The sequence below is a fragment of the Micromonospora humidisoli genome, from assembly GCF_016900955.1.
Lineage (GTDB): Bacteria > Actinomycetota > Actinomycetes > Mycobacteriales > Micromonosporaceae > Micromonospora > Micromonospora wenchangensis.
Window position 1 is genome coordinate 286,434 of the sequence record NZ_JAFEUO010000005.1, and the last position, 115,343, is coordinate 401,776.

General features: G+C 73.6%; 82 protein-coding genes and 1 pseudogene (2 of these 83 cut by a window edge). 45 read left to right on the forward strand and 38 right to left on the reverse strand.

Translation table 11 applies throughout. From position 1 onward, the window contains the following. The 3 genes from JQN84_RS19975 to JQN84_RS19985 form a co-directional block, all read right to left on the reverse strand. Window positions 1-534, reverse strand: partial view of a pyridoxal phosphate-dependent decarboxylase family protein gene (locus tag JQN84_RS19975; RefSeq protein ID WP_204959921.1) — the start only. It extends 996 nt beyond the left edge of the window; 534 of the gene's 1,530 nt are visible here — the first part of the coding sequence; it begins with the start codon at window positions 532-534; its stop codon lies off the left edge, out of view. 145 nt (window positions 535-679) lie between these two features. After that, a complete protein-coding gene (locus JQN84_RS19980; protein WP_204959923.1) occupies window positions 680-1,924 on the reverse strand; it encodes an MFS transporter in 1,245 nt (414 codons plus the stop codon). Beyond that, window positions 1,921-2,631: a siderophore-interacting protein gene (locus tag JQN84_RS19985; protein WP_204959925.1), complete on the reverse strand. Its 711-nt coding sequence runs from the start codon at window positions 2,629-2,631 to the stop codon at window positions 1,921-1,923. The genes JQN84_RS19980 and JQN84_RS19985 overlap by 4 nt, the downstream gene beginning before the upstream one ends. Window positions 2,632-2,737: 106 nt before the next feature. Here JQN84_RS19985 and JQN84_RS19990 point away from each other — a divergent pair. Continuing rightward, window positions 2,738-4,783 (forward strand): annotated as a pseudogene (locus JQN84_RS19990) (penicillin acylase family protein); the annotation flags it as partial. Window positions 4,784-4,789: 6 nt separating this feature from the next. Continuing rightward, complete coding sequence (locus JQN84_RS31510) at window positions 4,790-5,350, forward strand: GNAT family N-acetyltransferase (RefSeq protein WP_307821384.1); 561 nt, start codon at window positions 4,790-4,792, stop codon at window positions 5,348-5,350. Window positions 5,351-5,416: 66 nt separating this feature from the next. Here JQN84_RS31510 and JQN84_RS19995 read toward each other — a convergent pair whose 3' ends face one another. After that, entirely contained in the window at window positions 5,417-5,959 is a 543-nt protein-coding gene (locus JQN84_RS19995; RefSeq protein WP_204959927.1) for a hypothetical protein, read from the reverse strand. A 396-nt stretch (window positions 5,960-6,355) separates the two neighbouring features. Here JQN84_RS19995 and JQN84_RS20000 point away from each other — a divergent pair, with 396 nt between their 5' ends. Further along, the gene (locus JQN84_RS20000; protein ID WP_204959929.1) at window positions 6,356-6,583 is read left to right on the forward strand and encodes a hypothetical protein; all 228 of its coding nucleotides are present in this window, start codon (window positions 6,356-6,358) and stop codon (window positions 6,581-6,583) included. A gap of 31 nt (window positions 6,584-6,614) precedes the next feature. Here JQN84_RS20000 and JQN84_RS20005 read toward each other — a convergent pair whose 3' ends face one another. After that, window positions 6,615-7,112 (reverse strand): DinB family protein, encoded by a 498-nt coding sequence (locus tag JQN84_RS20005; protein WP_204959931.1) that lies wholly within the window; start codon window positions 7,110-7,112, stop codon window positions 6,615-6,617. 190 nt (window positions 7,113-7,302) lie between these two features. Here JQN84_RS20005 and JQN84_RS20010 point away from each other — a divergent pair, with 190 nt between their 5' ends. From JQN84_RS20010 to JQN84_RS20035, 6 genes are all read left to right on the forward strand, one after another. Next, entirely contained in the window at window positions 7,303-7,995 is a 693-nt protein-coding gene (locus tag JQN84_RS20010) for a GyrI-like domain-containing protein (RefSeq protein ID WP_307821347.1), read from the forward strand. A gap of 370 nt (window positions 7,996-8,365) precedes the next feature. Beyond that, on the forward strand, window positions 8,366-8,833 hold the full coding sequence (locus JQN84_RS20015; protein WP_204960329.1) for a hypothetical protein: 468 nt from the start codon (window positions 8,366-8,368) through the stop codon (window positions 8,831-8,833). Further along, window positions 8,833-10,230 (forward strand): hypothetical protein, encoded by a 1,398-nt coding sequence (locus JQN84_RS20020; protein ID WP_204959937.1) that lies wholly within the window; start codon window positions 8,833-8,835, stop codon window positions 10,228-10,230. The genes JQN84_RS20015 and JQN84_RS20020 overlap by 1 nt, the downstream gene beginning before the upstream one ends. Continuing rightward, the gene (locus tag JQN84_RS20025) at window positions 10,227-11,735 is read left to right on the forward strand and encodes a VWA domain-containing protein (protein WP_204959938.1); all 1,509 of its coding nucleotides are present in this window, start codon (window positions 10,227-10,229) and stop codon (window positions 11,733-11,735) included. Before JQN84_RS20020 ends, JQN84_RS20025 begins: the two co-directional genes overlap by 4 nt. Before the next feature lie 14 nt (window positions 11,736-11,749). After that, the gene (locus JQN84_RS20030) at window positions 11,750-12,862 is read left to right on the forward strand and encodes an ATP-binding protein (RefSeq protein WP_204959939.1); all 1,113 of its coding nucleotides are present in this window, start codon (window positions 11,750-11,752) and stop codon (window positions 12,860-12,862) included. 59 nt (window positions 12,863-12,921) lie between these two features. Then, window positions 12,922-15,741, forward strand: coding sequence for a DUF5682 family protein (locus tag JQN84_RS20035; RefSeq protein WP_204960330.1), 2,820 nt, complete (start codon window positions 12,922-12,924; stop codon window positions 15,739-15,741). Window positions 15,742-15,893: 152 nt separating this feature from the next. Here the strand turns inward: JQN84_RS20035 and JQN84_RS20040 are convergent, their stop codons facing one another. Continuing rightward, window positions 15,894-17,531 carry a fibronectin type III domain-containing protein gene (locus tag JQN84_RS20040; RefSeq protein WP_204959941.1) on the reverse strand — a complete coding sequence of 546 codons (1,638 nt, stop codon included), beginning with the start codon at window positions 17,529-17,531 and terminating at the stop codon, window positions 15,894-15,896. Between the two features lie 526 nt (window positions 17,532-18,057). On the opposite strand from JQN84_RS20040, the gene JQN84_RS20045 reads away from it, so the two are divergent. The 3 genes from JQN84_RS20045 to JQN84_RS20055 all read left to right on the forward strand — a co-directional run bounded on the left by JQN84_RS20045 (window position 18,058) and on the right by JQN84_RS20055 (window position 24,313). After that, window positions 18,058-19,563, forward strand: a complete 1,506-nt coding sequence (locus tag JQN84_RS20045; protein WP_204959943.1) for a CehA/McbA family metallohydrolase domain-containing protein — start codon at window positions 18,058-18,060, stop codon at window positions 19,561-19,563. Window positions 19,564-19,838: 275 nt separating this feature from the next. Beyond that, window positions 19,839-22,658 (forward strand): M14 family zinc carboxypeptidase, encoded by a 2,820-nt coding sequence (locus JQN84_RS20050; protein WP_204959946.1) that lies wholly within the window; start codon window positions 19,839-19,841, stop codon window positions 22,656-22,658. A 98-nt stretch (window positions 22,659-22,756) separates the two neighbouring features. Beyond that, a complete protein-coding gene (locus JQN84_RS20055; RefSeq protein WP_204959948.1) occupies window positions 22,757-24,313 on the forward strand; it encodes a class I SAM-dependent methyltransferase in 1,557 nt (518 codons plus the stop codon). 74 nt (window positions 24,314-24,387) lie between these two features. On the opposite strand, the gene JQN84_RS20060 is transcribed toward JQN84_RS20055, so the two are convergent. From JQN84_RS20060 to JQN84_RS20145, 18 genes are all read right to left on the reverse strand, one after another. Beyond that, window positions 24,388-25,281 (reverse strand): hypothetical protein, encoded by an 894-nt coding sequence (locus JQN84_RS20060; RefSeq protein WP_204959949.1) that lies wholly within the window; start codon window positions 25,279-25,281, stop codon window positions 24,388-24,390. Window positions 25,282-25,562: 281 nt separating this feature from the next. Continuing rightward, window positions 25,563-26,456 (reverse strand): HpcH/HpaI aldolase/citrate lyase family protein, encoded by an 894-nt coding sequence (locus tag JQN84_RS20065; protein WP_204959952.1) that lies wholly within the window; start codon window positions 26,454-26,456, stop codon window positions 25,563-25,565. An 8-nt stretch (window positions 26,457-26,464) separates the two neighbouring features. Beyond that, on the reverse strand, window positions 26,465-27,928 hold the full coding sequence (locus tag JQN84_RS20070) for a dihydroorotase (protein ID WP_204959954.1): 1,464 nt from the start codon (window positions 27,926-27,928) through the stop codon (window positions 26,465-26,467). Then, entirely contained in the window at window positions 27,925-29,391 is a 1,467-nt protein-coding gene (locus JQN84_RS32330; protein WP_204959956.1) for an MmgE/PrpD family protein, read from the reverse strand. The genes JQN84_RS20070 and JQN84_RS32330 overlap by 4 nt, the downstream gene beginning before the upstream one ends. Next, window positions 29,384-30,223, reverse strand: a complete 840-nt coding sequence (locus JQN84_RS20080; protein ID WP_204959958.1) for a cyclase family protein — start codon at window positions 30,221-30,223, stop codon at window positions 29,384-29,386. The genes JQN84_RS32330 and JQN84_RS20080 overlap by 8 nt, the downstream gene beginning before the upstream one ends. Window positions 30,224-30,258: 35 nt before the next feature. Continuing rightward, entirely contained in the window at window positions 30,259-31,518 is a 1,260-nt protein-coding gene (locus JQN84_RS20085; RefSeq protein WP_204959960.1) for a CaiB/BaiF CoA transferase family protein, read from the reverse strand. Next, window positions 31,515-32,342 carry an IclR family transcriptional regulator gene (locus JQN84_RS20090; protein WP_204959962.1) on the reverse strand — a complete coding sequence of 276 codons (828 nt, stop codon included), beginning with the start codon at window positions 32,340-32,342 and terminating at the stop codon, window positions 31,515-31,517. The genes JQN84_RS20085 and JQN84_RS20090 overlap by 4 nt, the downstream gene beginning before the upstream one ends. 43 nt (window positions 32,343-32,385) lie before the next feature. Beyond that, on the reverse strand, window positions 32,386-33,375 hold the full coding sequence (locus JQN84_RS20095) for an EamA family transporter (protein WP_204959964.1): 990 nt from the start codon (window positions 33,373-33,375) through the stop codon (window positions 32,386-32,388). 63 nt (window positions 33,376-33,438) lie between these two features. Further along, window positions 33,439-34,257: an alpha/beta fold hydrolase gene (locus JQN84_RS20100; RefSeq protein ID WP_204959967.1), complete on the reverse strand. Its 819-nt coding sequence runs from the start codon at window positions 34,255-34,257 to the stop codon at window positions 33,439-33,441. Continuing rightward, window positions 34,254-35,618, reverse strand: coding sequence for a M20/M25/M40 family metallo-hydrolase (locus JQN84_RS20105; RefSeq protein WP_204959969.1), 1,365 nt, complete (start codon window positions 35,616-35,618; stop codon window positions 34,254-34,256). Before JQN84_RS20105 ends, JQN84_RS20100 begins: the two co-directional genes overlap by 4 nt. Window positions 35,619-35,638: 20 nt before the next feature. Continuing rightward, window positions 35,639-36,382 (reverse strand): SDR family NAD(P)-dependent oxidoreductase, encoded by a 744-nt coding sequence (locus JQN84_RS20110; protein WP_204959971.1) that lies wholly within the window; start codon window positions 36,380-36,382, stop codon window positions 35,639-35,641. Then, complete coding sequence (locus JQN84_RS20115) at window positions 36,379-37,230, reverse strand: ABC transporter permease (RefSeq protein ID WP_204959973.1); 852 nt, start codon at window positions 37,228-37,230, stop codon at window positions 36,379-36,381. Before JQN84_RS20115 ends, JQN84_RS20110 begins: the two co-directional genes overlap by 4 nt. Window positions 37,231-37,242: 12 nt before the next feature. Continuing rightward, window positions 37,243-38,067 (reverse strand): ABC transporter ATP-binding protein, encoded by an 825-nt coding sequence (locus JQN84_RS20120; protein WP_204959975.1) that lies wholly within the window; start codon window positions 38,065-38,067, stop codon window positions 37,243-37,245. A gap of 27 nt (window positions 38,068-38,094) precedes the next feature. Next, entirely contained in the window at window positions 38,095-39,207 is a 1,113-nt protein-coding gene (locus JQN84_RS20125) for an ABC transporter substrate-binding protein (protein ID WP_204959978.1), read from the reverse strand. A gap of 139 nt (window positions 39,208-39,346) precedes the next feature. Further along, on the reverse strand, window positions 39,347-39,736 hold the full coding sequence (locus tag JQN84_RS20130) for a nuclear transport factor 2 family protein (RefSeq protein ID WP_204959980.1): 390 nt from the start codon (window positions 39,734-39,736) through the stop codon (window positions 39,347-39,349). Then, window positions 39,736-40,047: a hypothetical protein gene (locus JQN84_RS20135; protein ID WP_204959982.1), complete on the reverse strand. Its 312-nt coding sequence runs from the start codon at window positions 40,045-40,047 to the stop codon at window positions 39,736-39,738. Before JQN84_RS20135 ends, JQN84_RS20130 begins: the two co-directional genes overlap by 1 nt. Beyond that, entirely contained in the window at window positions 40,047-41,123 is a 1,077-nt protein-coding gene (locus JQN84_RS20140; protein WP_204959984.1) for a class I SAM-dependent methyltransferase, read from the reverse strand. Before JQN84_RS20140 ends, JQN84_RS20135 begins: the two co-directional genes overlap by 1 nt. Before the next feature lie 97 nt (window positions 41,124-41,220). Next, window positions 41,221-43,236 (reverse strand): oxidoreductase, encoded by a 2,016-nt coding sequence (locus JQN84_RS20145; RefSeq protein WP_204959987.1) that lies wholly within the window; start codon window positions 43,234-43,236, stop codon window positions 41,221-41,223. 421 nt (window positions 43,237-43,657) lie between these two features. On the opposite strand from JQN84_RS20145, the gene JQN84_RS20150 reads away from it, so the two are divergent. Then, entirely contained in the window at window positions 43,658-45,127 is a 1,470-nt protein-coding gene (locus tag JQN84_RS20150) for an RICIN domain-containing protein (RefSeq protein ID WP_204959989.1), read from the forward strand. A gap of 163 nt (window positions 45,128-45,290) precedes the next feature. Further along, on the forward strand, window positions 45,291-46,418 hold the full coding sequence (locus tag JQN84_RS20155) for a helix-turn-helix domain-containing protein (protein ID WP_204959991.1): 1,128 nt from the start codon (window positions 45,291-45,293) through the stop codon (window positions 46,416-46,418). On the opposite strand, the gene JQN84_RS20160 is transcribed toward JQN84_RS20155, so the two are convergent. Continuing rightward, window positions 46,364-48,688, reverse strand: coding sequence for an ATP-binding protein (locus JQN84_RS20160; protein ID WP_307821349.1), 2,325 nt, complete (start codon window positions 48,686-48,688; stop codon window positions 46,364-46,366). The two genes, JQN84_RS20155 and JQN84_RS20160, sit on opposite strands and share 55 nt — an antisense overlap. Window positions 48,689-49,312: 624 nt before the next feature. On the opposite strand from JQN84_RS20160, the gene JQN84_RS20165 reads away from it, so the two are divergent. Then, complete coding sequence (locus JQN84_RS20165) at window positions 49,313-50,323, forward strand: LacI family DNA-binding transcriptional regulator (RefSeq protein ID WP_204959995.1); 1,011 nt, start codon at window positions 49,313-49,315, stop codon at window positions 50,321-50,323. Between the two features lie 18 nt (window positions 50,324-50,341). On the opposite strand, the gene JQN84_RS20170 is transcribed toward JQN84_RS20165, so the two are convergent. Continuing rightward, complete coding sequence (locus tag JQN84_RS20170) at window positions 50,342-52,060, reverse strand: amylo-alpha-1,6-glucosidase (protein WP_204959997.1); 1,719 nt, start codon at window positions 52,058-52,060, stop codon at window positions 50,342-50,344. 323 nt (window positions 52,061-52,383) lie between these two features. Here JQN84_RS20170 and JQN84_RS20175 point away from each other — a divergent pair, with 323 nt between their 5' ends. Both JQN84_RS20175 and JQN84_RS20180 read left to right on the forward strand, forming a co-directional pair. Then, entirely contained in the window at window positions 52,384-54,219 is a 1,836-nt protein-coding gene (locus tag JQN84_RS20175; RefSeq protein ID WP_204959998.1) for an RICIN domain-containing protein, read from the forward strand. A 159-nt stretch (window positions 54,220-54,378) separates the two neighbouring features. Further along, window positions 54,379-55,971, forward strand: coding sequence for an arabinofuranosidase catalytic domain-containing protein (locus JQN84_RS20180; protein WP_204959999.1), 1,593 nt, complete (start codon window positions 54,379-54,381; stop codon window positions 55,969-55,971). A 76-nt stretch (window positions 55,972-56,047) separates the two neighbouring features. Here the strand turns inward: JQN84_RS20180 and recD2 are convergent, their stop codons facing one another. Then, complete coding sequence (gene recD2, locus JQN84_RS20185; RefSeq protein WP_204960000.1) at window positions 56,048-58,264, reverse strand: SF1B family DNA helicase RecD2; 2,217 nt, start codon at window positions 58,262-58,264, stop codon at window positions 56,048-56,050. A gap of 111 nt (window positions 58,265-58,375) precedes the next feature. Continuing rightward, window positions 58,376-61,741, reverse strand: coding sequence for a M12 family metallo-peptidase (locus JQN84_RS20190; protein ID WP_204960001.1), 3,366 nt, complete (start codon window positions 61,739-61,741; stop codon window positions 58,376-58,378). Between the two features lie 342 nt (window positions 61,742-62,083). Here JQN84_RS20190 and JQN84_RS20195 point away from each other — a divergent pair, with 342 nt between their 5' ends. Genes JQN84_RS20195 through JQN84_RS20210 form a run of 4 tightly spaced genes read left to right on the forward strand, consistent with a single transcriptional unit; the run spans window position 62,084 to window position 65,485 of the window. After that, on the forward strand, window positions 62,084-62,977 hold the full coding sequence (locus JQN84_RS20195; RefSeq protein ID WP_204960003.1) for an ABC transporter ATP-binding protein: 894 nt from the start codon (window positions 62,084-62,086) through the stop codon (window positions 62,975-62,977). Window position 62,978: 1 nt separating this feature from the next. Next, window positions 62,979-63,710 (forward strand): ABC transporter permease, encoded by a 732-nt coding sequence (locus JQN84_RS20200; RefSeq protein ID WP_204960004.1) that lies wholly within the window; start codon window positions 62,979-62,981, stop codon window positions 63,708-63,710. A 21-nt stretch (window positions 63,711-63,731) separates the two neighbouring features. Next, complete coding sequence (locus JQN84_RS20205; RefSeq protein WP_204960006.1) at window positions 63,732-64,883, forward strand: sensor histidine kinase; 1,152 nt, start codon at window positions 63,732-63,734, stop codon at window positions 64,881-64,883. Continuing rightward, window positions 64,880-65,485 (forward strand): response regulator transcription factor, encoded by a 606-nt coding sequence (locus JQN84_RS20210; RefSeq protein WP_204960008.1) that lies wholly within the window; start codon window positions 64,880-64,882, stop codon window positions 65,483-65,485. The genes JQN84_RS20205 and JQN84_RS20210 overlap by 4 nt, the downstream gene beginning before the upstream one ends. Before the next feature lie 25 nt (window positions 65,486-65,510). Here the strand turns inward: JQN84_RS20210 and JQN84_RS20215 are convergent, their stop codons facing one another. From JQN84_RS20215 to JQN84_RS20240, 6 genes are all read right to left on the reverse strand, one after another. Then, window positions 65,511-66,107, reverse strand: a complete 597-nt coding sequence (locus JQN84_RS20215; protein WP_204960010.1) for a GNAT family N-acetyltransferase — start codon at window positions 66,105-66,107, stop codon at window positions 65,511-65,513. A gap of 32 nt (window positions 66,108-66,139) precedes the next feature. Then, entirely contained in the window at window positions 66,140-67,246 is a 1,107-nt protein-coding gene (locus JQN84_RS20220; RefSeq protein WP_204960012.1) for a winged helix DNA-binding domain-containing protein, read from the reverse strand. A gap of 109 nt (window positions 67,247-67,355) precedes the next feature. Further along, a complete protein-coding gene (locus JQN84_RS20225) occupies window positions 67,356-69,842 on the reverse strand; it encodes an ABC transporter permease (RefSeq protein WP_204960014.1) in 2,487 nt (828 codons plus the stop codon). Then, entirely contained in the window at window positions 69,839-70,636 is a 798-nt protein-coding gene (locus JQN84_RS20230) for an ABC transporter ATP-binding protein (protein WP_204960016.1), read from the reverse strand. Before JQN84_RS20230 ends, JQN84_RS20225 begins: the two co-directional genes overlap by 4 nt. Before the next feature lie 111 nt (window positions 70,637-70,747). Then, window positions 70,748-71,404, reverse strand: coding sequence for a response regulator transcription factor (locus tag JQN84_RS20235; RefSeq protein WP_204960018.1), 657 nt, complete (start codon window positions 71,402-71,404; stop codon window positions 70,748-70,750). Next, on the reverse strand, window positions 71,392-72,618 hold the full coding sequence (locus JQN84_RS20240; RefSeq protein WP_204960020.1) for a sensor histidine kinase: 1,227 nt from the start codon (window positions 72,616-72,618) through the stop codon (window positions 71,392-71,394). The genes JQN84_RS20235 and JQN84_RS20240 overlap by 13 nt, the downstream gene beginning before the upstream one ends. A 170-nt stretch (window positions 72,619-72,788) precedes the next feature. Here JQN84_RS20240 and JQN84_RS20245 point away from each other — a divergent pair, with 170 nt between their 5' ends. Beyond that, complete coding sequence (locus tag JQN84_RS20245; RefSeq protein WP_204960022.1) at window positions 72,789-73,007, forward strand: hypothetical protein; 219 nt, start codon at window positions 72,789-72,791, stop codon at window positions 73,005-73,007. Between the two features lie 84 nt (window positions 73,008-73,091). On the opposite strand, the gene JQN84_RS20250 is transcribed toward JQN84_RS20245, so the two are convergent. The 3 genes from JQN84_RS20250 to JQN84_RS20260 all read right to left on the reverse strand — a co-directional run bounded on the left by JQN84_RS20250 (window position 73,092) and on the right by JQN84_RS20260 (window position 75,758). Continuing rightward, window positions 73,092-74,093, reverse strand: a complete 1,002-nt coding sequence (locus JQN84_RS20250; protein ID WP_204960025.1) for a HEAT repeat domain-containing protein — start codon at window positions 74,091-74,093, stop codon at window positions 73,092-73,094. Between the two features lie 6 nt (window positions 74,094-74,099). Continuing rightward, window positions 74,100-74,759 (reverse strand): HEAT repeat domain-containing protein, encoded by a 660-nt coding sequence (locus JQN84_RS20255; RefSeq protein ID WP_204960027.1) that lies wholly within the window; start codon window positions 74,757-74,759, stop codon window positions 74,100-74,102. A 96-nt stretch (window positions 74,760-74,855) separates the two neighbouring features. Next, the gene (locus JQN84_RS20260) at window positions 74,856-75,758 is read right to left on the reverse strand and encodes a bile acid:sodium symporter family protein (RefSeq protein WP_204960029.1); all 903 of its coding nucleotides are present in this window, start codon (window positions 75,756-75,758) and stop codon (window positions 74,856-74,858) included. A gap of 257 nt (window positions 75,759-76,015) precedes the next feature. Here JQN84_RS20260 and JQN84_RS20265 point away from each other — a divergent pair, with 257 nt between their 5' ends. The 23 genes from JQN84_RS20265 (at window position 76,016) to JQN84_RS20375 (ending at window position 113,756) form a co-directional block, all read left to right on the forward strand. Beyond that, on the forward strand, window positions 76,016-78,031 hold the full coding sequence (locus tag JQN84_RS20265) for a phage tail sheath family protein (protein ID WP_204960030.1): 2,016 nt from the start codon (window positions 76,016-76,018) through the stop codon (window positions 78,029-78,031). A 12-nt stretch (window positions 78,032-78,043) separates the two neighbouring features. After that, the gene (locus tag JQN84_RS20270; protein ID WP_204960032.1) at window positions 78,044-78,562 is read left to right on the forward strand and encodes a phage tail protein; all 519 of its coding nucleotides are present in this window, start codon (window positions 78,044-78,046) and stop codon (window positions 78,560-78,562) included. Beyond that, window positions 78,559-79,272, forward strand: a complete 714-nt coding sequence (locus JQN84_RS20275; protein WP_204960034.1) for a hypothetical protein — start codon at window positions 78,559-78,561, stop codon at window positions 79,270-79,272. Before JQN84_RS20270 ends, JQN84_RS20275 begins: the two co-directional genes overlap by 4 nt. Then, the gene (locus JQN84_RS20280) at window positions 79,269-80,090 is read left to right on the forward strand and encodes a hypothetical protein (protein ID WP_204960036.1); all 822 of its coding nucleotides are present in this window, start codon (window positions 79,269-79,271) and stop codon (window positions 80,088-80,090) included. The genes JQN84_RS20275 and JQN84_RS20280 overlap by 4 nt, the downstream gene beginning before the upstream one ends. Beyond that, window positions 80,087-81,373, forward strand: a complete 1,287-nt coding sequence (locus tag JQN84_RS20285) for a Pvc16 family protein (RefSeq protein ID WP_204960039.1) — start codon at window positions 80,087-80,089, stop codon at window positions 81,371-81,373. Before JQN84_RS20280 ends, JQN84_RS20285 begins: the two co-directional genes overlap by 4 nt. Then, entirely contained in the window at window positions 81,373-83,217 is a 1,845-nt protein-coding gene (locus JQN84_RS20290) for an ATP-binding protein (RefSeq protein ID WP_204960040.1), read from the forward strand. The genes JQN84_RS20285 and JQN84_RS20290 overlap by 1 nt, the downstream gene beginning before the upstream one ends. Continuing rightward, a complete protein-coding gene (locus tag JQN84_RS20295) occupies window positions 83,214-83,456 on the forward strand; it encodes a hypothetical protein (protein ID WP_204960043.1) in 243 nt (80 codons plus the stop codon). The genes JQN84_RS20290 and JQN84_RS20295 overlap by 4 nt, the downstream gene beginning before the upstream one ends. Beyond that, entirely contained in the window at window positions 83,453-90,976 is a 7,524-nt protein-coding gene (locus JQN84_RS20300; RefSeq protein ID WP_204960045.1) for an eCIS core domain-containing protein, read from the forward strand. The genes JQN84_RS20295 and JQN84_RS20300 overlap by 4 nt, the downstream gene beginning before the upstream one ends. Further along, a complete protein-coding gene (locus JQN84_RS20305) occupies window positions 90,973-91,617 on the forward strand; it encodes a hypothetical protein (RefSeq protein ID WP_204960047.1) in 645 nt (214 codons plus the stop codon). The genes JQN84_RS20300 and JQN84_RS20305 overlap by 4 nt, the downstream gene beginning before the upstream one ends. After that, complete coding sequence (locus tag JQN84_RS20310) at window positions 91,614-92,033, forward strand: hypothetical protein (RefSeq protein WP_204960049.1); 420 nt, start codon at window positions 91,614-91,616, stop codon at window positions 92,031-92,033. Before JQN84_RS20305 ends, JQN84_RS20310 begins: the two co-directional genes overlap by 4 nt. Further along, window positions 92,026-93,177, forward strand: a complete 1,152-nt coding sequence (locus tag JQN84_RS20315; RefSeq protein WP_204960051.1) for a hypothetical protein — start codon at window positions 92,026-92,028, stop codon at window positions 93,175-93,177. Before JQN84_RS20310 ends, JQN84_RS20315 begins: the two co-directional genes overlap by 8 nt. Further along, window positions 93,174-93,680 (forward strand): phage baseplate assembly protein V, encoded by a 507-nt coding sequence (locus JQN84_RS20320; RefSeq protein ID WP_204960053.1) that lies wholly within the window; start codon window positions 93,174-93,176, stop codon window positions 93,678-93,680. Before JQN84_RS20315 ends, JQN84_RS20320 begins: the two co-directional genes overlap by 4 nt. Beyond that, window positions 93,680-94,024 carry a hypothetical protein gene (locus JQN84_RS20325; protein ID WP_204960055.1) on the forward strand — a complete coding sequence of 115 codons (345 nt, stop codon included), beginning with the start codon at window positions 93,680-93,682 and terminating at the stop codon, window positions 94,022-94,024. The genes JQN84_RS20320 and JQN84_RS20325 overlap by 1 nt, the downstream gene beginning before the upstream one ends. Then, the gene (locus JQN84_RS20330; protein ID WP_204960057.1) at window positions 94,021-94,383 is read left to right on the forward strand and encodes a GPW/gp25 family protein; all 363 of its coding nucleotides are present in this window, start codon (window positions 94,021-94,023) and stop codon (window positions 94,381-94,383) included. The genes JQN84_RS20325 and JQN84_RS20330 overlap by 4 nt, the downstream gene beginning before the upstream one ends. Next, window positions 94,380-96,758: a baseplate J/gp47 family protein gene (locus tag JQN84_RS20335; protein WP_204960059.1), complete on the forward strand. Its 2,379-nt coding sequence runs from the start codon at window positions 94,380-94,382 to the stop codon at window positions 96,756-96,758. Before JQN84_RS20330 ends, JQN84_RS20335 begins: the two co-directional genes overlap by 4 nt. Beyond that, entirely contained in the window at window positions 96,755-99,211 is a 2,457-nt protein-coding gene (locus JQN84_RS20340) for a putative baseplate assembly protein (RefSeq protein ID WP_204960061.1), read from the forward strand. Before JQN84_RS20335 ends, JQN84_RS20340 begins: the two co-directional genes overlap by 4 nt. Next, complete coding sequence (locus JQN84_RS20345; RefSeq protein ID WP_204960063.1) at window positions 99,208-101,331, forward strand: phage tail protein; 2,124 nt, start codon at window positions 99,208-99,210, stop codon at window positions 101,329-101,331. The genes JQN84_RS20340 and JQN84_RS20345 overlap by 4 nt, the downstream gene beginning before the upstream one ends. Beyond that, window positions 101,328-104,759 (forward strand): DUF6519 domain-containing protein, encoded by a 3,432-nt coding sequence (locus JQN84_RS20350; RefSeq protein WP_204960065.1) that lies wholly within the window; start codon window positions 101,328-101,330, stop codon window positions 104,757-104,759. Before JQN84_RS20345 ends, JQN84_RS20350 begins: the two co-directional genes overlap by 4 nt. 595 nt (window positions 104,760-105,354) lie before the next feature. Then, window positions 105,355-106,470 carry an ACP S-malonyltransferase gene (locus JQN84_RS20355; protein ID WP_204960067.1) on the forward strand — a complete coding sequence of 372 codons (1,116 nt, stop codon included), beginning with the start codon at window positions 105,355-105,357 and terminating at the stop codon, window positions 106,468-106,470. Between the two features lie 11 nt (window positions 106,471-106,481). Continuing rightward, window positions 106,482-107,324: an ACP S-malonyltransferase gene (locus JQN84_RS20360; RefSeq protein ID WP_204960069.1), complete on the forward strand. Its 843-nt coding sequence runs from the start codon at window positions 106,482-106,484 to the stop codon at window positions 107,322-107,324. Between the two features lie 8 nt (window positions 107,325-107,332). Then, window positions 107,333-110,923 (forward strand): type I polyketide synthase, encoded by a 3,591-nt coding sequence (locus JQN84_RS20365; RefSeq protein WP_204960071.1) that lies wholly within the window; start codon window positions 107,333-107,335, stop codon window positions 110,921-110,923. 22 nt (window positions 110,924-110,945) lie between these two features. After that, window positions 110,946-112,286, forward strand: a complete 1,341-nt coding sequence (locus tag JQN84_RS20370) for an MATE family efflux transporter (RefSeq protein ID WP_204960073.1) — start codon at window positions 110,946-110,948, stop codon at window positions 112,284-112,286. 33 nt (window positions 112,287-112,319) lie between these two features. After that, window positions 112,320-113,756, forward strand: coding sequence for a condensation domain-containing protein (locus tag JQN84_RS20375; RefSeq protein ID WP_204960075.1), 1,437 nt, complete (start codon window positions 112,320-112,322; stop codon window positions 113,754-113,756). Window positions 113,757-113,762: 6 nt separating this feature from the next. On the opposite strand, the gene JQN84_RS20380 is transcribed toward JQN84_RS20375, so the two are convergent. Beyond that, window positions 113,763-115,343, reverse strand: the 3' portion of a protein-coding gene (locus tag JQN84_RS20380; RefSeq protein WP_204960077.1) for a peptidase M16 family protein. Its footprint extends 102 nt past the window's final position; the window shows 1,581 of its 1,683 coding nt (coding positions 103-1,683); its start codon lies off the right edge, out of view; its stop codon occupies window positions 113,763-113,765.

Here is a 115,343-nt window from a genome sequence, read left to right on the forward strand (position 1 = left end):
CCGGGCCAGCAGCAGCGCCTGGAGGTTGGACTGGGTGCCGCCGCTGGTGAAGATGCCGTCGGCGGCCGGGCCGAAGCCGATCCGCCCGGCGGTCCAGTCGACCAGCCGGCGTTCGATCAGGGTGCCGCCGGCGCTCTGGTCCCAGGTGTCCAGGGAGGAGTTGACCGCGCTGAGCACCGCCTCGCCGACCAGGGCGGGGATGACGACCGGGCAGTTGAGGTGGGCCAGGTAGCGGGGGTGGTGGAAGTAGACCGCGTCGCGCAGGTAGACGTCGTGCAGTTCGTCGAGGGCGGCGGTGGTGTCGCCGAGCGGTCGGTCCAGGTCGATGCCGGCGACGCGGGGGGCCAGCTCGTCGGGGGTGATGCCGGTGCCCGGCCGGTCGACGCCGGCCACCCGGGCCGCGACCCGGTCGATGCCCTCGGTGACGGCCCGGCGGTAGTCCTCGACGGTGCCGGCGGTGAACAGGTGGGCGCGGGGTGCGGTGGGACGCGTCCCGGTCACGGGGGCCTCGATTGTGGATCCGGGCAGGCTCATGAGCAGTCCTCGACGGTCGGTGACGGGGGCGCGGGCGGGACGGGGGCGGGTCAGGTCGTCCCGGCGGCCCAGTTGATCTCGCCTAGTTAGGTTATCCTAACCTAAATGCTTGTCAATGCTGACACCCCGCCCCCCGATCACCGGTTCAGCCGACCGGGGTGACGTCCGGAACCGCCGGCTCGGCCGGCCGGATCGTGCCGGCCCGGAACCGGCGCTGGTGGCCCAACCCGACCAGGACGCCGACGGCGACCAGCACCACCGAGGCGAGCGCCACGGCGGGATACCCGACCCGACCGGCGGCGGCCAACCCGACCGAGGCCGCCAGGAACGAACAGATCAGCCCGAACGACGACAGCACGGTGAAGTCGGTGCCCCCGGTGCCCGGCCGGGAATAGTCCATGTTGACCACGTAGAGCACGACGTTGGCCACCGTGTAGGCGGCCATGAAGCAGCACAGCGCGGCCACCGTCGGCCCCAGCGGCGCCCGCCCGTTCAGCAACGGCAGCAGCATGACGGTGGAGACCGCGAGGGCCGCTCCCCCGACGACGAGCAGCCGTGCCCGGCCGAACCGGTCCACCCCGACCCCGGCGAGCAGCCCGGCGACGATCGCCGGGGCGCTGATCACCACACCGGTGACCACGCCGATGCGGGAAAGCGACCAGCCCGCGTCGACCAGCGCCGGGGTGACCAGGGCATAGGCCGCCCCGGCTCCGGTGTAGACCAGCGGCACCACGCCGAAGGTCCACCAGCGGCAGCCGGGCTGCCCGAACACCGACAGCAGCGCCCGGTACGCCTGTCCGGCGCCGGCCACCCGGGCCACCCGGTCCGGTTCCCGCAGCCGCCACACCACCAGCAGGCCGACGGCGGTCAACGCGGCCAGCAGACCGATCGCCGGCAGCCAGCCGAACCGGTCGTAGACCAGCACGCACGCGCCGCCGCCGAGCAGGTTGCCCAGGTAGCTCGCGGCGACCTGGATGCCGTTGCCGGCGCCCCGGGTCCCCTCCGACAGCACCCGGACGGCGACCGCGTCGACGGCGATGTCCTGGGTGGCGGAGAGGAAGACATAGGCGGCGCAGATCGCCACCACCGGGCCGAGCTGCCGGGTCGGGTCGGCGAACGGCAGCAGCGCCAGCAGGGTCAGCACCAGACCGGCCTGCAACGGCAGCAGCCAGGACCGGTAGTGCCCGAGCCGGCGTGAGCCGTACCTGTCGATCAGCGGGGCCCAGAGGAACTTCAGCGGCCAGACCAGGCCGACGAACTGGAGCAGGGCCAGGGTGTCCAGCGAGGTGCCGCCGTCACGCAGGATGGCGGTCAACCCGACGGTGATGAACCCGATGCCGAGGTACTGCGTGACGTAGAGCGTGGTGAGCGTGCCGAGGCGTCCGGTCACCGCGCGCTCCAGTAACCCAGCGCGGTGAGCTGCTGCTTGCCCACGCCGAGGGTGCGCCGCACGTGCCGGGTGAGCGCCCGGGTGCTGCCCGCCTCGCAGGCCAGCCAGTAGTGGGCGTCCGGGGTGGCCGGCAGTTCCGCCCGGACGGTGTCGACGAGCTGCTGCCCGTCCTGCCCACGCGGCACCCAGGTGACCCGGTGCTGGTCCCCGGCGCGCGGGGTGAGTGCCTGCTCACCGGGGTGGGCGTACTCCAGCCAGACCGTGGCGGGGATGCCGACGGCGGCGTCGAGCAGGCTGTTCACCGCCGGCAGCGAGGCGGCGTCACCGACCAGGTAGAGGTGCGCGGGGGCCGGGTCGGGCAAAGCGAAGGCGCTGCCCTGGAGGGTGGCAACGATGGTGTCACCGACCTGCGCGCCGGCCGCCCAGCGGGCCGCACAGCCGTCGTGCAGGGCGAACTCGAGGCTGAACCGGCCGGCTGCCGGGTCCGGGTCGACCAGGGTGTACGCCCGCTGGTGCGGGCGGCCGGCGTCGTCGAACCAGAGCCGGATCCACATGGTGGGGTGCACCTTGGCCGCCGCCAGCAGGCCGCCGTCGTCCATCAGCAGCCGCTGGTAGTGCTCGCCGACCGGCTCGGTGCCGCGCACGGTCAGCCGGAAGTCCCGGCCGCCCATGGCCTTGAGCACCAGGGCCTCCCAGTTCCGTTTCACACGCCCTCCAGGTAAGGTCCGCCTAAGTTAGGCGAGGGTAACTTACCTGGGGAGTCCTGTGGAGAGTGGGACCGGCACCGAACCGGACGGTCGTCCGGCCACCGGCGTGCACCGCGACCGGTGGGGCGTACCGCACCTGTGGGCCGACACCGTCGACGAGCTGGCCCGATGGCAGGGCCGGGTGACCGCCACCGACCGGGGCTGGCAGCTGGAGGTCGAACGGTGGCGGGCCGAGGGCCGGCTCGCCGCCCACGTCGGCCCCGGCGAGCTCGGCTGGGACCGGTTCGCCCGGCGGGCCCGTCTCGACGACACCGCCCGACGCTGTTTCGAGCAGCTCACCCCGGCCACCCGGCGCTGGGTCGCCGCGTACGCCGACGGGGTCAACGACGCGTTGCCGGCCGGCGCGGCGGCGGCCCCGGAGTTCGCCGCCACCGGCAGCACGCCCGGCCGGTGGCGACCCTGGTCGCCGCTGGGCGTGTTCCTGGTCCAGCACATCCTGTTCGGCACCTTCCCGCAGAAGCTGTGGCACGCCCACGTCGCCGCCACCCTCGGCCCGCACGCCCGCGACCTGTTCGCCGTCGAGGGGCCCGGCGGCTCCGGCAGCAACGCCTGGGCGTTGCCCGCCGACCCGGTGACCGGCCGCGCGCCGGTCATCGCCGGTGACCCGCACCGGCTGCTCGAACTGCCCGGCATCTACCAGCAGATCCGGCTCGCCTGCCCCGAGTTCGACGTGGTCGGGCTGGCCTTCCCCGGCGTGCCGGGGCTGCCGCACTTCGGGCACGCCGGTGACGTCGCCTGGGCGGTCACCAACGCGATGGCCGACTACCAGGACCTCTACCGCGAACAGCTGCGCCGCGACGGCGACCGGGTGCTGGTCCGCGACGCCGACGGCTGGGTGCCGGCCCACCGGCACATCGAGCGGATCGAGGTACGCGGCGGCGCGACCGAGACCGTCGAGGTGATCGAGACCCCGCGCGGGCCGGTGATCGACCACGACCGGCACACCGGCGAGGCGCTCAGCCTGCGCACCCCGACCCGGGTGACCGGGAACCTCGGCTTCGAGGCGCTGCTGCCGCTGCTGCGGGCCCGCACCGCCGACGACGTCGCCGACGCGCTGCGCGGCTGGGTCGAACCGGTCAACAGCGTGCTCGTCGCCGACCGGCACGGCACGGTGCACCAGCTCGTCGCCGGACTGGTGCCCGAGCGCGACGACAGGTGCCGGCGGGAACCGGTGCCCGGCTGGGACCCCCGCTACCGGTGGCGCGGCGACTACGCCACGCCCAAGCCCGTCGAGGTCGGCGAGCCGGTGGTCTGCGCCAACGACAGGCGCGACGACACCGCCGCGCTCGGTGTCGACTTCGCCCCGCCGCACCGGGCCCGCCGCATCCGTGCCCTGCTCGCCGACGGCGTCGCCGCCCCTGACGTCCACATGGACACCCGGCGTGGGTCGACGGTCCTGCGGGACCTGCTCGCCCGGCTCGACCCGGCACCGCTGAGCGCGCCGGCCCGACAACTACGTGACCGGCTGACCGGATGGGACGGTCGGATGGCCGCCGACAGCGTCGACGCCGGGGCGTTCGCCGCCTGGCGGGCCGCGCTGGTCCACCGGCTGGCCGCGCACCCCGCGCTGGGGCCGCTGCACTCCCCCGGCGGCTTCGACCCCCTCTTCGCGCCATGGACCGACCCGCTGGCCCGCATCGGGCACGCCGTGGAGGGGGTGGTCGCCGGGCTGCCCCGCCTCGGCGGCGCGGTCGAACCACTCGCCGCCGCCGCCCTGGAGGACGTCGCCGCCGGTCACCCGGCCGGGACCTGGGGACGGCGGCACCTGCTGCACCCGCTGCACCTCGGGGTGTCCGACGCGGTCACCGAACGGGTCGCCGCGATGCGGGCGGCCACCGTGCTCGGCGGTGACACCGACTGCGTGCTGGCCACCTCCAGCGTCCCCGGGGTCTCCGACGCGTGCTGGCGCGGGCCGGTCGCCCGCTACGTGTGGGACCTCACCGACCGGGCGGCGAGCCGCTGGATCGTCCCCTTCGGCGTCTCCGGCCGCCCCGACGACCCGCACTTCGCCGACCAGTTGCCGCTGTGGGCCACCGGTGGGCTGATCCCCGTCGGCACCGACTGGCACACCCTGACCGCACCCCGAGACGAGGACCCCGTGACCTACCAGGAGCAGATCCCCGGCTTCGGTGAGCTGACCCTCACCGTGGTCGACCCGGCCGCCCACGCCACGCTGCTGCACGGCTGGGTGACCGAGCCCCGCGCGACGTTCTGGGGCATGGGGTCGTACACCGTCGAGGAGGTACGCGAGGTCTACACGTTCATCGACGGCCTGAGCACCCACCACGCATACGTGGTCGGGTTGGACGGCACGCCGGTGGGTCTGTTCCAGACCTACCGGCCGGAGGCCGACCCGGTCGGGGAACGCTACCGGGTACGCCCCGGCGACATCGGCATGCACCTGCTGCTCGCCCCGGGCCGACGGCCCCCGCGCGGGCTCACCGACGCGGTCGGCCCGGCGCTGGCCCGGTTCCTGTTCCGCGACCCTACCCGGCTGCGGATCGTGGTCGAGCCCGACGTGCGCAACCGGTTCGCGCTGCGCCGGCTGGAACGCGAGGGGTTCACCTTCGCCGACGAGATCGACATGCCCGACAAGCGCGCGCAGTTGGCGTTCCTCACCCGGGAGCGGTTCGAGGCGGACCACCCCGTCCCGGCCTGAGCCGCCCGGCCCGCCGCCCGTCGAGCGGCTGTGCCGGACGGGCAGGCAGGCAGGCAGGCAGGCAGGTCAACACGTACGGATCCGGCCGTTGTGGCCGGCCGGCACCAGTCGTCCCGCGTAGACCCATCCCTGCAACGGGTCGGACGACTGGGACGAGCGCATGTCGTCCCCGGGATCGAGTCGTGGCCAACGGATCTTGATCCAGACGCCCGCGACCTCGTCGTCCAGGACCGGATCGAAGCTCGAGGTGGTCGAACAGCCGGCGTAGACCAGGGTCTTGTCCCATGCCGCACCGGCCCGCCTGCCCTCCGGCCCCGGCGACGTGCGGACGAACAGGTGGCCGGGAGCGACGACGAGGTACGGTGCCAGATCACCTGCCGGGGGCGGAACGTCCGCGTAACTCTCGGCCCGCTCCAGTGCCTCTTCGCGGGTGAGTTCCCTGGCGCCGTTCTGGAAGATGTTGGCATTGTTGATGACATCGGCGGCCTGGCCACCGTTCTGCGCCTGTTTGTTGCCGGTGCCACCGGTCTGGGACTGGCTGTCGCCGTGCCCTTCGCCCTGCTCGGACTGGAGGCACGCCACCACACCGAAGAGGACGGTCGCCAGCACCCCGCAGATCGCAACCGCCAGGTTCTTCCTGTTCCAACTCCACGCCATGGCACTCACTCCGCGACTCGGCGCACGACCTCGGAGGTGCGGGACAGCCGACGATCGCTGGGCGATTCGCCGGAATCTCGACCTGCGGTCAATACAAGCACCGGTTTCGATGTCCACCAAGGCCACGAACTGTCCCGAAGGCGACAAAAGCTCACCTGACCCCGCCGCACCGTGTGCCAGTGCGGCACTCCACCCGGCGCGCGGGTACCCGTGAAGTCACCGGTAGTCACCGTTCGACCGTGGTCGAGGGCGGCAACGCGGCTCGCGTACGCCCGCCACCGACGGACGTCCAAAACGGCGCGGCGTAATCGGGTCGCGTCCCGACCGGCCGGCCGGGACGATGTGGCGATGTCCGGCACACCCGAGGGGTTCACCTACCGCCTACGCAAGAACGGGGACGTGGAACTGCTGCACCACGGCCGCCTCGCCACCGTGCTGCGGGGCGTCGCCGCAGCACGGTTCCTGACCGACGTGGACAGCGACGACCCGCAGGAGCTGATGGCCCGCCTCACCGGCAACTACCGGCACGGCAACGAACGGACCGCCAAACGGCACCCCCGCAACCGGAACCGCTGACCCTGCGCACACCCGTCCCGGGCCGGGACCGTCAGCCGTCGACGATCTGCTCGCGGAGGATGTCGGCGTGCCCGCAGTGCTGGGCGAGTTCGCGGAGCACGTGCAGATACACCCACCGCAGCGGGACCGGTCCCATCCGGTGCCCGGACAGGACATCGTCCAGGCCCAGCGTCGCGGTCGCCCGGCGGGACGCCGCGCAGGCCGCCCGGTACGTGTGCCGCACGCTGGCGATCGTGTCGCCGTCGTCGAGCACGAACGACTCCTCCGACGCGACGGGGATGCCCAGCTCGGCGCGCGACCGGCCGGTGACGGCCTCGTCGAACCAGACCCGTTCCACGAAGGTCGCGTGTTTCACCAGGCCCAGCAGCGTGGTCCGGGAGGCCACCAGCGAGCGGCGGGCCTGTTCCTCGGTCAGCCCCTCCAGGCAGCCGTCGAGCGCGGCGCGATGCTCGTCGAGGAACGTCTCGAACTGCGCAGGCAGCGGCTGGGCGACGACGGCTTCGGCGAAGGTCGGCGGAAAGGCGGGCATGCGGGACAGCATCCCAGACTCGCCGGCCGTCGACTGCCCGGGAATCCTCCTGACATAGTGTCGGTCGGACCCGCCCGGGCACGTGGTGGCCGAAGGACCGTCGGAAGGAGGGCCGGGAGATGACCAGGTGTCCGGTCCGCTCCGGCGACGGGACGACGGGCCAACTCACGGGCGGCGTAGACCGATGCCGGTGACGGACCCCGCCGACGGGAAGGTCGACTTCCGGCGGACCCTGGACGCCTACCGGGCGCACAAGGGCCGGTTCCGGCTGGTCGACGTGCCCGACATGCAGTACCTGATGATCGACGGCCGGGGCGACCCCAACAGCGCACCGGCCTTCACCGGGGCGGTCGAGGCGCTCTATCCGGTGGCCTACCGGGTGAAGTTCGCCAGCAGGCGGGAGCTCGGGCGGGACTACGTGGTCCCGCCGCTGGAGGGCCTGTGGTGGGCCGAGGACATGACGTCCTTCACCAGCGCGCGGGACACGTCACGGTGGCGTTGGACGCTGATGCTCATGGTCCCCGACTGGATCGCGCCGGGCATGGTCACCGCCGCCGTCGCGCTGGCCGGGGCGAAGCGGCCACCCGGTCGGCTCGACGACGTCCGGCTGGAGCGGCTGGCCGAGGGACGGTGCGTGCAGACCCTGCACGTCGGTTCCTTCGACGACGAGGCCGCCGTGCTGGCCCGCCTGCATCACGAGTTCGTCCCCACCCACGGACTGCGACTGACCGGCACCCATCACGAGATCTACCTGAGCGACTTCCGTAGGGTCGCGCCCGACCGCAGGCGCACCATCCTGCGGCAACCGGTCGCCGCCGACACCCGGGCCGCCGGGGAGCGTCGCGGAGCGACCGCCGACGGCAGCGGCCAGCCGACGCGGTAGCGCAGACCCCTGGGGTGCGCCCACGGTCCGCGACCCGACGCGAACCACGGAAAGTGACGGGATCCGATATCACTTTCCGTGCTGGCTGCGCACACCGTTGGGGAGCGCGTGCGCGAGGCCGGCCGCCAGGGGTGGCGTCCGGACCCCGGAGAGTGACGGAGCGGCCGGTCGGTGCCGCCGGTCGGACCGGACCGCGGGACGGTACGGCGGGAGGCCGTGGAAGTGTCGTACCCGTGGGCCATGATCTTGTGGTCACGGCGACGCCGGCCCGGCCGGCGCACGCCATCAACCATGGTCGACGCCGGGTTTCCGGCGGGTGGGAGGACGAGCGGTGACGGACGCTGACGAGGCCGCGTGGCGGCGGCGGAGCGTGGTGGCGGTGGTGCCGCCGGCCCGGCCCCGCAAGCTGGCCAAGGTGCCCTTCGTCGAGCTGGCCGACGGGCGGTTACAGGGAGTGGTGTCCAGCGGTTCCGACATCGAGCGGGTCTACGTCTCGTCGGTGACCGCCGGTGACCACGCCTACCACTGCAGCACCAACAACAACCGGCCCTGCGGCGGGCTGCGCGGCGCGCCCTGCAAGCACCTGGAGGCCCTCGCCGACGAGGCCGTCCTCCAGTACGGCGTCGACCGGGTCGCCCGCTACCTGCGGGTGGACGCCGGCGACGGCACGCAGACCGGGGTCGAGCTGCTGTCCCGGCTGGACGCCCGGCACGAGCCGACCTCCGCCGCCGTGGTGTTCAGCCGGTTCCTGCGCCACCTGGCCTACCTCGAACTCCCGGCCAGCGCCACGGCACTGCCCGAGCTGCACTGGTTCCCGTCGACCGGGGCAGGTCGCTGATGCTCGGCACGCAGCTGGCGCAGCTGCACGGCGACGGCCCCACCGGGCTGGCCGACGCCGACGACGTGGTCGCCGGATTCGACGAGGCCCTGCTGCGGGGCTTCGCCCGGGTCGGTGAGGCGGACACCCTCGCGCTGACCGCACTGGCCGGCGCGGTCGCGGGCACGCCGCTTCGTGAGCGGGTGGCCGAGGCGGTGGGCAAGGTGACCGCCGGTTCCGTCGGTCAGGAGCACCTGGCCGCCCTGGCCGGGGCCCGCACGGCGCTGCTGGGTGCAACCCACGACGCCCTGACCGCCCGGTTCGACACCGCCCTCGGGCGGGAACGCACGGCGTGGACGGCACCCGCCGGTGGGCCCGCCGACGGCTCCCCCGCCCGCGCCGCCGCCCGGTCCTGGCTGCACGAGACGGCGCTGGCCGGATGGCGGGGCATCGACCACGAACTGCTCTCCGCCGTCGGCACGCCGGTCGAGGCGGCGCTGGCCGAGCCGCAGTCGCGCCGGCTGGCGGTGCTGCTCGACGGGCTCGCCGCCGAGCTGCGGGCCGGGTTGCCGGTGGCCACCATGGCGCAGCCGCCGGTACGCCGCTGGGCGGACCTGTGGTCCCGTGGCGTGCTGCTGGCCCAGGACGGGCCGGTCCCCGACCCGACAACCGGCACCACCCTGGTCAGCGGTCGCCTGCTGCCGCTCGGGGTCGACATCCACGAGCACGAGACCGCCGTCCAGGTGCAGCTGCACGCGATCCTCGAACCGGCCGACGCCGGCACGCCCCGGCTGGTCCGGGTCACGGTGGGCGCGGCCAAGGTCGCCACGATCGGTGGGCCGGCGGTGTGGCGGCTGCTGTCGGCGTACCCCGTGCTGCTCACCGCGATCGCGCAGCGGCGGGCGCTGACCGTGACCGACCTGCCCGCGTACGGCGGCGACCTGCACTGGGTCGACGAGCAGGCGCAGGCCGGCGAGCCCGCCGACCCGTTCGCCACCGCCCGGGTGCTGCTCGGCACGGCGACGGCGGCGGCCACCCCGCCGCTGGACCGGCACCCGGCGGCGATCGCCGAGCCGGTGCTGCTGGAGGGTTACACCGTGCACGACGCCGGGTCGACCGTCGACCTCGGCGGGCAGCGCCTCGCGGTCGCCCTGGACCGGCTGCCCGCCGGTGGGCCGCTCACCCCGGCGCTGGTCGCCGCCTCGTCGTCCTGCCTGGGCCTGGCCCGTTTCGACGGCGGCCGGTGGCTGGTGCAGCCACTGGCGGTGCAGGCCACCGTCAAGCGCCGACCGGTGGAGGCGCACAACGGTGACTGGGCCGACGGGGTGACCGACCCGAAGGTGGCGAAGGCCGAGGCCAGGGCGGGCGACGCCGTGGCCGTGCTGCGCGAACGCGCGGGACGGTTGCTGCGCCGATGAGCGAGCCGATCCCGCCGACCGATGCCGTGACACCGGGCGACGCCGTGACACCGGGCGACCTCGCCGCCGCCAACCGCCGGCAGGTGCTCTACTGGCGGCTGCTGGGGCGGCTCTTCGACCCCGACGAGCAGCCCACGCTGGAGTCGGCGAGCGTGGCCGTGGTCGACGACCTCGGCCTGCCCGCCGCCCTGCTGGACCCGACCGTGTCGGTGGACACGGTGGTGCAGCGCTTCCCCGCGCTCGCCGACGAACTGCGGGGCCTGCTCGCCCCCGACCCGGCCGGCGACCGACCCGCCGAACCGGCCGGCTCCATCGACGATCGGCCGGGCGACGACACCGCCACCGACGCCGTGGTCCCGCAGGTCCCGGCGACGGAGGCGACCACCGACGGCGCAGGCGCGCCGGGCGGGGGTGACCCTGCCGACGGCGGGGGCCACCGGCCCGGTGAGGCCGAGGTACGCCGGGCCGCGCTGGTGTCGAAGCTGCTGCTCAACGTCTTCGGCACCGGGTCCGGGCCGGTCAGCGCCGGCCAGTTGGCCCGGTGGCAGGCCGACGCCGGCTGGTTCGAGCAGGCGCTCGGCTGCCCTCCGGGCGAGCTGCGTCGGCAGGCCGGCGGGTTGGGCGCCACCCTCACCAGCCTGGAGGGCGACCTGGTCCGCCGGATGCACCTGCGGGAGGTGCTCGCCGATCCGAAGCTGGCCGCCCAGCTCACCCCCAGCATGTCGCTGATCGAGCAGCTGCTGCGGGACAAGTCCAACCTGTCCGGGGTGGCGCTGGCGAACGCGAAGTCACTGATCCGGCGGTACGTCGACGAGGTCGCCGAGGTGCTGCGGACCCAGGTCGAGCAGACCACCGTCGGCACGATCGACCGGTCGGTGCCGCCGAAGCGGGTCTACCGCAACCTCGACCTCGACCGCACCATCTGGCAGAACCTCACCAACTGGAGCCCGGAGGACGAGCGCCTCTACGTCGACCGGCTCTACTACCGGCAGACCGCCCGCAAGACCACCCCGTCCCGGCTGATCGTGGTGGTGGACCAGTCCGGGTCGATGGTCGACTCGATGGTCAACTGCACCATCCTCGCCTCGATCTTCGCCGGGCTGCCCAAGGTGGACGTGCACCTGATCGCGTACGACACCCGGGCGTTGGACCTGACCCCGTGGGTGCACGACCCGTTCGAGGTGCTGCTGCGCACCAAGCTCGGTGGCGGCAACGACGGGCCGGTGGCGATGGCGATGGCCCGCCCCAAGATCGTCGAGCCGCGCAACACGGTCATGGTGTGGATCTCGGACTTCTACGAGTTCGACCGATCCCAGCCGTTGTTCGACGGCATCGAGGCGGTGCACCGCTCCGGGGTGCGGTTCATCCCGGTCGGCTCGGTCAGCAGCTCCGGCCAGCAGAGCGTCAACCCCTGGTTCCGGCAGCGCCTCAAGGACCTGGGCACCCCGGTGCTCTCCGGTCACATCCGCAAACTCGTCTTCGAGCTCAAGAGCTTCCTCACCTAGGAGAATCACCCCTCATGTCCGAGATGTTGCGTGCCCCCGCCGAGGTCAAGTACGCCGACGAACTCGACTACCTGGAGTCGGTCGACACCGGCCCCAAGCCGTTCTCGTGGCGGTTGAGCCCGCGCATGGTGCGGCTGTTCGTCCTCGGCTCGGAACGGGCCGACGGGCTGGATCGGGAGATCCCGCAGAAGTGGTTCGGTGACCGCAGTTTCGTCGAACGCAGCATCGTGACCCTGGCGTCGGACCGGGGTCTGCTGCTCATCGGCGACCCCGGCACCGGCAAGAGCTGGCTGGCCGAGCTGCTGTCCGCCGCGATCTGCCGCAACTCGACGCTGGTGGTGCAGGGCACCGCCGGCACCACCGAGGACCACATCAAGTACTCGTGGAACGTCTCGATGGTCATCGCCAAGGGCCAGTCCCGCGAGTCGATGATTCCGTCGCCGATCATGACGGCGATGGAGCAGGGCGTGGTGGGCCGCTTCGAGGAGCTGACCCGTTCCACCAGCGACGTGCAGGACGCGCTGATCTCCATCCTGTCGGAGAAGTACGTCTCCATCCCCGAGCTGAACGACGACAACATCGTCTTCGCCCAGCCCGGTTTCTCGATCATCGCCACCGCGAACAGCCGCGACCGGGGCGTCAACGACCTGTCCTCGGCGTTGAAACGCCGGTTCAACTTCGTCCGCATCCCGGTGGTCACCAACAAGCGCAGCGAGGCGGAGATCGTCCGGTTCCGCACCGAGGAACTGCTGCGCCGGCACCGCATCGAACTGGACGTGCCGCCCACCCTGCTGGACATCCTGTTGCAGAGCTTCGCCGACCTGCGGGCCGCCGCCGCGTCGGCGACCAGCGACGACGAGAAGCTGGAGTCGGCACTGTCCACCGCCGAGCAGATCGGGGTGCTGGAGGACGCCATCCTGCACAGCCAGTTCTTCGGCGACCGGGCCCTGCGGGTGGAGACGCTGGCCTCCTCGCTGGTGGGGTCGCTGGCCCGACGCAGCCCGGAGGACCTGGCGATCCTCAACAAGTACCTGCACGGCGTGGTGGAGCCCCGGGCCAAGAAGAACGGCGAGGGCTGGGCCGGCTTCCTCGACGGCGGTCGCCAGGCGATCGCTTCGCTGTCGTGACCACCGCCGACACCGGCACCGCCGCGCCGCCCGGCGTCGCCGGGGCCACAGCCGGCGGGGTGACCACCGGGCCGTTCGGGGCGCTGCGCGAGCAGCTCACCGACGCGGCGGCCACGTTCGCCGGGTCCGCCGACGCGCTGGCCGGCATCCTCGCCGGCATCGTCGACGACGTCGACCGGGCGCTGGGCGAGCGGTTGGAGATCTTCCCGGTCTGTCACCACTCGCCGGCCTCGGCGCTGGCGATGGTCCGCCGGCTGCGGCACAAGCAGCCCAAGGTGATCTACCTGGAGCTGTGCGAGGATCTCCAGCCGCTCCTGGGTGAGCTGCGCAACTGCCGGCTGCCGGTGGCGGTGCAGGCGTTCGCCTCCGAGCTGGACGGTTTCCCCGCCGAGTGGGGGCCGCTGAGCGTCGTCGCCCCGGTCACCGAGGCGTCCGCCGAGTACCAGGCGATCGCGTACGCGCTGGAGACACCCGGGGTGGAGCTGGTGCTGGTGGACCGCTCCACCGACCACGTCTTCCAATGGTCACCGCGCGGCGACGCCGGGGCGGGCACCGATGCGCCGGCCGACACCGTGCCGGAGGTGGCGGGCGGCGAGGCCGGTGAGCAGACGGCCCTGCACGGCGACGCGGTCGGCGTGGAGATCGGCGACCTGCGGCCCCGGTTCGCCGAGCTGGAGGCGTACCTGCTGCACCACGGCAAGGTGCGGCACTGGTCGGAGTGGTGGGACCAGTACGTCGAACGGCCCCTCGCCGACGCCGACCACGACACCTACCGGCAGGTGATGGTGCTGATCGGCAGCCTGTTCCGCCGGCTGCGGCCGGCCGGGTCGGACCGTACCGAGCGCGACGAGGACCGGGAGCGCTACATGTGGACCCGGATGCGGGAGCACCTCGCCGCGTCCGGGGCCGACCCGGCGGACTGTCTCTACGTGTGCGGCGCGTTCCACGCCGCCAGCCGGGTCGAACAGTTCGGCCTGGACTCCCCCGCCCCGGATTTCGCGATCACCCCCCGCACCGGCACCCGCTGGCGGTACGGGCTGATCCCGTCGAGCCACTCGGCCATCGAGGCGCAGTTCGGACTGGCACCGGGGTCGGTGTCGATCGCCGCCGCCAACTGGACGCGGGCGGTCGGCCGGTCGGGTCTGACGCCGTACCGGCTCGACGGCCAACGGGGCGGCAAGGGCGGCCGGGGCAGGCGCAAGGCCGCCCCGCCGGTCGCCGCGCCGGCCGGCCCGGTCGCCGACCGGCTCACCGGCTTCCTCGCCGCGCCTCCGGCGCTGGACGGGCTGGACGAGGCGGAGCTGCGCGGGTGGTGCGTGGACATCGTCCGGTTGGCCCGCCGCAACGGGTACCTGGCCAGCACGGCCGACGCGATCGCGGTGTTCGAGACCTCGATCCTGCTGGCCGGGTTGCGCAACCGGGCCCGGCCCACCCCGTACGACTTCGCCGACGCGGCGGTGACCTGCATCGAGAAGGACGTCGTGCCGGGGCGGCGGGACGTGCGGCGGCTCTGCGAGATCCTGCTCGGCGGGGACCGGATCGGGCAGGTCGGCTACGACGCCCTGCCGCCGCTGGCCCGCGACGTGCTCGACCGGCTCCAGCCCCTCGGCCTGGACCTGGAGAAACGCACCATCCAACGGGCCCTGCTCGACCTGCACGCCACCCCGGCGCTGGCCGGCTGCTCGGATCTGCTGTGGATGCTGCGGCACCTGCTGCCCGCCGACGCGGTCCGCCCGATCATGGGTGAGCGCCGGTTGGGGCACCGGTCGATCCAGGAGAGCTGGGATCTGGCGTTGGGCCGGCACCAGCGGGCGCTGATCGAGCTGGGCTACGAGGGGGTGACCGTCGAGCAGGTGCTGGAGCAGCGGCTGCGGCGGTCGGTCCGGGGCCCCGACGCGACGGCCGCCGGCGCCCTCGCCGCGGTGGAGGACGCCATCCGGTTGCTGGACAGCCCCCGACTGGTCGACGAGTTGGGCGCGCGGGCCGTGGAACTGCTGTCCACCGAGCGCACGGTGGACGACGCCCCGGAGGTGCTGCGGCGCATCCGCCGGTTGCTGGCCCACCACCGGGCCACCGCGCCGACCCTGCCGGCCTGGTGCGAGGCGTTCGTGACGACCGGGTACGCGCACTACTGCACCCTGCTGCCGACCGCGTTCGTCGAGGAGGAGACCGGGGTCCGGCAGGTCGGGGCGATGCTCGGCTTCCTGTTCAGCATGGAGAGCCTGGCGCTGTCGCTGGGCTGCGACCGGTCCCAGCTCGAACTCGCGGTGGCCCAGTCGCATCCGGAGAGCCCGGCCAAGGTCGCCCTGCTCTGGGCGGCCCGGCACCAGCTCGGCCTGCTGCCGCTGGCCGAGTTGCGGCAGCGCTGCGCCGACCTGCTGGGTAACCCGCTGGTGGTGCCGGCGTTCCCGAGGTACCTCTCCGGTTTCGTGCACGCGCTGGAACCGGTGCCGGGGCTCGCGCCGTTCGTGGTGGAGACGATGTCCACCGCGTTCGCCCGGTTGCCCGACCCGGTGCTGCTGCCCTGGCTGCCCACGCTGATCACCACCCTGCGCGAGCACGGCCCGGAGCTGGTGCCGCTGCTGGTGCGGGAGGCGGCACGCACCTTCCCGGGGACGCTGCCCGAGTTGGACGCCTGGGTGCCGCCCTGGATGGGACCGCCGGCCGGGCCCGCCCCGGTGACCCGGCCGGGCGCACCGACGGGTCAGGTGCACGCCCTGCTCACGGCGCATCCGGTGGCGGTGGACGCGGTCGCCGGGCTGCTGGGCTGCGACGGCGGCTGGTCGGAGCCGGTCGACACCCCGGCGGGGTCGGCGGCGGCGACGCTGCTGCTCGCCCATCCGGACACGGTGGAGGCGGTGTCGGTGCTGCTCGGCTGAGGGCCGGCGGGTGTGCCGAGGTGGCTGCTGGCCCGGGCGCCCGCCGGTCACCCGTGGGGTGCCGCCACCGCAGGTGTGGTGGCGGCACCCCACGGCCGGGTCACCGGGTGGGGGTCGTCGCCGGATCGCCGGGGTGGGTGGTCAGGGCCGGGTCACGGCGTGTACGTCACACCCGGGTAGTCGGCCTGCGCCTGGACGAACTGCGCCTGCCAGTCGGCGGGCCAGCCGCCGAATGCGGTGGTGGCCAGCGGCTTGAGGCTCACGCCGGCCGCGCCGCTCCAGAAGTGCACGAACTCCCCCCAGTTCAGATCCCGGGCGTAGACGCCGTCGAACTGGTGGAAGTGCTGGGACAGCAGCTGGAAGAACTTGTTGAGCACGACTTTGCCGCCGTAGTTCTGGTAGATCGGGTAGAACCAGTCCCGGAACCAGTACGTGTTGGCGACGGGGAAGTTGTCCGAGGTGAGCAGCTTCGCGTTCTTCCAGCGGGTGGCGTCGGTGGTCCGGCCGGTGCCGACGTAGCAGTCGTACTGGAAGATCTCGGCCCACTTGCTGTCGCCCCAGATGCCGTACGCGGGTGAGCCGTTCACGCCGAACGCGGTGAACTCGACGGTGTGGTTCATCTCGTGGGAGATGACGTCCTCGTTGAGGTCGGTGTTTCCCCAGCCGCCGCCGCTCATGTCGTTGACGTCGCGGAATGCCGTGTTGGGGTCGAACTGGCTCAGCGCGAACCCGCCCGATCCCGCGTCGTCGTGCAGCACCTCGTACAGCCGCTGGCCGCTGAGGTTGCCGTAGTTGGCCTGGACGTACTCCCAGATCTGTTTGGCGTAGTCCTTCACCCAGGTCAGGTCGGTCGAGGCCAGTCCCGGATCGCGGTAGATGGCCACGTTGGCGTCGTAGTAGTAGCGGGTGAGCGTCTCGTTGGGGGCGTGCCAGGTCTCGGTCCAGGTGGTGGCCGGGGTGGCGCTGAGGGTGGTGGTGTCGGCGGTGGCGTAGCCGGAGTTGCCGGCCACCCCCTCGGCCCGCAGCCGGTAGTAGTAGTGGGTGCCCGCCGGCAGTTTCAGGTTGTGGAACTTCGTGGTACTGGCCGGCAGCACGTAGGCGGTGCTCCAGGTGGTGCCGTTGGTGGAGCGTTCCAGCCGGTAGGCCGTCTCCCAGCGGGTGTTGTCGGTCCAGGTGAGCCGGATCTGGTCGGTGGCCGCGGTGGCGATCAGGCCGGTGGGTGCGGCCGGTGCCGGGGTGGTGGCGGTGGTGGTCCCGTAGATCTGCCATTCGCCGATCTGCATGTTGACCGACCCGTTGGTGGCGGTCACCCGCAGCCGGTAGTAGCGGTAGGCGGTGGTGTTGCTGAACGAGTAGGTGTTGCGGTGGAAGCCGGTGATGAACGTCTGGTTGCTCTGGGTGTCCAGCGGCGCCCAGCTGCTACCGGTGGTGGAGGCCTCGAAGACCCAGTTGCGCGGGTTGCGGTCGGGCCAGTCGTTGGCGGAGGTGACGGCGTAGCTGGTCACCACGGCCGCCGTGGTCGCCTCGAACTGGATCCAGCCGGCACCGCTGTAGGTGAAGTACTTGCGGTAGGGCGTGTTGTCGATGACCTTCTCGATGCCCTCGTCGCCGGTGGTCGACCACTGGTCGGTGATCGTGCCGGGGGTGTCGGTGATGTCCACCGCGGCGGCGAGGTGGACCCCGGCCAGATGGCTCGGGGTCCCCGCGAGGAGCAGGACGATCGCGGCCACCGCGGCGAGCAGGGGCAGTGCCGTGCCCGGAGGGCGGCGGCGGATCGGGTCAGCGCGCATGGAGTGGGTTCCTCTCGGCGTGGTCGGTCCTGTCCGTGCGTGCCGGGAGTCGAGGCCACCTCCCGGTGACCCCCGCGCACGCGACATGACGACCCGCCCGGTGTTTCTCGGGACCGGGTCGTGGAATAAGTGGCGGGGAATGGCTCCGAAATGGATTCGCCAGAAGCTTGACGAACAGGCCGGACGACACCGGAATAGCATTCGATGCGGATGCCGCCGACCACTCCCCGTTGGCCTTCTGCGAACCGAATACTAGTTGCGGCATAGCAAGCGGTCAATGAGACCTCTTTCTCACCAATGAACCGTAATACAACCGCATAGATATCCCACGCGTGGGAGGCGACCCGGGACGGCAGCCGGGGCCACGACAGGTGGTGGCCCGGCCACCGGCCGGGCCGGGCGCGCGGCAGCGCTGGCCGGCCGTCGTTCACTCCCACCCCGTGCACCGTGCAGCGGCTGTTCACCCTCCTTGCGGAGGCTTCGTCACCGACACGGTCGACATCCGGATCACGTGGAGGGCTCCGCAGTGCAGCACAGGGATTCCGAGGACGCCACAGGCGGTCAGCTGTCCCGCCGCCAACTGGTGAAGTACGCGGGCGTCGGCGCGACGCTCGCCGCCGCCGGCCCGTTCGTGGGCGTCGAGGCGGCCCACGCCGATCCGGACCGGCAGGATCAGGCGACGGCCGGATCAGATCGGGCCGACAACCGGAGCTGGCGGGCCGGCGACCACCACATCCACTCCGAGTACAGCGGGGACTTCGACACCTCGACGAACCCGCCGACGTTCCGCAAGGGCGCCGACGCGGTCTACCCGATCGTCACCAATGCGATCATGGCGAAGAACTTCGGGCTGACCTGGGCGATGTGCACCGACCACGGGGGACCGACGCACTCCAAGGTGAACCTGGAGCAGGCGTACCCCGATCTGCTGCGGTCCCGCCGGCTGGTGCCCGAGGTGCTGCAGTTCTGGGGGATGGAGTTCGACGCCCCGGCGATGGACCACCACACCCTGATGATCCCCCGGCACGCCGACGAGGCGAAGCAGCTCTTCGAGCTGGAGAGCCGGTTCGCCAAGCGGGACCCGTTCCCGGCCGACCCGGGCCGCGACACCGAGGCCAAGATGGTGGAGTTCCTCAAGGTGGCGCGGACCATGCCGCACAAGCCGCTGGTGATCGCCCACCACACCTCCCGCTCGGCGACCGGGCTCGGGGTGTACGGGCAGGACCTCCCGCACGAGTTCCGTAACGGCAACGACGCGGCCCCGGACGTGTACGTCGGCTTCGAGGGCGCCCCGGGCCACCAGGCGGGGCCGCTCAACGGCAGCGCCCGGGGCGGCTACGGCAACCACCCCACCTACGGCGGCTACGACCAGGCGACCGCCCGGGTCGGCGGGCTGTGGGACGCGCTGCTCGGCGAGGGGCGACGCTGGTGGATCACCGCGACCTCCGACTCACACGTGCACTGGACCCGGGGCGGCACCGACTTCTGGCCGGGTGAGTACAGCAAGACCTACGTGCTGGCCCGACAGGAATACCACGACATCATGGACGGGCTGCGGCACGGGCGGATCTTCGTCACCACCGGTGACCTGATCACCCGGCTCGACGTCACCGCCGGCAGCCAGGGGCGCTCGGCCGGATCGGGAGAGACCCTCACGGTCAGCCGCCGCGACCGTACCGACGTGGACGTCGAGATCAGGTTCCGGCCGCCGGCCGGCACGAACGCCAACGGCGACCGGCCGCAGGTCCGTCGGGTCGACCTGATCGTCGGCCGGGTGACCGGTCCGAGCGTCGACCGGGACGCCGACACCAACCCGACCACCGCCGTGGTGGCCCGGTTCGGTCCGCGCGACTGGCGGCAGCAGGGCGCGCAGTACGTCATCAGGCACACCCTGCGCGACGTCGGGGTCGACAGCTACCTGCGGGTGCGTGGCACCAGCACCGACGAGGCCGAGCCGCTGGCCGACGGGCTGGAGAGCCCGTGGAGCGACCTGTGGTTCTACTCCAACCCGGTGTTCGTCCGGGTGCGCTGACCGCCCGGTCCCGGCCCGCCGTCGGCGGGCCGGGACCGCCCCCACCGGGTCGACGACGTTGAATATGATCCGGGGTGCGGCGGGAGACTCCCCGGCGGGCCTCGGTCCACGGTGGACGCCGGGACTCGCCACCAAACGCCCGTGTTCGAGCGGGTGTGGGGCAATTGGCGAATCGCGTACCGGCCCCGGGTTGTGAATCTTGACCACCCGAAAGCGCAGGTCATACGCTCCGGGCACCCTTGATTCATTTCCCGGGAAGGGAAACGAAACGCCTCATGCGAACGCCGATAATCCGCTCCGCCTCGCTTTCCCGCCAGCGGTTGGCCAGCGCCACCGCCATCGTCCTCCTGGCCGGAATCACCCCCCTGGTGGTCGGCCCGTCCGCCTCCGCCGCACCCCCGACGACGTGTAGCACCGATCCCGCCGACCGCCTGGCCTCGGTGCCCAGCCCGGAGAGCTTCCTCGGCTTCCCGCTCGGCACCGGCCAGGAACGGGTGGTCACCAACGAGGAGGTGCGGGGCTACCTCGACGCCGTCGACACCGCCTCGAAGCGGGTCGTCACCGGCGTCATGGGCACCAGCGTGCTCGGCCAGCCGCTGCCGTACGCGATCGTGTCCAACGAGCGCAACGTCCGGCCGGCCGTGCTCAAGGGCATCGCCGAGGACGTCCGCTCGCTGCGCGACCCCCGGACGGTCAACCAGCAGCAGGCCGGTGAGATCGCCGAGGCGGCCCCGGCCATCGTCTGGGTGACGGCCAACGTGCACGGCGGCGAGAAGAGTGGCACCGACGCCGCCCTCAAGACCCTGTACGAGCTGGCCGCCGGGCTCTCCTGCGAGGTCGAGCAGCGCAACGACAACCTGATCACCATCATCGTGCCGACGCAGAACCCGGACGGCCGCGACGCCAGCCGCCGGCAGAACGAGTACGGCTTCGACATGAACCGGGACTGGTTCGCCCGCACCCAGCAGGAGACCGACGGCAAGCTCGAACTGATGCGGAAGTATCCGCCGCAGGTCTTCATCGACTCGCACGAGATGGGCGGCCGGCAGTACTTCTTCCCGCCCAACGCCGACCCGATCCACCACGAGATCTCCGGCGAGGCGGTCGACTGGATCAACCGGATCGGCGAGGCCAACAAGGCCGGCTTCGGCTACAACGGCGCGTGCGACGCGACGGTGACCACCGAGTGCTACTTCAACTACTCCACCTACGACCTGTTCTTCATGGGGTACGGCGACACGGTGCCGGCCGCCGGCTTCGGTGCCGCCGGGATGACCTTCGAGAAGGGCAGTTCGTCGGCGGTGGCCGACCGGGTGCAGCAGCAGTTCCACACCCAGTGGTCGACCCTCGGTTGGGCGGCGGCGCACAAGGGTGAGGTGCTGAACGGCTGGTACAAGGTCTGGAAGGACGCGCTCGCCCAGGGCCGGGCCGGCGCGCTGGAGCCCAACGAGGTGGTCCAGCCGACCAACACCGTGCAGTTCCCGGTGCCGGCGCAGACCATCAGGTCGTACTTCCTGCTGCCCGACCGGCAGCTCGCCGACGCCCGCCAGCTCGTCGAGCGGCTGCGCCGGATGGACGTCGAGGTCTACCAGGTCAAGAAAGCCGTCAAGCTGCCCACCGCGAAGCTCTTCGGTGGCCGGTCGGCGACCAACCTGACCGTGCCGGTCGGGTCGTACTGGATCCCGATGAACCAGCCGCAGAAGCACTGGATCCAGGCGATCATGGGTGAGGACCCGTACACGCCGTTCCCGTACTTCTACGACGTGTCGTCGTGGAGCAACCCGCTGCTGATGGGTGTGAACGCCGTCTACACCGGCGCCGACGTCAAGCCCAACGCGGAGCTGATCGACAAGATCCAGAACACCGGTGGCGGCAAGATCCTGGCCGCGCCGCCGCTGAAGGGCTCCTACACCTACGAGCTGGACTCCGCCGCCGCGGCCGAGTTCACCTTCACCCTGCTGGGCAGGGACGTGCAGCTGGTGCGGGACCTCGACAACGGCCAGGTGGGGATGCCGGCCGGCGCGTTGACGCCGGAGCTGAACACCATCGCCAAGAAGCTGGGCGTCACGCTCACCCCGTACACCACGGCGGCCGTCGGCACCCCGATCAGCCGGCCGGACGTCGGCCTGTTCCAGGGCACCGGCATCTCCACCACCTCCGGCTCGCACGGCGAGGCCCGGTACGTGCTGGGCAAGCGGTGGGGCCTGGACCTCACCCCGGTCACCACCGCCGACATCAACGACAACACCCCCGCCTTCACCGGCCGGACGGTGCTGCTGGTGCCGGACGGCAGCAACGCCACCGGCGGGCTGACCGCAACCGGGCAGGCCAACCTGCGGGCCTGGATCGCCCAGGGCCACACCTACCTGGGCCTGCGCAACGAGGGCACCCGGATGGCCCGCGCCGCCGGTCTCACCTCGACCACCGAGAAGCCGAAGCCGACCGGCTACACGGTGATCGGCTCGCACCTGCGGGTGGACGTGGACCCGGACAGCCCGGTCGGGCTGGGGCGGCCGGCCGAGGACTTCGAGTTCAACAACAACGACCCGATCCTCACCCCGAGCAGCACCGGCCGCAACGTGCTGCGCTACCCGAGCGGGGACACCTTCTGGGCCAACGGCTACACGGTGCAGGGTGACGCGCTCAAGGGCACGGTCGCGGTGGTGGACGAGCCGACCGGCGCCGGTCGGGCGGTGCTGTTCGCGTTCAACCCGCTGTTCCGGGCGTACAACGAGAGTGGCCTGCACCTGGTGGCCAACGCGCTGCTGTACCCGGGCGGCGGCACGGCGGCCCGGACCGCGTCGCCGGTCCCGGTCGACCCGGCCCGCGCCGCCGCGGCGGCCGCCCCGGTCGCCGAGAACCTGGGCGGACAGTGGCGGCCGTTCACCCTCCAGGTGGCCGCCGGCGACCTGGCCCGCACCGAGGCGGTCGTGCAGCGGTACACCGACACCGCGCGCGTCACGGTGGCGGACGGCTCGGCGTACCTGGTGATCCCCAACCCGGCGGGTCTCCAGATCGACGAGCACCCGTTCCTGGGTGACCTGGTGCGGACGCTGCGCGCCGAGCAGGTCCCGCTGCGCTCGCTGGTGGGCTGATCCCGACCGGTCGGGGGCGGGCACCGTGCGGTGTCCGCCCCCGACCGTCCCGGCACCCCGCGCGACGCCGGGCAGGACGCGTCGGCTAGGAACATCGCATGCCCCGCTACCTGCTGTTTCCCGGCCGACATCACCTGCTGACCCGGTTCCAGGCCGACTATCTGCACCGGCTCGCCACCACCGGTCACCACGACACCCCGGACGGCGACCGGGCCGCCGACGACGGGGTGACCGTGGTGTGGGCGGTCACCTCGGCCAACCACGAGAACACCCGTCGCAACCCCGTCCCCTACCACCGGCGGGAGGCGGCGATCGAACGGTTCAGCGTGCTGGCCGGCCTGCGGTCGGTGGTGGTGCCGGTCTTCGACACCGCCGAGACCGACCGGTTCGCCGAGGTGACGCTCAAGAACGTCGCCGCCGCCGCCGGCCTGGAGCTGACCCCGGCGAACACCGTGGTCGCCTGTTCGACGCCGCAGGTCGCCGCCATGTACGCGAGGCTGGGGTTCCCGATCGCCGGGGTGGAGGCCGACGTCGACCCGACCCCGGCCCGCCCGTGGGACGTGCTGCTGCGGCTGGCCGCCGACGACCCGTCCTGGCGGGACCTGGCCCACCCGGCGACCCTCGACGTCTACGCCCGCTACCGGCTCGACGACCTGGTCCGTTCGGTGGTCAACGACCCGGTCGTCGGCGACGAGGGCGGGCTGACCGCCACCCGCGACTACCGGACGTACGCCGAGGCGTTCGCCGACGCGGCACAGCGCAAGTGGACGGCGGTGCGCGAGCACGTACGGCCCGGTCGGATCGTCGACGTCGGCTGCGGCGCGGGCGCGGTGCTGGAGTTGGCCGACCGGGAGCCGGCGCTGCGGGAGAGCGACCTGATCGGGGTCGAGGTGGCCCGGCACCTGTACGAGGAGTGCGTGCACAAGAAGGCCCAGGGCTTCTTCGCCAACCCGAACGTCTTCTTCTACCGCCGCAACGTGCTCGGCGGGGCGGTGTTCGCGCCCCGCTCGGTGGACACCACGATGACCTTCGCGCTGACCCACGAGATCTGGTCGTACGGCGACCGGATGGCGTCGCTGCGCCGGTTCGTGCAGGCCATCTACGACCACACCGTGCCCGGCGGGGTGTGGATCAACAGTGACGTGTGCGGGCCGGACGGCCGGGACCGGACGGTGCGGCTGCGGCTGTCGACGACCGACGGGGCGAACCCGGCCCGGCCCCGCGAGGATCTGGCGTCACTGCCGGCCGACCGGGTGGCCGCGCACCTCGCCGGGCTGTCCACCCGGGCCCGGCTGGACCAGTTCGCCGTCGACTACCGGTTCCCGTTCGGATTCCGCCCGGTCGACGACGGCACCGGCGCGGTGGTCGAGCTGCCGCTCGGCGCGGCGATGGACTTCCTCACCCGCAAGGACTACACCGACAACTGGCTGTCCGAGACGCAGGAGGAGTTCTGCGGGCTGGAGTGGGCCGACTGGAAGGCCCTGCTGGCCGACGTGGGGTTCGAGGTCGACCCGGCCAGCGGCCCGTACCGCAACGACTGGATCGTCACCCACCGGCTCGCACCGACCGCGGCGCTGTCGACGGTGGACGGGACCCCGCTGGACTGGCCGGTGACGCACGTGCTGCTGGTCGCCCGCCGGCCGGTCAACACCTGATCCGGCGGCGGAAAGACGGAAGGCCGGGGGCGGGAGGGATCCTCCCACCCCCGGCACCGCCGTCAGGGGCCGGGTCAGGACAGGAACTTGTCCAGCGCCGCCTCGATGGTGCCGCTGTCCGGCGCCGCGTACGCCTTCATCGTCGTCTTGTTGTACGAGATGAAGCTCGGGCACCGGGTCGCCGGGGCGTTGACGGTCCCGCCGTCGCCGATCTTCTCCGCGGTCTTCGCCGCGTAGAAGGTCAGCTGGTAGCGCGACGAGATGTAGGAGACGCTGACGTTCTTGCCGTCGCTGGCCTTGTAGTCGCACTTCTTGGGCGCGCCCTCGCTGCCCGGGACCATCGACATGCAGCCGACCACCGACACGGTGGTGAAGTCCGCCGACTTGGCGTAGTACCGCTTGTCGGAGCCGACGATCTTCGACGACCAGAACGTCGGCCGCTCCGGGTTGTTCGAGAAGACGTACGCCTTGGCGGTGGACGGACCGCTGTAGGTGGCCGCGTTGAGGATCGGGCTGCCGTCACAGACCGACGACAGGTCGCTGGAGTAGCGCGCGGTCACCGCGTTGTTGTTGTTGTTCGGCTGCTCCGTGGGCGGCTCGGTCGCCTGCGGGGTGGACGAGGTGTCCGTGCCGGGCCCCGGGTTGGCCGCGGTCGCGCTCGGCGTCGGGGTCGGGTCGGGCTCGTCGTCGTTGCCGACCAGGGCGAGCCCGATCCCGGCGCCGCAGAGCGCGAGGATGAGGACCACCGCGCCGACGATGAGGCCGATGACCAGGCCCCGGTTCGACTTCTGCGGCGGCACGGGGACACCGAACTGCGGGGCCTGGCCGAACTGCGGGGCCTGACCGTACTGCGGGGCCTGACCAGGCTGGCCGTACGCCGGGTAGCCGGCGGGCGGTGCCGGCGGCCCGCTCCACGGGGTGACGTTCGGATCCGGCTGTTCTCCGTACGGAGGGTGACTGTTGCTCATCTGAAGCCCTTATCGCTGTCGACGGTACCCAGGCACTGGATCATCGGTCAGGGTAGTGAGCGGCACAAACCGAGGCGCTGATTGTCGGACGGCAACCAACCTCGACCGACCACACCCGGTGATAGCCACTCACCATGAGTGATCATGGAGCCTTCCTTGCCGCTGACGACGCCGCCGACCGGAGGCCTTCGGTGGTGAAATGTGGGGTGCGGAAAGGGATTCGGCCCGGAACGCGCCTTCCGTGCCACACACCGCGAGAAAGGTTCACAATGTGATGCAAATCACTTCCCATCGTCCCGGCCAGCGGCACTCGCCGGATCCCCGGCCGACCGCTCGCCCCGGCGCACCACCTCGGCAGCGGTACGGACCACGGCCCGGTCCAACAGCCGGCCGGCCTCGTCGACGGCCACCCCCGACCCGTCTCGACCAGCCCGTTCCCACGCGGTCAACACCGCTCTGGCGGCGGCCAGCTCAGCGGCCGTCGGAGTGAACACCGCGTTGATCGTCGCGAGCTGACCAGGATGGATGGCGGTGCGGGCCCGGAACCCCTGCCGCAGCAGGATGCCGGTGGTGCGTTCCAGCAGCTGCGGATCCCGCAGCGCCGTCTCGACGGGGCCGACCGGAGCGACGATCCCCGCCGCCGCCGAGGCCACCACCACCTGCGACCGGATCGGCGCGAGCTCGACCCGGTCCGGACCCGGTTGCAGACCCAACTCCCCAGCCAGGTCGGCCTCGCCGAGGCCCAGCCGCAGCACCCGGGGCGCGGCGGCGACCTGCGCGACGGTCAGCACGCCACGGGCGGTCTCGATCAGGGCGACCACGCCGAACGTCCGCTCGGCGAGCCCGAGCCGACGTTCCGCCGCCCCGAGCGCCCGATCCACGTCGCGCAGCAGTTCCGGCTCCGCCTTCGGCACCCACACGCCGGCCGCCGCCGCCGACAACACCGCCACGTCCGCCTCGACCTGGTCGCTGTTGATCCGGACCCACCACTGCCCGGCGTCGGGCACGTCGGTGAACGCGCCGGCCACCGTGTGCCGGGCCTCTTCCTTGTGGGCCGGGGTGACCGCGTCCTCCAGGTCGAGCACGAGGGCGTCCGCACCCCGGCCGGGGGCTTTGCCGATGAGGTCCGCCCGGTCCCCCGGGACGTACAGGTAGCTGCGAGCGACAGGCCGCACCACGCCCCCTACCGCGCGGTCCGGGCCACGTAACGGCCCTGCGGTTCACCGATGACCTTCCCGTCAGCCAGGACGTGCGCACCCCGGACGAAGGTGTCGGTGACCCGGGCGGTCAGGTCGAACCCCTCAAACGGGGTGTACTCCTGGGTGGACTCGGAGTCCTGGGCGCGGACCGTCCACGCGCTGTCCGGATCGACCAGACACAGGTCGGCGTCATAGCCCTCGGCGATCGCGCCCTTGCCGGCCAGGCCGAACCGCCGGGCCGGATTCCACGATGTCAGCGCCGCCACCCGGGACAGCGGCAGGCCCCGTCGCCGGCCCTCGGTCACCAGACCCGGCAGCAGGTACTCCGCCCCGCCGAAGCCCGACTTGGCCAGGAAGACGTCGTCGCGCGGCTGACCGAACTTGACCTCGTCCTTGCAGCAGGCGTGATCGCTGACCACCCAGTCGACCCGGCCGGCGAGCAGGTGCGCCCAGAGCGCCTCCACGTCCTCGCGGGGCCGCAGCGGCGGGTTCACCTTACCGCCGAGGCCGTGCGCGGTGGTGATGTCGGCCAGCAGGTGACCGATGGTGACCTCCCGACGGAAGTCGATGTGCGGGAACGCCTCGGCCATCCGCAGCGCGGCGTCGAGCGCCTTGGCCGAGGACAGGTGTAGCAGGTTGACGTTCGGCAGCCCGGTCTCGTGGGCCAGGTACGAGGCGATCGACACCGCCAGTCCCTCGGAGTGCGGCGGCCGGGAGGCGTGGTAGGCCGCCAGCCCCGTCAGCCGGCCCTCCTGCTCCACCTGCCGGGTGTAGGCGCTCATGATCTCGGCGGTCTCGCAGTGCAGCGAGAGCGAGATCTGCGCCGCCAGCTCGGGGAAGCGTTCCCGGGCGGCCTGCACGCCCCGCATCACGAACTCGAAGTGGGCGTAGTCGTACCGCTCGTCGGCGGGGATCATCAGGAAGGAGTTCTGGTCGGCCGACCGGCCGTGCAGGCCGTGCCCGCCGTAGAACATGAAGATCTTGAAGGAGGTCACCCCGAAGCGCTCCACCAGCTCGGGAATCTCCCCGATGTGCTCACGCATCATCGGGGCGAGGTGGAAGCCGTAGTCGATGTACGACCGGCCGTCACACGCGGCCAGCACCTCGGGGAAGAAGTCGGCGTACCGGCCGCCCCTGTTGAGGTAGTACTGCCCGGTGCGCATGTACGTCAACGCCGTGGTGACGCCGCCCTGGGCCGACGCCCGGCTCTCCGAGGCGGTGTCCTCGCCGAGCGGGTTGTAGATCCCCCAGTGCTGGTGGGCGTCGACGACGCCGGGGAAGGCCAGCCGGCCCTGCCCGTCGAGCACCGTGTCGGCGTCCCGCGCCGGGATGGCCGGGGCGACCCGGCTGATCCGGCCGTCGGTGATGGCCACGTCCACGGGCTCGGCGTCGGGCCGGTCGTGCCGGACCACCCGCACGTCGCGCAGCAGCAGGTCGTAGGTGCTCATGAGCTCACTCCTCGGGGTGTGTCGTGGGTGGCCACCGCGGTGGCCGCTGCCGGTCCCGCCGCCGCGAGCAGACCGGTCAGCCGTCGGACGTCGGGGGCCCGGTCCAACCGGCCGATCTCCTGTTCCACCGCTGCGGCGACCTCCTCGGGCAGCCGACCGGCGACGTTGTGCCGGAACTTCACCGCCAGCTCCGCGCGGGACAGGGGGCGTTGCGGGCCGCCCCGGTTGGTCAACACCTCCTCGGTCCACTCCCGCCCGTCGCGGGTGACCACCCGCAGCACGGCCGGGAACTGGTACGGGAAGATCCGGTCGCAGCGCTCGTCGGGCACCACCTCCACCCGGTCCATCACCGCCCGGCGGGACTCGTCGGCCGCGAGAGCGTCGGTGAAGTCGTCCGGGCCGACGCCCAGCACGCCACCGCCGTGCAGCCCCGCCGCCACCGCGTACGGGCCGCTGAACTGCGCCTCGTAACCGGTGGTGGGGCGGCGCTTACGGTCGATGGGCTGACCGATCGTGCGGATCACCGGGGTGGGCACCCCGAGGGTCACCGTCGCCACGTCCTGCGGGGTCACGCCCCGTGCCCGCAGGGCCAGGGCGGCGTCAATGGCCGCGTGGGTGAAGTGGTTCGCCGGGTACGGCTTGAAGAAGATGTCCGGCACCGCCCAGTCGACGCCCAACCCACTGACGATCTCCGCCGGGTCGTACTCGCCGCGCAGGAACGCCTCGAAAAAGCCGAACCGGCCCTCCAGCACGGTCGGCGGGCCGCTGATGCCGTGCCGGGCCAGGCTGGCGGCGGCGACCGCCGAATGGGCCGCCCACCCGCAGTGGATCCGCTTGACCGTGCCGCCGGTGCGGTTGGCCTCGATCAGGCCGGCGGCCATCGAGGCGGCCACTCCGAGGGCGTCGAGGGTCCGGTCGGCGTCCAGCCCGAACAGCCGGGCGGCAGCCACCGCACCACCGAGGGTGCCGCAGATCGAGGTGGCGTGCTGACCGTGCTCGAAGAAGACCGAGTTGCCGGCGGTCCGGTCGAAACCGGCCATCCCCAGCCGTACGCAGACCTCGAGGCCGACCGCGATGGCGGCCACCGTCTCCCGGCCGGAGGCACCGGTGAGTTCGGCGGCGGCCAGCGCGGCGGGTACCACCGACGCGCTCGGGTGCAGCACCGACGGCAGGTGGGTGTCGTCATAGTCGAGGGAGTGCGCCAGCACCCCGTTGGCGAACGCGGCCAGCGCGGCCGGCACCGGGTCGGGCAGCCCGACCGCCGTCGCCTGACCCCGTCCGCCCTGCTCCCGGACGTAGTCGAGGACAGCCCGGCTGGTCGGCAGCCCGACCGCCGCGACGCAGAGCCCGACCACGTCGAGCACCCGGTTGCGGACGCTGTCGACCACCTCGGCGGGCAGGGTGCCGGCGGGCGTCCCGGCGGCGAAGGCGGCGAGCTGCCGCCCGAGGGTCTGCTCAGCCACGACCCACCACCGCCAGCGGCCGGACCGGGGAGCCGGTGGCGCCGTACAGGGCGAGCGGGGCCAGGACGAAGGTGAACTCGTGGACCCCGGCGCGGGCGATCTCCTCCAGCGCCATCGTCTCGATCAGGTAGATGCCGTGCTCGACCAGCAGCACCCGGTGCGCCGGCAGGGCACTGTGCCCCTGGCCGGGACGCAGGCACTCGAAGGCGATGGTGTCCGCGCCTGCGGCGTGCACCCCGGCGGCGGCCAGCCACCGCGCGCCCGCCGTGCTGACGCCCGGCACGCCGGACTCCCGACCGACGTACCGGCCCGGGTCCGCGTCGTCGAAGTGCCGACCCCAGCCGCTGCGGATCAGCACCACGTCTCCGGCCTCCACCGGGGTGCCCTGACGACGTACGGCGGCGTCCAGATCGGCCGGGGTGATCTCGTAGCCGGCCGGGCAGTCCGGCAGATCGAGCGCGGCGGGCACGTCGAGCAGGACACCGCGGCGCACCATCGGCGCGACCGTGTGCACACCCAGCTCGGTGAACCGACCGCCGGCCTGGGCGGCGGCGGCGTCCGCGCCGCCGTGCAGCCGGCCGTCGTGGGAGACGTGGGCCAGCGCGTCGACGTGGGTGCCGACATGGGTCCCCATCACCAGCAGGTCGTTGGCGGCGGACCCGCCGTCGGCGCGGACCATGTCACCGTGCCGGCGGGGCATGCTGAGCCAGAACGGCGGATGGTTCGGCGACTGCGGCATGCCGATCGAAAGCTGCCGGCCCAGGTCGTAGATCTCTACGCCGGCGCGGACGGCGTCGAGCAGCCGGTCGGCGTGTCGGGCGGTGGTCGTCACGGTTCCTCACGTTTCAGCGGGTTACGGCCACGCCGTCAGGCGACGATGTGGCGGGCTCGGAGGTCGGCGAGTTCGGCCGGGTCACAGCCGAGTTCGTCGACCAGCAGGGAGTCGGTGTCCGCGCCGAGGGCGCGGCCGGTGAAGCGGACCCGTCCCGGGGTGCCGGACATCCGCCACATCACGTTGTGCATCCGCATCGTCCCGAGGTCGGGATCGTCCACGGTGGTCACCATGTCGGTGGCCCGCACGTGCGGGTCCTCGACGATGTCCCGGGCGCTGTACACCGGGGCGACGGCCGCGCCGGCCTCGGTGAAGGCCCGGGTGACCTGCTCCCGGGTCCGCGCGGCGATCCAGCTGCCGACGTACCCGTCGAGTTCGTCGGCGTGCCCGGCCCGGCCGGCCCCGGTACGGAACCACGGTTCGTCGATCACCTCAGGATGCCCGACCAGCCGCAGCACCCGTTCGGCGATCGCCTGGGCGCTCGTCGACACCGCCACCCACGCCCCGTCGCTGGTGCGGTACGTGTTGCGGGGCGCGTTGTTGACCGACCGGTTGCCGTTGCGCTGCTCGACGATCCCGAGCTGGTCGTAGACGGTGGGGCCGGGGCCGACGGCGGTCATGATCGGCTCCAGCAGGCTCATGTCGATGACCTGCCCGGCGCCGCCGGCACGGTCCCGGTGCCACAGCGCCATCATCACCGCCGACGAGGCGGCGATCCCGCAGATGCTGTCGGCCAGCCCGAACGCCGGCAGCGAGGGTGGACCGTCGGCGGGACCGGTGAGGTGCGCGAACCCGCTCATCGCCTCGGCGAGAGTGCCGAAGCCGGCCCGCCCGGCGTACGGGCCGGTCTGCCCGAAGCCGGTGATCCGGGCGACCACCAGGCCCGGGTTGACCCGGTGCAGTTCCTGTGGGCCGACCCCCCACCGTTCCAGCGTGCCGGGGCGGAAGTTCTCCACCAGCACGTCGGCCCGGGCGGCAAGTCGCAGCAGCAGGGCCGCGCCCTCCGGGGCGGACAGGCTCAACCCGATGGTGCGCTTGTTGCGGGAGATCTCCTTCCACCACAGCGGATGGCCGTCGCGGGACTTGCCGTGCCCGCGCATACTGTCACCGGCGGTCGGATGCTCGATCTTAATCACCTCGGCGCCGAAGTCACCGAGGATCTGGCAGCACAGCGGACCGGCCAGGATCGTCGAGACGTCGAGCACCCGCAGGCCGGTGAGCGGTCCGTCGCCGGGTGACGTCGCGCCGGGCCGGTCGTCGGCCCCGGCCGGGTCGGGTCGGTCGGTCGGTGTCATGAGGTCCCCTCTCCCCCGCCCGAGGGCGGCATCGGCGGTCGGAAGCCGAGTTCGGCGGAGATCTCCCCAGCGGCGGCGGCCACGAGCGAGCCGTGTGCGGCGCAGACCTGCCGGGTGAACCGGTCCTGCGGCCCGCACAGCGAGATGGAGCCGAAGACCTGGCCGGTGCCGTACCGGACGGCGGCGGCGACGCTACCCGCCCCGTTCTGCCGCTCGCCCAGGCTCACCGCGTATCCCTGCCGGCGGATCTGGGCGAGTTCGGCCCGCAGCAGGTCCGGGTCGGTGATGGTAGACGGGGTGACCCGGTCCAGCGGCTGCCCGAGGTACTCGTCCACCTCGACGGTCGACAACGCCGCCAGGATCGCCTTCGACGACGACCCCGAGTGCAGCGGGTGGCTGGTGCCGAGGGAGACCGACATCCGCACCTCGTGCGGGGAGAGCACCTGGTCGATGTAGACCCGGATCCAGCCCTGCCGCACCGACAGGGTGGCGGTCTCCCCGGTGTCGCGAACCAGCCGGACCAGGTACCGCCGGGCGGTCTCCGGCACGTCCAGGGCGCGTAGCGCCGCCAAGCCCACCGCGAGCGCGCCGGTGCCCAGCCGGTAGCGCTTCGTCTCCTCGTTGAAGCTGAGGAAGTCGTCGGCCACCAGTTCCTTGAGGATCCGGTACGCGACCGCCTTCGGCAGCCCCAGTTCCCGGGCGATGGTGGACACGCCGAGGGTCTGCGGTGCGCGGCTGGCGATGATGTTGATGACGTCGAGCGCCCGCCCGAGACCGGAGCGGACCGGTCGGTCGTCCAGGGCGATGACGGGGGTGGTGGTCATGTCAGTCCTCACTGTCGGCGTACGCGGTGGGGGCGGGGACCACTCACGGTGGCGTCGCGGGGGTGCCCGCCGGCAATCCTCGCAACTGTCGATGTCGCTCCACCGCCACCACGAGGGCCACCGAGGCGAGCACGACGACGCCCGCGAGCACCTGCCGACCGGTCAGCCGTTCGTCGAGCACCACCATGCCGAGCAGGACCGCGATCACCGGATTCACGTAGGCGTACGTGGCGACCAGTTGCAGCGGGGCGCGGCGCAGCAGCCAGGTGTAGACGGTGAACCCGACGACGGTGCTGACCAGCATCAGGTACAGCCAGGCCAGCCCGGACCGGGTGGTCACCTCGGCGGGACGCAGCCCGTGCCACTCCCCGGCGACCAGGGCGGCGACCGCCACGGCGGCCCCACCGACCAGCATCTGCCAGCCGGTGCCGGTCAGGAGGTCCGCCGGCGCGGCCAGCCGCTGGGTCAGGGTCGAACCGAGCGCCCAGACCATCGTGGACGCGACGATCGTGGCCGCACCCCCCAGGTGCAGGCCCTGGTCGGGGACGACCAGCAGCAACGCCAGCCCGGCCAGGCCACCGAGGACGCCGGCCACGGCGGCCGGCCGGGGGCGCTGGCCGGAGCCGAACCGGATCAGCAGCACCCACAGCGGCATGGCGGCGACAAGTAGGGAGGCCAGGCCCGACGCGACGTACTGCTGCCCGACGGCGAGCAGGGCGCTGCCCGCGCCGACCATCAGGACTCCCCCGGCGACCACCCCCGGCCACTGGGCCCGGGGCAGCCGCAGCCCACCCGGGCCACGCCGTACCGCCACCACCGCGCACACCAGCGCACCGGCGGCCAGGAAGCGGCCCGCGGTGGACACCATGGGGGGCAGGCTCTCCAGGGCGATCCGGTTGCCGAGGTAGGTGGACCCCCACAGCAGGTAGACCGCCGCGAGCCCGGCGGCCGTCGCCGCGGGGTCACCGGCGTGGCCCGGGGTCGCCGACGGCCGGGCCGCCACGGCGGTCGGGGACCGGTCAGCGCCGACCATCGACCCGTACCGTCGCCGGTGTGCCGCCCCGACGGGCGTGCGGGCACGGACCCCGCCGGGCGGTCACGGGGTCACCGCCGCGACGCCGAGCTGCGCGGCGACCGCGGTGGCGAACGCCTCGGGCTGCTCGTCGGCGACGAAGTCGGTGCCCCCGGGGATGGTGACCAGCGGCGCGTGCGGCAGGGCGGCGCGCACCGCCGGGGTCATCCGGTCGACCAGGTCGTCGGCCCCGTGCAGGAGCACGGTAGGCACCGCTGCCAGGGCGGCGGTGTCCAGGGTGTGGTCGAAGACCGCCCGGTAGCCGGTGGCGTAGTCCGGCCCGGTCATCAGGTACTCGGCGACCTGCCGGTCCGCCTCGTCGGGGGTGAGTCGGGGATAGAGGCCGTACACCCGGTTCCAGATCACCAGCAGGTGTGACCCGTCCCGACCCGGCCGGTAGCCGGGGGCGTAGGTCGCCTTCTTCTCGGCCCGCTCGGCCGGGTCGTAGAGCGGCAGGCCCTGCAGGATCAGTCGACCGACCCGATGCGGTGCCCGCAGCGCCGCCTCGGCGCCGATGGTCGCGCCGGTGTGCTGCCCGAGCAGGTGCACCCGGTCCAGCCCGAGCGCGTCGGCGGTCTGCCACAGCGCGGTGGCGTACTCGGGGATCGTCCACGGGTGCGGTGGCGGGTCGGACATCCCGAAGCCGGGGGTGTCCACGGCGACGACGTGCAGGCCGCAGGCGGCCAGCGGGGCGAGCGCCGCGTCGTAGGTGGCCGACGACAACGGTGACTGGTGCACGATCAGCAGGGTCGGCCGGTCGGGCGTACCGGCCTCACGGTAGTGGACCTGGCCCCAGGGCAGGTCGACGTAGCCCCGGTGGGCCGTGCCGCGGACCCGGCTCACCGGGTCACCGCCAGGGCGGCCATGACCTCGATGACGTGCTTGATGCCGGAGCGGTAGTCGTCGAGCCGGATGTTCTCGTTCGGCCCGTCCACGCCGGAATCGGCCCGGGACACGCCGACGCCGACGATGGGCCGGTCGGCCAGGGTGCCCTGGTTGCCGATCCACTGGGTGTACGGCTCGACCACCGGCTCGGTCCGGTAGACCCGCCGGGCCGCGTCGGCGACCAGGGCCACGAACGGGTCCCGGTGGTCGGTCATGTTCGGCCGGCTGGTCGCCATCACCTCGACCTCCAGGTCGCCGAAGCCGGTGGCGACGAGGTGCTCACGCACGGCGGTCAGCACCCGTTGCGGGTCCTGGCCGGGGACGAGCCGGATCTCCACCTTCGCCGTCGCGGTCGACGGGATGCCCAGGGTGACGTCGTCGCGCATATCACCGCCAGAGATCCCGGCGACGGTGAGGGTGGGAACGGTACGGATCGCCACCGCCGCCTGCCGGTCGTCGAGACCACCGGTGAAGGTGGTGACACCGGCCCGTCGGCGCAGGAAGTCGCCGTCGAACTCCACCTCGGCGAGCAGTTCCCGCTCCCGGTCGGTCAGCGGGCGGACGTCGTCGGCGAAGCCCGGAACGGTGACCGTGCCGTCGGGGCGTTGCAACTGGGCCAGAGCGGCAGCCAGCCGGGCGGTCGCCGCCGGGAGCAGAGCGGTGTTCTGGCTGGTCAGGTCGCGGGGCAGGGTACGGGCGGTGAGCCGCAGGTAGAGCACGCCCTTCTCGGCCAGTTTGAGCAGCGGGCGGTCCCGCCCGTCCACCCACGAGTTCTCCCACAGCGCGCCGTCGCTGACCAGCCGGTCGGCGTGGGCCTCGACGAACGAGTCCAGCCCGGGGCTGTGCAGCCACTTCTTGCCCTCGAAGATGAACCGGCTGGTGACCGGGGCGGGCAGGCCGGCCAGCCGCCAGGCGGCCACCGCGTGGATCCGGGACATCAGCGCACCCTTGTCGTCGGCCACCCCCCGGGCGTACACCCGGCCGTCGTGGATCTCGGCGGCATACGGCGGGCTGATCCAGTCGGCGTCGTCACCGGCCGGCTCGACCTCGACGTCGTAGTGGGTGAAGTGCAGCAGCGCCCGGTCCCCGTCACCGGGCATCTCGGCCAGCACGTACGGGTACGAGTGCTCCCAGTCGACGAGGTCGGCGTGTCCGCCCCAGCGGCGCACCGAGTCGGCGATGAACTCCGCCGTGGCGACCATCTGGTCCGGCTCCTGCCGACGGCTACGGATCCGGCAGAGCTGCTGGAGTTCGGTCACGAACTCGTCGAAGTGGGCGTCCACCGCCGCGAGCGCGGCTGCGGTGTCGGGGTGTGCCATGGGTTCCTCCCGCGGGTGGTTCAGTGGATGGTGACGCCGCCGTCGACGAAGACCGTCTGACCGGTGACCATGGCGGCGGCGTCGCTGAGCAGGTAGGCGACCGCGTTGGCGACGTCGGCGGGTTCCGCCATCCGGCCCAGCGGGATGGTGGCCAGCTTGTCGGCGAGGTAGCCGGCGTCACCGCGCACGTCGGCGGTCATCGCGGTGGGCACGATGGTGGGGCCGACCGCGTTGACCCTGATCCGGTCGGGTGCCCACTCCAGGGCCAGCACCCGGCTCAGGTGCAGCACACCGGCCTTGCTGACGCAGTAGCCGACGGTGTCGAGCACCGCGATGTGGCCGTTGGTGGAGCCGATGTTCACCACCGAGCCGTGGCTGGCGCGCAGTGCGGGGTACGCCGCCTGGCACATCCGGAAGGTGCCGGTGAGGTTGACGTCGAGCACGGTGATGAAGTCGTGCTCGGTCATCGTCGCCGCCGGTCCCCGCCGGACCACCCCGGCGTTGTTGACCAGGAGGTCGAGCCGGCCGTACCGGTCGACGACAGCGGCCACCAGGTCGGCGCAGGACCGGCCCGACCGGACGTCCACCCGGTGCCGGCTATGCGGGTCTTCGGGGGCGGGGGTGTCGACGAGGTCGGCGTGGGCCACGGTGGCACCCCGGGCGGCCAGGGTGGCGGCGATCGTCGCACCGATGCCCCGGGCCGCCCCGGTGACGAGCGCCACCCGGCCGTCGAAACGGTTCGGGTCGTCATTCGAGATGCTCATGCCCCGATCACCTTGGTGTCCTCGGCCCAGAACGCGAGCCGTCGTTGCAGCAGCCGGATGACGAAGTGCGCCACCAGGCCCATCAGCGACAGCACCACCAGCACGGCGAACATGCCGGCGATGTCGAAGTTGTAGTTGGTCTGCAACAGCAGGTAGCCCAGGCCCTCCTTGGCGCCGATGAACTCACCGACGACGGCGCCGAGGATGGCGAAGACTATGCCGATGTCGAGGCCGGCGAAGATGAACGGCAGCGCGCTGGGCAGCCGGACCATCCGGAAGATCTGCGCCCGGCTCGCGCCGAACACGGTGAGCATCTGGATCCGGTCGGCGTCGGCGGCCCGCAACCCCTCGATGACGTTGACCAGCATCGGGAAGAACGAGATCACCGCCGCCATCACCACCTTGCTGGTCAGGCCGAAGCCGAACCAGAGCACGAACAGCGGGGCGAGGGCGACCTTCGGCACGGTCTGGAACGCCACGATGTACGGCATCAGCGTGGCCTCGACGACCTTGATCTGGGAGATGAAGGTGCCGAGCAGGACCGCCGCGCCGACGCCGATGGCGAAGCCGAGCAGCGACTCCTGGGTGGTCACCCAGAAGTGCCCCCAGAACTGGTCGTCGGTGAGCTGTCGGTGCAGCGCCTCGGCGATCTGGGAGGGGCGGGGCAGCACGTACTCGTCGACGTCGAGCAGTTGGGTGCCGTACTCCCAGGCGAGCAGGACCACGACGAAGACCGTCGGGACGAGCCACAGCTGGGGACGGTCCCGCAGGTCGAACCGCCGCCGGGCCGGCGGCGGGCCCGGCGGTGCGCCGGGGGACGGCTTGTCGCGCACATCTGTCGTTGCCATGGCGGCACCTCGTCAGTCGATCACGCCGGCGGCGTGGAAGTGGCGGCGGATCCGGTCCACGTAGACCCCGGCCCGGTCGGAGGACATCACGCCCAGGTCGCGCGGGCGGTCCAGGTCGATGGGCAGCACCTCGGCGATGCGCCCCGGGCGGGAGCTGAGCACGACGACCCGGTCGGAGAGGAAGACCGCCTCAGGGATCGAGTGCGTCACCAGCACCACCGTCTGGTTGCTCTCCCGCCAGATGCGCAGCAGCTCGACGTTCATGTATTCGCGGGTCATCGCGTCGAGCGCGCCGAACGGCTCGTCCATCAGCAGCACCGCCGGGTCGTGCACCAGCGCCCGGCAGATGCCGGCCCGCTGCTGCATGCCGCCGCTGAGTTCGTGCGGGTGCTTCCGCTCGAATCCGGTCAGGCCCACCATCTCCAGCAGCTGCTGGGCGCGTTGCCGGTGCCGGACGGGATCCAGCTTCTGGATCTCCGCCGGCACCATGACGTTGTCGAAGATGGTGCGCCAGGGCAGCAGGGTGGGCGCCTGGAACACCATCCCGACCTCGCGGAGGGGTCTGACCACCTCGGTGCCGGCGATCCGTACCGTGCCGCCGGTCTTCGGGCTCAACCCGGCCAGGATCTTGAGTAGGGTGGTCTTGCCGCAACCCGACGGGCCGACGACCGAGATGAACTCGCCGCGGCGGACGGTCAGGTTGATGTCGCGCAGTGCCTGGGTGGGTGCCGACCGGCGGGGCTGGTACTGCTTGTCCAGGCCGGCAACCTCGATCCAGGAGTCCTCCGACACCGTCGCCGGCTGCTGCTCCCGGCGTCCCATCGCCTTGATGGCCATCGCGTTCCCTTCCGCGTCCGCCGCGCGCTACTGCGCGGGGTAGTTGGCGGCCTTGTCGAGCACCGCGGCCTTGTCGAACTGGTTCGCGCCGGAGAGAAGGCCCGGCTCCCACACGTCGCCGAGCGGGACGTCACCGGTGATCTGGCCGGCCTCCTTGGTGTACGCCTGGGTCTTGGTCCACTCCTGGTCGCTGATCACGCCCCAGTCGCCGAACTGGTCCGGGCTGCCGGAGGCCGGGGTGGCGGTCTTCAGCCAGGCGGTGAGGCTCCTGGTGTCGGCGGGCAGCTGCGCCGCCGCGTCCTTGCCCGCGAGGATCTGCGGGAACACCTTGTAGCCGATCCGCATGGCGGCCTCCGGGTTCTTCGCGGAGAAGAGCATCGCCTTGTACGCCGCACGCAGGAACCGGGTGTAGACGTCCCGGTTGTCGTCGAGCTTGCGGGCGCCGACGGCGAAGCTCAGCGACCGGATGCCGTCGAAGGCGTCCGGGTTGTCGAGGTACTTGAGGGTGGTGCCGGAGTTCTCGATCACCGCGTACGCCTGGGTGTAGAGCGCCAGCACGTCGACCTTGCCGTCCTTGAGCGCGGCGGCGGCCTGCGCGCCGACACCGACGGGCAGCAGCTCGACGTCCTTGGCCGGGTCGAGGCCGGCCGCCGCGACGTAGGCCCGGGCGTACGGGGCGGAGCCGGACGCCAGGCTGATCACGCCGATCTTCTTGCCCTTGAGGTCGGCGCCGCCGGTTAGGGTGCTATCCGGTTTGACCGCCATCACCCAGGGCCAGTTCTGCACCAGGCCGCCGATCGCCTTGACCGGGACGTTCTTCTGCACCGCGCCAAGGATGGAACCGCTGTCGGCGGCGGTCAGGTCACCACTTCCGGAGGCGACCGCCTGGAGCGCGGCGACCGAGCCGTCGGTGTTGATGGTCTCGACGGTCAGCTTCTCCTCGTCGAAGTAGCCCAGCTCCTTGGCCACCGCGTACACGGCGACCTCCTCCTTCGGGCCGATCACCGCCGAGGCGATGGCGAAGGTCAGCTTCGCCGGTGCCCCCGCCTCGGTGCCCGACTCGTCACCGGAGCCCCCGCATCCGGCCAGCGTCACCGCGGCGACCAGCGCCGCCGGCAGCAAACCCCACTTGTGCTTCATGTCGATACCTCGTCCTCGTTCAGTGAAAGGGCTGGTCAGCCGCGCACAGCGGCGGCGGCCGGGACGGATCGGTGCTGGTGTGGGTGGGTCGGACCGACGCCGCCACGGCGGGCGGGAGACGGGGACCCGGGTCGGTGGATCAGCGGGACAGGTCCCGCCGCGCCACGGTGTCGGCGAGGTCGTTGTAGACGTGCTGTTCGACGATCAGTCCGTCGCGGAGCACGAACACGTCGGCGTAACGGATATCGTCGAAGCCGGTGCCGTCGGGCCACTGTCCGTACAGCCGGCCCAGGGAGAGCACCGAGACGGCGTCGCCGTCGGTGCCCACCAGGTAGCGGTCGCGGTGCTTGCGCACCCACCGGTAGGTGCCGGTCGCGCCGGCAACCAGTTCGTCGAGGTCACGGTAGACCCGGCCGCCGGGGAAGACGATGCGGACCTCCGGTGCGAGCAGCCGACCGGCCCGGCCCAGCTCACGGTCCTCGCACAGTTGCAGATAGTGGTCGACCAGCCGGGCCGGATCGCCGTCCATCAGCCGGTCTTGCCGTTCAGCGCCGCCTCCCACTGGTCCCGCAGCGGATGCTCGGCGGGGCCCTGTTCGGTGAGGATGCGCATCAGCCGGTGCAGTAGCAGGTCGCGGTCCTGGTCCAGGACGAGTTGCTCGGCGTCGTCGGCGGTGAAGCCATCGACGTCACCGACGCCGATCATGTCCCGCCGGACCAGCAGCTGCTCCAGTACCCGCAGCCGCTGCCGGCTGACGTGCACTTCGGTGGAGAGTTGCAACACCAGGTCGAGCAGCTTGCCGAGCCGGGGATCGCCGAAGTAGTCGAACTCGGTGCTCATCACGCCTCCGGCTTGGTCGCGGACAGTACGGCCCAGGGGAAGTGCCACTCGGACCGGTCGCCCCAGCCCTCGGGCTGCACGCCGTTGCGGCGTTCGTCGAACGGCGTCCAGCCGGCGTCGGTGAGGCCGACCTCGGTGCAGATCGCGACCAGGTCGGACCCGAACAGGGCGTGGAAGAACGGCTCGTTGTTCCGCTCGGCGTGCTCGTAGACGGTGGCGTCGCGCAGCGGGTCGCCGGTGAGCTGGAATTCCAGGAAGCGCAGCGCGCCGCCTGGCTTGAGCAGGCGGGCCGCCTCCTCGATCGTCTCCCGGATGGCCGTGGCCGGCATCTCGTGCAGCACCATCGTGCCGGTGACCACGTCGCAGGAGGCGTCGGCGAGGTCGGTGGCCCGGCCGTCGCCCTGGCGGTAGTCGATGGGCAGGCCGGCGGCCTCCGCCTCGGCGTGTGCCAGGCGCAGTCCGGGGGCGGCCAGGTCGATGCCGATGACCTGCGCGGTCGGGTACCGGCCCACCAGCGGCCGGGTGCTCTTGCCGAAGCCGCAGCCGATGTCGACGACCCGGGTCGCGGCGGGCACGTCGGGCAGGGCGGTCCGGGTGAACAGCTGGTGGAACTTGTAGCCGTCGTTGTCGCGCAGCATGACGATCCGCGCGCCGAACTCGTACACGTAGGCGGACATGTCGTCGGAGAAGAACCCGCCCGGCTGGATGTGGATGTCGTAGTCGGTGTACCAGTCCGGCAGCGGCAGGTCGGGATCGAGGGTGAGCGAGCCGGCCGGCTGTGCCGGGACGGTGGTCAGTTGCCGGGTCAGCTCCGCACGCCGGTCCAGCACCGCGTCGCCGGCCGCCTTCCACAGCATCTTCTGCTGCACCCGCTCAAGGTGACTGAACCAGGGGTAGAGCGGCAGTTCGCGCAACGTCCGGCCGGCCTCGTCGATGCTGGTGGCCGGTTCGCCGGTGGCGGCGTACTCCCTGGCCAGCGCGGGGTAGACGGTATCGGCCCAACGTTTGCGCAGGCCGAGGACGAAGTCCACGGTGGATCGTTCGTCCAGGGTCAGGCGGTCCTCGACGTCGAACATGGCTGTTCTCCTTTGTCGCGTCCGGTTCCTCGGGGCGCGGAACCGGATCGGGAGGGATACTCGGGGCGGCGTCGACCGGGGGGGCGGCGTCGCCGGGTCAGTAGGCGAGCGCCACCTGGGCGGCGGCGGGGGTGTCGTGGCGGCCGACGAAGGCGCCGGCGAACCGACCCTCGTAGACCGCTTCCAGGGTGGTGCGGGGGGCGTTGGCGTCGCCGACGAGATGGATCCGGGGTCCGTCGGATGCGGCGTCCAACTGGCGGTAGAGGCTGTCGTCGGCGACCGACGGGCCGGCGTCCACGACCGCCGTCACCTCGTGGATCTCGATGTCGGGGCCGGCGAGCGGCCCGGTCAGGACCACGGTGGTCGGGTCGGTGGCGTGGACGGTCCGCAGGGGATGGAGCACCACGCCGAGCTCCACGAAGCGGTCGAACAGGGCCAGTCGTGAGTAGGTGGTGATCCGGGCGGCGATGGTGGCGGTCGGGGAGACCAGGTGCACCCGGCCGCCCCGCCGGGCGAGGGCCTCGGCGACGGAGGAGGCGGCCCAGCTCCCCTCCTCGTCGATCACCACGTAGGTGCCGGTGGTCGGCGCGTCGAGGGCGGCGACCGCCTGCCAGAGGTCGCGCACGGGCGGCCCGTCCGGCAGCGGGCGGGGGTGGGGGCGGGACCCGGTGGCCAGCACTACGTCGTGGTAGTCGCCGGCCCGCACCTGCGCGGCGGTGATCCGCCGGCCGAGCTGCACCTCGACGCCGGTGGCGTATGCCTCGGCGGCGAGGTCCCGGGTGAGCAGGCCGAGCCGTTCCCGGCCGGGCACCCGGGTGGCGAGGCCGACCTGCCCGCCGAGGGTGTCACCCGCCTCGGCCAGGGTGACCCGGTGGCCGGCCCGTCGCGCGGCGGTGGCCGCGGCCAGGCCGGCCGGCCCACCGCCGACAACGAGCACCCGGCGCGGCGGTGCCGGCCGCTGCGGGCGTCGCCACGCCGCCGCCCACTCCCGTTCCGCGCCGACCTCCGGGTTGACCACACAGGTGATCGGCAGGCTGGCCTCGACCCGGGCGATGCAGCCCTGGTTGCAGGCCAGGCAGGCCCGGCTCTCGTGCTGCCGGCCCTGTGCCGCCTTGCGGACCAGGTGCGGGTCGGCGATGTGCGGGCGGGCCAGGCCGACCAGGTCCGCCTCCCCCGCCGCGACCAGTTCGGCCGCCTCGGGCAGGCTGTCGAGCCGGCAGACCGCCAGCACGGGCAGATCCGGAAAGGCCCGCTTGAACCGGGCGGCGTGGTGCCGGAACGGGGCGTGCCCGAAGCTCATGTCGGCCATCTGGGTGGCCAGGGAGTAGCTGCCGTGGTAGGCGGAGTGGCTCACGTGGACGTAGGCCAGCGGGAAGTCCTCGCGCAGCCGGGCGACGATCTCCACCACCGCGTCGGGGTCCAGGCCACCGGGGAGGAACTCGTCGGCGCTGACCCGCAGCCCGACCGGCAGGTCGGTGGCGGCCAGCACGGCGGCGAGCACCTCGCGGGTGAGCCGCAGCCGGTGGTCCAGGCTGCCGCCGTAGGAGTCGGTGCGCCGATTGGTGTGCGGTGACAGGAACTGTTGGAGCAGGTGTCCGTGGCCGGCGTGCAGTTCCAGACCGTCGAAGTCGGCCCGCCGCATCCGCCCGGCGGCGGCGGCGAACGCGGCGACCACCACGGCGATGTCGTGGCGGCCCATGGCATGCGGGACGTGCGCCCCGGTGGCCCAGGCCACCGGGGAGGAGGACCAGGCGGCGGTACGGGTGGCGTCGCCGTTGGCCTGCCGGCCGGCGTGCATGATCTGCGCGAAGATGCGCGCGCCGTGCCGGTGCACGGCCTCGGTGACCGCCCGGTAGGCGGGGATACCGGCGTCGGTGAAGCTGCCGAGGCTGATGCTGCGGCCGGCGCTGGTCGGGTGCACCCGGATGGCCTCGGTGATGATCAGGCCGACGCCGCCGGCGGCCCGTTCGGCGTGGTAGGCCGCGAGCCGGGGGGTGGGCTCGTTGTGCAGGCCGAAGTTGGTGGTGTGGCCGGGGACGAAGACCCGGTTGCGCAGCGGGACGGCGGCGAGGCGGACTGGGGTGAAGAGGGTCTGCAACGTTCCGTCGGCCATGCTCGGGCCTCCCGTCTGGACGTACCGCCACCGGACCGAAGACCGTTCGGGTGGACCGTACGCCGTTCGAATGGAAGGAACGCTAGAGCCGGGACTCGCACACCGTCAATGACTTACCAATCAGTAACTTGACGGTTAACACAGCTTTGACCTGCTGTTTCTCTCAGCCGAACGCCCAGCGTTCCGACAATCCACACCCGTGCCACCAATCGGACCAATGCCGAGTGGGCGGCGACGCGACCTCCGGGGCGACACTCCCGCCGGGAGTGCCCGACCACCCGACCGCCGGCCACCCGTGGCATCCCGACGGCAGTCCATAGATGTATGGGCATCTATCGCTCGAACGCTTATCGTGAGGGTCGAGAAAGGGTCCCGCGCGTCCCCGCGGGCACCCCGCGTCCACCGCACGAGGAGGCGGCCCATGCCTGCCGCGCCCCACCCCACCACCCTCCGCCGGATCGTCCTCGCCCTCGCCGCCTGCGCGGCCGTGCTCGCCCCGCTGACCCTCACCGCCCCCGCCGCACGGGCCGCACCCGTCACCGTGGTCAACGGCACGCAGTTCACCGACACCAACGGCGTCGGCGTGCACGCCCACGGCGGCGGCATGATCAAGGTGGGCGACTACTACTACTGGTTCGGCGAGAACCGCAACGACAACAACACCTTCCGGTACGTGTCGGTCTACCGCTCCACCGACCTGCGCACCTGGGAGTTCCGCAACAACGTGCTCACCCAGTCCTCCGCCGGTGAGCTGGCGACGGCCAACATCGAACGGCCGAAGGTGATCTACAACGCCGGCACCGGCCAGTACGTGCTCTGGATGCACTGGGAGAACGGCGTCGACTACAACCAGGCCCGGGTCGCGGTGGCCACCTCGAGCACGGTCGACGGCAACTACCGCTACCTGGGCAGCTTCCGGCCACTGGGGCACGACTCGCGGGACCAGACGGTGTTCCGCGACGACGACGGCACCGCGTACCTGATCTCGGCCACCCGCAACAACGCCGACCTGAACATCTACCGCCTCACCGCCGACTACACCGGGGTCGCGTCACTGGTGCGTACCCTGTGGCCGGACAACTACCGGGAGGCCCCGGCCATGTTCAAACGCAACGGGGTCTACTTCCTGGTCACCTCGGGCGCCACCGGCTGGTCACCCAACCAGGCCCGGTACGCCACCGCGAGCAGTGTCGGCGGCACCTGGACCAACCCGACGAACTTCGCCGACGGCACCACCTACGACTCCCAGTCGGCGTACGTGCTGCCGGTGCAGGGCAGCGCCGCCACCTCGTACCTCTATCTCGGCGACCGGTGGGCCGGCGCGACGGGCGGCCCGGTCAACCAGTCCCGCTACGTCTGGCTGCCGCTGAACTTCCCCACCGCCACCTCGCTGACCATGAGCTGGTACCCGCAACTCACCATCGACACCGCCACCGGCGTGGTCTCCGGGGTCAACGGCGGCTACACCTTCGACACGCTGCGCGCCCGGCACAGCGGCAAGTGCCTGGACGTGCTCGACCGGTCCACCGCCGACGCCGCCGCGGTGGCCCAGTACGCCTGCAACAACGGCACCAACCAGCAGTGGCAGCTGCGCGACGCCGGCTCCGGGTACGTCCAGATCGTCGCCCGGCACAGCGACAAGTGCCTCACCGTGGCCGGCGGATCCACCACCGACAGCGCGCCGGTGCAGCAGTTCGGCTGCCAGTCGGGGCGCACCGACCAGCAGTGGCAGGTCCGCGACGCCGGCTCCGGGTACGTCCAGTTCGTGGCCCGGCACAGCGGCAGGTGCCTGGACGTCACCGGCTACTCCACCGCCGACGGCGCCCGGGTGATCCAGTACACCTGCGGCACCGCCGCCAACCAGCAGTGGCAGCGGGTCGGCGTCTCCTGACCGACCCCGTCCGCCGTCCCGCCTCCCGCAGGCCGGGACGGCGGACGACCACCGCCCCGCGTCCCACCAGCCCCGGAACAAGGTGTGACGATGCCCTCACCCCAGGTATCCCCCCGGCGACGTCTACTGGACCGGACAACAGACGTCACCGCGGGGGTACGGGGTGCGGGACAACACGCAGGAACAGCTTCACCGGCTCCGGTCACTGCGGATCGCCGCCGGGCTGACCATCGATGAACTCGCCGTCCGCTCCGGGGTGAGCCCCCGGACGATCGGCGGGATCGAACGACACCGGATCCGCCGCCCGCACCAGGGCACCCTCCGGGCGTTGGGCGCGGCGCTGGGCCTGGACGGGGTGGACGCCGACCAGCTCCGCTCGGCCGGCGGACAGGTCGCCGGGGTCACCGGTCTGCCCGGGGTGACCACACACTTCACCGGCCGCCGCGACGACCTCGCCTGGCTGGCCGCACGGCTGGAACACCGCCACGCGGTACAGCTGATCGGTCTGCCCGGGGCGGGCAAGACGGCGTTGGCGGTGCAGGCCGCCACCGACCTCGCCTGGCGGTTCCCCGACGGGGTGCGCTTCCTCGGGCCGGTCGCGGACGCCACCGCCGCGACGATCGCCCGTCGGCTGCTGCCACCTGCCGACGCGTCCTCGCACGGGCCCGACCCGGTGGCCATCGGGGCGTACCGGGACCTGCTGCGCCGCCGGCGGATCCTGGTCGTGCTGGACGACGTGCGCGACGACCACCAGGTCGGGCCGCTGCTGCCGCCCGACGCCCTCGGTGTCACCCTGATCACCGGCCGGCACCCGCTGACGGGCCTCGCGGTGACCGACAGGTGGCTGGTGCCGCCCCTGCCGGCGGCCGACGCGCGGGCCGCCCTCGACACGATGGTGGACGGCACCGCGCCCGCACCCGCGGTCACCGCGCTCGCCGCCGGCTGCGGCGGCCTGCCGCTGGCCCTGCGGGTGACCGCGAACCGGCTGCTGACCCGGCCGCAGTGGAGCGCACAGTGGCTGGTCGACCGGTTGGCCAGGCCGGAGCGGGTCCTGGACGCGCTGGTCGCCGGTGACCTGTCGGTACGCGACGCGTTCGAGCGCACGTACGCGGGGCTGCCGGCCCGGGCCCGTCGGGCCGTCCGGCTGCTGACCCGGCCGGCCGGCCCGGTCCCCGCCGAGGCGGGCTTCCTCGACCTGGCCGAACGGGGCTGGGTCACCGCCGGCCGGGGACACCGCTACGAGCCGCACCCACTGGTACGCGCCTTCGCCCGCGTCGCCACCGGCACCTGACCGCCCGGATCGACGCCGTCGGGGGCGAGTTCGGCGAGCAGCGTCGCGGCCCGGCCGGCCAGATCCGGATCGTCACAGTCGTCGGCCAGCTCGATCGCCCGCCGCAGGTACGCCGAGGCGTCCCGGGTCTCCCCCGTGCGCCGCAGCGCCTCGACCAGTTCCACCGACACCAGTGCCTCGAACGCCGGCATCGCGCTGGCCCGCAACCGCGCGACCGCCTCCCGCAGCGCGGTGACACACTCCGGCCACCTGTCGAGAGCGGCGAGATCACCGGCGATCCGTCGGCAGTTCAACGCGTCGGTGGCGGCCCGGGCGAAGGCCGCGATGGGATAGCGGGGGTCGCGGAGCAGGCATCGCGTCCGCTGGTGCACCCGCAGCGCCTCGGTGGGTCTGCCGAGCGACAACAGCGAGGTGCCGAGCGAGGCCATCGCCTGCGGCAGACCCTCCGGATCGCCGGCGCGGCGCAGCAGCACCCATGCCTGTTGCCGCTGCCGCAGCGCCGCCGCGTGATCGCCCAACCCGGTGTTGCCGCTGGCGGCGTAGAGCAGTGCCCAACCCTGCTGGGCCAGGTCGCCCGCGTCGACCGCCCGGTCCAGGGCCCGCATGGCGGTGGTCACGCTGCCGGCGTACTCGCGCTGGCAGATCGCCTGCGCCCAGGACAGGTAGTTGAGATGGACCGCCTCGGTGCGGGGGTCACCCAGCCGGGCGGCGGACTCGGCGGACAACCGGAAGACCTCCGGCCAGAGGTCGAGATGGACCCGGCTGTCGGAGAACCAGTGCAGCGCGTCGACGGTCTCGACCACCGGTCCGTACAGGCCCTCGGCGGCGGCCGACCGCAACGCCCCGAACCAGTTGCCCCGTTCGGCGTCGAGCCACGCCGTCGCCGCCCCGCGATCCCGGAACTGCGTCAGCGACGGCGGTCCGTCCGGCTCGAAGTGCCGCCCCGCCGCCGTGGTCCGGGAAAGCCACCAGCGCAGCGAGGACGTCCGCAACGGGCCGGCCGCGTCCGGCTCCTCGGCCGTCAGCCGGTCGGCGGCGAAGGCGCGTACCAGGTCGTGCAGCCCGTAGCGGTCCGCCGGCACGGCCGCCACCAGACCGCTTTCCACCAGGGCTTCCAGCCGCTGCTCGGCGTCCGCGTCGGGGACGTCGGTGACCACGGCGACCGGGTCCGGGCCGAAGTCCGGACCCGGCATCAGCGACAACCGCCGGAAGGTCCGCCGCAGGTCGTCCCCGAGCCGCCGGTACGACAGGCTCAGCGCGGTGTGGATGCCGGCGGCGTCGGCGTCGATCACCCGCAGGCGGGCCTGCTCACCGGTGAACCGTCGGTTCAGTTCCGCGACGGACAGACCCGGCTCGACCGACAGCCGTTGCCCGGTGACACGCAACGCCAGGGGCATGTGACCGCAGTGCCGGGCCAGCTCGCTGAGCTCGGCCGGGTCGACGGCGACGGGCCCGGCGATGGCCCGCAGCATCGCGGTGGAGTCCTCGGCCGGCAGCGGCTCCAGGGACAGCCACTGTGCGGGGTCCAGACCGCTGAGTCGCCGTCGGCTGGTGAACAGCACGAGACTGCGTCCGGCCCCGGGCAGCAGCGGGCGGGCCTGCGCCTCGTCGGCGGCGTTGTCCCACACCACCAGGGCCCGGCGCTCGCACAGCACCGACCGGTACGCCGTCGCCCGCTCGTCGCGGCCGGCGGGGATCCGCTGTTCCGGCACGCCGAGCGCCCGCAGCAACCGGTGCAGCGCCTCGCCGGGGGTGGTCGGGACGTCGTCCATCCCGCGCAGGTCGACGAAGAACCGGCCGTCGGGGAACTCCGTGGCCAGGTCGGCCGTGACCCGCAGCACGAGGCTGGTCTTGCCCACCCCGGCCGGCCCGGTGACGACGACCACGGTGGCCTGCTGCCGGTCACCCGGCGGGCGGCGGGCGATGTCGCCCAGCGCCCGCAGCTCCGTCGCCCGGCCGCTGAAGTAGCGCGGCGGATCGGGCACGGCCGGCCGGACGGAGGTGGCCTCGACCAGGCGGCGACGCTCGTCGTCCGGCACGGCGAGGACCTCGAACAGGACGGTCAGGGTGCGCCGTTGCGGACGCCGGACCCGGTCGCGTTCGATGTCGCTGATCGCCCGTGCGCTGACCCCGCACCGCTCGGCGAGCGCCTCGATCGACAGGCCCGCCGCCACGCGGCAGCCACGCAGGACAGCACCCAGCGACGGGCTTCCGGGTGCGCTCGGTCGTTCGGGTGCGCTCGGTATCGGCTTCACCGAGCACACCCTCACAGAACACCACCCGCGACGCCAGGCATCGATCAGTGACTTTTCGCACCGGTCCGATCACCGGCCATTGAGCCGCCACGTCTGGCACCCGTCGTAGGTGCACGCCCGGGCGTACGCGGCACCACTGCCGTGGGTGTCGACACCGACGTAGCGGGTCCCACATCTCGATACACCGGCCGGTCTGCCGGTGCCGACCGTCACCCGGGCTCCGCCTGTCGTCGGTCCGGACCGCCGCCGTCCGACTGTCCCTATTACACCGACGTCTGCCGATGGAAGCCATGCGGAACGGCAGGCGGAACCGGCGTCCGGCCACCGGTGTGGTCACCCTTTCGTGACGTCACCGGGCCGACCGGGAACTGCCGTCGAGTGCGGACGATTTGTCGCCCGCTACCGGTGCGGCGTCAGACGTCAGACCATTCACGTCAGTTTTTCGCGCCGGATAATGCGCCGCCTTTCGACCGGCACCGGCCGGCTGACCTCGGCGGCCACGGACATCGGTATCGCCGGATTGGCTGCGGGCCGCGCCGGAACTGTTCCTGTGCGGCGTCGAATTGCGGAACCGTTATGCTCCACGGGAAGCACGGCGCATTCCCGCGTCGCTGCCGGAATTCGGCGTTGAGGGCGGGCATGAACATCGGGGAGATCGCCCGGCGGGCCGGAGTGTCCCGCAGCACCGTGTCCTACGTGTTGAGTGGGAAGCGGGCGGTGTCGGCGACGACCCGGCAGCGGATCCAGGCGGTCATCGACGAGCTGGGCTACCGGCCGAACGCCAGCGCCCGCGCGTTGAAGGAGGGACGCACCCGCACCCTCGGACTGGTCATCCCCCCGGCCAGCCAGCGCCTGACCGACATGCAGCTGGGCTTCGTCGCCAGCGTCGTCGAGGCGGCCGCCCGGCACGACCTGGACGTGCTGCTGTCCCCGTCCGGCGGCGACCACGACCGGTCGTTCGAGCGGATCGTCACCGGGCGGCGGGTGGACGGGGTGGTGCTGATGGAGATCCGACTGACCGACGACCGGGTGACCCGGCTGGCGACGGCGGGCGTGCCGTTCGTGACGATCGGCCGGACGGCCGAACCGCATGGGATGAGCTGGATCGACGTCGACTACGCGGCGTTGATCTCCCGCTGCGTGCACCACTTGGCCGACCTGGGGCACCGGCAGGTGGCCCTGGTGAACCGGTCCGCCGAGCTGGTCGCGGCGGGCTACGGCCCGAGCCACCGCGCCCTGGCCGGCTTCCGGGCGGCAGTCGACGAACGGGACCTGACCGGTGTCGACGTCTGCTGCGGCGACGACACCGCCTCGGGCGAGGCGTGCGTGACGCAACTGTTGGCGACCCATCCGCAGGTCACGGCGGTGGCCACGATCAACGAGGCCGCGTTGCCCGGGATCCGGCGGGCGTTGGACGCCGCCGGTCTGTCGGTGCCTGGCGATTTCTCCGTCACCGGGGTCGCCGCCCAGCACTGGGCCGAGGACTTCCACCCGCCGCTGACCGCAGCGGACGTGCCGATGCGCCAGATGGGGGCCGAGGCGGTGACGCTGCTGCTGGAGCTGATCGCCGCACCCGGCGGCACGCCCCGCCACCGGCTCTACGCCCCACCCATCTCGCTGCGGTCCAGCACCGGTCCCCGGACCCGCTGACCCGGGCCGGTCCGGCGGTCACGACCCGACGCCCGGCGGGTTCCGGCGCTCCTGCCGGGCGCCGGCGAGCACGAGATAACTGCTGGCCGTCCAGGTGTACGCCCGGTCACGCAGCCCCGCGCCGGTCTCGGCGTCGAAGTTCTCGGCGAACCCGGACTTCTCGCACAGGGCCAGGAACCGCCGGCTGACCTCGTCGGCCAGTGCGGTGTGCCCGGCCCGGCGCAGCCCGTCCTCGACCAGCACGGTGGACGGGGCCCAGATCGGCCCCCGCCAGTAGCCGTCAGCGAGGTAGTGCGGCGAGTCGGTCGGCTCGGTGGCCAGCCCGTGGGCCGTCAGGTGGGCCGCGACGCCCCGGGCCAGCGCACCGGTGAGCGGGGCCGGCAGGTCGTCGCCGAGGATGACCGGCATCAGGTCGAGCAGGCTGCGGCTGGCCCGGCGTCGCCCGGTGTGCGGGCTGCGGGCGGTGAACCGTTCGCCGTCCCACAGGTCGCGCAGCAGCGCGGTGCGGACCCGGTCGGCCTCGGCCGACCAGCCGGCGGCGGGCTCGCCCAGCTCGGTGGCGAGGTCGGCCAGGCAGCGCAGTTGGACGACCAGGAACGCGGCGAGGTCGGCGGTCTCCAGGACCCGGCCGTCGTCGAAGGTGGTGGCGTTGTCCCAGCCGCTGTCGTTGCCGTGCTGGTAGTGGGGCAGGTCGCGGCCGGGGGCGCGGCGGGCGTCCAGCCAGAACCGGGTCCACCGGGCCAGCCGGTCGTACGTCCGGGCCAGCGCCGTCCGGTCCGGCGGGGTGGGCAGCCGACGGCGCAGCTGGCCCAGGGCCCAGCCGTGCACGGGTGGCTTGACGTAGTTGTGCAGCACCTCGGAGTGGGTGACCGAGTCGGGCAGGGCGCCGGCGGCGTCCTGGTGGTCGAACGGCAGGTGGAACTGGTGCCAGGCCAGCTCGGGTTCGCCGGCGGCCAGGGCGATCGCGTTGAAGCAGTGGTCCCAGCTCCACACCTTGTCCATCCAGTGCTTGGACATCAACACGGCCGGCCGGGTGACGAAACCGGCCGGCTCGACGGTGGCCGACCACAGCACGTACGCGGCCAGTTCGGCGGCGGGGGTGTCGGCGTCGCGCCAGGGGGCGACCGCGTCGACGAAGGCGGCGAACTCGGCGCTGCGCTCGCGGCACAGCTCGTCGAAGGTGCCGGCCGGCCGGTAGGGGGGCCGGGCGGTGGCGTACTCCTCGACCGCGATCTCCCAGGGCCGGTCGGCGGGGAGGTCCAGCCACCTGTCGGCGACGCCGAGCGCCTCGACGCCCACCACGTCGCGCAGCGGCGCGGACAGCCCGGTGACCCGGTAGCGGCGGCCCGTCTCGTAGGAGGTGAACACGATCGACCCGTCGACCGGGTCACGGTAGAGGTAGGTGCCGCTGAACGGGGTGAGGGTGCCCGCGGCCGCGGCGATCCGCAGGCCGAGCCCCCGGCCCCGCAGCCGGAGGGTGTCCGGCCCCTGGTAGCCGACCTCGATCCGGTCGTCGCCGGCGTGCCAGCTGAGCAGCACGGGGGTGGCGACGACAGTGGCGTCGGCGTGCGGGGCCAGGCGCAGCACCGGGTGCATGCCGTTCTGGTGGGAGACCAGGTGCAGGTCGTCGGCGTACGTCTTCTCGGCCACCACCGGAGAGATGTCGAACCAGGAACCGCGGTAGCTGAACGGGACGTCCTGGAGGGAGAACTCCGGGCCGGACGGTACGTCGGTCATGGCAGGTGACGCCCTTTCGTGGTTCGGGTGGTCAGCCTTCGACGGTGCCACGTCGGGCCACCAGCGGCGGAGCGGGACCGACGCCTCGAATCGATTCGAACGAAGATAGGTCCGCCCGCGCCCGGGGGTCAAGGAGGACCCCGCTGATCCGGGCCAGCAGGTGCGCCTGGCTGACCGAAACCCAGATCATCGGTGGAAACATCCCCTTCATCGGACCGTCATTACATTGACATCCTTCATCATCTGACCGTACGATCCCTTGCGAATCGATTCGCCTGCGAAGCCCTCCCGGAGAGCGTCCCCACGCCCCACAAGGAGCCGCCGTGAACACCCCGTCCCACCGCCGGCCCGGACGACGAGCCCGCGCGATCACCACCCGGATCGCCGTCGGCCTGCTCGCCATCGCCGCCACCGCCGTCGCCGCCACCCCGGCCCGGGCCGCCGACGAGTCGATCAGCGTCAACTTCGCCAGCGCCGACGGCACCCCCACCTACCGGGCCTCCGGCTGGATCTACGGCATGACCGAGAACGCCAGCGGCCCGGCCGACCACTTCTACCGGGACGTCAGGTTCCAGTACATGCGGGCCGGCGGCGCACAACTGCCCGGCAGCGGCTGGGTCGGCGGAAACTACGACCGCCGGTGGAACTCCACGCTCGCCCAGGCCCGGCGCACCGCCGCCCTGGGCGGCCAGTTCGTCATCCTGCCGCACGACCTGTGGGGCGCGGACGGCGCGGGGATCTCCCGCTTTCCCGGCGACAACGGCAACTGGACCGACTACGACGCCTTCCTGACCCGGCTCATCGGCGACGTCCGGGCGGCCGGGCTGCGGGTGCAGTGGGACATCTGGAACGAACCCAACATCACCATCTTCTGGAACCGCCCGATCTCCCAGTACCTCGAACTGTGGCGGCGCACCTACCAGCGGCTGCGCGCCGAGTTCCCCGACCAGCTCATCGTCGGGCCGAGCTGCGCCTGTGTGCCGTCGACCAACCACGCGTTCTGGAACCAGTACCTGGACTTCGTCCGCTCCACCAACACGGTGCCGGACATCGTCAGCTGGCACGCGCTGCCCGGCGACCCGGTCGCCAACGTCGCCGCCGCCAACGCCACCCTCGACGCGCGCGGTATCGCCCACCCCCGGCCCTACCAGATCAACGAGTACGGCGCGAGCAACGAGCAGAACCCGGCGGACGGCGCCTGGTACATCGCCCGGCTGGAGCGGGCCCGCGCGGACGGCCTGCGGGCGAACTGGGCCAGCGCCGGCAACCTGCACAACGACCTGGGCAACCTGCTGGTCCGCAATGCCGCCGGCCAGCACCAGCCCAAGGGCGAGTGGTGGGTCTACCGCTACTACGCCGCGCAGACCGGGCAGATCGTCGCGGTGACCCCCAGCCAGTCCTACGACGCCTTCGCCACCCGGGCGACCGGGGCGGCGAAGGTGCTGGTCGGGGGCGGTCGGACCACCGGCAACCTGACGGTCAACCTGCAACGGCTGGACGCCACCGGCGGCATCGTGCAGAACAACCAGGTGCGGGTGCTCACCCAGCGCATCCCCTACAACAACGGCGGTGCGGTGCAGGGGCCGGTCACGGTGTCGAACACCGTGGTCACGCTGACCAACAACGCCGCCTCGGTGACCCTGCCGTACGGCAACCCGAACGACACGTACACCGTCACCGTGCTGCCGCCCACGGAGACCGGCTTCACGTCGGTGGCGGTGGCCCAGCACTCCCAGCAGTGCCTGGACAACACCGGCTCGGCCACCACCGACGGCAACCCCCAGCAGCAGTTCCCCTGCGAGGGCGGCGACCAGCAGTTGTGGAACTTCCGGCCGGTCGCCGGGGTGGCCGACACGTACACGGTGGTCAACCAGCACAGCGGCAGGTGCCTGGACGTCAGCGGGGCGTCCACCGCCGACGGCGCGGCCGTCGACCAGTGGACCTGCCAGAACGGCCCGAACCAGCAGTTCACCCTGCGCCGGGTGACCTACGGGGGCAACGATCCGCACGACTACCAGCTCGTCGCCCGGCACAGCAACAAGTGCGTCGACGTCAACGGGGTCTCCACCGCCGCCGGGGCGCGGATCCTGCAGTGGACCTGCAAGCCGGTCAGCCAGAGCAGCCCGCTGAACCAGACCTGGCGGCTCTGGGGCCGGTGACACCGCCGGCCCGTGCGACCGGGGCCGGACACACCCCCTTCAAATTGATTTATGTCACTGTCTTGGGTGATCCTGGGAGGGCTGGCGAACCGATTCGCCACCACCACCCGAGGGCGGGTCCACCCGGCCCACCCCGTCGACGCACCAAGGAGCCGCCCCGTGCGCACCCCGTCCCCGAACGGACCGGTCACCGGTCCCGTCCCCCGGTCCCGCCGCCGACACCGGCTGACCCTGCTGGTCGGCGCGCTGGCCGGCCTCCTCGTCATCGCCGGGGCCGCCCCCGGTGTCACCTCCCCCGCCGCCGAGGCCGCCGCCGCGGCCATGGCCGCCATCGAGCCGGGACAGAGCACCCGGATCGTCGGCACCGCCTCCGGGCGCTGCCTCGAGGTCCCCAACTCCAGCACCACCAACGGCACCCAGACCCAGCTGTGGGACTGCCAGGGCGGGGCCAACCAGACCTGGACCTGGACCACCAACAGGCAACTCACGGTCTACGGCAACAAGTGCCTGGACGCCTCCGGCCGGGGCACCACCGCCGGCACCGCGGCGATCATCTGGGACTGCAACGGCCAGACCAACCAGCAGTGGAACGTCAACGCCAACGGCACCATCGTCGGCGTGCAGTCCGGCCTGTGCCTGGACGCCAACGGCAACGGCACCGCCAACGGCACCAAGATCCTGCTGTGGACCTGCAACGGTCAGGCCAACCAGCAGTGGACCTCGCCGACCACCCCGCCCACCACCACCCCGCCGACCACCCCGCCGCCGACCACTCCCCCGCCCGCCGGCGCCCTGCCGTGCGACCTCTACGCCGCCGGTGGCACCCCGTGCGTGGCCGCCCACAGCACCACCCGGGCGCTCTACGCCGCCTACGCCGGCAACCTCTACCAGGTCCGCCGCTCCTCGGACAACACCACCCGCAACATCGGGCTGACCGGCACCGGCGGCACCGCCAACGCCGCCACGCAGGACGCTTTCTGCACCGGCACCACCTGCGTGGTGACCGTCGTGTTCGACCAGTCCGGTCGCGGCAACGACCTGTGGTACCAGGGCTCCAGCGTGGTCCCCGGGTCGCCGCAGAGCCGGCCGGCGGTCGCGACGTCGGAGTCGCTGACCGTCGGCGGCGCGAAGGCGTACTCGCTCTACATCAACCCGGGCAACAGCTACTGGCGTGACGGCCACCTGACCGGCATCCCGACCGGCGCGGCCCCCGAGGGCATGTACATGGTCACCAGCGGCACCCACGTCAACAACGGCTGCTGCTTCGACTACGGCAACAGCGAGACCACCCGCAAGGCCGACGCCGCCGGGGCGATGGACGCGATCAACTTCAGCACCCAGTGCTGGTTCGGCGGCTGCTCCGGCTCCGGCCCGTGGGTGCAGGCCGACCTGGAGTGGGGGCTGTTCCCCGGCGGCAGCAGCTCCTGGAACCCCAACCAGCGGGCGTTCCCGCACAAGTTCGTCACCGCCACCCTGAAGAACAACGGCACCTCCCGCTTCGCCATCAAGGGCAGCAACGCCCAGTCCGGCAGCCTCTACACCCTCTACGACGGGTCGCTGCCGCCGGGCTACAGCCCGATGAAGAAGCAGGGTGCGATCATCCTGGGCAGCGGCGGGGACTGCTGCAAGCCCGACGGCGGCGCGAACCTCAGCGCCGGCACCTTCTACGAGGGGGCGATGGTCGCCGGCTACCCGTCGGACGCCACCGAGAACGCGGTGCAGGCCAACATCACCGCCGCCGGCTACCGCTGACACCGGCCACGGGTCGTCGCGCCGGTCACCGACCACGGTGGCCGGCGCGGCGGGTCGTCGGCGTGCGACACCGGTGCTACCCGGCCGGCGCGCCGAGGCGGTGGTCCAGCGCGGTGTGCCGGCGGCCCGCTCCGACGGTACGGACGGCGGCGGCCAGCGCCCGCCGGGAACCGACCAGGACGACGAGTTGCCGGGCCCGGGTGACGGCGGTGTAGAGCAGGTTGCGTTGCAGCATCATCCAGGCGCTGGTGGTCAGCGGCACCACCACCGCCGGGTACTCCGAGCCCTGCGAGCGGTGGATGGTCATCGCGTAGGCGTGGGCCAACTCGTCCAGCTCGTCGAACTCGTAGTCGAGGCTCTCGTCCTCGTCGGTGCGGACGGTGAGGGTCTGTTCCTCGGGGGTGATGGCGGTGACGATGCCGAGGGTGCCGTTGAAGACGCCGGCCTGACCCTTGTCGTAGTTGTTGCGGATCTGGGTGACCTTGTCGCCGATGCGGAACACCCGCCCACCCATCCGCCGCTCCGGTTGGCCCTCCCGGTGCGGGGTGAGCCGCTGTTGCAGCAGGGTGTTCAGCGCGGCGGCGCCGGCCGGCCCCCGGTGCATGGGCGCGAGGACCTGCACGTCGCGGCGCGGGTCGAGACCGAACCGGGAGGGGATCCGGGTGCACGCGACGTCGACGGTCAGCGCGGCGGTGGCCTCCGTGTCCTCGCAGGCGAACAGGAAGAAGTCCGGCAGGCCGTCGAGCAGGGGTGGCCGGCCGGCGTTGATCCGGTGCGCGTTGGTGATCACGCCTGACTGGGCGGCCTGACGGAACACCCGGGTCAGCCGCACCCGGGGGACGGCCGGCGCGGTGAGCAGGTCGCGCAGCACCTCCCCGGCGCCGACGCTGGGCAACTGGTCGACGTCGCCCACCAGGAGCAGGTGCGCCCCCGGCGGAACCGCCTTGACCAGCTTGTTGGCCAGGATCAGGTCGAGCATGGACGCCTCGTCGACGACGAGCAGGTCGACGTCGAGCGGGTTGTCCCGGTCGTGCACGGCCTCCCCGCCGGGACGCAGTTGCAGCAGCCGGTGCACGGTGGCGGCGGGGTGCCCGGTCAGCTCCGACAGCCGTTTCGCGGCCCGCCCGGTCGGCGCGACCAGGGTGATCCGGGCCTTCTTCGCCGCCGCCAGCGCGACGATGGACCGCACGGTGAAGCTCTTGCCGCAGCCCGGCCCGCCGGTGAGCACCGCGACCTTCGCGGTGAGCGCCAGCCGGACGGCGTGCTCCTGTTCGGGGGCGAGGTCGTTGCCGGTGACCGCCCGCAGCCAGGTCAGCGCGCGGGGCCAGTCGACGTCGGTGAAGTGGGGCAGCCGGTCGGCCCGGTCGTGCAGCAACCGCAGCAGTGAGGTGGCCAGCGACTGCTCGGCGCGGTGGAACGGCACCAGGTAGACCGCCGGCACCGGCTCGCCGTCGTCGCCGGGCAGGAACTCCCGGACCACACCCTCCTCGGCGATCAGGTCGTCCAGGCAGCGGGTGACGAGGTCACCGGGGACGTCGAGGATCTTCGTGGCGTCGGCGACCAGTGCCGGGGCGGGCAGATAGCAGTGGCCCGCGTCGGTCGCCTCGGACAGGGTGAACCGCAGGCCCGCCATCACCCGCTGCGGGCTGTCGTGCGGGATGCCCACCGCCTGGGCGATGGTGTCGGCGGTCTTGAAGCCGATGCCCCACACGTCGGCCGCCAGCCGGTACGGCTCCTTCGTCACCACCTCGATCGACGCGTCGGCGTACTGCTTGAAGATGCGTACCGCGAGCGACGTCGACACCCCGACACCCTGGAGGAAGACCATCACCTCCTTGATCGCCTTCTGCTCCTCCCACGCCGCGGTGATCTTCGCGGTGCGTTTCGGCCCGAGCCCGGCGACCTCGACCAGCCGGGCCGGCTCCTGCTCGATGATCCGCAGGGTGTCCAGGCCGAAGTGCGCCACGATCCGCTCGGCGAACACCGGCCCGATGCCCTTGACCAGGCCGGAGCCCAGATAACGACGGATGCCCTGGATGGTCGCCGGCAGCACCGTGGTGTACGAGTCGACCTCGAACTGCCGGCCGTACTTCGGGTGCGACGACCAGCGCCCCGACAGCCGCAGGCTCTCCCCGGGCTGCGCGCCCAGCAACGCGCCGACCACGGTCAGCAGGTCGCTGCCCCGGTCGGTGGCGACCCGGGCCACGGTGTAGCCGGTTTCCTCGTTGACGTAGGTGAGCCGTTCGAGGACCGCGTCCAGGGTGGCGAGCGGCGGGCGGGCGGGGGCGGTCACCCCGTCATCGTGCCGGGTGCCCGTCCCGCCCCGTCCACCGCCCGGACGCCGACCGGCGTCCTCCCCCGCCGGGTGGGCGGGAGAGGACGCCGGGTGCCGCGGTGCGCCTGGTCAGCCGATGGTGAGGTCGCCACCGGACGCGGTCAGGGTGATCTCCCGGGTGGACGCGCCGGTCCAGTCCGAGGAGAAGAGCAGCCGGTCACCGTCCCAGACGGTGATGCCGATCCCGTCGCGCCGGCCCGGCTCTCCCCGGTCGGTGGCCGTCACCCGCATGGTCAGGCCGGTGGCCACCGCGACCGGGTCCTGCGCGGTGGAGATGTCGTACAGGGTCACCTGGTAGCGCAGGTCGGCGACCGGTTCCCCGGCCACCGTGGCGACGCCGAACGACTCCAGCGCGGTGCTCTGGAACTTGTACCGCTTGCCGCCCGACTTGTAGCCGACCTTGGCGCTGCCGACCAGCTTCTTGCCGTTGTTGATCCGGCCGTCCAGGGTCACCTCGATGCGCCGGTCGTCGTCGAGCGGGTAACCACCGGCGGTGGCCCCGCCCTTCAGGTAGCCCGAGCCGGCGACCGACACGCCGTACCCGCCGGCCACCGTGACGGTGGCCGGCACGCTGCCGGTGTACGCCCCCGACACCGCGGCGGTGACCGGGTGCACGCCGAGCGGCAGCACGGCGCGGCAGCTGGCCGAACCGTCGTCCGCCGCCGCGCCGAACGGCGTCGCGACCGCCGAGCAGAGGGTCTCGCCACCCTCGGTGAAGGTCACCGTGGCGTTGCGGACGTCACCGCCACCACCCCGGACGGTGGCCCGCAGCAGCACACCTGTCGAGTCGGCGTCGGCCACCGGGGAGGCCAGGGTGTCACCGGTGTAGGTGACGGTGGCCGCCCGGACCTGGGTGATGGTGAGGTCGGCGTCGCTGAGGTCGAAGAAGACGTTGCCGACCGCCTCGATCTTCAGCCGGCCCCGGGCGGTGTCCACGTTCGGCAGCGTCACCGTCGCCGCCCCGGTGTTCGGGGTGCGTTCGGCCAGCACGTACGGGAAGGTCGCCCCACCGTCGGTGGACAGCGAGATCTTCACCTCACTCACGTTGACCGGCGCGGTGTCCGTGCCGGCCACGTCCCAGGTGACGGGCACGGTGCCGCCGCCCAGGTGGGCCGCCGGCGTCGCCTGCGAGGTGACCAGGAACGGGCCGGCCTCCGGGGCGAGGGTCAACGCCACGTCGGCGCTGCCGATGCCGCCGCCGCCCGGGTGGTGGTCCCGGCCGGTGAGCCGGAAGTGCAGGGTCCGGTCGTTGGCGACGCCGACCCAGTCGGCGGTGGGCAGGAACTCCGAGTAGCAGTCCACCGTCGCGGCCGGCACGTTGCTCGCCCCGCCGGTCGCCGGTGGGGCCGGCGCGGCCGGGCAGGCCCCGGTGACGGCGTTGGTGTTGTTCGCGGCGATCTGGGCCAGATCCGGGAAGTGCCGGGTCGGATCGGTGGTCACCGCGTTCTCACCCGGCGAGTGGTACTCCAGGGTGTCGGTCGGGCTGACCGCCGCCGCCACGCCGAACTGCCGGAACAGCGGCCCGTTGGTCTTGGTGTTGTTGACCAGCGCGGTGCCGGCGCTGCCGCCCCGGTCGTTCTGCTCCCACAGGTAGCTGACGGTGTCCCCGTCGGCGTCGGTGGCGCTGCCGCTCAGCGCGAACGGGGTCCGCGTCGGGATGGTGTACGCCGCCGCCGGTACGCTCACCACGGGTGCCCGGTTGCCGGTCTGCGCGGTCTGGAAACCGTTGTTGCCGGCCGCGCCGCCCCGGGCGGTCTCACCGACGAAGCCGGACGCCCCCACGAACCCGGTCAGTTCGAGCGCCGGCACGTCGACCCCGGCCAACGGGCCGGCACCGAAGGTGACCTGGAATCCGGTGTCGTTCGGCGCGCCGAGCCCACCGAAGGCCGTCACGGTGACGGTGGCACCGGCCGGCCAGCCGGCGATCGACTCGATGGCCGCCCGGATCCCGGCCGCGGTGTAGTTGCCGCCGCGCACCACAGGCACCGAGGACTGCCCCGCGTAGCTGAGCGTGAACGCGTCGCCGTCGGTGTCGAACTCCGACAGCGACACGGTCTGCACCTCGTTGAGCGCCGGGCGGGTGCTCGTGACGAACGTGCTGATCTCGGTGTAGCTGCGCTGCGACCAGTACGGGTCGCTGTGCGGCTGGAGGTTGTCCTGCTGGCAGATGCCCGCGTACGCCATGATCGACGAGCCGCTGCCCGGCTCGTAGGAGTTGGCGGCGCTGCGGTTGCCGCCGGAGCAGTTGTACTGGGTGCCGTTGAAGGTGTGGTTGCCGGCGAACTGGTGACCGATCTCGTGCGCCACGTAGTCGACGGCGTAGAAGTCACCGACCGGGGTGGGCAGGCCGGTGCAGCCGCGCGCCTTGCCGTCCAGGCCGACCACGCCGAGACCGGCGACACCGCCACCGGGCAGGCCCAGACCGATGTGCCCGACGTCGTAGTTGCCCGCGCCGACGAGCTGACCGAGCACGATCCGGTTGCGGTTGAGCAGCGAGCTGGTGCACGAGGAGATCTGCGTCGGGGTGTAGCAGGCCGCCGCGCCGCACGGCCCGTTCGCCTCGGTGGCCAGGGCTGCGGTGTTCAGGTTGGTCTTGTCGGTGTCGTTGACCAGCACCAACCGGATCGCCGTCTCGTCCTCGTAGATCTGGGTGACCCGGTTGATCAGGGTCACCTTCGCCGCGGTGACGTTCTCCGCGCCGAAGAAGGTGGCGTACGACGGGTCGGTGACCAGGGCCAGCCGGTAGGTGCGCAGGGTGACCGGCGGACCCGCCGGCTCGTCCGCGGTCACCTCCGGCGACAGCGCCCCGGCTGCCGCCGCGACGTCCTCCCGCTCCACCTGGGCCGGGTCGGTGTCCAGCAGGTCGCGGGCGTAGTAACTGGCGTAGACGCTCTGGTCGCCGTGGTAGTACGGGTCGAGGTACCAGCTGCCGCCGGTCGACCGGACCGAGGCGTGGAAGCCCAGCGGGGTCAGGTCGGCCCGGATGGTCGCCGTCGGGTCGTCCAGGCCCCGGCCGACGTACGTGCTGATCTCGGGGTGCCGGGCGGCGAGCCCCGGCTCCATCACCGGCGAGTCGACCAGGGCGAACCGCTGGAAGCCCCCGGTGGGGGTGGGCAGCGCGACGGTCAGCGCCGGCTGCGACCGTCGGGCCGTGCCGGCCCGTTCGGCCGGCACGTCGGCCAGGGTGTCGGCCAACGCGGCCCGGTCCAGGGTGTAGGCGGCGAACCGCTCCGCGCGGATGTCGGGGGTACGCCCGTCGCGGGCGTTGGCCGACGGCTCGCTCGGCAGCTGCCGCCAGGGGCCGGAGTCGGCCGGCGCGGCGACCGCCGCGGAGCCGCCGATCAGCGGCAGCGCGGTCGCGACCAGCACCGCGGCGAGCAGGCCGGCCAACCGCCGGCGGCCCGAACCAGCGGGATCGGGGGGTGGAACCGTCATCGAGGGAGCCTCACTTCACCAGGTCGGGGAACGGGCCGGATGGCGTGGCGTTCGTGGGCCACACCGGGCTGTCCCGGAGAAGCACACGCTATGACGGGTCCCCTGTCGACAGACATCATCCGTAAAGTCGAGGCGGCGGCACGGCCCGGCGGTGTAGACCCTCCCCAGTGGAGTCGGCGTGGTGGGCAGGCGGCCAGGGACCGGTGCGTCGCGGCCGGACCCCGCTGACCGTGGCGGGGTGCCACCGGCTCGCCGACGCGGGCGCGGCCGGGACATTTGTCCTGGCCGGACGGGTATCGCCGGCTCTGCCCCGCCGGTCCCCGACTGCCTAGCGTGACAGGCATGGATGACACTGCGGTACGCCTGACCGGGCTCACCCGGCGGTTCGGCCCCGTCCGGGCCGTCGACGGGATCGACCTGACCATCGCGTCGGGCAGCACGGTCGCCCTGCTCGGCCCCAACGGTGCCGGCAAGACGACCACCCTCTCGCTCCTGCTCGGCCTCGCCCCACCCGACGCCGGAACGGTGACGCTGTTCGGCCGGTCACCGGGCGAGGCGGTCCGGGCCGGCCAGGTCGGGGCGATGGTGCAGGACGCCGGTTTCGTCCCCGGTGCCACCGTGCGGGACCTGGTCGCCCTCGCCCGGGGGTTGTATCCCCGGCCGCTGGACACCGCCCGGGTGCTCGCGCTGGCCGGGCTGACCGACCTGGCCGACCGCCGGCTGGACCGGCTCTCCGCCGGCGAGACGCAGCGGGCGCGGTTCGCCTTCGCGTTGGCCGGTGACCCGGACCTGCTGGTCCTGGACGAGCCCGGCGCGGCGCTGGACGTCGCCGCCCGGCAGGCGTTCTGGGCGGCGATCCGCCGGTACGCCGCCGACGGTCACACCGTCCTGTTCAGCACCCACCACCTGCACGAGGCCGACGAGTACGCCGACCGGGTGGTGCTGCTGGCCGGCGGGCGGGTGGTGGCCGACGGCCCGCCCGCCGAGATCCGGGCGGTGGCCGGCGGCCGTACGGTGGCCTTCGACCTCGCCGACGGGTCGGTGGCGGGCCTCGACCTGCTGCCCGGCGTCCGGTCGGTCCAGGTCCGGGGCGGTCGGGTGGCGCTCACCACCGACGACGCCGACGCCACCGTGCTGGCCCTGGCCGCCGACCGGGGCTTCCGGGGCCTGGAGGTCACCGGCGTCGGGCTGGAGGCGGCCTTCCTCACCCTCACCGCCGCGGAAGGGAACCACTGACATGCGCGCCTATCTGCACTTCGAGCTACGCCGTCTGGCCCGGGACCCGCGGCTGGCGCTGTTCACCGTGCTGGGCCCGGTCGTCACCTACATGATCTTCTCGGGCCTGCTGCCGGCGGGTGACCGGCTGGAGGGCGTCACCGCCGCCGCCGCGCTCATGGTCGGCCTGGCCGGCTACGGCGCGATGGCCGGGGTGCTCTCGGTGGGCTCGTCGGTGGCCCAGGAACGCGCGGTGCGCTGGCTGCACCAACTGCGGGTCACCCCGCTGTCCCCCCGCCGGGTGGTCGCGGTGAAGGCCCTGGTCAGCACCGTGAGCGGGGTGCCGTCGCTGATCGCGGTGGGCATCGCCGGCCGCCTCCAGCACCACGTCGAGCTGCCCGCCGGCAGGTGGGCGGCCCTGCTGGTGCTGATGTGGGTCGGCACGGTGCCGTTCGCGCTGCTCGGGCTCGCCATCGGGTACGGCCTCACCCCGCAGCTCGCCCAGCCGGTCAACTTCCTCGCCTTCCTCACCCTGTCGGCGCTCGGCGGACTGCTGGTGCCGGCGGCGTACTTCCCCGACCTGCTGCGGCACCTGGCGCACACGCTGCCGACGTACCGGTTCGCCGAACTCGGTTGGCGTACGGCGGCCGGCCTGGCCCCCGACCCGACCGGACTGACGGTGCTCGCCGGGTGGACGGTGGCCTTCGGCGTACTCGCCGCGGTGGCGTACCGCCGGTCGACCGCGCGTCGCTGAGATCCCGCTACGGTGTCGACCATGTCCGGTGCCACGATCGCGGCTCCCGCCACCGGCCGCCGCCGGCGGGGATTGCTGCTGGTGGCGTCGCACACGCTCTGGTTCTGGCTGCTGCTGCCACCGTCCACCGCGATCGCCCACGGGCAGGTACGCCCGACGGCGGTCGCAGCGGCCGGGCTGGTCACCTTCGCGCTGCTCTACCTCGCGCTGGTGGCGGTGCCGGTGGCCGACCTGGTGGTACCGCCCGTGCTGTTCCACCTCGGCCTGCTGGTGTTCGCGGCGCTCGGGGTGGGCCTCGCGGGCGCGTACGCCGGCGGCCCGGAGGGCTGGCTGATCCTGCTGACGTACGTCGCGACGGCCGGTGCGGTCGGGCTGGTCCGGCCGGTGCAGGGGTTCGCCTGGGTCGGCGGCAGTGCCGTTGCCGTCCTGACGATCGGGCTGGCGCACCGGGTGCCGGTCGGTGACATCGCCGCCTCGGCACTGATCACGGTGCTGGCAGGCGCCATGACCCTGGCGTTCACCCGGACGGCCCGACTGGTGGCGGAGCTGCGCCGCGCCCAGCAGGAGCTGGCCCGGACGGCGGTCGAGCAGGAACGGCTACGGTTCGCCCGGGACCTGCACGATCTGCTCGGCCACACACTGTCACTCGTGGTGGTGAAGGCGGAGGTGGTACGCCGGCTCGCCCCGGCCGATCCGGGGCGGGCAGCGGCCGAGGCCCGGGACATCGAGCGCATCGGCCGTACCGCGCTCGCCGAGGTACGCGAGGCGGTCACCGGTTACCGGGACCGCAGCTTCGGACGGGAACTGGACGGTGCCCGGACCGCCCTCGCCGACGGGGGAATCACCGTCACCGTGCGGCAACCCGGTCGGCCGCTGCCGGTGGAGGCGGACGACGCGTTCGGCTGGGTGCTGCGGGAAGGAGTGACGAACGTGCTGCGGCACAGCCACGCGTCGCGGTGCGAGATCGAGGTGCGCGCCGACGCCGAGGAGTCGGTGCTGACCATCGGCGACGACGGTGTCGGCAGCCGGGTCGAGCCGGGCAACGGCCTGCGGGGTCTCACCGAGCGGCTCGCACGGGCCGGCGGGGAACTGCACGTCACCTCCGTCCGTGGCGGCGGACTGCGGCTCACCGCCCGGATTCCCACCGGCCCGGACGGGTCGGCGCGCGGATGATCCGGCTGCTGCTCGCCGAGGACCAGGGCATGATGCGGGGCGCACTGGCCCTGCTGCTCAACCTCGAACCCGACATGGAGGTGGTGGCCGAGGCCGGCACCGGCACCGCCGCGTTGGCGGCGGCGCTGCGGGTCCGCCCCGACGTGGCCCTGTTGGACATCGAGATGCCCGGCGGCAGCGGGCTGGACACCGCAGCGGCGTTGCGGCGGCAACTGCCCTCCTGCCGGGTCCTGATCCTCACCACCTTCGGGCGACCCGGCTACCTGCGCCGGGCGATGGAGGCCGGGGCGCGGGGATTTCTGGTCAAGGACGGACCGGTGGAGGAGCTGGCGGTGGCGGTCCGACGGGTGCTTGCCGGTGAGCGGGTGGTCGATCCGGCGCTGGCGGCGGCGGCCCTGGCGACCGGCCCGAACCCGCTCACCGAACGGGAACGGGAGGTGCTCGCCGCCGCCGTGGACGGTGCCACGGTGGCTGACGTCGCCGCCCGGCTGCACCTGTCGGAGAGCACGGTCCGCAACTACCTGTCGGCGGCGATCGGCAAGACGGGCACCCGCAACCGGATCGAGGCGGCCCACACCGCCCGCGCCAACGGCTGGCTCTGACCGCCCCTGGCCCGGGGTGCCGGTGTCAGCCGGCTGGTCGATCGCCCCGGATGCGGGCGTGCAGGTGCATGTCGTGCCGACCGTCGGCGTGCACGGCGTCGCTGCGCTTGGTGCCCTCCAGCAGGAACCCGGCGCGCAGCGCGGTCCGGCAGGAGGCGACGTTACGGGTCGAGTGGTCCAGGTGCAGCCGGTGGAAGCCCGCCCCGTCCAGCGCCCAGTCGCCAAGCGCCGTCAACGCCCGGGAGGCCACCCCCGCCCGGCGGGCGGCGGGAAGCACCCAGTACGCGCACCCGGCGACACCGTCATCGAGATCCATACTGGTCAGGGCGATCCGGCCGAGCACCTCGACGCCGTCGCGGGTCACCGCCCAACTGGCACCGGTCTCCCGCGCCCAGGCCTGCTGGTATTCCACGAACCACTGCCGGACCTGACTCTCGGAGGCAGGATGACGGGTGTGCCAGTGCCGGATCTCCGGATCCCGGTAGGCGGCCAGGAACACCGGGGCGTCGGACGGCTCCCAGGGACGCAGGACCAGGCCACCCGACGCGGTGAGGGTCGGCTGCACACCGGCGGCGACGGCCCCGGCGGGGATGGCCGGTGGTGTGGAAAGGGGGACCCGCACGCCTCATCCTCCCCCGCTGCCGTGGGCCGGTGTCAAACTCCGCCCGGCACGTCGACGTCGACGTCGACCCGGGCGAGGTCCCGGTGGGCGGCGAGGCGTTGCGCCTGCGCGACGATGCCGTCGTGGACGGCGGCGGACAGCTTCCGCCACGGCTGGACGGCGAGTGTCAGCGTCCGGCCGGCCTTGCGGGGCCGCCAGGTGCCGACGATCTCACCGCCGGCCAGGACGGCCCCGGGGCGGCCCAGCACCGGCCACAGCTGCTTGGCGTGGGCCGCGTCCGGCACCAGGGTCGCCCGGTCCCGCGCCTGCAGGAAGAGGTCGTACGGGCCGAGCAGGCGCACGGCCGTGGTGTCGGCGACAGCGGCGAGCGCCGGCTCGTCGGCGGCGAGCAGCGAGCGGGCCTCCCCGTCGACCCGTACCTCGACCACGTCCTGCGGCCAGCGGGCCCGCACCTCCCGGACCGGGGCGTCGAGGTAGTCGGCGACCTGCCTGGGGGTGGCCGGGCCGAGCAGCCGCAGGTAGGCGCGGACCAGGTCGAACCGGTCGCCGGGCGGGGCTGGCCGGGTGAACCCGGGGATGCGGTGCAGCACCGGCGGCGAGGTGCCGGGACGCAGCTCCAGCCCGGCCCGCACGGCCGCCAGCCGGAACGGCATCTCGTAGAGGTGGGTGGCGGCGCAGGGACGACAGAACCGCAGGTAGGGCTCGGGCAGCAGCTCGGCCAGCCGCCCGGAGACGTCGCCCTTGACCGTCGGGGTGGTGACCACGGCCCGCATCCGCGCGGCCACCTCGTCGAGGGCGGCCAGGTTGCCGATGCCGGCGGCCTTCAGTGGCCGGGCGGCGTCGTAGATGCGTTTGCCCGCGTCGGCGTCGGAGTACGGCGCGATCGCCCCCGCCACCTCGGCCACGTCGGCGCGACGGTAGAGGTGCGGCGCGCCGCGGACGGTCCAGAGCAGGACCAGGTCGTCAACGACCGGTGCCGTGACCTCGACCCCGCGCAGCGCCAGGGCCCACCGGCCGCCGTCCGGGCCGGTGTCCTGCACCCCGAGGTCGAGCACGGCGGTGTCCGCGAACGTGCCCCCGGCCCGGTCGAGTTGCTGCGCGTGGACGCGGAACTGCACCACCTGCCGCCGGTCGATCATCCGGCCAGCCTAGGCGGCACGCCCGACAGAACCCGGCACGCCCGGCCCGGACCAGCCGACGGCCCCCACCCGGCACCTCCCGGTGCCGGGTCGGGGCCGGTACCCGCCGCTACTCCTTCAGGCCGATGTGGTCGATGGGCGCGGCCCGCAGCAGCCGCCGGACCGGCCACACCGTCGTCGCCAGCGCCAGCAGGGCGACCCCGCCGAGCACCGCCACCGCGCCCAGCGGCGGCACGTACGGCACCGGGCTGCCGGTCAGCGCGGCGACGATCGCGCTCAGCGTCAACGCCGCGAGCGTCGCGCCGATCAGCACCGCGCTGCCGAGCAGCCCGACCTGCTCGGCGTGGACCATCCTGCGGATCTGCCGCCGGGTGACCCCGACCAGCCGCAGCAGTGCCAGTTCACGGCGGCGGGCCAGCGCGGCCAGCACCATCGTGGTGGCCGAGGCCAGCGCCGCGTAGCCCACCAGCACACCGATCAGCAGCCGGTTCAGCCAGGCGCCCAGCGCCAGGTCGGTGCCGATCAGCCGGGTCCGGGTGGCCGCGTCGCGCACCTGCCCGCCCGGCTGCCCGGCGGCCCAGGCGGCCAGCGGCGCGTCGGCGGCCGGATCGGCGCGGACCAGGATCTCGTCGACGGTGGTCCCGGCGGTGTGCCCGGCGACCGTCCCGGTGGCCAGCGTGACGTCACCGAAGCCGAGGCCCCGGCCGTAGACCGCCACGACCCGCAGGGTGACCGGGGTTCCGTCGCCCAACCACAGGTCCGCCCGGTCGCCGACCCGCCACCCGGACGCGGACGCCTGCAACGCGGACAACGCGACCGCGCCCATGGTCAGGTCCTTCAGGTCGCCGTCACGCACGTCGAGGTCCATCGTGTCGGTGAGGCCGACCGGGTCGACGGCCTGCGCGGGGACCGACGTGATGCCGTCGAGCGACGACCGCACCACCACCTGGGTCCGCCGTACCCCGGTGGCGGCCCGCACCCCGGGCAACGCGCGGACCTGGCCGGCGGCGTCGGCGGGCAGCCCGCCCGGCGCGGTCAGCACCTGCCCGGCGAGCGTCCCCGCGCCGCTCTGGGCGACGGTCTGCCGTTCCAGGTTGGTCTGGAAGAACCAGACCGAGCCACCGAGGCCGACGGCCAGCACCAGGAACGTCAGCACCGTCGCCGTCCCCCGGGCGGTGGCCCGCAGGTTCGCCGCGGCCAGGTAGCCGCCGACCCCCCAGAGGCGGGGCAGCGCCGGGGTGAGCAGCCGCGCGACGTACCCGTTGATCCACGGGGCGAGCAGCCCCACCGCGACGACGAACAGGTAGAGCATGCCGACCACGCCGGCCAGCGCGGCCGTCGAACCCGTGCCGCCGGCGGCGACCGCCCCGGACGAGACGGCGCCGGCCAGCGTCAGGCCACCGGCGACCAGCCGCACCAGGCCCGGAGGGCGGGATTCGACGGCACTCTCGCCGAGCGCCTCGACCGGCTTGATCGCGGTGACCCGACGCACGGCGACCAGGGCGGCGAGCACCGCCACCAGCACCGCCGTGCCGGCGGCGGCCGGCACCGCGAGCAGACCGCCGGCCATCGGGAAACCGGCCGGGACGAAGCCCCGGTCGACCAGCTCACCATGCACCCAGCGGGCGGCCAGCAGGCCGGCGGGCCCGCCGAGCGCGGCGGCGACCAGGGCGAGCAGGGCGGCCTCGGCGAGCAGCAGCCGACGCACCTGGCCCGGGGTGGCCGCGATCGCCCGCAGCAGCGCCAGGTTCCGGCGGCGGTGCCGGACGGAGAGCCCGATGGTGCCGGCCACCACGAACACGACCAGCAGGATGACGTACCCGCCGAAGGTCGAGCCGATGGTGACCAGCAGGCTCCGGGCGGCCAGCTCCGCCGGCTGCTCCACGGTGCCCCGGTCGACGCCGACGTGGACGGTGGCACCGGTGGGCGTGGCGACCCGGCGGACCGCGTCGGCGACCGCGCCGGGGTCGACGTCGGGGGCGAGCCGCACACCGATCGCGTCCACCCGGCCCGGGTGCGCGGACAGCCGGGCCGCCTGCGCGTCGGTGAAGAACACCGCGTCGGTGCCGGTGTCGACGGTGGCGCTCACCCGGTGGGGCCGGGCGACCCCGCCGACGACCAGGTCGATCCGGTCGCCGGCCGACGCGCCGAGCCGGACGTCGACCGCCACCTCGTCGTCGGCGCGGGGCGCGACGCCCGTGGTGACCGGCCGGCCGGCGAAGGCGTACGTGCCCCAGCCGTGTCCGACGGCCGGGGGCACGCCGATCGGCACCCGGTCGTCGGCTGTGACGTCCGCGACGCCGGGCAGCCGACGGACGCGTTCCACCAGGGCGGCGTCCACCGTGCCGCCCTCGGGCAGGGCGACGGTGCTGGTGGTGGTGTCGCCACCGAGCTCCCGCGTCCGCTGGCTGAGCGTGGGGTGGGCGACGATCAGGTCGGCCGTCGCCCAGAGCCGTGGCTCCGGCCGCCACCGCAGCCCGGACTCGACGAGGGTGCCCATGGCGACCAGGATCGTCACCCCGGCGAGCAGGGCGAGCAGCGTCGCGACGGCCGGGCCGGCCCGGTGGCGCAGCAGCCGGGCGGCGAGCCGGATCATCGGGCGGCCCGCCCGTCCAGCGCCGCCAGCCGTTCGGCGATCCGGGCCGCCCCGAGCTGCGGCAGATCGGCGACGATCAGGCCGTCGGCCAGCACCAGCACCCGGTCGGCGTAGGACGCGGCGACCGGGTCGTGGGTCACCATCACCACGGTCAACCCGTGCTCGTCGACGATCGCGCGCAGCAGCGTCAGCACCTGTGCCGCGGTGTGCGAGTCGAGCGCCCCGGTGGGCTCGTCGCAGAAGACCACCTCGGGTCGGGTGGCGAGCGCGCGGGCGATCGCCACCCGTTGCTGCTGGCCGCCGGAGAGCTCGGCCGGACGGTGGCGCAGCCGGTCGGTGAGCCCGACCCGTGCCACCACCCGGTCCAGCCAGGCCCGGTCGGGGCGGACCCCGGCCAGCCGCAGCGGCAGCACGATGTTCTCCTCGACGGTCAGCGCGCCGATCAGGTTGAACGCCTGGAAGACGAACCCCATCCGGGTCCGCCGCAGCTCGGTCAGCCGGGTCTCGGACAGCGTCGACAGGTCGGTGCCGCCGAGGACGACCTGGCCGGAGGTGGGCCGGTCGAGCCCGGCGGCGACGTGCAACAGGGTGCTCTTACCGGACCCCGAGGGGCCCATCACGGCGGTGAAGGTGCCCCGGTCGAAGCCGACGTCGACCCCGGCCAGCGCGGTCACCGGGCTGGAGCCGGACGGGTAGACCCGGGTGAGCCGGGCGACGCGCACCGCCGTGCCGACGGGCCCCGCCGGGTCGGCGGTCCGTACGGGGTCGATGGGGTGTGCCGGATGGACTGGCATCCTGGTGGCCTCTTCCGTGTCAGCGGGTGTGTACTGCGCGCACCAGGAACGCTATGCAGGTGGAGGACCGGGAACCATCCAGCGGGCTGCCCGACCGGGGTACCGCAGGCGCTACCCCCGGCCGCCGTCGAGGTGGCGCAGCACCGCGGTGACCCGGCGGTCGACCCGGTCGTCCGGGGGGAGCTGGAGCTTGGCGAAGATGCTGCGGATGTGCTTGTGCACCGCCCCGTCGGTGACGAACAGGCGCTCGGCGATCGCCGTGTTGCCGAGCCCTTCGGCCATCAGCCCCAGCACCTCACGCTCGCGCGGCGACAGCTCGGCCAGCGCGGTGTCCGAGCGACGGTTGCGGGCCAGCAACTGCCCGACCACCTCCGGGTCGATCACGCTGCCGCCGTCGGCGACCCGGTGCAGCGCGGCGAGGAACTCCTCCACCCGGCCCACCCGCTCCTTGAGCAGGTAGCCGAGCCCGACCGCGCCGACGGAGAACAGGTCGGTGGCGAACGCCTGCTCGACGTACGCCGAGAGGACCAGCACCGCGAGGCCGGGCCGGCGGCGACGGGCCTCCACCGCGGCCACGATGCCCTCGTCGGTGTGCGTCGGCGGCATCCGCACGTCCACGATCGCCACGTCCGGCGTGTGGGTGTCGACGGCCGACAGGAACTCACCCGGGGTGCCCGCCGTGGCGACCACGTCCAGGTCCTCCGCCCGCAGCAGCAGCGCCAGCCCCTCCCGCAGCAGCGGGTCGTCCTCGGCGATCACGATCCGCACGGCAACTCCACCTCCAGTCTCGTCGGCCCTCCCGGTGGGCTGGTCAACATCATCCGGCCGTCGTACGCCCCGACCCGCCGACGGATGCCGGTCAGCCCCGAGCCCCGGGTCTCGTCGGCGTCGCCGTGCCCGTCGTCGGTGACGGTCACCAGTAGCCGGTCCTGCCGGCGGCGGACGGTCACGTCGACCCGGCCGGCGCCACTGTGCCGGACCACGTTGGTCAACGCCTCCGCCACCACGAAGTAGGCGGTGGCCTCCACCGAGACGGCGCAGCGTACCGGCACGTCGACGGTGAGCCGGCAGGGCACCGCGCAGTCACCGGCCAGGCCGGCCAGGGCGCCGGTGAGGCCCCGGTCGTCCAGCACCGGCGGCAGGATGCCCCGCACCACCGTACGCAGTTCGCCGAGCGCCTGTTCCGCCGCGTCCTGCGCCTGCCCGAGGATCTCGTCGGCCCGGTCCGGGTCCCGCCGCACCGCCCGACGGGCCGCCCCCAGCAGCACGTTGACCGCGACCAGCCGGTTCTGGGTGCCGTCGTGCAGGGAGCGTTCGATGCGGCGCAGTTCGACCGCGTGGGCGTCCAACGCCGCGGCCCGGGTGGCGGTCAGCTCGGCGACCCGCAGCGACAGGTCGAAGCCCGGCGGCGGGGGCAGCAGCCACCGTCCCGGCCGGGCCTGGAGGCGGGCCAGCGCCGGGACGAACGCGAGCGTGGCGGCCAACCAGCCGAACCCGAGCAGCCCGACCATCAACGCCTCGCCCAGCCCGTCGATGCGCCACCAGACGATCCCCGGCGCGCCGGCCTCGGGTGGCAGCAGCCGGTACCACAGCGGGAACGTGAGGTCCTGCACGGCGTAGAGCGGCATGCTCAGGCCGAGCAGCCCGCCGATCAGGCCGGTGACCGCGTGCAGCGCGACCCAGCCGAGTTCCCGGCGGACGAACGGGTCGCGTGCCGCCACCCGCAGCTCGGTCGGCACCGGGCCCGGGGCGGGGACCGGCGCGCCCCAGCGGGACAGCCGGGCCCGCTCACGGTCGGCCACCGCGCGTACCGTCCGCAGCGTGCCGGGTACCGCAGGCAGCCCCACCCAGACCAGACAGGCCGTCGCCACGACGATCAGTTGGAGCAGGGTGGCCAGCGCCAGCAGCGCGGTGCCGAGCCCGCCGACGAGACGGGCGACGGCGTCGACGGTGGCCCGGGCCCGGTCCCGCAGGTGTGTCATCGGAAGACCTCCCGCGCCAACATAGGCCACCGGTCGCCCGGCCCGGCACCGTCGGTGCGGAAAGTACCGCCTGCTGTACCACCGTCGGTCGTGCTGGCGGGATCGTGTCCGGCCCACCGCAGCGCCTAGCGTCGACCTGGTCGAACACCGGCCCGTCCGAGGAGGCAGCCATGACCGATCCGTACCGCATCGCCGACGCCCCGACCCGACCGCCGCAGCCGGCGGCCGACCGGCTCCGCCCGCTGCTGGGGCTGGCGCTGGCCGTCAGCGTCGTGGCGAACGTGGTGCTGACGACCGTGCTGGACAACCAGTGGGCCGGCTCGGCGTGCGGCCTGCTGGCGGTGCTCTGCGCCGGGACGCTGATCGCCCGGCACCGCCGCACCCGGTGACCGACGCCGGGGCCCGCCACCGGTCCGGGGGCGGTGGCGGGCGCGGGCACCCGTCGGGTGGTCGGGACGTGCCGGGGTCGTCGGTCACGGTTCCCGGTCGCGGAGCATCAGCACGTACGTCGCGGTGAGCGCCACCGGGCGGTCCGGGTCGGCCGCCAGTTCCGCCAGGGCCCGCGACGCCCGCTCCCCCGGGATGCCGGCGAGCGCCTGGGTCAGCCGACGGCGTACCGGCGACGCGACGGAGTCACCGGTGAGGCCCGCGACGAGCGCGGCGGCGATCCGGTCGGCCGATCCGGTGTCGACGGCCAACGCGGCCAGCACGTCGGCGGCCTCGACGTCGTTCGCCTCCTGCACGACCATGTCGACGAGCGTCGCGACGGCCTCGGGCACGCCCCGGGCACCGAGCGCGAGCGCCGCGCACCTGCGGACCGTCACGTCGTGGTGGGCGAGGGCGTCGCGCAGCAGCGCGGTCGCGGCGTCGTGCGGGATCTCCACGAGGCACCGCACCGCGCGCTCGCGTACCGTCGCCACGGGCGCGTCGAGCCCCTGCGCCAGTAGCGGCAGTCCCGCCCCGCCGGCCCGCGCCACCGCCCACCGCAGCGCCCCGGCCACGTTCGGGTCGGGTTCGCCCAGCGCCGCCTCCACCAGGGCCTCCACCGCGACCGCCCCGGCCGGGGCCAGCGCGGCCCGTTGCCGCCGCCCCGCGTGCGGCGAAGCCAGGGCCCGCAACAACGCGACGGTCCGCAGGACATCGGTCCAGTCGGCCGGCTCGGCGGCGTCGATGCGCTCCAGCCGGGTGAGTAGCCGCGTCTCGTCGGCGATCCGTGCCCGGGTCCGCCGGATCAGGTCGTCGACGAGCGTCGTCGGGGTGAAACCCGGATCGTCGAGCGCCTGCCCCACCGCACGCAGCGACAACCCCAGCGACCGCAGGCTCTCGATGTGGAAGATCCGCCGGACGTCCGCACCTGAGTACTCGCGGTAGCCCGCGCCGGTGCGTCCGCCCGGCCGTACCAGGCCGAGCGACTCGTAGTGCCGCAGCATCCGGACGCTGAGCCCGCAGCGCCGTGCCACCTCACCGATCAGCACCGCCACTCACCCCTGCCGGTCGGCGTGGCCGAGCGCCACGACCCGCTTCGCCTCCTCGATCGAGAACGCGAAGCCGGCGTCCGGGTCACGCATCAGCTGCCGGGTGGCGGCCGCGTGGGCCCGTACCCGGGGGTCGGGGTGGGACGCGGCGGCGTCCAGCACCGGCGTGACGACCTCGCCGAGAGCGGCCAGGGCACGGGCCAGGCTCAGCCACGTCCCCCGGTCGCCCCGCCCCAACTGGGTGGTGAGGATCGCGGCCAGGCCGGCTTCGGCGCCGGACGGCACCAGCGCGACCGCGGCCCGCCAGGCCGCTCGCGCCACCTCGTCGTCGGCGTCGGTGAGCAGCGCCACGGTGAGCGCCGGCCAGGCCGCCCTGTCCCCGATCTTGGACAGGGTGTGCAACGCCTGGCTGCGGGCCTGCGCCTGCGGGGACCGGAGTTCGGCGACCAGCCGGGGGACCGTCACCGCCGCAGGGTGCCTGGTGAGCGCCCAGGTCAGCATCTCGCGTACCGAGAAGTCCGGTTCCACCGCGCACCGGGCGACGAGCGGGTCGACGTCGCGCGGGTCGGGGGCGCTGCCCAACGCGAGCGCCACCCGTAGCCGTACCGACGGGTCGCCGCCCGCCAACCCCCGTGTCCGGTCCGTGTACGCCGCCGACCCGGTCATCGTGACCACCTCCGGGTCACAGTGAAGACCCTGCCACCGTGTCAGGGTCAAGCCGGTCCGGGGCGGGCATGGTGACTGTCGGCGCGACCCGCCGGGTCAGTGGGCCCGCTGCGGCGTCGCCCCGGTCGGGGTCGACGCCCCGGCCGGGCGGCGGGAGACGAGCACCCCGAAGGCCGCTGCCGTGAAGAACATGAGGCTGCCGTAGACCACGGACGGCATCGCCATCGTGGCGTTGTCCAGCAGCGTCGGGCTCATCCCGATGGTGATGGCCAGGGTGGCGTTGTGCAGGCCGATCTCGAACGAGGAGGCGACCGAGTCGCGGTGCCCGGCCCGCAGCAGGCGCGGCGCGAGGTACCCGACGGCGAGGCTGACCAGGTTGAACAGGGCGACGATCACGATGATCTCCCCGAGGGTTGCCAGCACGTCGTCCCTGATGCCGAGCACCGCACCCACGATGACCACGGCCAGCACCAGGACGGAGACGACCTTCACCGGTCGGTGCATCCGGGCGGCGAACGTGGGGAGCCGACGCCGCAGCAGCATCCCGATCGCGATCGGGACGAGCACCAGCGCGAAGACCTGGACCACCTTGCCGAACTGGAGACCGATCGTGGCGTCCGCACCGGCGAAGCCGGCCACCGACAGGTTGACGATCAGCGGGAGGGTGAACAGCGCCAGCACCGAGTTGATCGCGGTCAGCGACACGTTGAGCGCGACGTTGCCCCGGAACAGGTGACTGTAGAGACCGGCCGTGCTGCCACCCGGCGAGGCCGCCAGCAGCATCATCCCCACCGCCAGCTCCGGCCGCAGGTCGAAGGCGGTCACCAGGCCCAGGCAGAGCACCGGCAGGAGCAGCATCTGACACCCGAGGCAGATCAGCACGACCCGGGGGTGGCGGGCCACCCGGCGGAAGTCCTCCACGGTCAGGCTGAGGCCGATGCCCAACATGACGATGCCGAGCGCGACCGGGAAGAGGGCGAGCGACAACCCGGAACCCATGAATCCACCACCCTCCCGGGAGAAAACTGGCTTGTCTCGTTGGAGGATGGCACCGCAGGTGTCCCCGGGCACCTCCCGGCATGCGCACCCGTGACCGTCAAGGCCGCAACCAGCGCCGCGCACCCGCCCCGACCAGGCAACTAGGCGGCCCGGGGTGTCGGGTAGTTGTCGCGGCGCAGTCGGGTGCCCGCTAGAGGTGGGCGCGGCGTGAGCGGAGTGTGACACCAGCCGACCCGCCACTGCGAGACGAGGTAGCCATGCCCGTCACCCCGACCTATCCCGGCGTGTACATCGAGGAAGTCGCGAGTTCCGTCCGCCCCGTGATCGGTGTGGCGACCGGGGTGGCCGCCTTCGTGGGATACGTCCGGACCGGACCGGAGAACCGGGCCGTCCGGGTAAACACCTTCGGCGAGTTCGAACGCCGGTTCGGCGGGGTCGACCGGGACTCCGAACTCAGCCTGGCCGTGCAACAGTTCTTCCGCAACGGCGGGGCCGCCGCCCTGGTCGTGCGGGTGCCCCGGGCCGACGCCCGGGCCGCCTCGGTGACCCTGCTGGACAAGGTCGGCGTCGGGGCGAAGTCCGCGCTGCTGCTGGACGCGACGAGCACCGGCGCGTGGGGCAGCGGACTGCTCGTCGACGTCGACCACGACGGCGTCGCCGACGCCACGTCGTTCAACCTGACCGTCACCGACACCGCCACCGGCGACACCGAACGGTTCACCGGGCTGTCCGCCGACCCGGCCAGCGCCGCGTACGCGGTGGCCCTGCTCAACGACCCGGACCGGGGTTCGGCGCTGGTCCGGGCACGCGCCGGGGCCGCCGGGGCGGGCCGGCCGACGCCCAGCGGCACGGCCGGCACGGCGCTGGGCACCCCCACCGTGGACGCCGCGAGGAACTACCGGCTCACCGTGCAACCCGACCGGCCCACCAAGCCGGACCCGAACGACCCGGCCAAGACCGTGCCGGCGGTCGCCCCGGTGACCGTGACCGTGCTGGACAAGGGCGAGCGGTTGCCGTCGTCCCCCGCCGGGGTGGCCGCGCTGCTGCAACGGAAGGTCAACGCCGCGTTGGGCGCCGCCGACGGCGCGGCCGGCCTGCGGGTCCGGGTGGCCCCCACCGCCGCCGGCGGGCTGCGTCTCCTCGGCGACGTGGACACGGTGGTCGCCCCGACGGCGGTGGACGCGGCCTTCACCGTCGCGGGGGTCTCCCCCGCCGGGGACGTCGCCGACGGCGCGGCCCTGCTGGGCCTGGCCGGGACGACCGCCAACGTCGGCCGGTTCAGCCCGCTCGGCGTCAAACGGCTCGGCCAGGGTGACCTCGTCACCGGCTCCGACGGCAGTGTCCTGCCCGGCACCGGCGCGCTGATCGGCAGCGAGGCCGCCTACACCGGCATCTACGCGCTACTCAAGACCGACCTGTTCAACCTGCTCTGCATCCCCGACGCCACCCGTGCCCGGCACGGCAACCCCGCCGCCATCGACAACGGGCTCGACCCGGAGGCCGTCTGGTCGGCCGCCTACGACCTCTGCGAGCGCCGCCGGGCGGTCCTGCTGGTCGACCCGCCGCCCGGGGTGGACGACCCGGACCGCGCCCTGGACTGGATCAACCAGCTCGGGGTCAAGGGGCCCAACGCGGTGGCCCACTTCCCCCGGCTGCGCATCCCCGACCCCACCGACGGCTTCCGGCCCCGCACCGTCGCCCCCGGCGGCACCCTCGCCGGCCTGTACGCCCGCCAGGACACCGAGCGGGGCGTGTGGAAGGCGCCCGCCGGCACCGAGGCGCAGCTACGCGGGGTGACCAACCTGGTCTATCCGCTGACCGACGCCGAGAATGGGGTGCTCAACCCGTTGGGGCTCAACTGCCTGCGTACCTTCCCGGTGACCGGCACGGTCAACTGGGGGGCCCGCACCACCGCCGGCGCGGACGCGCTGGCCAGCCAGTGGAAGTACACACCGGTGCGCCGGCTCGCCCTGTTCATCGAGGAGAGCGTCTACCGGGGCACCCAGTGGGCGGTCTTCGAGCCCAACGACGAGCCGCTCTGGTCGCAGCTGCGGCTGAACCTGACCTCGTTCATGCAGGACCTGTTCCGCAAGGGCGCGTTCGCCGGGCGGACGCCCCGGGAGGCGTACCTGGTGCGGTGCGACGCGGAGACCACCACCGGCGACGACCGGGACCGGGGCGTGGTCAACGTGGTCGTCGGGTTCGCCCCGCTCAAACCCGCCGAGTTCGTCATCGTGCGGATCCAGCAGCTCGCCGGCCAGAGCCCGTCCTGAGAGGTGTGAGTCATGGTGCAGTTCGCGGTCAACCCGACGCGCTTCGACCCGTACAAGAACTTCAAGTTCCGGGTGAAGTGGGACGGCCGCTACGTGGCCGGGGTGAGCAAGGTCAGCGCGTTGAAGCGGACCACCGAGGTGGTCAAGCACCGCGACGGCGGCAACGCGTCGACCAGTCACAAGTCGCCGGGGCGCACCGAGTTCGAGGCGGTCACCCTGGAACGGGGGCTGACCCACGACGCCGAGTTCGCCCAGTGGGCGGGCCGGATCTGGGCGCTGCACGCCGGGGCCGGCGCGGAGGTGTCCCTGGCCGACTTTCGCCGGGACATCACCATCGAACTGCTCAACGAGGCCGGCCAGGTCGCCCAGTCGTACCGGCTGTTCCGCTGCTGGGTGTCGGAGTACCAGGCGCTGCCGGAGCTGGACGCCAACGCCAACGCGGTGGCGATCGAGCACATCAAGCTGGAGAACGAGGGCTGGGAACGCGACGAGGCGGTCGCCGAACCGGCCGAACCCCGGCTCGGGTCGTGACCGCCGGGGGCCCGCCGTCGACCGAGGTGGCGCTGGTCCACGCCTGGGACGACGCGCTCGGCCAGCCCGCGCCGCGCCGCGGGTTGCTGCTGCTCGGCCGGCCCGACGCCGACCGGCTGCCGGTGGGCGAGGTGACGGCGCTGCTGCTGGCCACGGCCGGCGGCTGGACCGGCGGCCGGGTGGCGACCACCGTGGACTGCCCGACCTGCCCGCAACGGCTGGAGGTGACCCTCACCGTCGCCGACCTGCTGGCCGCCGCACCACCGCCGGCCGACCGGAGCGCCGGCCCGTTCACCCTACGGTGGCGGGGGCACCTGCTCACCCTGCGGCTGCCCACCACCGCCGACCTGGCCGGGGCGGCGCGGTCAGGTGACGCGGCGGCGGCCGAACGGTGGCTGCTCGACGCCTGCCTGATCGACGCCGACCCGCCGCTGGCCGACCCGTCCGCCGCGCTGCCGGCGGTGTCCGCCGCGATGGCCGAACGCGACCCGCTCGGCGTCGTCGCGGTCACCCTGACCTGTCCGGGCTGCGGCGGCGGCACCGAGGCGCTGTTGGACGTGCCGGCGTGGGCGTGGCACGCCGCCGACGTCCGGGTCCGCCGGCTGCTCGACGAGGTGCACCGGCTGGCCCGCGCGTATGGCTGGTCCGAGGCGGAGGTGCTGGCGCTGGGTCCGCACCGGCGGGCGGCGTACCTGGAGCGGGTGCCGTGAGCGGCTACCTGGCCGCGCTGGCCGCCCTGGCCGTCGGGACCGCGCCCCGGCTGCGTCCCCGCCCCCTCAGCCGGTTCGAGCCGCAGGAGCCGGCAGCTGACGGCTTCCTGACCGAGCAGGAGCAGGAGCGCTGGCCGGCCACCCCGCCGCCGGCCCGACCGACCGGCACGCCGACGCCGCCGCCGTCACCGCCGTCGCCCGGGTCGTCGTCGGTCACCCCGCCCGCCGCCCCGGTGACGCCTGTCATCCCGGTGGCGACGCCGACCGCACCGCAGGCGGGGGCACCGGCCCCCGGCCCGGCCCGGCCGCTGCCCCCGCCCGCTGCCCGCGCGGCGGCGTCGGCCCGGCCGGCGGCCGTACCGGACCCGCCCGTGACGACCCGGGCAGCCGGACCCGCGCCCACGACGGCCGCCCCGCACGCGCCGTCCCGACCTCCTGTCGCCCCGACCGGGCCGGCCGCGCCGCCGCACCACCGCCGGGACGACCCGCACCGGCCGGCGGCCCGGCCCGGCGCACCGGCATCCGCCCCGCCGGCTTCGGCCGCCACCGCACCACCGGCCGCCGTCCGGATGGCACCCACCGCCGCGGCCGTCACGCCGACCCACCGTGCGCCGGCCAGCCGGGCCGAGGCACGGACGCCGGAACCGGTCGCCGTGCACGTGCACATCGGTCGGATCGAGGTACGCCTCACCCCGCAGCGGCAGCCGGCCACGCCCCCGGCGGTCGCCGCCCCGACGACCTCCCCGGTACCCGCCGTCGCCCCGGGTCCGGCACCGGAACTTGAGGCGTACCTGCGCGGATCGGGGGCGACGCGATGAGCACCGGGTACGCCCTCGCCGCCGTCACCGCCGTGCTGCGCGGGCAGGTGATGGCGTACCTGCGGGCCACCGGCGCGTCGTCGGCGGTCGGCGGGGTGTCCGTCTCCGCCGGCCCACCCGACCGGGTGACCGTCGGCAACCAGGAGGGCAACCAGGTCAACCTGTTCCTGAGCCGGGTGACCCGCAACCCCGCCTGGGCCAACCTGGGGCCGCCGCCGCGCAGCACCGGCGGGGACGACGTCGCCGCGCCGCCGCTCGGTGTCGACCTGCACTACGTGGCCAGCGTCTACGGTCACGACCCACTGACCGGGGAGATCCTGCTCGGTCACCTGCTGGCGATGCTGCACGAGACGCCGGTGCTGACCCGGGCGGCGATCCGCCGGTCGCTCGCCCCCGATCCGCCGGACCCGACGCTGCCCGCCCCGGTGGCCGACTCCCGCCTCGCCGAGCAGGTCGAACTCCTGCGGGTGAGCGTCACCAACAGTCCCGGCGGTGAGGAGAGCTTCCGGCTCTGGTCGGCGTTCAGCGCGCCGTACCGCAGCAGCGTCTTCTTCGACGTGTCGGTGGTGCTGATCGACCCGCTGCGTGGCGCGCGGGAGCCACTGCCGGTCCGTACGGTCACCGCCGGCACCGTCGACGTCGACGGTCCCGAGGTCGACCAGGTCCGCGCCGACGGGCCGACCGGCACGCCGGTCACGGCCGGCGCGACCCTGGTGGTGACCGGCCGCCACCTGGCCGGGCCGGACGTGCGGGTGCGGATCGGGACGGCCTCGGCCAGCCCCGCCACCGTCACGGCGGGCGAGCTGCGGCTGCCGCTGACCGCGTTCGACAGGCCTGTCGCAGCCGGTATCCGGGGCCTGGTCGTCACCCATGCGGTCGCGCTGGGCGACCCGCCCACGCCCCGGCCGGCGGTCAGCTCCGACGCGGTGCCGGTCACCTACCGGCCGACGATCACCGTCGCCCCCGCCGACGTGGTGGTCGAGTCCAGCCGCACGGTCGACGGGGTGCTGTTGCGCACCGGCACGATCACCGTCGACGTCGTCCCCGAGGTCGAGGCCGGCCAGCAGGTCACCCTCGGGCTGACCGGGGTGGGTGGCACCATGCTCGCCGCGCCCGCCGACAACGGGGTGCCGCCCGGTGGGCAGCGCACCGGACGGATCGGTTTCACCTTCCGCGACGTGCCCACCGGCAGCTACCTGGCCCGGTTGCGGGTCGACGGGGTGGACAGCCCGCTGCACGCCGACCCGACCGGCCGGTACGACGGCCCCGCCGTGGTGCTGTGATGCCCGCCCCGCGCCCGGCCGCCCGCTGGCCCGCCCCGCCCCCGGTGGACGCGGGCGGCGACGGACTCGCCGCCGAACTGGACCGGATCCGTCTGCTGCTCACGGGGAAACCGGCGGCCGAAGCCCCGACCGGCGGCTCCCCGCTGGACCGGATCGGCACCGGGTTCGGGCTGACCGGCTTCGAACGCGACATGCTGGTCGCCACGGTCGCCGGTGCGTTGGGTCTGCTGGACCGGCCACCGACGTTCGCCTGGTGCTTCGACGCCCTGCCCGGCGGGCACTGGGACGCCCTCGCCGCCGACCGGCCGTTACGCGCGGCCCGGCTGGTGGAGCCCGGTGACGGTCCGTTGCCGCACGCCCCGCTGCGGGTCGACGAGCGGGTCCTGCACGAGCTGCACGGCGTCGGCCGGCTCGACGAACGGCTCCGGCCCTACCTGGTGGCGCTGCCCGTACCGCCGGCCACCCTGCCGGCCAGCCGCCGTCGGGCCGTACGGCAGCTCTGCGCCACCTGGCAGGCCGGCCGACACCCGCTGCGGGTGTGCGGTCCCGACCCCGCCGACCGGATCGACGTGCTGGCGGCGGCCTGCGCGACGGTGGGCCGGACCGGGCACCTGGTGGCCGCCGCCGACCTGCCCCGCGCGGTGCCCGACCGGGACGCCTTCGCCCGGCTGTGGAACCGGGAGGTGGTGCTCGGCGACCCGGTGCTGGTCGTCGAACTGACCGGCGACGAGCCGCCGGAGGCCCTGGCCACCGTGGAGCACCTGCTGGCCCGGCTCATCGGTGACGTGGTGGTCAGCGTGCCCCGCCCCGTCGCCCTCGACGGGGTGACCCCCGGGCCGACGGTGGACCGGCCGACCCGGGCCGAACAGCGGGCGCTGTGGGGGGAACTGCTGCCGGGTCGGGCCGCGTCGGCCGCCGCCGGCCTGGCCCGCGAGTTCGACCTGGGGCACCGGGAGATCATCGGCTCCGCCCGCCCCGCCGCCGGGCCGGACGGCGACCCGGTGACCCGGGCCCGGGGCCTGGTCCGCGAGCGGGTCCGCCGCGACCTGGACGGGTTGGCCGAGCGGATCGACGTGCGGGCCGGCTGGGACGACCTGGTGCTGCCCGCCCCGGCCCTGGCCCAGTTGCGTCAGTTGACCGCCGCCGCGGCCGGCCGGGCGCTCCTGGTCGAGCAGGGTTTCGCCGGCCGGACCGGTCGGGGCCTCGGGGTCGCCGCGTTGTTCGCCGGGCCCAGCGGCACCGGCAAGACCCTCGCCGCCGAGGTGGTGGCCGGGGTGCTCGGCCTGGACCTGCACCGGGTCGACCTGGCGACCGTGGTGAGCAAATGGATCGGGGAGACCGAGAAGCAGCTGCGGCGGATCTTCGACGCCGCCGAACGGGGTGGCGCCGTGCTGCTGTTCGACGAGGCCGACGCCCTGTTCGGCCGCCGTTCCGAGGTCCGCGACAGCCACGACCGGTACGCCAACATTGAGGTGTCGTACCTGCTGCAACGGATGGAGCGGTACCGGGGCGTGGCGGTGCTGACCACGAACATGCGCACCGCCATCGACCCGGCGTTCCTGCGTCGGCTGCGGGTGGTGGTGCCGTTCGGGCATCCCGGTCCCGCCGAACGGGCCGGGCTGTGGCGGCGGGCCTTCCCGCCCGGCGCGGCCACCGCCGACCTGGACCTGCCCCGGCTGGCCGAGCTGGACCTCACCGGCGGGGACATCCACACCGTCGCGCTGCGTGCCGCGCTGGTCGCCGCCGGGCAGGGCGTCCCGGTCGGGATGCGGCACGTGCTCGACGCGGTCGCCGCCGAGTACGCCAAGCACGACCGGCCGGCCGACCCGGGACTGTGGTCGTGAACCCCGACGTCACGACCATCGAGGTCGACATCCGCCGACTGGTCGTCACCGGCGTCGACGCGCCGGTCGACGCCACCCTGGCGGCCGAGGTGGGTGCCCGGCTGACCCGGCTGCTGGCCGAGCGGGGACTGCCGTCGACCGTGGCCCCGGTGACCGAGGTGCCGGCCACCGCCGACCTGCCGACCGCACTGGCCGAGGCGATCTGGGTCCGGTTGCGCCTGCCCGGGTGGCGGCGGTGACCGCCCCCGGCCCGGCCGCGCAGCGGGCCCCGCTGCCGGCGACGGAACCCGTGGCGGCACCCGACGACGCCCTCGCCACGCTGACCCGGGACCTGGTCGACAGGTACGCCCCGGCGCTGGGGCTGCGCCCCGACGCGGTGCGGGTGCGTCTCGGCGGGGACGGTCGGCGGGCCGCCAACCACGGCGCGCGGGGGCTGCTCGCCGACGGCACGGTGCACCTGGCCCCGGGTTTCGACCCGTCCCGGGCCGCCGGGCGGGCCCTGCTCGTACACGAGTTGGGGCACCTGGCGCAGGCGGGCGGCACGACGGCGGACCCGGGGCGGCGGGTCGCCGACCCGGAGGGCGAGGCGCGGGCGCTGGCCGACGCCGCGGCGGCCGGGCGGGCCCTGTGGCGGCCGGTGGCGTGGCTGCCGGCCGGCGCGGTCGCCGCCGACACCGGTGCCGTGGCCACCCCGCCGCGCCCGGCCAGCCCGCCGGCCCCCGACCGGGCGCCGGCCGACGAGGCCGGGACCGGCCCGTTGGAGGCGGAGCTGGGCGCGCTGGTGGAGCGCCGGTACCTGGCGGAACGGGCCCGCATGGTCGACCTGCTCGACGGCCTCTGGGTCTCCGGCGACGACGTGCGGGGCTGCCTGCGGATCCTGGACACCCTGCCGTTCGTGGTCGCCCGCAGCCTGGTGCACAGCCTGCCCGCGCCCCGGCGCACCGACCTCGCCGGCAACCTCGACGACGACCACCACCGCGCCTACCCCCGGGCCGCGCTGGCCGCCCTCGGTGGGCAGACCCCCTACCTGCTGCGGGTGCTGGAAGCCGACAACGTGCACGGGTTGAGCACCGACGGGCTCGACCCGGTGCAGCGGCGCACCGCCCTGACCGTGCTGCGGGCCCTGCGGACCAGCGTGCTGCGGGAACTGCTGGGCGGTGACCGCAAGGCGCACTTCCGGGCGTTGCTGGCCGAGCGGCCCCCGACGGGCGGCGACGCCGACGCCCTGCGCGAGCAGATCACCGTGCTGGGCGGGGCGTCGGCCGACGACGAACGGCTCGACCGGGACACCGACCTGGCCGCCCGGCTGCGTCGGGTGCAACTGTCGATCGACGACCGCCGGGCCGACGAGGCGCTGCGTCAGCTCGCCGACCTGGCTCCCGCCGTACCCACCGCCGGCACCCCGGCCACCGCCGGGCCGGCCGCCGCCGGGCCGCCCGAGCCGGGGCCGAGGCTGCGGTACGCGGTCCGCCAGCTCGACGACGGCGGCCACCTCGACACGCTGCTCGACCACCTGCCGTGGGAGGAGAAGCGGGTCGACGCGCCGCTCGGCCCGCGGCTGCTGGTCGTCCTCGCCGCCCGCGCCGAGCACCGCAACCTGGCCCGGGTGGAGGGCCTGCTGTCGTACGGGCTGTTCGACTGGGCGATCCGCGACCACGAGGCCCGCTTCGCGTACCTGCTGCTGCGCAGCCTGCCGCTGGCCGCCCAGGACCGGTGGCGGCGGCTGGACCAGGGCAGCTGGTTCGACCGGTTGGAGGAGAACATCCCCGCCGCCGACGTGCTCGGCGGCAGCTACACCGGCGTGGGCACCCTCGCCGAGCCGCTGGATCGGCGGCGGCGCAGCGCCGGGCAGGTCGACGCCGACCGGCTCGTCGCCGACATCCACCGGACCGTGCAGGGCGGCCTGGACGGGGTGAACGCCGTCGAGCTGGTCCGCCGGCTGATCGGCTACGACCGGCCGACCGGCGCGACCGCCGGCCCGGATGCCCGGGGGCGGGAGGCGCTGCGGACCGCCGTCCACCGGTTGGACGCGCTGCGGGACCTGGATCGCATCCTCGCCGCGCTGCCGGACGCGTACCTGACCCACGAGATGTGGCGGGCCGAGCTGCTCGACCTGCTCGCCCTGCGCGACCCGGCGCACCTGGAGCGGCAGGCCCGCGGCCTGCTCGCGATCGGGCTGACCGACTGGGCGGTGAACCCCCGGGAGGCGTGGCTGGCGTTCCAGCTGGTGCGCAGCCTGCCGGTGGCCGACCAGGCCCGGCTGGCCGCCGACGACCCGGACCGGTGGGCCCGGATGCAGTCCGGGATGACCCCGCAGATGCGGGCCTCCCTCGCCACCACCGCGATCTCCGGTCCCCGCCGGGTCGAGGCCCGCGACCAGTTGCGGGACCGGCTGCGCGACGACCGGCTCTGGCGGGCCGGGCGGGTCACCGAGCTGCGGTCGCTGATCATCCAGGCGTATGCGTTGGACGACCGGCGCTGGGTGTTCCTGCGTTCCCGGGAGCTGCGCGCGGACCTGCTGCCCGACCTGGCGACGCTGGTGGCGGAGCTGCGGCTCTACCACGCGGCCCGGCGGCCCACGTTCGACCCGGAGTCGTTGCGCACCGACGGGCTGCCGACGGTGGTGGGTGACCTGGCCCGGCTGGTCGCGGTGGGGCTGAAGCTGCTGTTCCTCAGCCGCACCGGGTTGAGCCTGTTCACCGACGAGGTCACCGTCGACGAGTTCGACCTGCACGACGCCCAGTGGATCAGCGGCGACCTGGGCGGTGCCCGGTTGCGCGACACCGACCGGGAACGCGCCAACCGGCTGTCGCTGTCGGTGGACGCCCGGCAGGGGGTGCTGCGGGTCCGGCTGCCCCGGCTGGAGCTCGACGGGGTGAACCGCACCTTCACCGGCAGTTCGCTGCGCACCGGCCGGATCACCCTGACCGATCTGGACATCGTCGCCTCGTTCTCCGACCGGGGCTACGAGCGGCCGGTCGGCGCGCAGGCCGGGATGGGCGCGCTGAGCGTCTCCGACGTGGTGTACGCCAGCGACGGCCTGCCCGGCGGGCTGCTCGGCCTGACCCGCTTCGGGCTGTCCACGCTGGCCTTCCGGTCCGGGGCGACCGGGCAGGAGAACCTGACCGAACCGGGCCGGCACGGCTGGGTCGGCATCCCGGTCATCGATCCACTGATCCACCTGCTGCACAACGTCATCTCGTTCTACGGTGGACTGCCGTTCCTGTCCAAGATCAGCGACGCGTTGCTGGCCCCGTACACGGCGGGGGCGCCGTTCCTGGCCCAGCAGTTCACCTCGCTGACCGCCGGGGAGATCTTCACCCCGCTGGCCAACGCGACGATCGGGCTGCTCACCGACGGGGTGTTCCGGCCACCGCGGACGGTCGGCGAACGGGTCACCGACGCGGTGGAGATGATGCACTCGCTGCGGGTCAGCTTCTCCAGCGCCACCGCCGAGGGGCTCTCCTTCGCCGGCCTGCAACAGGTCGGCCGGATCGAGGTGGGCCGCACCCTGATCGGGGTGGCCACCAGCCTGCCGGCCCGGCTGCGCGCCGAGCGGGAGTCGCTGCGGCTGCGCCGCGACACGGCCACCGGCACGACACGCGCCGCGCTGGACGAGCGGCTGCGCGCGGTCGACAGCCAGCTCACCACGCTGGAGCCGGCCGAGCGGGAACTGCACCGGTTGGAGGCCCGGCACCGCTGGCACGCCGAGTCGCTGTCCGAGGCCGAACGTCGCCGGCTGGTCGAACTGTCCGACCAGCTCCGCCAGACCGTCGGCGGGTCGATCGACGTCGGCGGCATCCGGGTCACCGGGCTGACCGGCCGGGTCGAGGCCGCCGGGGTGGAGATCGACCCGATCCACGCCGAGGCGTCCCTGCCGTCGCGCGCCGGGGAGTACCTGCCCGACGACGAGCTGATCACCCGGTTCCGCCGCGACCGCGTCCCGGCCGACGCGGCGACGACGGCCCGGGGCAGCACCGGGTCGGCCACCCTCACCGGGGTACGCCTGCTGCCCGGACCGGCCGGCGCCCCCGCGCTGCGGCTGACCGCCGGGGACCTGCCCACCCGCGCCGACGTCGCCGCCCAGCTCGCCGCGCTACCCGACGAGCCGCGCTGGGCGCAGCGGCGGGCCGAGCTGACCGGCTGGCTGACCGACCTGGACCGGTTGCGGGAGCTGGAGTCCCTTTCCGCCGAGCCGGTCGACCCGGCCGGCCGGTACCTGCCGGGGCACCGCACCCGGGCCCAGGAGCAGGAACTCCAACTGCTACGGGAGCGGACCCGCCGGTACTTCGCCGTCACCGTCGGCGGGCTGACCGTCGGCGGGCTCGACGTCACCCTGGACCCGGCCACCCTCGGCGTGGAGCTGCGGTTGGCCGAGCTGACCGCCACCGACGTCCGCGCCGGAGCCACCGCCGTGGAACGGTTGGCGGCGTCCCGGCTGCGGGTGCGTGCCGACCTCGACACCGTCGGTGGCGGTGCGCTCCCCGCTGAGCTGGCCGGCCCGGCCGCCGCCGCGGGGTTGCCGATCGGCCGGACCGCCGTCCGTTTCGGGGTCGGTGAGCTGGCGGTGACCGGGTTCTCCGGGCCGGGCGTCGAGGCCCGGCGGATCGCCTTCACCGCACCGGTGCGCGCCGACGGCTCCCCCGGCGAGGCGATCCACGGCCGGGTGCTGCCCGTCGGTGACGACCTGCGCCTGCCCGACCTGGTGGTGGAGCAGACCGAGCTGACCGGGCTGGCGCTCAACTCCCCCGGTCGCAGTCTCTACGCCCGGGGCAGCACCCGGATCGGCCGGATGAGCCTCGACGTCCAGGTCCGCACCGGCGTGACCGCCACCGGCCGGCAGGTCCGTGGCGCGCTGGTCCGCAACCTGGTCATCGACCGGATCGACGCCGACCGGATCGGCATGGACGTCACCGACCCGGCACCGGGGATGAGCGTCGAGGTGGTCTCCGGCGCGCTGATCGGGGTGCGGCTGCGCGATCTCGACGTGGACCTCACCGGCGAGGAGCTGACCTACACCGGGCGGTTGACCGTCGGGCAGCTCGACCGGCTGCGGTTCGCCGTGGTGTCCCGCGCGGTGCAGGGCGGCCCGACCACGATCACCGGCACCGTGGACGGCCGGCCGACCGCCTCGAACGCCGCGTCGGTCACCGTGGACCTGGTCCGGGCCGGCCCGCATCAGGTCGACCCGGTGACCGGCCGGATCGTCAGCGACCCCATCGACAGCCAGCGCATCCAGCTCGACGGGCTGACCCTCACCGACACCACCCTGCGGACCCCGGACGGCGCGGTCACCGTACGCCGGGCCGGGCTGGGTGGCCGGCTGGTCACCGAACGGGCCGGCGGGCTGCGCTTCGAGGACGTCGGCCCGGCCCGCATCGAGCTGGGCGCGATCGACTGGCGGGCCGGCGACGGACGGATCGTCTCCCGGGGGCCGACCGTGCTGGACGGGCTGACCGCCAGCGGTCGCTGGGACAGCACGCCGGAGCAGCGCGACGCCGCCGGTCGGGTCGTCCCGGCCACCGCCGCGCTGCACCTGGAGCGGCTGCACATCGCCCGGATCACCGGGCGGGACCTGCGCTACCGCGACGGGGTGCTCGACGTCGGCCTCGGCCGGCCCGAACCGGTCCCGGCCGGGGAGCCGGACCGGCCGCCGCTGGAGATCCTCGACGTGGACCTGCGCGGCCTGCGCTGGTCGGCGGCGGCGGGGGTGACCGCCGGACGGCTCACCACCGGGGCCACCCGGGTGGAGATCGCCGGCCGGATCGACGCCGCGCTGCACGTCGACGGCACGTTGTGGGCCGCCCAGCTCACCCTCGCCTTCGGCCGGGGTGGCCGGATCCAGGCCCGGGTGGTGGGCGGTGAGGCTCAGCTCGGCGTCGGTCCCCGGCCGGGCGAACACGACCAGCAGGTCAGCATCCAGGGGCTGGACACCGGTGTGGTCAGCATCGGCCCGGACCACATCGAGATCGGCCCGGACGGACAGCCGGGGCTGAACCTGGCCACCATCTCGGTGGACGCGCTCAACTGGCAGGGTGCGGCGCTCGGCCTGCGCATCCCGTCGGGCGCGGGGGCGATCACCCTGCTCGGCATCAGCGCGCGGGCCCGGGTCGACCTGTGGCCGGCGGGCACCCCCGGCGGCCGGTTCCGCCGGCTGCTGCTGCGGGAGCTGGTGGTGCAGCAGACCCGGGCCAGCGGGCTGCTGGTCGACCTGCACGACGGCACCACCATCCGGCTCAACCCGGACGTCGAGGCGGTGCTCGGTGAACTGCGGCTGGTGCCGGCGGCCGGGCAGGACGGCTTCCTGGTGGAGGCGACCCGCACGGCGGAGGGGATGCGGATCCTCGGCGGCCTGCGGATCGGGGCGATCGAGGCGGCCCGGGTCGGCTTCGACATCGGCACGTTCCTGTCCGGCGGCACTGCCGACTTCGCCGCCGGTGGGCTCAGCGTCGACTTCCTCGACCACGGCGGGCTTCGGCTCACCCTGGCGCAGCCCACGCTGACCGCGATCAGCGCCCAGGTCACCGCCGACCCGCGCCGGCAACTGCTGTTCCTCGGCGCACCGACCGGCCGCCCCGAGTACGGGCTGCGGTTCACCTCGATCGGCTACGAGCAGGACCCGGCCGCACCGGACGGCACGACGGCCCCGGGCCGGCGGATCGCCGTACGCGGTGGTGAGGTGACCGGGCTGAGCTTCGCCGACAGCGGGCTCGGGTTGTCCGTCTTCGTCGAGCAGGGGCTGCTCGGTGACCTCACCCACGACCTGACCAGCGGGTCAGGGGAACTGCCGTCGCTGGACATCCGCAACGCCCGGTTCGTGCTGGATCTCGCCACCATGCTCGGCGGCGGATCCCCGATCCCGGCCCCGCCGCCGGCCCGGACCACCAGCGCGCAACGCCGGGCCGCCCTGGCCGGGAAGTGGGACGCCCTGGTCCGGGTGTTGGACGCCTACCGCATCGGCGAGGTGCTGGACAGCCTCAACGGGCACATCGACTTCGACGTCACCCACGACGGGTTCCTGTGGGGTGAGCGGAGCTGGGAGGTGCGGCTGACCCTGCGCGACGGCGCGGTCGACTACCGCCGGCTCACCGGCGCGCTGCCGTGGTGGACCCCGGGCCGGTTCATCGTCGAGGGCGACGACCTGGTCTACCGGGTGCACCTGCCCAGCTTCGGGGCGGAGGGCGCTCCCCCGCCGGACAGCGACGTCGACCTGCTGCGGTGGCAGCTCGACACCGGCGAGGTCAGCCAGGCCCGCACCGAGCACCTGGTACGCCTCAACCGGCTGCTGCGGCCGACCGCCGCCTCCCGCGACGACCTGCTGCACACCGTCGCCGACGTGCAGAGCGACGAACCGTCGACCGGCCCGCCCGGCATGTTGGCGATCGGCAACGTCGACGTGGACCTGTCGGTCAACAATCCCCGGGAGATCACCCTGCCGCTGGGCGGCGGCAACGAGATCGTGCTGGCCCCCGACGCGCTGGTGCACCTCGCCGTCGGCGGCGGGGTACGCCGGGCCGCCGGTGGTGGCGGCCGGCCGGGACGGCTGCGCCCGGTGTCGTTGCAGAGCGCCACGGTGGCCCGGGTGAACCTGCTCTTCGACGGGCTCGGCCTGTCCACCGGGCAGATCCGGATCACCGGGCTGACCGACTGCACCGTCGACTTCAGCGGGTTGGACCCGCTGCTGATGCAGGGCCGGATCACCCGGGCCGTGGCGGAACGGATCCGCTGGCGGCGTCCCACCTCTGGAGGCACCCCGTGACCAGTCCCCTCAGCCCCCGTCTGCTGCGCGCCGGTCTGGTCGTGCTCGACCCGGACAGCGGGCACAGCCGCCGGGTGATCACCCTCCAGTACAACCCGGACGCGTTGACCCGCGGCTTCCAGCTCAAGACCGCCGGGGCCGAGGGCGGGGCCCGGGGCGAGGCGTTGCGGATCACCGGCCCGCCGGTGCAGACGCTCACCCTGGAGGCCGACCTCGACGCCGCCGACCAGCTCACCGACCCGCAGACGGCGGAGCTGGGGCTGACCGCGCAGCTGGCCGCCCTGGAATCGCTGGCCTACCCCAGCCTGGCCGCCGTGCAGGACGCGGCGGCGCTGCTGGCCGCCGGAACCCTGGAGGTGGTGCCACCCCCGGCGCCACTGGTGCTGCTGGCGTTCGGACGACGCCGGCTCTGGCCGGTACGGATCACCGAGTTGACCATCACCGAGGAGGCGTTCGACCCGATGCTGAACCCGATCCGCGCCAAGATCCGGCTGGGTCTGCGGGTGCTGACCGTCAACGACGTGGGCACCGACGGCCGGGCCGGTGGCCTGGCCATGGCCGCCCACCAGCAGCTCGAACAGCTCGCCGGCCGGGCGCGCGGCGGGCGGCTGGCCGACCTCGGCATCGACCGGCTGCCATGAGCGACCCGGCCGACACCGATCCGGCCCTGGTGGCCGCCCAGGGCCGGGTCGCGCAGACCCTCTTCGCCGCCACCGGCGCCACCGGCGGCCAGCCCACGCCGGGAGCCCTGGCCCCGGACAGCCGCTACGCCGCCGTGGGCACCACGGTCACCGTCGATCAGGAGACCGGGCAGGAGATCGTGCACCTGCGTCGCCGGTTCGTGCCGCCCGCCGAGCGGCTCGCCACCGCCGGCTGGGAACCGGTCGCCGACGGCGACCGGGTCGACCTGCTGGCCGCCCGTACGGTCGGCGACCCCACCGCCTTCTGGCAGCTCTGCGACGCCAACGGGGTGTTCGACCCGGCGGAGCTGATCCGCCCCGGCCAGGTGGTGCGGGTGGCCCTGCCCGAGGGGTTCCCGGGGAGCCTCGATGCCTAGCGGGGTGCGGTTGCAGGTGCTGATCGGGCCGCTGACCTTCCGGCCGGCCCCGATGGAACTGGTGGCGGCGGTGCAGGAGGCGCAGGTCACCCAGAACGCCGGGCAGCGTTCGGGGTTCCAGCTGCGCCTGGCGCTGGGCCGGGGGTCGCTGGTGGAGCGGATGCTCGCCGACGGCAGCCTGGACCCGCCGACCCGGGTGCTGCTGGTGCTGCACGTCGACGGGCGGCCGCAGGTGCTCTCCGACGGGGTGGTGACCCGGCACGACGTGGCCCGCAGCAACGACGCGGGCGCGTCGACGCTCACCCTCACCGGGGTGGACGTCAGCCAGATGATGGACCTGATCGACCTGTCGGACCTGCCGATGCCGATGCCGGCGGAGGCCCGGGTGCTGACCCTGCTCGCCCCGTTCGCCGCGTACGGGGTGGTGCCGATGGTGGTGCCCAGCGTGCTGGTGTTCGCGCCGAACCCGGTGCAGCGGATCCCGGCGGTACGCGGCACCACCTTCGCGTACGTGTCGCAGCTCGCCGACGAGGTGGGCTACGCGTTCTACGTGGAGCCGGGGCCGACCCCGGGGATGAACACCGCGTACTGGGGGCCGGAGGTGCGGGCCGGTCAGCCGCAGCCGGCGTTGACGGTCAACGCCGACGCGGGTGCCAACGTCGAGTCGTTGTCCTTCTCCTTCGACGGGGTGCAGAAGACCGTCTACCTGCTCACCGCGTTCCCGGAGCAGGTACGGGTGCCGATCCCGCTGCCGGTGCCGGACGTCAGCCCGCTCAACCCGCCGCTGGGCCGCAAGATCCCGATTCCGCTGTCGTACCGGCGGATGAACGTCGGACGGTCCAACCCCGACGGCACCGACGACGCCACCGCCCGGATGGACGTCGTGCAGACCCTCGCCCGGGGCCTGGCCCGGGCCGCCCAGTCGGCGAACGTGATCACCGGGTCCGGCTCGCTGGACGTGCTGCGTTACGGCCGGCTGCTGCGCTGCCGGCGGCTGGTCGGGGTCCGGGGCGCCGGCCGGGCCTACGACGGTGAGTACGTGGTGCGCAGCGTGACCACCACGGTCAAGGCGGGCGAGGTCAAGCAGCGGTTCACCCTCGGCCGCAACGCCCAGGTCTCCATCTCCGGAAGGGCACAGCCATGACGACGAGGTACTACGGCAAGTATCGCGGCACGGTGGTCAACCACCTCGATCCGTTGCAGCAGGGCCGCATCCAGGTGACCGTCCCGGACGTCACGCTGCCCCCGTCGAGCTGGGCGATGCCCTGCTTCCCGCTGGCCGGCATCCAGGCGGGCATGTTCGCCGTGCCGTTGCCGGGCACCGGGGTATGGGTGGAGTTCGAGCAGGGCGACGCCGACCATCCGATCTGGACGGGCTGCTGGTACGGCTCCAAGGCGGAGATCCCGGCACTGGTGTCGTCGGCCCCGCCACCCACCCCACCGATCGTGTTGCAGACCCCCGGCCAGGCCACCCTGATGATCTCCGACGCCCCCGGCCCGACCGGTGGCATCCTGCTCAAGACGCTGACCGGGGCGATGATCTCGATCAACGACACCGGGATCATCATCTCCAACGGCAAGGGCGCCTCGGTCACCCTGGTCGGCCCGACCGTGGCGATCAACCAGACCGCGTTGACGGTGACCTGATGCCCGGCCCGCTGCTGCACGTCGGGGCGGTGCTGACCTGCCCGCACACCGGCCCGGTCACCCCGCAGACCGGCAACGCGCGGGTGCTGGTCGGCGGCCTGCCGGTGGTCACCGCCACCGACGCGTACCCGGTCACCGGGTGCACCTTCCAGGTGCCGGTGGGCGCGGGCACCAAACCGCAGCCCTGCGTCCAACTCCAGTGGACCACCCCGGCGGCCCGGGTGCTGGTCAACGGACAGCCGCCGGTGCTCGGCACCAGCGTCGGGCTCGGGGTCAGCGCGGAGGGCATCCCGCAGGGTCCACCGACGGTGGCCGGCATCCAGGTGCGGGCGGTGGCGACATGACGTACCCGGCGTTTCCGTGGCGGCCCGACAACCGGGGCCGCTCCGGGCTGGCCGGCCCGGAACGGCACGTCGCCGACCTGGTGGAGGCGGTGCTGTTCACCGCGCCCGGGGAGCGGGTCAACCGGCCCGACTTCGGCGCCGGCCTCGGCCAGCTGCTGTTCGCCCCGGTCGACGACGCGGTGGTGGGCACCGCCGAGTTGCAGGCCCGCAGCGCGTTGCAGCGCTGGCTCGGCGAACTGATCGAGGTGGACGACGTCCGGGTCGACCTGGCCGAGGCGGCGGTGCGGGTGCACGTCGCCTACCGGCTGCGGGCCACCGGCCGTCCGGCGCAGGTGGCGGTGGAGAGGGGTGCGGGATGAGCGTGCTCTGTGACGACGACGAACGGCGGGCCGAGGTGGCCCGGCCGGGCAGCGCGTTCAACGGCATCGACTGGGTCGAGGTGGACGCCGCCGACCAGCGGCTGCTGCACGTCGGTTTCCTGCACCCGCTGCCCGGCCAGGCCGGCGGGGTGCCCGCCGGCGCGCCGCTGGCCGTGGCTAACGTGGTGGTCGACGGCGGGGTCCGGATCACCGGCGTACGGGTGCTCGGCGTCGCCGCCGCCGGGGCGGAGCTGACCGTCCGGGTGGACCGGGCCGGTGACTTCTCCCCGTACACCCTGCGGTTGGTGCGTTCGGCGGTGGACGACCGGGTGCCGCCCGGCTTCGACCCGGTGCTGTCGGCGCAGGGTTTCTCGTTCAAGGCCAACTGCCCCAGCGACCTGGACCCGGCACCGGCCGCCCCACCGGCGTCGCCACCGCCGGCCAGCACCGCACCGGCGGACTACCTGGCCAAGGACTACGCCGGCTTCCGGCGGCTGATGCTCGACCGGCTCGCCGCCCTGCCCGGCGGCACCGACCGGCACCCGGCCGACCCGCTGGTCACGGTGGTGGAGGCGCTGGCCCACGTGGCCGACCGGCTGTCCTACCGGCAGGACGCCGCCGGCACCGAGGCCTACCTGGGCACCGCCCGCAGCCGGATCTCGGTACGCCGGCACGCCCGGCTGCTGGACTACGCGGTGCACGACGGTTGCGCGGCCCGCGCCTGGCTCAGCGTGCGGGTGGCCGCCGGGTCGGACGTGGAGAGCCGGGGCCTGCCCGCCGGGACGCCGGTGCTGGCCGCCGACCGGGCCACCCCGGCGGTACGCCCCGCCGACGCGGCGGCGTTGCCGGCCGACGGCGTGACCGGTTTCGAGACGTTGACCCCGCTCGTCCCCCGGGCCGCCCGCAACGAGATCGCCCTGTACGTGTGGGGCGGCCGGGACTGCGGCCTGCCCGCCGGGGCGACCCGGGCCACCCTGGTCGACCTGCCGGCGACCGGCCTGGCCGCCGGTGACCTGCTGCTGCTGGAGGAGGTGCGGTCCCCGCTGACCGGGCGGCGCGTCGACGCCGACCCCACCCACCGGCAGGTGGTCCGGCTGGTGTCGGCGAACCCCACCACCGACCCGGTGACCGGGGTGGCCGTGCTGGAGGTCGGGTGGAGCGCCGCGGACCGGCTGGCCTTCCCGCTGACCGTCACCGCCTCCGTCGCCGGTGCGGGCACCGACCACCTGGTCACCTGTGCGGTGGCTCGGGCCAACCTGGTGGCCGTGCAGCATGCCAGCGCGGTGTCCGGGCAGCTCCCGCCGGCCGCCGAGCACCGGTGGCGGCCGGTGTTGACCGACGAACCGGTCGCCGCGGCGGTGCCGTTCACCACCGACACCCCGGCCAGCCAGGCCCTCGACCAGGACCCGCGGGCCGCGGTGCCGCTGATCCGGTTGGAGACCACCGAGGGCAGTTGGCGGCCCCGCCGGGACCTGCTCAACGCCGACCGCTTCGACCAGGGTTTCGTGCCGGAACGCGAACGCGACGGCCGGGTGAGCCTGCGCTTCGGCGACGACGTGTCGGGGCGGCGACCACCGGCCGGCACGGTCTTCCAGGTCGCCTGGTGGCGCGGCGGCGGGGCGGCCGGCAACCTCGGCCACGATGCGCTGACCACCCTGGTCACCGACCGGGTCGGGCTGCTCGCCGCGACCAACCCGCTGCCCGCCGTCGGTGGCACCGACCCGGAGGACGTCGAGCACGCCCGGCAGCACGCCCCGGTCGCCTTCGCCACCCAGGAGCGGGCGGTGACCACCGACGACTGGGTGGCGGCGGCGCGGCGGCTGCCCGAGGTCGCCAACGCCACCGCCCGGGTCCGCTGGACCGGCTCGTGGTGGACGGTGTTCCTCACCCTCGACCTGACCGGCGGGCAGCGGCTGGCCGACGAGCCGGAGCTGGCCCGTCGGCTGGCCGGGCGGCTCGACCGGTTTCGCGTCGCCGGGTACGACCTGCAACTGCGTGACCCGGTGGACCTGCCGGTGGAGCTGCGGCTGTGGGTGTGCGTCACCGGCGGCGCGTTCCGTTCGGACGTGCGTCGGGCCCTGTTGGACCTCTTCTCCGCCCGGGACCTTTCGGGTGGGGCGCGCGGGTTCTTCCACCCCGACCGGTTCAGCTTCGGCACCCCGCTCTACGTCAGCCAGCTGCTGGCCGCCGCGGTCGGTGTCCCCGGGGTCACCGACGTGCGGGTGACCGAGCTGCACCCGGTGGGGGTGGCGGCCGGCGGGGAACTGGCCGCCCGGGTGCTGCGGGCCGGCGACACCGAGGTGATCCGCCTCGACAACGATCCCAGCGTGCCGGAGCACGGCATCCTGCACCTCGACCTGGTGGGTGGACTGTGACCTCACGAGTGGGCCGGGAACCCAATCCGCCCGGCCGGACCGCCATCGGCTACCGGCTGGGCCGGCAGGCGGACTTCGCCGCCGAGCTGGTCGACCGGCTCTCCGGCCGGCCGGAGCTGGCCGGGCTGACCACCCGGGAGGTCGACGACCCGGCGGTGGCGCTGCTGCACGCCTGGGCGACCACCCTGGACGTGCTCGCCTTCTACCAGGAACGGATCGCCAACGAGGGTTTCCTCGGCACCGCGACCGAACGCGGTTCGGTGCTGATGCTGGCCCGCGCGATCGGCTACGAGCTACGCCCCGGGGTGGCCGCGACGACCTGGCTGTCGTTCACCGTCACCGCCACCCCCGGCGCCCCGGAGGGGGTGCCGATCCCGGTGGGCAGCCAGGCGCAGAGCGTGCCCGGCCCCGGCGAGCTGCCGCAGGTCTTCGAGACGGTGGCCCCGCTGCTGGCCCGCCCGGAGCTGAACGCGGTGGGGCTGCGGGTCACCGCGCCCCGCGCGCCCCGGCCCGGCGACGACACCCTGCACCTGGCCGGCGTCGACACGGTGCTCACCCCGGGCACCGCGCTGCTGGTGCTCGGCCCCGACTGGTACGACGTGCGCCGGGTGCGCTCGACCACGGCGGTGCTGCCGGCGGTGGTGGCCGCGTCCGACGGCGGCGCGGTGGTGCCGGCGTACACGGTGGTCGGGTTGGACGCGGCGGTGACCGCCCAGCAGCTCGGCACGGAACTGCGCCAGTCGGGACGGGAGGTGCAGGTGCACCTGCTGACGCAGCGGGCGGCGCTCTTCGGCCACCAGGCGCAGCCGTGGTCGGCGCTGCCGGTGGCGTTGCGGGTCGGCGAGCTGAACCCGGGCACCAACCAGGTGCTGCCGGGCGCGTACGCCACCCGCAAGGACACCTGGGTGGACGCCGCGCTGGGCAAGGACGAGCGGACGCTGCACCTGGACCAGTCATACCCGTCGGTCGTGGCCGGGTCGTGGCTGGTGCTGGAGACCGCCGGGGTGCCGCAGGTGCGTCGGGTCGACGCGGTGACGGAGTCGCCGGTCGCCGACTTTGGCATCGCCGCCCGCACCACCCGGGTCACCGTGGTCGGCGGCGACTCGAACACCTTCTCCCGGCGGACCACCACCGTGCTCGGCGGCAGCCGGCTGCTCCCGACGGCTGCCCCGCCGCTGACCGCCCCGCTGGCCGCGACCGCGACCCTGGAGCTGGCCCGGCCGATGCCCGGACTGCAGCCGGGCCGGCCGCTGGTGCTCACCGGCGTCGAACCGGACGGCGGGCCGGTCGGCGAGGTGGTGACGGTGCTGCGGGTGCGGGACGCGACCACCGTGGACCTCACCGCGAACGTGACCCGGCGTTACCGGCGCGACAGTGTCCGGGTGCTGGGCAACGTGACACCGGCGACCCACGGCGAGAGCCGGGCCGAGGTGCTGGGCAGCGGCGACGCGCGGCAGGCGTTCCCCCGGTTCACCCTGCGGCACGCGCCGCTGACCCACGTGCCGGCCGCGACCGCCAGCGGTTCCCGCACCACCCTCGCGGTCTGGGTGGACGGGGTGCGCTGGCAGGAGGTGCCGGTCCTGCTCGGGCAGGCCCCCGCCGCCCGGGTCTACACCGTGCGCCGGGCCGACGACGGCGTCGTCACGGTCACCTTCGGCGACGGCCTGACCGGGGCCCGGCTGCCGACCGGACGGGACAACGTGGTGGCCACCTACCGCAGCGGCATCGGGCGGTCGGCCGACCTCGCGCCGGGCCGGTTGACGATCCCGCTGTCGCGGCCGCTGGGTCTGATGGAGGTGGGCAACCCGGTGCCGGCCGCCGGGGCCGACGACCCGGAGGGGGTGGACCGGGCCCGCCGTAACGCGCCGCTGGCGGTCCGCACCCTGGGCCGGGTCGTCTCGCTGGACGACCACGCCGACTTCGCCCGCGCGTTCGCCGGGATCGGCAAGGCCCGCGCCGACCTGGTCTGGGACGACGCCCGGCAGCTCGTCCTGCTCACCGTCGCCGGCCCGGACGGGGCGGAGATCCCGCCGGACGCGGCGGTCCGCGCCGACCTGCTGCGGGCGTTGGACGCCGCCCGCCAGGCGACGGTGCCGGTGCGCATCCTCGGTCACCACCGCCGCCGGGTGGCGGTGACCGCGCGGCTGCTGCTGACCCCCGGGTACCGGTTCGCGGCGGTCTCGGCAGCCGCCCGCGCGGCGCTGGTCGCCGGGTTGAGCTTCGACGCCCGCGACTACGCCCAGCCGGTGCGCGCAAGCGAGGTGCAGGCGCTGCTGCACCGGGTGCCGGGTGTCGCGGCGGTGGTGCTGGAGCTGCTGTACGACGCCGGGCAGTCGCCGGCCCGGCTCGACGTGATCACCGCAGCACCGGCCCGTCGGGTCGGTGACGTGCTGCTGCCCGCCGATCTGCTCACCGTGGACGCCGGTGACGTCACCCTGCTGGAGGCATCGTGAGGGTCGAGGAGATCTGGGACCTGCTGCCGGCAGCCCTGCGCAGCCGGGACGAGGCGGCCGGCGGGATGCTGCGCGCCCTGGTGGAGGTGCTGGCCGACCAGGCCGCCGTGCTGGACACCGACATCGACCAGCTCACCGACGACTGGTTCGTGGAGACCTGCGCCGAGTGGGTGGTGCCCTATCTCGGTGAGCTGGTGGGGGCGGGTCGGTTGCATCCACTGGCCGACGGCGGCGGACTGTCCGACCGGGCCCGGGTCGCCGACACGATCCGGTTCCGCCGGCGCAAGGGCACCGCCGCCGCCCTGGAGGAGCTGACCCGGGCCAACACCGGTTGGAGCGCCGCCGTCGTCGAGTTCTTCGAACGGTTGGTCGCCACCCAGCACGTCAACCACGTCCGCGCCGCGCCGGCCACCGCGTCGATCCGGGCCGCCGCGCCGTTGGAGCTGGTCGGCGGGCCGTTCGAGACGGTCTGCCGGACGGTGGACGTGCGGGCGATGGACACCGGTACCGGCCGCCCCAACATCGGCCACATCGGCCTGTACGTGTGGCCGTTGCCGTCGTACCGACTGGACCGGGCAACGGCCGCGCCTGTGGTGACGCCGGCGGACGGCAGGTGGTGGATCGACCCGGTGGGGGTGGGCCGGCAGTTGACCGGGCCGACGGTGACCGAGCCGGACATCGACCACCGGGCCGACGAGGCGAACGTGCCCGGTCCGCTGCGTCGCCGGCCGCTACGCGACGAGTTGGCGGCGTTGGCCTCGGACAGTCCGCCGTCGGCGGAGCAGCGGCGCTGGTTCCGCGACGACGACCCGTCGTTCGTGGTGTGGATCCAGCCCACCCCGGCCGACGAGTTGCGCCCGGTGCCGCTGGACCTGCTGCGCATCTGCGACCTGGCCGGCTGGGAGCTGCCGACCGGCAGCGTGGTGCGGGTCGACCCGGTGCGCGGCCGGATCACCGTCGCCGCCGGCCGCCCGGTGCACCGCCTCGCGGTCTCCTGGTGGTACGCGTTCAGCGCCGACGTCGGCGCCGGCCCGTACCCGCGCCGGGGTGACCTGGGGTCGGCGGACGGGCCGGTGGACTGGCAGCTCGCGGTGAGCGTGACCGAGCCGCCGCGCGCCGGGGAGGTGGTCGCCTCGCTGGGTGAGGCGGTGACCGCCTGGCACGACTTCCAGGCCGCGCATCCGGGCGGCACCGGCCGGATCGTGGTGCTGGACAGCCACCGTTACCGGGAGAACCTGTCGGTGCGGGTGGGGCAGGGCAGCCGGTTGAGCGTGCTGGCCGCACAGTGGCCCCGGCCGCCGGACCGGCCCCGCCGGCAGACCGACCTCGACCCGGTCGGGGTGCGGCCCTGCCTGCTCGGCGGGGTCGCGGTCACCGGCGTCGGCGTCGGGGACCGCCCGGGTGAGCTGGTCGTCGACGGGCTGCTGGTCGCCGGGGCGGTGACCGTCACCGCGCCCGATGACGGCGGACCGGGCCTGGGTCTGGTCGAGCTGCGGCACTGCACCCTCGGGCCGGCGGCGACCGGGCTCGGCGTCACCGCCGGCAACGACCGGACCCGGGTGGTGGTGCACCGTTGCGTGACCGGGGCGCTGACCACGACCGACGGGCCGCTGACCGTGACCGACTCGCTGGTGCACGGCACGATCGCCGCCGGGGACGCGGCGGCGGAGCTGACCGGGGTGACGGTGCTGGGTGCCACCACGGCGCGGGTGCTGACCGCCACCGACTGCCTGTTCGACCAGCCGGTGACGGTGGCCCGCCGGCAGCAGGGGTACGTCCGGTTCAGTTACCTGCGGCCCGGGTCGGTCACCCCGCGCCGTTACCGCTGCCAGCCGGATCTCGCCCAGCAGGCCCGCCCCGACGACCCGGACGTGGCCACCCGGGTCGGTCCGGCGTGGGCGAGCACCCGCTACGGCGACGCCACCTACGGCCGGCTGGCCGCCACCGCCGCGCCGGAGCTACGTACCGGGGCGGAGTCCGGGGCCGAGCTGGGGGCGTTCCGCCGTGCCCTGACCCCGCACCGTCTGCACAACCTCACCCTCGCGCTGGCGGAGTACCTGCCGCTGGGGCGGGTGGCCGCTGCCCTGCCCGTCCTGCCGACCGGAGGAACCACACCATGAAGGGCGACATCAGCCGCGTCACGTTCGACCGGCGGCGGCACGCGACGAGCGTCCGCAAGCAGCAGGGCCGGGTCGACCTGGACGCGGACTGGAACGAACAGCAGGACATCCAGGCGCACCTGCGGGCCACCGCGCTGACCGACGTGGTCGGCGCGGCCGGCGCGCCGCTGGTCGGCGGGGCGTTCGGATTGACCGGCGGGGCCGACCTGACGCTGTCGGCCGGCCGCTACTACCTCGACGGGGTGCTCTGCGAGAACGACACAGCGGTCTCCGTGTCCGCCCAGCCGGACCTGCCGGCGGCCGGGCCGTTCGTCCGTAAGACCGACGGCACCTGGCTGGCCGCCGGCGCCCCGGTGCCGCCGGGGGTGTACGCGGCGTGGCTCCAGGTGTGGTCGCAGCACGTGACGGCGATCGAGGACCCGGCGCTGCGGGAGGTGGCCCTCGGTGGGCCGGACACCACCACCCGGCTGCGGACCGTGTGGCAGGTGCGGCTGTTGCAGGCCGGGCCGCCGAACACCCCGGTCGGCTGCGCGGACACCCCGCCCGGTTGGGCGGAGCTGACCGCCGCCTCGACCGGCACCCTCGCGGTCCGCGCCGATCCGACGGGCAGCTCCGGCGGTGACTGCGTGATCCCGACCGGCTCGCCGTACACCGGGTTGGACAACCAGTTCTACCGGGTGGAGATCCTCACCGGCGGGACGCCCGGCACGGCCGGTTACGTCTGGTCGCGGGACAACGCCGCCACCGTGGCGACGTGGGAGAGCATCGACGTCGACGTGCTGACCGTGAAGGTCCCCGGCCGCGACGGCAGCGCCGGCTTCACCAACGGCTCCTGGGTGGAGCTGACCGACGACGGCCGGGAGCAGAACGCCCTGCCGGGCACGCTGGTGCAGGTCGACCGGGTGGAGGGGGACCGGATCGTGATCCGGCCGGGCACCGCCACCGGCAGTCTCGACCGGGCCGACTTCCCGTCCCGTCCCCGGGTGCGCCGCTGGGACGGCCGGGGCACCGTGCCGGCCGGCGGTGGCGAACTGGACCTGGAACTCGGCATCAGGATCCGGTTCTCGGCGGCGGGCACCTTCCGTACCGGTGACTGGTGGTCGTTTCCGGCCCGCTCGGCGGTGCACGACGTGCAGTGGCCCCGGGTGGGCACCACACCGGTGGCGCAGACCCCGCACGGGCCGCGCCGGTCGCACGGCCGGATCGGCATCGTGAGCTGGGACGGCAGCCAGTGGAGCGTGCTGCGCGACTGCCGGCCGGTGTTCGCCCCACTGACCGGGCAGGCCACCCTGAGCCTGCTCGGCGGGGACGGCCAGGAGGCGGTGCCGGTGCCGGGCAGCCCGGCGACCCTGGTGCCGCTGGGGCACGACCTGGTGGCCGGGGTGGCCATCGGCGGCCAGCCGGTCGCCAAGGCGCGGGTCCGGTTCACCGTCACCGGTGGGGCGGGCCGGCTCACCGCCGGGGCGGTCACCGCCGCCACCGTCACCGTGGAGACCGGTGCCGACGGGCGGGCCCGGTGCGCCTGGCAGCTCGACTCCGCCGCCGCCACCCAGGAGGTCACCGCCCGGCTCCTGGACGAGGCGGGGCAGCCGGCCCACCTGCCGGTGACGTTCACCGGCGCGCTGTCGCGTGCCGACCGGGTGTCGTACGACCCGACCGGGCGGCCGTCGCTGGCCGGGGCGACCACCGTGCAGGCCGCCATCAACCAGCTCGCCGCGTCCGCCACCGGTGGCTGGGCGACGATCACCATCCGACCCGGCATCGACTGGGTGCAGGCGCTCAGCACGCTGCCCCCGGGGGACGTGCTGATCTGCTTCGCCCCCGGCCTCTACACCAGCACCGTGCCGGTCACCTTCACCGGCCGGGCCAACATCCGGGTGCTGGGCAGCGGGCCGGCGAGCCGGATCCGGGTGCAGGGGCAGGAGTACGCACTGATGTTCGTCAACTGCGGCACCGTGTCGGTGGCGCAGCTGGCGGTGGAGACCCCCGGCCCGGCCGACGTGCCGGGGCGGCTCGGTCCGGTCTCGGCGATCAACTGCGCCGACGTGACGATCGACCAGTGCCAGCTCACCGGGGTGGCCGGCGCGTCGCCGCGGAGCACCTGCCTGACCGTCCGCAACGACCAGGGCACCGCGCCGGGGAAGGTCCGGGTGCTCGACTCGGACTTCCTCGTCGGTCACGGCCAGCAGGGGGTGCTGCTGGTGAACCCGGACCACGCCGTGGTCACCCGGTGCCGGTTCTCCTGCCCGCCCCGGCCGGCCTCGCTGACCCTGGCCGAGCTGGTGAAGGACGAGAAGTTCCGGGGTCAGCTCGCCACCCAGCTGGTGGGGCGGCTCGCCCTGGACCGGGACGACCGGCTGGAGACGGGCGAGTGGAACACGGCGTTGCGGGTCGGCCGGTGGGGCGTGCGGATGAACTCGATGGTCCCGCTGAGCGAGTGGAGGACCCTGTCCACGCTGCGCCCACCGACCGAGGAGGAGCTGCGTACCGCGCAGGGCGCCGGGGCGTACGTGCTGCGGCTGGCGGACGTGGCCACCGAGGATCCGGCCCAGCTGCCCTCGTACCGGCGGCAGCTCACCTCGCTCAAGGGGCGGCTCGGGCAGAACGCCGGGCGGATCTTCGACACCGACGAGGGCCGCAAGACGCTGCGGGACTACCTGGTCGGTGAGGGCATCGACGTGCGGGAGGCCGACGGGATCGCCCGGGACCGCCGCGAGGTGGCGTTGCCCGTGCCGGGGGCGAGTCTGCGGTTCGACTCGGCGTTGAGCCAGGGCGCCTGGGAGGCGGCGGTGGCGGCGTCGCCCCCGTCGCGTCCGGTGCAGACCCCGTCGGCGGCGGCCCGGCACCTGCGCAGCGTCGCCGACCGGATCCTGCTGGAGCCGGCCTTCGGCGAGAGGTACGCCGGCGGCTACCGGCAGGAGCTGACCGCTGCGGCGGAGGTGTCGGTGGGGGCCTGCGCGGTGGTGATCGGCGGTGGCACGGTCGTCGGTGACGTCGAGGTCTCCGACTGCCGCATCGACCAGATCGCCGAGGGCGTGCACATCGGCGTGTCCTACCACAAGGGACCGCCGATCCAGGCCCGCACCATCCGGGTCACCGGCAACGACATCCACCTCTACAAGGCGTGGTGGCGCAACGCGGGCACGATCCGGGGCATCAAGATCGGCAGTGTCCGCAACGTGTTCGTCTCGGACAACCGGATCTCGGTGGCCGCCGGAACGGGCGTCGGCATCTGGGCCTTCGCCGCCGGCGGCCCGATCATGGCGATCCGCGACAACCTGGTGCAGAACTGCGAGCCGGCGATCCTGTGCAACCCGTCCTGGTCGGGGGCGCCGGCGAAGCGGCTGTGGTCGGTCACCGACAACGTCTCGCTCAACGGCTCCATCCAGGTGGGCGGGGGTGCGCGCAGCACCGGCAACGTCAGTTGAGTGTCGCGAGGGCGACTGCGTCGGCCTGGTAGCCGGGCCTACGCTTTCGGTGACTGCCACTTAGCGCGGTTGCGGATTGCAGATGTGGTCTAGGGGTTCAAATCCTCTGGTAGTCGCCAACAAGCGGCGGGGCGGGCCTTCGGGCCCGCCCCGTTCGTCGTCTGCGCCCCCGGCCCGCACCCCCGGCGGGCGGGCCGGCCCGCCCGCGCACCCCGGAAACCGGTCACCGTAGGCACAACCACGTTTATGAACGGTGACGCGACAGTTAAATTCGTACGGGGTTCGCCACACATACAAGAACCGGCCGGACAAAACACTCCTGCCTGACAATTGTTTCGTCACACCGGGTCACCTCGGGCCACACAAAGCCGACTGAGCTGCAAAAACGGCCGTTCACCGGCAGGCGGCTCGCACCGCACGACCGAGCTATTGACCATGCGCGATGGGTCGCATATTGTTCCCGGTGCAAGTTCCACCGACGAGATAAACACCGCCAGAATCAGCCGCCAGCCGTCGGCAATCGACGCAGTCTTTCCGCTGCCCGTCGTGTCGGGTCAACCGCGCACGTATTCCACCCGACCCACAAGGAATCCCCGTGGAAATACTCACCCCTTCCTGGCGCACCCTGGCTCTTTTCGACGGAATAGGTGGCCACCAGGGAAACCTGCTCCCCCTCCTCGGCACGCTGCACGCGCAACCGGAGAACGCACTCTTCTTCGACCGCATGTTCCGGGCCCTCGACGACCTGCGGGAGCATCTGGGCCCCGTACCCGAACCGGTCGTCCCCGCCGGGAGCCGGCTGCGCCGGTGGTTGACCGCCCCCGCCACCGCGCCGCCCACCGGCACCGACGACTCGGTCGTCGCCGGGATCTGCGTCCACCTGATCCAGCTGTGCGACCTGCAACCCCGGCGGGCCGCCCTCGACACCGTCACCGCCGCCATCGGACACAGCATCGGGCTCCAGGCGGCCATCGTCGCCGGCCTGCGGCCGAAGCGGACGGACGCCTTCCTCGCCCTGGCCGAGACCTCGCTCAAGCTGGTCGCGTTGAGCCTCGCCCGGGGGCACCAGGCCACCACCGGCCGCCAGGTGCCCACCGAGCTGACCGAGCAGTACGCCACCACCGGCGACCCACGGCAGCGACCCGGACCGATGGCGCTGGTCAGCGGCCCCTCCCGGGCGGATCTCGCCGCCCTGGTCGACCGCTACCGGCGCGACACCGGCCGGTCGGTAGCGGTCGGCCTGGTCAACACCCCCACCACCGGCGTGCTCAGCGGGCACACCGAGGACCTGCTGCACTTCCACGCCCACCACGAGGCGGTGTTCCGCGGCGGCGCGGCGACGTGGACGTTCCTCACCAACACCCTGCCGTTCCACAGCCCGCACCTGGCCGCCGCCGCCGACCAGGTACGCCGGGACCGGACCTTCGTCGGCCCCCTGCCCGCCGCCGGTGAGCTACGGATACCCGTGTACGCGGCGGACGCCCCCCGGACCCTGCCGCCCGACGCCGACCTGCTCGACGAGTTCGTCGAGCAGGTGCTGGTCCGCCCGGTCGACTGGGCGACCGCCAGCGTCCACGCCGTCACCGACGCCGGCATCACCACCGTGCTGGACTGTGGCCCCGGCCCCGCCGCCCGCCGGTTCACCAGGGAGTGCCTCGGCGGCCGGACGCTGCGCTTCGAGTCGATCCGACGAGCCTCCCGGCGACCGTGAAAGGACACCACGTGCACTGTCTACTGTTCCCGGGCCAGGGGGTGCAGCGCCGCGGCATGGGCGCCGACCTGTTCGGCCTGTTCCCCGAGGCCACCGCCAGGGCCGACGAGATCCTCGGCTGGTCCATCGAGGAGCTGTGCACCCGGGACCCGCACCGACGCCTGCGCGACACCCGTTACGCCCAGCCCGCGGTGTTCTTCGTCAACGCCCTGCTCGCGCAGCAGGTGATCACCGAACGACCCGGGCACTACCGGTACTTCGCCGGCCACAGCCTCGGCGAGTACAACGCGCTGGTCGCGGCCGGGGTGCTCGACCTCGACGTCGCCCTGCGGCTGGTCGACCGGCGAGCCGAGCTGATGTCCCAGGTCACCGGCGGGGGCATGTCGGCGGTGCAGGGCCTGCCGGTGTCGTTCGTCAGGCGGGCGTTGACCGAGACCGGCCTGCCCCGGGTGTTCGTGGCGAACCTCAACGCCGACACCCAGAGCACGATCGCCGGGGACCGCGCCGAACTGGCCGTCGCCGCCAAGGCGATCGGCGCGCTGCCCGGGGCCCGGGTCGTCCCGCTCAACGTCAGCGGCCCCTTCCACACCCCGCTGATGGCGGCGGCGGAGCAACGGTTCCGGGCCGTCCTGGACGGCTGCGACTTCGCCCCCGGGCACACCCCCGTGGTCTCCGGGGTCACCGGGGACGTCTTTGACACCGACCGCGCCGCCGAACTGCTCGCCCGGCAGCTGTCCACCCCCGTGGAGTGGGTCCGGGCGGTCACCACCCTGCGCGCGGCCGGCGTCACCGGGTTCGACGAGGTCAACGGCAAGACCCTCAGCGCATTTCTCACCCGCATCGCGGAGAGGTGATTCACCGCATGGACACGGATATCGCGGTCGTCGGCCTGTCGGTCGAGGTGCCCGGGGCCGACGACCTCGACACCTTCTGGCAGATCATCAGTTCCGGGGCGAGTCTCACCCGACCGTTTCCCACGAACCGCCGGGAAAAGCTGGCCGAATACATCAAATATCTCCGGGCGACGAGCATCGAACCGGTGAACGAGCCGGACGTCGAATACCACAACGGTTGTTTCCTCGACGAGGTCGACACCTTCGACCACACCGTGTTCGGAATGAATCCCCGGCAGGCCACGCTGACCGACCCGCACCACCGAATGGTCATGCGGGCCATGTTCCTCGCCTTCGAGGACGCCGGTTACGGTTTCGACCGGCTCCGCGGCAGCCGGACGGGGGTGTTCGTCGGTTTCGCGGTCAACCCCGGCTCGACCTATCTGGACTACATCTGCCGGGTCGACCCGAACAACGGCCAGCAGGCCATCACCGGCAACATCCCGGCGATGCTGGCGAACCGGCTGTCGCACCTGCTGGATCTGCGCGGCCCGAGCCTGGTGGTGGACACCGCCTGCTCGGCCACCCTGGTCGCCGTGCACCAGGCCAAGAACGCGCTGCTCGCCGGCGACTGCGAGATGGCGGTGGTCGGCGGCGCCCGGATCGTCTTCTCCCCCGTCAAGCACCCGCACTCCAACATCGGCATCGAGTCCTCCGACGGGGTCACCCGCACCTTCGACGAGGCCGCCGACGGCACCGGCTTCGGCGAGGGGTCCGGTGCGGTCGTACTCAAGCGGATGTCGCAGGCGCTCGCGGACGGCGACCGGATCTACGCGGTGATCAAGGGCAGCGCGGTCAACCACGACGGCAACACCGAGGGCATCACCAACCCCGACTCCGACTCGCAGGCCGACCTGCTCGACGCCGCCTGGCGCAACGCGGGCGTCGACCCCCGTACCCTCGGCTACCTGGAGGCCCACGGCACCGCCACCCGGGTCGGTGACCCGATCGAGCACGAGGGGATGAAACGCGCCTTCGCCAGGTACACCGGCGACCGGGGGTTCTGCGCGGTCGGCACCGTCAAGGCCAACGTGGGGCACCTGTTCGAGGGCTCCGGGGTGATCGGCCTGATCAAGGCCATCGCGGTGCTGCGCAACCGGATGATCCCGCCGCAGGCCAACTTCAAGAACCCCAACCCGAAGCTCGACTTCGCCGCCGGGCCGCTGTACGTCTCCACCAGCCTGCGGCCGTGGGAGTCCCCCGACGGCCCACGCCGCTGCGGGGTCAGCGCCTTCGGCCTCGGCGGCACCAACGCCCACGTCGTGCTGGAGGAGTACGTCGCGCAGGCACCGGCGGCCCCCGCCGGCCCGGGGCCGTTCCTGTTCACCCTCAGCGCGGCCACGCTGAAGTCCCTGGTCCGCCTCGGCGAGCGGTACGTGCGGTTCATCGACGCCGCCGGCCTCGACGGCGTCGACATCGCCGACGTCTGCCACACCAGCCAGGTCTCGCGCAGCGGGCACCGGCACCGGGCGGCGTTCGTCGTCCACGACGTCGCCGACCTGCGCCGGCAACTGGTCGCCTCGCTGGCCGACGGGGCGTCGCCGCCGCCGGACGGCCCGCTGGGTGACGAGGCCCGCCGCTACCTGGCCGGCGCGCCGGTGGACTGGCGTCGACTCGCCGACGGCAACCGCCGGATCGTCAGGCTTCCCGGGTACGCCTTCGACACCACCCCCGCGTGGGTGCAGTTCCCCGACACCTGGCGGGCGCAGCTGTCCCTGGGCACCGTCGAGGAGGAGCACCCGGTCACCCATGACGTCGTGTTCACCCCCGCCCCCGACCCGGTCCCGGCGACGTCCGGGGCACGGGTGCTGGCCCTGGTCGACCCGGACACCGACGCCGGGCGGTTGCTCGCCGAGGCCGGACTGGACGACCTGCGGGTGCTGCGGCTCGGCGAGCCGGTACGCCCCGGCGGCGCGCCCTTCGACGCCCGCTCGGTGGAGTCCTTCGCCGAGATCGCCCAGCTGGTCGACGACGACGGCGTCACCCACCTGGTGCACGCGCTCGGCTTCGACGCCGTCCCCGCCGCCGACCTCGCCGGGCTCGACCTGCGGACCGGCAAGAACCTGCACAGCCTGTTCCAGCTGACCAAGGCGTTGATGGCGGCCGGCGTCAAGCTGGAGCTGACGGTGCTCACCCGACGCGCGGTCTGCGCCCACGACGGGGAACCCGACGTGGTGGTGGAGAACGGCGCGCTGGTCGGCTTCGGCAAGGTGATCGGCCGGGAGTACCCGTACCTCGGGGTCACCCACCTCGACGTCGACCCGGGTGTGTCGCCCGACGCGGTCCGGGCGGAGATCCTCTCCCCCGAACGCGGGGTGTTCCTGTGGCGCGACGGGCGACGCCTGCACGAGGTCTTCGTGGAGGTGCCGCAGGTCGACACCGACGGTCCGCAGAGCTACCTGCGGCCGGGCGGCACCTACCTGGTCACCGGCGGCACCGGCGCGCTCGGCCTGGCCGTCGCCCACGCCTTCGCCACCCGGCAGCCCGACGTGACCCTGGTGCTGCTCAGCCGCTCCGGTCTGCCGCCCCGCGACCAGTGGCGGGAGCTGCTGGCCGCGCCGGCCGGCGACGCCCGCGCGACACGGGTACGCGCGGTGCGGGAGCTGGAGGAACTCGGCGCGCGGGTGCGGGTGGTGGCCGCCGACGCCGGTGACCCGGACGCGCTGGCCGCCGCGGTGGCCGACGTCCGGGACGAACACGGCCGTATCGACGGCATCGTGCACGCCGCCGGACTACCCGGTGGCAGCACCGTCATGTTCCGGGACCTCGCCGACTTCGACGCGGTGGTCCGGGCGAAGCTGCACGCCGCGTTCCTGCTCGACCAGCTCACCGGCGACGACCGGCCGGACTTCGTCGTGCACTTCTCGTCGGTGGCCTCGGTGTTCCCCGCCCCCGGCCAGGCCGACTACGCGGCGGCCAACTACTACCTGGACAACGTGGCCCGCAGCCGGGCCGGCGGGCCGACCCACGTGATCGCGCTGGACTGGGTCGCGTGGAAGGAGATCGGCATGGCCGTCGACCACGGCACCAGCGGCGACACCATGTTCCGGGCCCTGCCCACCCGGGTCGCGCTGGACGTCCTCGACGCGGGCCTACGCTCCGGCCGGTCCCGACTGTTCGCCGGGGAGCTGCACTACCGGGGGGAGCTGATCCACCTGCTGCGTTCCTACGACGTACGGCTCTCCACCGAAATCGACGCGAAGGTCGAGAAGGAGATGCAGGCGTTGGAGCAGCGGCTGCGACAGGCCGCCGACAAGATCAGGGCCACCGTCGACGCGGTGGGCGTCGAGTTGGCGGGCCGGCCGGAGGGCGGGTACACCGACGTCGAGCGGTCCGTCGCGCAGTGTCTCGCCCTCGCCTTCGGCTATCCGACGCTCGACATCGAGGCGGATTTCTTCGACCTGGGCGGCGACTCCATCATGGCCGCCTCGGTGGCCAACACCATCGCCGTCCGGCACGACGTGCAGTACGACGTCGCGGACCTGCTCGCCGACCGGACCGTCGCCGAGATCGCGTACCACGTCGAGGACCTGGTCGCCTTCGCGGAAACCGCCTCCTGAACGACACCGATCGGAGGGTGGCATGTCGGACATGACTACCGGGCCGGCGCTGCGGCGCATCGTCGGCTTCGCCCTGCCGCTGACCGCGGCGAACCTGCTGCAACAGGGCTACCTGCTGGTCGACAGCGTCGTCGTCGGCCGTTACGTCGGAGTCGAGGGGCTGGCCGTGGTGGGCGCCTGCGGGCCCCTGTTCTATCTGCTCAACGCCATGTTCATCGGGCTGGGCACGGCGTTCACCATCCGGTTGGCCCACCTGACCGGCGGTCAGCAGGTCGACCGTCGCCGCGACGTGGTCGCCGCCCTCACCCTGCTCACGGTCGTCTGGTCCGTCGGTTGTGTGATCCTGGCGACGCTGCTGGTCGATCCGGCGCTGGCGGTGATGGGCATCGACGGGCGGCTCGCCGCCGACTCGGCCCGGTTCTTCGGCACCCTGGCGCTCGGCTTCCCCGGGATCTTCGGCAGCGCCGCGGTCAGCGCCTACTTCCGTGGGCTGGGTGACTCCCGGTCGGCGATGTGGGTGCAGGGCGTCGGCAGCATCGCCAACGTCGTCCTGGTGCTGGTCTTCGTCGCCGTCCTCGACGGGGGTGTGGTCGGCGCGGCGTTGGCCACCGCCGTGGCCAGCACGGTGGCCCTGGTGGTCGGGCTGGTCTGGGCGGCGCGCGCCCATCCGGTGCGGCGCGGCGGGCCACGGCCGGCCCTGCGCCGGGAACTCGTCGACGCCGCCCGGCTGGGCCTGCCCCTGGCCAGTCAGCACATCGTGCTCGCCGTCGGGATCATGGTGCTGGTCGGGATCATCCAGTCCTACGGGGAGGTGGTCCTCGCCGCGTTCACGATCGTCTCCCGGATCGAGTTGTTCACCGGCATCCTGTTCCTCGACTTCTCGGGGGCGGTGACCGCCTTCGCCGCGCAGAACCTCGGCGCGGGGGAGCTGGCCCGGGCCCGCACGGGGCTGCTGCGCACGCTGCGGTTGACGGCCGTGCTGTCGGTGCTGGTCGCCGGGGTGGTGCTGGTCGCCCGCGCCCCGCTCGCCGCGCTGTTCACCGACGATCCGGCCACCCGGGAGCTGACCGGACGCTACCTGACGATCATCTATCCGTTCCTGCTCCTCTACACCGCCATGGTGGTCATCCACGGCTACCTCAACGGTGCCGGCCGGACGACCGCGCCGCTGATCTGCACGCTCATCGCCTTCGTCGCCGTACAGATCCCGTTCGCCTGGCTGCTCAACGGACCGTTCGGCATCGACGCCGTGATGTGGGCGGTGGTGGCCAGTTGGACGGCCGGGCTGACCTACAGCGTGTTCTGCCTGCGACGGGTGCTGTTCGTCCGGCCCGCGCCGGCGGCGGTGCCCGCCGCGACCTGATGCCCCGCCCATCCCCGCCCGTGAGGACCCCCATTGATCACGCACCGCACCGCCGAGGTGACGTTCCACGCGGGCCGCAGCCGGACCGCCCACCTGACCTGGGGCCAGCAGGGCACCTGGGACGTCCTGCGACAGTGGCTGCCGGAGATGAAGCCGTTCTTCGTGCTGACCCGGTGGCTGGACGTACCCCTGCTGCTGGAGGTCGACGACGTGCTGGCGCAGCTCTCCCACCTGCTCCAGCGGCACGAGTCGCTGCGGACGCTCTTCCCGCCGGGGGTCGACGGCCAGGGCAGCCAGCACGTCCTCGGCGAGGGCGTGGTCGAGGTCGAGGTCGTGGACCGGCCCGACGGTGACCCGGTCAGCTTCGCCGACATCGTCACCGACTGTCTGGGCCGGGCCGGCACCCGGCCGTTCGCCCACGACACCGAGCTGCCGATCCGGTTCGCGGTCGCCACCCACGAGGGCATCCCCGTGCTGCTGATGTTCGCCGTGTCCCACCTGGCGGCGGACCACCTCGGCGCGGATCTGCTGGCCGCCGAGCTGGCCGCGCTGCTGCGGGCCAGGACCGACGGCGACGCCCCGCCGCCGCCCCGACCGGCGGTGCAGCCGGTCGACCTGGCCGTCTTCGAACGCTCCCCGGACGGGCAACGCCTCAACGTCGACGCGCTGGCGCACCTGCGTCAGCAGCTCCGCCGCCTGCCGGCGGATCCGCTGCCCGGGCGGGTCACCCCGGCCGGCCCCCGGTACTGGCGCGGTGAACTCGCCTCCGACGCCGCCGCCGTGGCCCTGCGGCTGGCCGCCCGACGGCTGCGCACCACCACCTCGGTCACCCTGCTGGCCGTCGTCAACGCGCTGGTGCGCACGTTCTGCGCCACGCCGGTCTACCCGCTGGACATCATGCAGAGCAACCGGGTGGAACCGGAGCTGCGATACACCGTGACCAGCCTCAACCAGGCGGTCCGTACCGCCATGGAGGTCTCCGGCGACAGCGTCGGTGACCTGGTCGGGCACGCCCGTGCCGCGATGGGGGCGGCGATGCGGCACGCCCGCCACGACGGCCGGGCCGCCGCTCAGGTGGCCCGCGCCGCCGCCGAGGCCGCCGGGCGGCCCTTGCCGGTCGGCGGGCAGTTCAACGACAGGTGGTCGCTGCAACCGCGACCCGCCGGCCCGGTGCCGGACCCGCAGGTGTTGGCCGGGCTGGCCGCGACGACCACCTTCGCGTGGCCGCAGCGGGCCGCCGCCGAGGCGATGCCGTTGTACGTCGACGCGAGCGGCACCGCCGAGCGGATCCACCTGTCGCTGATGGCCGACACCGCCCTGCTCGCCCCCGCCGACATCAGGGGTTTCCTGTACGCCGTGGAGCAGGTCGCCGTCGAACTGGCCCGGGACGACGTCAGCCTGCGCCGGGTGACGGAGATCTTCGACAGCCACCGGCTCTGCGAGGTCCCCGGCCCTCCGCACACCCCGTGACCGTCCTCATCTCTCCCGCCACTGTTCGCGCAGCTTGCGACCGAAGTAGCCGGCCGTTATCCAGCACCCGACCACCGGGAGCACCCGCAGCGAGGTGACACCGAGAGCCATCCCGACCGTCAGGCCCAACGCCAGCCCACCCGAGACGAGGGTCACCAGGGCGAGAACACCCAGGGTGAGCTTCTCCGTGGCGGTGTGACGGGCGACTGGCACCGCAGGGGCGTCCTGTGCCGGCCGGGGTACGGGGACCTGGTCCGGGTCCCGGGCAGGCATCCGGACCTGCCGCTCGATCGGTACCCGGGCATCGATGGCGGCGACGTCGACGCCACGGTGGAGCGTGGGTTCGATCCGTACCGACGCGGCATCCGCACCGACCAGGAGGCGGCCCCCGTCGGGATAGCTCAGCAGTACGGCGCAGTCGTCAAACCGGACGGTCGTCGCCAGTGCGCCGGGGCCGGCCGCGACGGCCTTCTCCGCACCGACCACCAGGCGGCGAGACGGGTCTCCGATGTAAGGGTAGGTGACTCCCTGCGTTGGTCCGGCCTCCTCGGTGGTGCCGGTGGGCGCTTGCGCGTAGCCGGCCCACCCCGCGCTCGTGCCGCGGGGAGTCATCAACAACGCTGTACCCAGCGCCTCCGCGGCGGCTTCCCGGACGGCATCGACATCGACGGCTTTCAGCGCCGAGACGAGTTCTCCACACTGCAGCACCGGTTGACCGGTCAGCAGATGGAACGCCGCACCAGGCAGGCGCACAGCATCCGCGTCGTCTGCGGTGAGGGAGTCGATCGCCCTGGTCACCACCGCAGTGACGTCGGCCTCGTCGACGCGTCCTACCCGCAGTGCGGCCAGGACGTCCAGAAAGCCACCCAGTGCGGCGTCCTGATTGCCCGGCAGCGCGTCGGCGAAGGCGGTGAGCACGGCGAAGCCGTCACCCCGTACGTCGTAGGTCGTCGCCGCCGTGTACGACAGCCCGGCCTCCTGACGCAGTGCCCGGAAGAGCTGGCGCTCCAGCACGCCGGCGAGCACCTGGGCGGCCGGTCGGTGCCGTACGACCGCGTCGAGAGCGGTGGTGTACGAGTCGCCCGTGTAGCAGGCCGGGGTGGTCGGCAACGCGGATGACGCTGCCGGGACGGGGTGCCGCTCGCCGGCGGGCAGGTCGAGGGTGAGCCCGTCGGGCAACGTCTCACCGGCGAACCAGAGAACGGCGTTCTCCCTGGTGAAATATCTGGCTGCCCAGTCCCGGAGGTCATCGGCGAGCACGCCGTGCAGCCCCCACTGCGGGAAGCTGACGAGTCCGTGGTCCCGGGCGCCGTGCCGCCACAGGGGAAGGCTGTCGAGCGGCCCGGTGGCGCGTCCACCCTCCTCGGTCAACACGATGGACCGTTCGACGTCGATCCGACCGGTGTCGAGGTCGCGCAGCGACCGGCAGACCCCGGTGAGGAAGGAGCCGACCGCGTCGACCGGTCCCTGAAGGTGGAAGTGGGTGGCGGTGGTGCCGGTCACCCCGTTGTAGTGGTAGTCGGCGTCGCCGAGAGGATGCAGCACCAAGTGTTCGAGCAGGTGGGTGATGCCTCGACGGGCGAGCGT

Coding starts and splice junctions, on each gene's coding strand:
- JQN84_RS20000 (WP_204959929.1), top strand. CDS start 6,356: ATGTCCGGCACACCCGAGGGGTTCACCTACCGCCTACGCAAGAACGGG.
- JQN84_RS20005 (WP_204959931.1), bottom strand. CDS start 7,112: ATGCCCGCCTTTCCGCCGACCTTCGCCGAAGCCGTCGTCGCCCAGCCG.
- JQN84_RS20020 (WP_204959937.1), top strand. CDS start 8,833: ATGCTCGGCACGCAGCTGGCGCAGCTGCACGGCGACGGCCCCACCGGG.
- JQN84_RS20025 (WP_204959938.1), top strand. CDS start 10,227: ATGAGCGAGCCGATCCCGCCGACCGATGCCGTGACACCGGGCGACGCC.
- JQN84_RS20030 (WP_204959939.1), top strand. CDS start 11,750: ATGTCCGAGATGTTGCGTGCCCCCGCCGAGGTCAAGTACGCCGACGAA.
- JQN84_RS20040 (WP_204959941.1), bottom strand. CDS start 17,531: ATGCGCGCTGACCCGATCCGCCGCCGCCCTCCGGGCACGGCACTGCCC.
- JQN84_RS20050 (WP_204959946.1), top strand. CDS start 19,839: ATGCGAACGCCGATAATCCGCTCCGCCTCGCTTTCCCGCCAGCGGTTG.
- JQN84_RS20055 (WP_204959948.1), top strand. CDS start 22,757: ATGCCCCGCTACCTGCTGTTTCCCGGCCGACATCACCTGCTGACCCGG.
- JQN84_RS20060 (WP_204959949.1), bottom strand. CDS start 25,281: ATGAGCAACAGTCACCCTCCGTACGGAGAACAGCCGGATCCGAACGTC.
- JQN84_RS20070 (WP_204959954.1), bottom strand. CDS start 27,928: ATGAGCACCTACGACCTGCTGCTGCGCGACGTGCGGGTGGTCCGGCAC.
- JQN84_RS20085 (WP_204959960.1), bottom strand. CDS start 31,518: ATGACACCGACCGACCGACCCGACCCGGCCGGGGCCGACGACCGGCCC.
- JQN84_RS20090 (WP_204959962.1), bottom strand. CDS start 32,342: ATGACCACCACCCCCGTCATCGCCCTGGACGACCGACCGGTCCGCTCC.
- JQN84_RS20095 (WP_204959964.1), bottom strand. CDS start 33,375: ATGGTCGGCGCTGACCGGTCCCCGACCGCCGTGGCGGCCCGGCCGTCG.
- JQN84_RS20105 (WP_204959969.1), bottom strand. CDS start 35,618: ATGGCACACCCCGACACCGCAGCCGCGCTCGCGGCGGTGGACGCCCAC.
- JQN84_RS20110 (WP_204959971.1), bottom strand. CDS start 36,382: ATGAGCATCTCGAATGACGACCCGAACCGTTTCGACGGCCGGGTGGCG.
- JQN84_RS20115 (WP_204959973.1), bottom strand. CDS start 37,230: ATGGCAACGACAGATGTGCGCGACAAGCCGTCCCCCGGCGCACCGCCG.
- JQN84_RS20120 (WP_204959975.1), bottom strand. CDS start 38,067: ATGGCCATCAAGGCGATGGGACGCCGGGAGCAGCAGCCGGCGACGGTG.
- JQN84_RS20125 (WP_204959978.1), bottom strand. CDS start 39,207: ATGAAGCACAAGTGGGGTTTGCTGCCGGCGGCGCTGGTCGCCGCGGTG.
- JQN84_RS20130 (WP_204959980.1), bottom strand. CDS start 39,736: ATGGACGGCGATCCGGCCCGGCTGGTCGACCACTATCTGCAACTGTGC.
- JQN84_RS20135 (WP_204959982.1), bottom strand. CDS start 40,047: ATGAGCACCGAGTTCGACTACTTCGGCGATCCCCGGCTCGGCAAGCTG.
- JQN84_RS20140 (WP_204959984.1), bottom strand. CDS start 41,123: ATGTTCGACGTCGAGGACCGCCTGACCCTGGACGAACGATCCACCGTG.
- JQN84_RS20145 (WP_204959987.1), bottom strand. CDS start 43,236: ATGGCCGACGGAACGTTGCAGACCCTCTTCACCCCAGTCCGCCTCGCC.
- JQN84_RS20150 (WP_204959989.1), top strand. CDS start 43,658: ATGCCTGCCGCGCCCCACCCCACCACCCTCCGCCGGATCGTCCTCGCC.
- JQN84_RS20165 (WP_204959995.1), top strand. CDS start 49,313: ATGAACATCGGGGAGATCGCCCGGCGGGCCGGAGTGTCCCGCAGCACC.
- JQN84_RS20170 (WP_204959997.1), bottom strand. CDS start 52,060: ATGACCGACGTACCGTCCGGCCCGGAGTTCTCCCTCCAGGACGTCCCG.
- JQN84_RS20190 (WP_204960001.1), bottom strand. CDS start 61,741: ATGACGGTTCCACCCCCCGATCCCGCTGGTTCGGGCCGCCGGCGGTTG.
- JQN84_RS20195 (WP_204960003.1), top strand. CDS start 62,084: ATGGATGACACTGCGGTACGCCTGACCGGGCTCACCCGGCGGTTCGGC.
- JQN84_RS20200 (WP_204960004.1), top strand. CDS start 62,979: ATGCGCGCCTATCTGCACTTCGAGCTACGCCGTCTGGCCCGGGACCCG.
- JQN84_RS20205 (WP_204960006.1), top strand. CDS start 63,732: ATGTCCGGTGCCACGATCGCGGCTCCCGCCACCGGCCGCCGCCGGCGG.
- JQN84_RS20210 (WP_204960008.1), top strand. CDS start 64,880: ATGATCCGGCTGCTGCTCGCCGAGGACCAGGGCATGATGCGGGGCGCA.
- JQN84_RS20220 (WP_204960012.1), bottom strand. CDS start 67,246: ATGATCGACCGGCGGCAGGTGGTGCAGTTCCGCGTCCACGCGCAGCAA.
- JQN84_RS20225 (WP_204960014.1), bottom strand. CDS start 69,842: ATGATCCGGCTCGCCGCCCGGCTGCTGCGCCACCGGGCCGGCCCGGCC.
- JQN84_RS20230 (WP_204960016.1), bottom strand. CDS start 70,636: ATGCCAGTCCATCCGGCACACCCCATCGACCCCGTACGGACCGCCGAC.
- JQN84_RS20240 (WP_204960020.1), bottom strand. CDS start 72,618: ATGACACACCTGCGGGACCGGGCCCGGGCCACCGTCGACGCCGTCGCC.
- JQN84_RS20245 (WP_204960022.1), top strand. CDS start 72,789: ATGACCGATCCGTACCGCATCGCCGACGCCCCGACCCGACCGCCGCAG.
- JQN84_RS20255 (WP_204960027.1), bottom strand. CDS start 74,759: ATGACCGGGTCGGCGGCGTACACGGACCGGACACGGGGGTTGGCGGGC.
- JQN84_RS20260 (WP_204960029.1), bottom strand. CDS start 75,758: ATGGGTTCCGGGTTGTCGCTCGCCCTCTTCCCGGTCGCGCTCGGCATC.
- JQN84_RS20265 (WP_204960030.1), top strand. CDS start 76,016: ATGCCCGTCACCCCGACCTATCCCGGCGTGTACATCGAGGAAGTCGCG.
- JQN84_RS20270 (WP_204960032.1), top strand. CDS start 78,044: ATGGTGCAGTTCGCGGTCAACCCGACGCGCTTCGACCCGTACAAGAAC.
- JQN84_RS20285 (WP_204960039.1), top strand. CDS start 80,087: ATGAGCACCGGGTACGCCCTCGCCGCCGTCACCGCCGTGCTGCGCGGG.
- JQN84_RS20290 (WP_204960040.1), top strand. CDS start 81,373: ATGCCCGCCCCGCGCCCGGCCGCCCGCTGGCCCGCCCCGCCCCCGGTG.
- JQN84_RS20310 (WP_204960049.1), top strand. CDS start 91,614: ATGAGCGACCCGGCCGACACCGATCCGGCCCTGGTGGCCGCCCAGGGC.
- JQN84_RS20315 (WP_204960051.1), top strand. CDS start 92,026: ATGCCTAGCGGGGTGCGGTTGCAGGTGCTGATCGGGCCGCTGACCTTC.
- JQN84_RS20320 (WP_204960053.1), top strand. CDS start 93,174: ATGACGACGAGGTACTACGGCAAGTATCGCGGCACGGTGGTCAACCAC.
- JQN84_RS20325 (WP_204960055.1), top strand. CDS start 93,680: ATGCCCGGCCCGCTGCTGCACGTCGGGGCGGTGCTGACCTGCCCGCAC.
- JQN84_RS20330 (WP_204960057.1), top strand. CDS start 94,021: ATGACGTACCCGGCGTTTCCGTGGCGGCCCGACAACCGGGGCCGCTCC.
- JQN84_RS20335 (WP_204960059.1), top strand. CDS start 94,380: ATGAGCGTGCTCTGTGACGACGACGAACGGCGGGCCGAGGTGGCCCGG.
- JQN84_RS20350 (WP_204960065.1), top strand. CDS start 101,328: ATGAAGGGCGACATCAGCCGCGTCACGTTCGACCGGCGGCGGCACGCG.
- JQN84_RS20365 (WP_204960071.1), top strand. CDS start 107,333: ATGGACACGGATATCGCGGTCGTCGGCCTGTCGGTCGAGGTGCCCGGG.
- JQN84_RS20370 (WP_204960073.1), top strand. CDS start 110,946: ATGTCGGACATGACTACCGGGCCGGCGCTGCGGCGCATCGTCGGCTTC.